Below are 115343 nucleotides of genomic sequence, written 5' to 3'. Positions count from 1 at the left end.
TCGGCAGCAGCAAAGTCAGCACCGAGACCGCCGCAGGTTTTGACAACCTGCATTTTGGCGCGCTCACCGAATGGGAGGAAAACAAAGGTTGGCATAATATCCGTACCGCACCGACCCAACATTCAGACGGCCTCAAACCGCGTCTTCCAAATCCTGAAGCCAAAGTCTCCGTCCGCACGCTGATTCCCGGTTATGCCGCACAAGAACTTTCAGACGGCCTGCCCCACCTTTCCACTCAAGCCCTGATTCTGCAAAGCTACGGCCACGGCAATGCGCCGAGCGACGATGCGTTTGTCCGAGCCGTCCAAGCCTTTACGCAACAAGGCAAGTTACTGCTCAACATCAGCCAAGTGCCGCAAGGTTGCGCCGCCGCCGTCTATGCCCAAGGCGATGCTTTACGTCAGGCAGGTATTATCAACGGCGGCAAATGCAATCTCGAAACCGCCACTGCGCTGATGACCCTTGCCGTATCCCATGACTGGAATGCAGATAAGGTGCAACAGGAATTGCAACAATTAAATCTGCTGTAAACCGCCATTAAACATGACTTTCACCGACACCCACTGCCATCTTGCCGATCCTAAACTTGCCGATACGCTGCCTGCAGTGCTTGCCGATGCACAAGCCGTCGGCGTGGCTCGTTTTATCGTACCGGCTACATCCCCCAAGGATTGGCATTCCGTTGCGCAGTTGGAAAGGCCGTCTGAAAACATCCATATCGCTTTGGGCATCCACCCATGGTTTTCAGACGGCCTTAACGAAGCAGCATTCCAAGAGTTAGAGTCCGAATTAATCCGGCATCCGCAAGCATGGGTTGGCGAAATCGGTTTGGATTTTTATGGCAAAGAGCAAACCCAAGCACAACGCGACACGCAGACCGACGTCTTTATCCGCCAACTCATCCTCGCCCAAAACCTCAACCGCCGCGTCATCATCCATAATCTGAAAGCCACCGCCGCGATTGCAGCAGCCGTTAAAACCGCCGGTTTCACGCAAGGCGGTATCGTTCATGCCTTCTCCGGCAGCGTAGAAGAAGCACGGATTTTGGTGAAACTCGGCTTTAAAATCGGCATAGGATCGTTGCTGCTCAACCCTAATGCCAAAAAAGTCCGCGTTGCCTTACAAGCTTTAAACGACACGGATTTCGTTCTCGAAACCGACAGCCCTTTTATGCTCGGCCATGAAACCAATACACCAGCCAACATCCGCCGTATCGCCGAAATTGCAGCCGAACTACGCGGCATACCGCTGGCACAACTGGCTGAAATCACCGAGCAAAACGTGGATTCCCTGCTCCATATTTCCCCTTAATATGCCGACCTCAAGGCATCAAAAAGCCTTGCCCTGCCATTTCGTTTCCAAACCGACACACTCTGCCTCCCCTACCCCATATTCACGAATAAAAAGCGATACAAGGCCGTCTGAAAAAATGTTTTTGGCACAAAATATCGTTCATTGCACCATTTCAGCTTTTTAAAACCGTATTTTCCCGTTGATTGATAAAAAGTATTACGCATATTATTGGGCAAACTTTTTATTTACGTTAAAATATGCTTTTTTTTGATAATAAGGCCGTCTGAAACAGGCGGAAAATACTTATGGCAGAACAACATACACACTCCTCTACCTGGCAGAGCAAAATTAATGCCCTCGGCCCAGGCATCATGATGGCTTCGGCAGCGGTCGGCGGCTCGCACCTGATTGCCTCCACGCAGGCAGGTGCGCTTTATGGCTGGCAGCTTGCACTAATCATTATTCTGACCAACCTGTTCAAATACCCGTTTTTCCGCTTCAGCGCACATTACACACTGGACACGGGCAAAAGCCTGATTGAAGGCTATGCCGAAAAAAGCCGCGTTTATTTGTGGGTATTTTTGATTTTGTGTATTGCATCGGCAACGATTAATGCCGGCGCGGTCGCTATCGTTACCGCCGCCATCGTCAAAATGGCAATCCCATCACTGACTCTCGATACCGGCATAGTTTCCGCCCTGATCATGGCTTCCTGCCTGCTGATTTTGGCAAGCGGCCGCTATAAAGCGTTGGACAACGTTTCCAAAATCATCATCGTCAGCCTGACCATTGCCACTGTCGCCGCGGCAGCCGTGGCCATGTCTCGCGGTATGCAGATGAAACCCGACTTTATCGAGCCCACCCCATGGACGCTGGCCGGCTTGGGTTTCTTAATCGCACTGATGGGCTGGATGCCTGCGCCGATTGAAATTTCCGCCATTAACTCTTTGTGGGTAACCGAAAAACAACGCATCAACCCTTCCAGCTACCGTGACGGTATTTTCGACTTCAACGTCGGCTACATCACCAGCGCAGTGTTGGCCGTCGTCTTCTTGGCCTTGGGTGCCTATGTTCAATACGGCAACGGCGAAGCCGTACAAATGGCCGGTGGCAAATATGTCGGCCAGCTGATTAATATGTACGCCGTGACCATCGGCGACTGGTCGCGTCCGCTGGTGGCATTTATCGCCTTCGCCTGCATGTACGGCACCACCATTACCGTAGTGGACGGCTACGCCCGCGCGATTGCCGAACCGGTACGCCTGCTGCGCGGCAAAGACAAAACCGGCAATATCGAATTGTTTGCCTGGAACGTCTGGGTTGCAGGTTCGGGCTTAGCTGTGATTTTCTGGTTCAACAGCGCGATGGCCGAGCTGCTCAAATTCGCCATGATCACCGCTTTCGTTGCTGCCCCTGTGTTCGCTTGGCTGAACTACCGCCTCGTCAAAGGCGACAAACGCCACAAACTGACCATGGGCATGAACTTCCTCGCCATTATCGGTTTGATTTATTTGACCGGCTTTACCGTTTTGTTCCTGCTGAACCAAACAGGCATCTTGGCTGCGCCTAAATAAGCCCACACTAAAAAAGGCCGTCTGAAACTCAAAAACAGGTTTCAGACGGCCTTTCCAATCAATCATATCTTTTTGAATTTTCATTCAAACCCATTATAATGACTCCTTATTTCGCCGTTGCAGACCACTCGACGGCATCCGTATTTTGGAAAATTTATGAAGCCGTCTATCTTAGAAAAGCTACAACAACTCAGCGACCGACTGGAAGAAGTCACCCACTTGCTCGGTCAGCCTGAAGCCACGTCCGACATGGACAATTACCGCAAACTCACACGCGAACACGCCGAACTGACCCCCGTCGTCGAAGTCTTTCAAAACTATCAGCTGGCGCAAAGCGACTTGGCAGATGCCGAAGAAATGCTGTCCGACCCTGAAATGAAAGACTTTGCCGCCGAAGAAATCGAAGCGGCAAAAGCCAAAATTGACGAACTCGATACCGAGCTGCAAAAACTGCTGCTGCCCAAAGATGCAGATGACGACAAAAACATCTTCATCGAAGTGCGCGCCGGTACCGGCGGCGACGAAGCCGCACTGTTTGCAGGCGATTTGCTGCGTATGTACAGCCGCTACGCCGAGCGCAACCGCTGGCAGGTTGAAATCGTTTCTGCCAACGAAAGCGAATTGGGCGGCTATAAAGAAGTCATCGCCCGGATTATCGGCTTAGGCGCATACAGCCGTCTGAAATTTGAATCGGGCGGCCACCGCGTGCAACGCGTCCCTGCCACCGAAAGCCAAGGCCGTATCCATACTTCCGCCTGTACCGTTGCCGTCATGCCTGAAGCGGACGAACTCGAAGACATCGAGTTGAACCCTGCCGATCTGCGCATCGATACCTTCCGCGCATCCGGCGCAGGCGGTCAGCACATCAACAAAACCGACTCCGCCGTCCGCATTACCCACTTGCCGACAGGCATGGTGGTCGAATGCCAAGACGGCCGCAGCCAACATGCCAACAAAGCGCAGGCGATGAAAATCCTCGCCGCCCGCTTAAACGATGCGCAAAAACGCGAAGCCCAAGCCAAAGAAGCCGCCGAACGCAAATCCCTGATCGGCAGCGGCGACCGCAGCGAGCGTATCCGCACCTACAACTACCCACAAGGCCGCGTGACCGACCATCGCATCAACCTTACCCTGCACAAACTGGATTTTGTGATGGACGGCGATTTGGAAGAAATCACCAATGCCCTGATTGCCGAGCATCAAGCCGAGCTTTTGGCGGCAATGGGGGATTGATGAATTTGGTCCATTGCGTTTATACTTTTCAGACGGCCTGATGACATATGTCAATATGACCGTGAATACATTAAAGAAACTTCAATCCTGAAGTATTAAAATGCAGCACCAGCTGCGCCACAGCAACACCCTTCTACAATTAACGAAAGAGAGGACACAAAATGGCAAAAATCCTGATCGCACCGGTATCTACCGGCCTGAGCGCCGATGCAGCGGCAAAAGCATTTGCAGCGGCATTGAATGCGCAAGTTTTCCAAGCCGTTGACTCCACTACAGAAGCCCTGTTGGCTCAAGGCAAGAGCGACGACTGGTTTGACGCACTTGTCGGTAAAGTTACAGCATTGAATGCAGATAACCTCGTTATCGAAGGCATCACTCCTGATGCGGACAAATTGTTCTTGGCAGGCAAAAACGTCGAATTGGCGCTGTCTTTGGATGCAGGCGTTGTATTGGCGCTGAAATCCGACAACACCGACGCAGCCGCCGTCACCCAACAATTAAACCTCGCCAAACAGCTCTACACCAACTCCCCAGGCTTATTGGAAGGCTTTATCATTGACGGTGCAGCCGCTGCTTTAGGCGCACAAGTTGCCGAGCAAACCGGTCTGACTTTCTTCGGCTCCAGCGACAAACTGCAAGACGTATCCGCTTTGGCCAAACGCGAAGCCAAACGCCTGTCTCCAGCCCAATTCCGTTACAACCTGATCGATTTCGCACGCAAAGCCGATATGCGCATCGTTCTGCCTGAAGGTGCAGAACCGCGCACCGTCGCCGCTGCCGCCATCTGTCACGAAAAAGGCATTGCTCGTTGCGTACTGTTGGCGACCCGTGAAGAAGTTGAGGCCGTAGCAAAAGAACGCGGCATCTCCCTGCCTGATTCTTTGGAAATCATCGATCCTGCCTCTTTGGTTGAGCAATACGTCGAGCCGATGTGCGAATTGCGCAAATCCAAAGGCCTGACTCCTGAAGATGCACGCAAACAGCTGCAAGATACCGTCGTACTGGGTACCATGATGATGGCTCAAAACGACGTGGACGGTTTGGTTTCCGGCGCAGTCCACACTACTGCCAACACCATCCGCCCTGCACTGCAACTGATTAAAACCGCTCCAGGTGCAAGCCTCGTATCCAGCGTATTCTTCATGTTGCTGCCCAACCAAGTTTTGGCGTTCGGCGACTGCGCGGTTAACCCGAACCCAACGCCTGAACAACTGGCCGACATCGCCATCCAATCTGCCGACAGCGCCAAAGCCTTCGGTATCGATCCAAAAGTGGCCATGATTTCCTACTCTACCATCAACTCAGGCAGCGGCCCTGATGTCGATGCAGTGATCGAAGCAACCAAACTGGCTAATGAAAAACGCCCTGATTTGGCCATCGAAGGTCCGTTGCAATACGATGCGGCTACCGTTCCATCTATCGGCCAATCCAAAGCTCCGGGCAGTGCTGTTGCCGGTCAAGCAACCGTTTTGGTTTTCCCAGACCTCAACACCGGCAACTGTACTTACAAAGCCGTACAACGCAGCGCCAACGTCCTGAGCGTAGGTCCGTTATTGCAAGGTTTGCGCAAACCGGTTAACGACTTGTCCCGCGGCGCATTGATTGAAGACATCGTCTTCACCATCGCCCTGACTGCCGTTCAAGCCAAACAAATGCAAGGCTGATTGACAAGCTGATGCTTTGAAATCAAAGGCCGTCTGAAACCAATGTTTCAGACGGCCTTTCGTATCTTTGCACCAACTATATTATAATTCGCCATTATTTTCTGAAAGACTGCCCTGATGACTGCCTACCAGCAACAACTAGCCGATAAAAAGCAATATCTTCAGCAACTTTTCCAAGGACTGGATTTCCCTGAAATCGAAGTCTTTGAATCTCCGGAACAGCATTACAGAATGCGTGCCGAGTTCCGCATCTGGCATGAGGGCGGCGAAATGTTTTACGCCATGTTTGAGCGCGGGCAAAAGGCAAGCGGGGCAAGCCTGATTCGTTGCGACCAATTTCCTGCCGCATCCGAATCCATCAATGCCTTGATGCCGAAACTGATTGAAGCCGCATCCAATCATCCCGAGCTGAAAAACCGCTGGTACGCCGTCGAATTTTTGTCCACTTTAAGCGGCGAAATGCTGGTAACCATGATTTACCACAAGAAGCTGAACGAAGCATGGCAACAAGCCACGCAAGAGCTGGCGCACAATTTGGGCATCCACATCATCGGCCGCAGCCGCGGACAAAAAATCGTATTGAGCCAAGATTTTGTGACCGAAGCATTGGAAGTCAACGGCAAAACCTTCTGCTATCGTCAAATCGAGGGCAGCTTTACCCAACCCAATGCCCAAGTGTGCCAAAAAATGCTGACGTGGGCGTGTAATGCAGCACAAAACTTAGGCAAAGACCTGCTTGAGCTGTACTGCGGCAACGGCAATTTTACCCTGCCGCTTTCACAACATTTCAATCAGGTGCTGGCAACCGAAGTTTCCAAAACTTCCGTCAACGCCGCCCAATGGAATATTGAAGCCAACCAAATTACCAATCTTAAAATCGCCCGCCTGTCTGCGGAAGAGTTTACCGAGGCCTACACGCAAAACCGTGAATTCCGCCGCCTGCAAGAACAAGGCATCGACTTGAAAAACTATGACTTTTCAACTATTTTTGTCGATCCTCCACGCGCCGGTGTTGATGATGAGACGCTCAAATTGGTGGCCCGATTCGACAACGTCCTCTATATTTCCTGCAACCCTGAGACCCTGCGCGCCAATCTCGACACGCTCTGTCAAACCCATACCATTGAACGCGCCGCCCTGTTCGACCAATTCCCATTTACCCACCATATCGAAAGCGGCGTTTGGTTGAAGAAGAAAAAATAAAACCATACAAAAAGGCCGTCTGAATGTTCAGACGGCCTTTAATTAACGGCATATTAAGCGATTTTCAAATCAATCCGCTTCCAAAACTACTTTCATGGCTTGGTTTTCAGCAGCGTGTTTGAATACATCGTAAGCTTTTTCCAATTCGCTGAATTTGAAATGGTGGGTCATCATTTTGGTGTAATCTACTGAGCTGCTGGAAATGGCTTTCATCAGCATTTCGGTGGTATTGGCGTTAACCAGGCCGGTAGTAATGGCAAGGTTTTTAATCCACAGTTTTTCCAGTTTGAAATCAACGGATTGACCATGTACACCGACCACTGCGATATGACCGCCGGGTTTCACGATGTCTTGACACATATTCCAAGTCGCAGGGATACCGACCGCTTCAATGGCGCAATCTACGCCGTCTTCGCCGACGATAGCGGTAACTTGCTTGCTCACATCACCGGAAGCAGGGTTGATGGTATGGGTCGCGCCCAATTCTTTCGCCAGTTTCAAGCGGTTTTCATCCATATCGCAAACGATGATGGCGGCAGGGCTATACAGTTGCGCAGTCAGCAACGCAGACATACCGACAGGGCCGGCACCGGCGATGAATACGGTATCGCCAGGTTTCACATCGCCATATTGCACGCCGATTTCGTGGGCGGTAGGCAAGGCATCGCTCAACAGCAGGGCAACTTCTTCGTTGACGTTGTCAGGCAGCGGAACCAAGCTGTTGTCGGCATAAGGCGTACGGACGTATTCGGCTTGCGTACCGTCGATCATATAGCCCAAGATCCAACCGCCGTTGCGGCAGTGTGAATAAAGTTGGATTTTACAGTTGTCGCAAGTACAGCATTTGCTGACACATGAAATAATGACTTTATCACCAACTTTGATGTTTTTTACAGCGTCGCCGACTTCTTCTACAATACCGATGCCCTCATGACCGAGAATACGACCGTCGGCAACTTCAGGGTTTTTACCCTTCCAAATACCCAAGTCAGTACCGCAAATCGTGGTTTTAACGATTTTGACGACTGCATCGGTCGGATCGATAATTTGAGGACGAGGTTTTTCTTCGAAACGGATGTCGTTTGCGCCATGATAAACCATTGCTTTCATGTGAATCTCCTTGATCGGTTAATAAACTTTAACAATACAGCGTAAATCCACGTTAACTATATTTATATACCCCTCCACCAGATAAGTCAATCCTGACTATTATTTCGTATGTTATAGTGTAACACTATGTTTTAAAAATGAATAATTAAAAAGTAAATATTAATGAACACACCCACATCCTTCGCGCGACGACTCATCGATTGGCAACGGCTGCATGGCCGTCACAACTTGCCTTGGCAGGTCAAAGACCCTTATTCCGTCTGGCTTTCAGAAATCATGCTCCAACAAACACAGGTTGCTACCGTATTGGACTACTATCCGCGTTTCTTAGCCAAATTCCCAACCGTGCAATCGCTTGCCGCTGCGCCGCAAGACGAGGTTTTATCCTTGTGGGCAGGCTTGGGCTATTACAGCCGCGCACGCAACCTGCACAAAGCCGCGCAACAAGTCATCGGACAATTCGGCGGTATCTTTCCATCCGAACGCAAGGACTTGGAGTCGCTCTGCGGCGTAGGCAGAAGTACCGCTGCCGCCATTTCTGCCTTTGCTTTCAACCGACGAGAAACCATCTTGGACGGCAACGTCAAACGCGTTCTCTGCCGTGTCTTTGCCCAAGACGGCAATCCGCAAGATAAAAAATTTGAAAATTCGCTTTGGACACTTGCCGAAAGCCTGCTGCCGTCTGAAAACGCCGATATGCCTGCCTATACACAAGGGCTGATGGATTTAGGCGCAACCGTCTGCAAACGGACAAAACCTTTGTGTCATCAATGCCCTATGGCAGACATCTGCGAAGCAAAAAAACAAAACCGCATTGACGAGCTTCCCCGCAAAAAAACTGCTCCCGAAGTGCAAACCCTACCGCTTTACTGGCTGATTATCCATAACACTGACGGCGCATTATTGCTTGAAAAACGCCCTGCCAAAGGCATTTGGGGCGGTCTGTATTGCGTACCCTGTTTTGAAAAATTAGACGATTTGTATGCTTACGCCGAACGCTTCGGCATTATTTCAGACGGCCTTGAAGAACAAACCACGTTTACCCACCGCCTAACCCACCGTTTATTGATGATTACCCCTTTTCAGACGCAACAAAGGCCGTCTGAACATCTTTCAGACGGCCTTTGGGTATCATTGGAACATTTGGCGGATTATGGTTTGCCCAAACCTTTAATCAAATATTTGACTAAAGGCTAAACCGCCCTATTCCACAATCTCTTTAAATACAACTTCTTTTCCGCCGCGAATCAGTACGGCAAACCCGTCGCCAATCTGCCAACGCGAGCTTGGATTGGCGTACTCGACGCCCTGACTCCGCAAGCGGACTTGCACCAGTTTCTCAACCGTATTGCCTTCACGCAGCTCAACCATCATCGGGCTGTGGCTGTTGATATAAATTGCAGTAATCGTCCGACCTTGTGCGGATTGATAACGGACAGAATACGTCTGCGCCTGTGCAATGACCGGTAACGGCGCGTCAGGGCGCACGGCCTTATACGAGCCGCACGCGGCGCACAAACTCACGCACAAAGCGCAGATGATTTTGTTCGACATAGACATAGATTAGTAATGATGATGCGGAATCTCGCCATCAAGACGGTAATAAGTGCCGCAATACGGGCATTCAATCTCACTATTGGACTGAATCGGCAAGAACACGCGCGGATGGCCGTTCCATGTTTCATGATTAGGGCCGGAGCAATGCAGCGGCAAATCCTGCGGTTTGATGACTACAACGTTTTTTTCAGACTGTGTACTCATGGTTTGGTTCCTCACTATGTTTTCTTATCTTCCGATATTGTAAAGCAAAACGGCTGCTAGGTTCAGACTGAAAACATTATATAATCACTTTTTTCAGACGGCCTTTGATGATGATGACTACCCTGCTCCGCCTTCAAGATTTCGATACTTCCGATTCCGCCTCATTTCTTTATACACTCAGCGCAGCCTATTTGGACCACACCGAACAGGCAGGCGACGAGGAAATGTCCGGCCTCAACGACGAACAGCATACATTGACCGCCCTTTGCTACCTCGACAGCCAAGTTCAAGAAGGCGGCTTCGTACAGCTTATCGCTTCAGGATACGGAGAATACATCTTTGGCAACCCGGTTGCCGACAGCCTGCGCCGCTGGCGCATCAAACCGATACCGAAAATCTTAGACAAAGCCAAAGCCTTGTACGAAAAACACGGCGAAGCCATTGAAAAAATGGCAGACGAGCAAAAGGATTTCGACGAAATCCGCAAAGCTTTTCCCGATTTTGAAGAGCTTGACGGCGATTATTATGACGTTGCCGACGAAGACTTGGAAACTGCGGCAGCCTACGTTCAGGCAAATTGGGATAAATTTGCCAAACTGTCAGGCTGAAACCATAAAACTTTGCCGGTTTGAATCATCTGTTCAAACCGGCAAAATCATCAATACATCGAATTAACGCTTGTTTTTCTGATAAATCGGCATTACTTCAGGCAACATTTTACGGATTGCATTGATACGCGCCTGATTGGTCGGGTGGGTCGACAAAATAGACAATGAGCTGCCGCCCTGTACTTTGTTCATTTTTTCCCACACGCTTACCGCAGCCTCAGGGTTGTAGCCTGCTTCAGCCATCAAACGCACACCGCCGGCATCCGCTTCGCTTTCCTGATGGCGTGAGAACGGTTTGGTTGCCAACAAATCTGCACCCAAGCCGACCAAATCACCATCCACACCGGTTGAGCTGGCCAAAATCGAACCGCCCAAGCCGGTCAATACTTGTCCGCCCAAGGCTTTTTTACTGTGTTCCAACAGAGCATGGGTCATTTCATGGCCGACAACGGCGGCAATTTCATCATCAGTCAGCTTCAATTTCTCTACTATACCGGTGTACACGGCCATTTTACCGCCTGGCATTGCCCATGCGTTCATTTCATCACTGCGGATAACGTTCATCTGCCAGTTGAAAGGCACGCCGGTTTTGTTGGCGCGCTCAGCATGAGGACGCAGACGTGCAAACACGCGTTGAACGCGTTGAGCAGTTGGAGATGAAACATCCAAAGCTTTTTGACCACGCGCGTTTTGAATGACTTGTGAGTAACTTTTGGCAGCATCTTCATTCAAAGTCGCAGTATCGTAGCCAACCATATCCGCTACAGAAGTACAGCCGGTCAACGCCAAAATCACACCCATGCCGGCCCAATATTTTTTATTCCATTTTTTCAACATGTTTTCTCTCTGTGTTTTAAAATTAATGTAACGACATTGTACCCAAATTTAATACCCTTTACACAAAAGGCCGTCTGAACGGTTTCAGACGGCCTTTAAGCGTAATATTTAAGAACGGCGCTGCAGCATCCAAGACTCAATCTTACGCGCATCGTTCACGCGGGTTGTGGAAGACGGAGAGTTGAGCAATACAATGGTAATCGGCTGATTCTGTACATTGGCCTTAACCACCATAGAACGTCCTGCTTCACGAATATAGCCGGTTTTCTGCAATTCGATATTCCAGCTGCCCTCACGCACCAAGGCATTGGAGTTTTTGTAGTTTTGACGACCATTTGCCGTCCAAACCGAGCCGTAATTTGAAGTCGAATTTTTGCGAATCAGCGGATACTTACTGGCTGCCGCAACCATGCGGTTCAAATCGCGTGCAGTGGAAACGTTTTGGAAATTCAAACCGGTAGGCTCATAGAAACGACTGCTGGTCATACCCAGGCTTTGCGCTTTGGCATTCATAGCCGCAACAAATGCGCTCATACCGCCCGGATACGTACGGCCCAATGCATGAGTAGCACGGTTTTCACTGCTCATCAGGCTCAGGTGCAACAGTTCGCCGCGTGTCAGCGTTGTGCCGATGCTCAAACGGCTGCCCGTACCTTTCAAACGGTCGATTTCAGCCTCGGTAATCGTAATCGGCTCGTTCATATCCAGATGTGCATCCAACACCACCATCGCGCTCATCAATTTGGAAATAGAGGCAATCGGCATGACACGATCAGGGTTTTTCTGATACAGCACTTCACCGGTTTTATTATTGAAAATCAGAGCAGATTGCGAAGACAGCAGAGGACCTGCCAAAGCGGCTTGAGCTTCGACTTGGTCGGCATGACTCAATGCAAAAGCTTCCAGCGGGTCATTTTGCACTGGGAAATTTTGCTCCAAAAATTGTCCCAATACATCCATATCATTGGCAACGGCAGGCGCAGAAGCAAAGGCCAATGCCACACCTGTCCATACCATTCCTAAAGTTTTATAGATTTTCATATCTGCCAATTCAAAAAAATACATTTAATTCAACATTCTGTTAAATTTTTCAACAATTGTAAAGCGAGTTGAGAAAACTTTGCGTTTGTTTGCGAGATATTCAAATCCAACGTCCGTATCTGTTTCTTAGACGATACGGCGCAATGCCTGCTCTGATTTGAAAAAACACAAGATAGTCATTATACTTAGGCTCCTTTGTCAGAGGCATTCCCTCAATCCGGCAATACGCCCGAAATATCTGTTCCCCCTTTACAACACAGCCTCCATACAACCATACGAAGAAATTATTATGTCTGAAGAAAAACGCACCTGTTCATTCTGCGGGAAGTCCGAAAACGACGTTAAAAACCTGATCGAAGGCGAACACGCCTTCATCTGCAACGAATGTGTAGAAACTTGCGGCATAATGCTGCAAGACAACGAGTTCGGCGAAATTGAAAACGAGCTTGTCAAAGCGAAAGAAGAAAACGCCGAGAAAAAACTGCCTACCCCGGCCGAAATCGTTGCCAACCTCAACGACCACGTTATCGGTCAGGAACACGCAAAAAAAGCGTTGGCAGTATCGGTTTACAACCACTACAAACGCCTGCGCCACCCGAAAGCGGAGGGCAAAGTCGAGTTGTCCAAATCCAATATCCTGCTCATCGGCCCTACCGGCTCAGGTAAAACCCTGTTGGCGCAATCTTTGGCGCGCAAACTGGATGTACCTTTTGTCATGGCGGATGCCACAACTTTGACCGAAGCCGGTTATGTCGGTGAAGACGTCGAACAAATCATCACCAAACTTTTGGGCAAATGTGATTTTGACGTTGAAAAAGCCCAGCGCGGCATCGTTTATATCGATGAAATCGATAAAATTTCACGCAAAAGCGACAATCCGTCCATCACACGCGACGTATCCGGCGAAGGCGTGCAACAAGCCTTACTGAAACTGATTGAAGGCACGGTAGCCAGCGTTCCCCCTCAAGGCGGACGCAAACATCCAAACCAAGAATTCATCAACGTTGATACCACCAACATCCTCTTTATCTGCGGCGGCGCATTTGCCGGCTTGGAAAAAGTCATCCGACAACGTACTGAAAGAGGCGGTATCGGCTTTGGTGCAGCGGTACACAGCAAAGATGAAAACGCCGATATTTCAGCCCTGTTTGAAACAGTCGAGCCTGAAGACTTGATTAAATTCGGTCTGATTCCCGAGCTTATCGGCCGTCTACCCGTGATTGCCACATTGGCAGAATTGGACGAAGATGCTTTGGTCAACATTTTGACCGAACCGAAAAACGCCTTGGTCAAACAATATCAAACCTTGTTTGCAATGGAAGATGTCGGCCTTGAGTTTGAAGAAGATGCTTTGCGCAGCATCGCCAAACTGGCGATGGAACGTAAAACCGGTGCGCGCGGTCTGCGTTCTATCGTCGAACGTTGCCTCTTGGACACCATGTACGCCCTGCCAGATTTGAAAGGCGTAGCAAAAGTCGTCATCAATAAAGAGGTCGTGGAAAAAGGCGATCAGCCAAAACTTTTCCGTGAAGACGGCAGCGAATATAAGCAATAAGGATCATTCTCTAAAAAAGACGTGTAACCGTTACACGTCTTTTTTATTTTTTAATAAAACCAAAAGCATATCTTTGAATAATGGCCTTATACATGAAAAAACAAAGGCCGTCTGAAACATATTCAGACGGCCTTTGTTTTCAAGTTGCTCTAAGTCTGCCTTCATCCGGAGTATTGATGATGGTGACTTCCTTGAATTTTATGAAACTTATTTTTTTGCTTTTTTAACAGCTTTTTTAGCAGGAACAGCAGTTTCAGAATCAGCTACAGGCTCGCAGCAGGATCGGAAGCAACTGATTCAGCTGTACGTTGATAGCCTTTGCCTTTCATGCAAGCATCAAATACAGCGCGGTCAGCATTTTCACCAGATGCTTGTTGGCATTGAGTCATTGCTTCTTCAACAGTGATGCGTGGCACTGCCGCTTCTTCAGGTTTGGAAGAAGAACAAGCTGCCAACATCAGGCTACCGGTTGCAAGAGCGATTAATAAAGTTTTCATAATTGTATATTCCTAAATTTTGATTTTATGGTTTACCGTTAAACGGGAGATACAGGCTACAAAACAAGCTCTGCACCTCAATATTGAGTACATGAGTGCAATTTAGTTTCATTTCAACCTGTAAGTTTTTGATAAATTAATTCTATTGAAGTTAAGACAAATGCTTAATCCCCAATAAACTCAAAATCTTGCAGACTAGTCATTTTTTCTGTTTTTTCACTGTAAAAATATCAAAACGTGGCTGTTGCTAATCGCAACCATCATTTGGGGAGTCCCTCTTTTTATGGCATAATGGACTACTTACCGGATAGTTCCGTACCCCTTTTTTCAAACCGCAGAATCAACATCATACTGCGGTTTATCCATTTCAGAATCAGATTTTTCAGACGGCCTCATTATTCAAAAGGCCGTCTGAACAGAAAGCCACCATCATGAATCCTTTCTCTTCACTCGGTTTAGGCAGCGAATTAGTCTCTGCCCTGACCGATCAGGGTTATGAAAACCCGACGCCTATCCAAGCCGCAGCGATTCCTAAAGCATTGGCAGGACACGACCTTTTGGCCGCAGCACAAACCGGCACAGGTAAAACCGCCGCCTTTATGCTGCCCAGTCTCGAACGCCTGAAACGCTACGCCACATCCAGCACCTCCCCTGCCATGCACCCTGTCCGCATGTTGGTATTGACCCCGACCCGCGAATTGGCCGATCAAATTGACCAAAACGTGCAGGCATACATTAAAAATCTTCCTTTGCGCCATACCGTCCTCTTCGGCGGCGTCAATATGGACAAACAAACTGCCGACTTGCGCGCCGGTTGCGAAATCGTCGTCGCTACGGTTGGCCGACTGCTCGACCACGTTAAACAAAAAAACATCAATTTAAACAAAGTTGAAATCGTCGTACTCGACGAAGCCGACCGTATGCTTGATATGGGTTTCATCGACGATATCCGTAAAATCATGCAGATGTTGCCCAAACAGCGACAAACCCTGCTTTTCTCCGCCACTTTCTCACCGCCTATCCGCAAGCTTGCGCAAGATTTTATGCACACGCCCGAAATGGTTGAAGTGGCTGCGCAAAACACCACCAACGCCAATGTCGAGCAACACATCATTGCCGTTGATGCACTCAAAAAGCGCAACCTGCTCGAACGTCTGATTGTTGATTTGCATATGAATCAAGTCATTGTATTCTGCAAAACCAAACAAAGCGTCGATCAAGTTACCCGCGACCTCGTCCGCCGCAACATTGCCGCCCAATCCATCCACGGCGACAAATCCCAACAAAGCCGACTGGAAACCCTCAATGCCTTTAAAGAAGGCACATTACGCGTTTTGGTTGCCACCGATGTTGCTGCGCGCGGCCTGGATATTGCTGAGTTGCCTTTCGTCATCAACTACGAGTTGCCAACCCAACCTGAAGACTACGTCCACCGCATCGGACGTACCGGCCGGGCCGGTGCTGACGGCGTTGCCATTTCCTTGATGGATAAAACCGAACAGAAAATGTTTGAATCCATTAAAGAGCTGATCGGCAGCGATTTGAATGTGGAACGCATCGAAGGCTTTGAGCCGCATTGGTGGGGCAACGACAATCAAGATGAAGCCAAAGCGCAACCGGTTCAATACAACGACAGCCGCTCTCGCCGCGATGATAGAAACAAACGCAACGAATACGCGAGCAAGTCAGACAAAAGCTCGAAAAAAGCAGAAGAGAAAAACGATCCGGGTATTGTCTGCGGCAAAATTGCCGGCAGAACACGCCGCAGCCGTCACGAGCGTCAGCCTTGCGCCCTGCTTCAACCTGGTTTTGGCGTAAAGTAAACAACGCTGATTAATCGGTTTTCTGATTATTTATCCTAAGTAAAGGCCGTCTGAAAATCATCTTTCAGACGGCCTTTTATTAAACTAAAAATAAAAAGGACGTGATGAACACGTCCTTTTTTCCGTTTCAGACGGCCTTTATTATTTAAGGCCGTCTGAAAATCGGTTTATCTTGCTATATTAAACATTCACGGTTTCGGCTACTTCGTTGTAGCTGTCGATTTCGTTGAAGTTCATGTAGCGGTAGATTTGGTCGCCCTGCTCGTTGATGATACCGATATTGGCTTGGTATTCTTCAACAGTCGGGATTTTACCCAGTTTGGAGCAGATCGCCGCCAACTCAGCTGAGCCGAGGTAAACAAAGGTGTTTTTACCCAAGCGGTTCGGGAAGTTACGGGTAGAAGTGGACATTACAGTCGCGCCTTCGTGTACTTGTGCTTGGTTACCCATACACAATGAGCAACCCGGCATTTCCATACGCGCGCCTGCACGGCCGAGTACGCCGTAGTGACCTTCGTCAGACAACTCTTTCGCATCCATTTTGGTTGGAGGAGCCATCCATAGACGTACCGGGATGTCGGTTTTACCTTCCAAAAGTTTGGAAGCGGCGCGGAAGTGGCCGATGTTGGTCATACAAGAACCGATGAACACTTCGTCGATTTTGGTGCCGGAGCGTTCAGACATGAAGCACACGTCGTCTGGGTCGTTCGGGCAGGCAATAATCGGCTCTTTGATGTCGTCCATGTTGATTTCAATCACGGCAGCGTATTCGGCATCTTTATCCGCTTCGAGCAATTCAGGATTTGCCAACCATGCTTCCATGGCTTTGATACGGCGTTCCAAAGTGCGCGAATCTTGATAGCCGTTGGCAATCATGTTTTTCATCAACACAATGTTGGATTTCATGTACTCGATAATCGGCTCTTTGTTGAGCTTCACAGTACAGCCTGCAGCGGAGCGTTCAGCAGACGCGTCAGTCAATTCAAAGGCTTGTTCTACTTTCAAATCAGGCAGGCCTTCGATTTCGAGGATGCGGCCGGAGAAGATGTTTTTCTTACCGGCTTTGGCAACAGTAAGCAGGCCTTGTTTAATCGCGTACAGCGGAATGGCGTTCACCAAATCGCGCAGGGTAACGCCCGGTTGCAGTTTGCCGCTGAAGCGTACCAATACAGACTCAGGCATATCGAGCGGCATTACACCAGTAGCTGCTGCGAAAGCAACCAAGCCGGAGCCGGCAGGGAAAGAAATACCGATAGGGAAACGGGTGTGGCTGTCGCCGCCGGTACCGACTGTATCAGGCAACAACAGACGGTTGAGCCATGAGTGAATCACGCCGTCGCCCGGACGCAGGGATACGCCGCCACGGGTAGAAATGAAGGCGGGCAATTCTTTATGGGTTCTCACATCGACAGGTTTTGGATAAGCGGCGGTGTGACAGAAAGACTGCATCACCATATCTGCTGAGAAGCCCAAGCAAGCCAGGTCTTTCAATTCGTCGCGAGTCATAGGGCCGGTAGTATCTTGCGAGCCGACAGTAGTCATGCGTGGTTCGCAGTAAGTACCCGGACGCACGCCTTTACCTTCCGGCAAACCGCAGGCACGACCAACCATTTTTTGCGCCAAGGTGAAACCGGCTTTGCTTTCAGCTGGTGCTTGAGGCAGACGGAACTCGGTAGAAGCAGGCAATTTCAGTGCTTCGCGCGCTTTGGCAGTCAGACCGCGACCGATAATTAGGTTGATACGACCACCGGCTTGTACTTCATCCAGCAATACTTGTGATTTCAGGCTGAATTCGGCAACGGTTTCGCCATTTTTCACGATCTTGCCTTCATAAGGCAGGATATCGACGACATCGCCCATTTTCAGCGCGGAAACATCGACTTCAATCGGCAGTGCGCCGGAGTCTTCTTGAGTATTGAAGAAGATAGGAGCAATTTTGCCACCCAGGCATACGCCGCCGAAACGTTTGTTCGGTACGAACGGAATATCTTCGCCTGTATGCCAAATCACAGAGTTGGTAGCAGATTTACGTGAAGAACCGGTACCGACCACGTCGCCAACGTAAGCAACCGGATGGCCTTTGGCTTTGAGTTCTTCCAATAATTTAATCGGACCGACTTCGCCCGGTTTGTCAGGATTGATGCCGTCGCGCGGGTTTTTCAACATCGCCAGCGCGTGCAGAGGGATATCAGGACGGCTCCATGCGTCAGGTGCAGGAGAGAGGTCGTCTGTATTGGTTTCACCGTCGACTTTGAATACGGTAACAGTGATTTTTTCTGGAACTTTGGCACGAGAAGTGAACCATTCGGCATCTGCCCAAGATTGCAATACTTCTTGCGCGTATTTATTGCCTTTTTCGGCTTTTTCTTGAACATCGTGGAAAGAGTCAAACATCAACAGAGTATGTTTCAGACCATTTGCAGCGATAGGTGCAAGTTTGTCATTGTCCAAGAGTTCGATGAGTGCATGAATGTTGTAACCGCCAAGCATGGTACCCAACAGCTCGGTAGCATACTCAGGGGAAATCAGCGGACTGGATGCGCTGCCTTCGGCAACAGCTGCCAAAAATGAGGCTTTAACTTTGGCGGCATCGTCCACACCGGGTGGTACGCGGTAAGCCAACAGCTCAACCAAGAATTCACCTTCACCGGCAGGTGGATTTTTCAGCAGCTCAACCAAATCAGCAGTCTGCTGAGCAGTCAGAGGAAGGGCGGGAATACCAAGGGCGGCGCGCTCGGCGGCGGCTTTACGATAGGCTTCTAACATCTCTTTGTTCCTTTTTTCTGTTTTTTCTTCTGGGCAGTTGCAAATGATTTGCAATTAAGGATTGTGAACAATCCTTTTAAGCATCATAGACCAGTTTTCAAAAAATGGGAACAGTTATGTTACTGAATGTAATAAATTTAAACTATTTTATTTAATGTATTAATAGTCCAATTTATCTCAAGCCGCTCTCTTCTACGCGTTTTAGCCAAACAAACGGGAAACTTCGGCTGATTTTTTACGGTACGGCAAGATGATTTCAACACGGAACAGGCCGTCTGATTGGATGCTTCTGATTTTCGCGTCGGTGTCATACATCAAAGTCAGGCGCTCTTTCAGATTGCGCAAGGCCATAGAATTGCCTTTATGCGGCTTGGTATTTTCGTTAGGTTCCGTTCCGCACGGATTTTCGATACTGATGAAAATAGATGATTTTTCCAATTTTGTTAATACCGTAATTATTCCTGGACGGTGGATAGATTCGACGCCATGGAATACGGCATTTTCCAAAAGCGGTTGCAGCAGCAGATGCGGCGTTTCCGCATCGTCGGGCGCATGGTGTTGCCACATGACCTGTACGCGCATATGTCCCATGCGGATTTGCTCGATGGCAATATATTCCTGCGCCCATTCAATCTCCTGCCCCAAGGTGCTGTTTTGACTACCATCGCGCAGTTGTGCGCGGAACAGGTTGGCCAGATTTTCCAGCAAAGTTTCCGCATCATACGGACGCAGACGGATTAAGCTGATGGCGGCATTCAGGCTGTTAAACAAGAAATGTGGACGGATACGCGCCGTTAACGCGCTCAGTCTGGCTTCGGAAATGGAAGGCGCGAGGCTGTTGCGGCGGGCCGCTTCGATGTACATGAAACTGAAACAAAAAAAGGTCAGCAAGAAGAAATGTTGGATCAACGGCCAAAGCTCTGTCTTCAAAATCACTAAATCGACAAACAAGAAAATCAGCAGGTTGGAGACGTAGGAAACCACGACGCTGTACTGCGAGCGAAGCAGGGACGGCGCAAATGCCTGTAAGAAATAGACCTTGAGTAAAATTAAAAGGATGACGGGGCAAGCCCATGAAAAATGTTGGAAAATCTGTTCCGGATAAGGCACACCCGATACCGTCATCAACGGAAAGATAAACAAACTGATTAACAAAACAATGAGCAGGCGCACCAAAGTTGCGGAATTGCGCAAATCCGGCACTGCGAAATTCTGGTTTATTTGACGTATAATAGACATGATTTCAACCGTTTTCTTTCATAATGTATAGACGGGTCTGCTATATTGAAGACGTAGACCCTGTTTTTTATTTATATTTTAAGGATGCTGATATGAGCAAGGACAAAACCTGGTCAGGCCGTTTTAACGAACCTGTTTCCGAGCTGGTCAAAAAATATACCGGCTCGATTGATTTTGACAAACGACTGGCAGAATGGGACATCCAAGGCTCGCTGGCACACGCGCAAATGCTGACACAGTCGGGCGTTTTGAGCGAAGACGACCTCTCCGCCATCCGTCAGGGCATGGCCGAGATTATAGCAGAAATCAAAGAAGGAACGATTTCCTGGTCGCTGGATTTGGAAGATGTCCACATGAACATCGAACGCCGCCTCACCGACAAAATCGGCGATGCCGGCAAACGCCTGCACACCGGCCGCAGCCGCAACGACCAAGTCGCTACCGACATCCGCCTGTGGCTGCGCGATCAAATTACCGTTATTCAAAGCCTGATTCAAAACCTTCAGACGGCCTTGATTGATTTGGCGGAACAAAATGCCGAAACCGTCATGCCCGGCTTTACCCACCTGCAAGTTGCCCAGCCGGTCAGCTTCGGGCATCACATGCTCGCCTACGTTGAAATGCTCGGCCGCGATTTCGAGCGCATGGCCGACTGCCGCAAACGCGTCAATCGTATGCCGCTCGGCGCAGCAGCACTGGCCGGTACCACCTACCCGATTCAACGCGAAATTACTGCCGAGCTGTTGGGCTTTGAACAAATCTGCCAAAACTCGCTCGATGCCGTATCTGACCGCGATTTTGCCATTGAGTTCACGGCTGCCGCGTCTCTGATTATGGTTCACCTGAGCCGCCTTTCCGAAGAATTGATTTTGTGGATGAGCCCGCGTTTCGGCTTTATCGACATTGCCGACCGTTTCTGCACCGGCTCGTCCATCATGCCGCAAAAGAAAAATCCCGACGTACCCGAACTCGTGCGCGGTAAATCCGGTCGCGTGATTGGCCACCTGATCGGCCTGGTTACCCTGATGAAATCGCAACCTTTGGCATATAACAAAGACAATCAGGAAGACAAAGAGCCTTTGTTTGACACTGCCGACACGCTTATCGACACCCTGCGCATTTACGCCGACATGATGCGCGGCGTGACCGTCAAACCCGACAATATGCGCGCCGCCGTAATGCAGGGTTTTGCAACGGCTACCGACTTGGCGGATTACTTGGTGAAAAAAGGCATGCCTTTCCGCGACAGCCACGAAGTTGTTGCCCAAGCCGTGCGCCATGCCGATGAAGCTGGCGTTGATTTGAGCGAATTGCCGCTTGAAGTCTTGCAAGGTTTCAGCGGTTTGATTACCGACGACGTGTACAGCGTGCTGACACCCGAAGGCAGCTTAAACGCGCGTAACCACTTGGGCGGCACTGCGCCTGAACAAGTCCGTTTCCAAGTGAAACGCTGGCGTGAATTATTGGCTTAAACCCATCTAAACACATAATAAAAGGCCGTCTGAAAATTTTCAGACGGCCTTTTGATTACCTGTGTTACACTCAACCGCACAATAAAAACAGATAAACCTAAACTTACCTTCAAACGAGAAAACACGCCTCCTGACTTTGCCGCCATCTTCATACTAAAGGAGCAAGGATGAAAAACATTGTCTTAAAATTGATCATGATCTGCTTATGCTGCGGATGCTATGCCGTATTCGTTGCCTGGGAAAATGGCGGATTCAGCCAGCTCCATGATTTTCAAGCAATAGAGAGCAACGGCATGAGCGTATACCTTCATCAAACCTCCCCCGCAGCCATGCAGGCCGAAAAAAACGAGCTGTCGATTTTGCAAAACAACCAAAACAGCTTAGCCTCTTGCGTCGGCATTGAATCTTTATGCGAACACGCCAAGCCAGGAATCTGGGTTGAACATGCCAAATTCTTGCAACACAAAGACACGGGCAAATTATTGGTACTTTCGTTGGACTATTTGGAAAACAATGACACCGCAAAAACCCTACACAACCGCTATACTGCATCGCTCCTCCCCCAAGCAGACAGAAAGGAGGCGTGGCATTACGCCTGGCGTACATTTTTGAGCTCAATAATGTTTCTAATGGTCGTCAATCTGACGCCAATGATTTTTACCCTATTCGAGGAAAAAACAAGCACAGCATAAAAACATGCCGTCTGAAAACATTTTCAGACGGCATGTTTCATTATTAAAGCTTAACGCGGATGAACCATATCGGCAGGAACAACCAATTCGTCAAACTCTTCGCCTGTCAACAAGCCCAATTCGATGGCGGTTTCGCGCAGCGATTTGTCGTTTTTGTAGGCGGTTTTGGCAACTTTGGCGGCGTTTTCGTAGCCGATTTTACGGTTTAACGCAGTAACCAGCATCAGGGAATGGTGCAGGAAATAGTCAATTTTTTCCGGCACGGGTTCGATGCCGACGGCGCAGTTTTCATTAAAGCTGTTGCACGCATCGCCCAGCAGGCGGATGGATTGCAATAGGTTGTAGGCGATAACGGGCATATAGACATTCAGCTCGAAATTACCTGACGCGCCCGCCATGCCGATGGTAACGTCGTTGCCGAACACTTGGCAGCACACCATGGTCATCGCTTCGCATTGGGTCGGGTTGACTTTGCCCGGCATGATGGACGAACCCGGCTCGTTTTCGGGGATTTTGATTTCGCCCAAACCGCAGCGCGGGCCGCTTGCCAGCCAACGGATGTCGTTGGCGATTTTGTTCAGGCTTGCCGCCAGCGTTTTCAATGCGCCCGAAGCGGCAACGGCGGCATCGCGTCCGCCCAAGGCTTCAAATTTGTTCGGCGCGCTGACAAATGGCAGGCCGGACAGTTCGGCGAGTTTGGCGGCGGCTTTTTCGGCGTATTCGGGATGGCTGTTTAAGCCCGTGCCGACCGCCGTGCCGCCCAAAGCGAGTTCATACAAGTCTTTAAGCGCATCATTCAGACGGCCTAAACCGTGATCGAGCTGGGAAACGTAGCCGGAAAATTCTTGTCCCAAAGTCAGCGGCGTCGCGTCCTGCAAATGGGTGCGGCCGATTTTGACGATAGGGGCGAATTCTTTGGCTTTTTTGTCCAATGTATCGCGCAGGGCTTTTACCGCCGGAATAAGGTGGCGGTTGATTTCAATCGCGGCGGCAACGTGGATGGCGGTCGGGAACGCGTCGTTGGTCGATTGCGCGTGGTTCACATGGTCATTGGGATGGACGGGCTGGTACGCTGCCAAACCCGTACCAGCGATTTCGTTGGCGCGGTTCGCCAGCACTTCGTTCATGTTCATATTGGACTGCGTACCGGAACCGGTCTGCCACACTACCAATGGGAACTGCCCGTCGAGCTTGCCGTTCAACACGTCGTCCGCCGCCTGAGTAATCAAATCCGCCTGTTCAGGCTTAATCCTGCCGAGGGAAACATTGGTGGCGGCTGCGGCTTTTTTCACCAGCGCCAAAGCATAAATCAACGGCTGCGGCAGGGTTTCGCCGCCGATTTTGAAATTGTTGCGGCTGCGCTGGGTCTGCGCGCCCCAATAGGCTTCGGACGGGACTTCGACATTGCCCATGGTGTCGTGTTCGGTACGGGTACTCATGCGTTTCTCCTACATTTAAATAGAAATAATAATGATTCGTAAAATTATTATAACCAGCAATAGGCCGTCTGAAAAGAGAGATATTTTTTCAGACGGCCTATCTGCCTTATAAACGGAAAACACAAACGCAAAATAAAACCCAAATACAAACCTCGCCAACACTCCCCTCTTCTAAAAGTTTTCAGTCCGTATCGGCTTGTGTTCAAGGCTAAAGCTTTCCTTACCGACAATAAAGTTTTGTCGGCTTCAGACACTTTATCGTTTCTTTACTTTGCTTCTCTCTAAGAGCATAATAAATAAAAATGATTATCAGGAGATAGAGATGAAACGAAAACATTTGGTTTACCTGTTAATGAGCAGTTTTGCCGCTGCAAACGGTTTTGCCGAAACCTTGGCAGACCCTGATGAAATCCAGCCTGTCAAAACCTTCTCCCCTCCCAAACCGATTGCACCGACCGCCGCACAAGGCTATTTCCCCGAAAACCAATTCGACCGCACCGACCGCAGCGATCATTACTTTGTTACCGAAAACATAGACCAAGCCTTCCGTCCGCTGAAAGCGAACAGCGGCTTTTACGGCAAAAGCTTTTACAACTCCGTTACCGCGCAAGCGCGTGGGGCAAAGGTGTACGGCGTGGCCAACCTCAATCACACCAAGGCCAACGACTATAAAGACGGCGACGGCAATCAGACCGATTGGAAATACAGCCGTTTCAATCAAGCTTTGGTACTCGGTTTCGTGCCGTCTGAAAATCAGGAATACCGCCTCACCTACCTACACGACGACATCGACAACGACCGCCAACCGCAGTTCGTCAACGACGCATTGGACACCGAACGCCACATCGCCAAACTCAACGCGCGTTGGGGCAATGCTGATTTGAGCAATACGGTCAGTGCTGAAGCAGGCGTCATCAAACTCAAACGCCATGCCGACAATTACTCCCTGCGCCCAAACAACACGCCGCAGCAAGTGTTCGTAGAGCTTGACCGAAAAGTGTACGACTTCTCGCTCAAACATGATGCAGACTTCGGCAAATTCCACAACACTGCCGCCGTCAGCTACCGCAACGACAGCCAAAACGGCGAGCGCAACGCCCACACCGCCATGCGCGATTTCCTCAACGGCTACCGTTTCGCCGATGTACACCTCGACCGCTGGCGCATTGCCGATACCCTATCTTACAAGTTTGACGACCAACACAAACTAGGCTTGGGCTTAAGCTACGAAATCAACGAAGCGGATGTACGCAAAAATACGGCGCAACCCGCCCATCCGATGAACCGCAACCTTGCCTTCGCCTCATCACAACAAATCTGGAAAACCCATTACGGCTACGACTTCAACGGCAAAGTTCGCCGTCATGCCTTCTCAGGCGAACTCAAATACGATTTCACGCCGTCTGAAACGCAAAAATACAGCGTCTCCCTTGCTCACTTAGAACGAATCGGCGACAACACCGAACGCTTCAACTCGCTTGCCGCCATCGTGCAAAACCGCATGAACGGCGCGCTGATGAACCAAAACCCAGCCGCCGCCATCGCAGGCAACCCCCTGCTGAAAACCGAAAAACACAACCGCATCAAGCTCACCGCCGACAGCCGCAACGACTACTACAACGGCTACATGAACTCGTTGGCAGGTGCAGGCTGGAACATGGGCGGCACACTTGTGGCAGACAAAGTCAAAGACCTGATTATTTTTGACCGCGCTCACGGACAAAGCGGCACGGCTTCCAAAGGCGGTGGCATTATCACACGCAACGTGGACGCGCGATTGTTTACCGCGCAGGCCTACGCGCGTTACAACTTCAATCCGCATTGGGCGGCAGGCATTAAAGCCACCTACAACTACGGACACAATGAAACCGACGGCAGGCCGCTCTATCAAATCCGTCCGTTTGAAGCCGCCGTCCAAGCCGACTACAAAAACTACTTTGCCCACGGCAGCTACAACATCGGCGCCGCAACACGCTTTGTCGCCAAACAAACGCGCGGCGATTTTGACGCGGCAAGCGGTCTGGGCATAGACAAACGCGAAGCCGCCAAAGTCTTTACCGTTGCCGACGTGTACGCAGGCGTAAACATCAAAGACAAATACGGCTTACGCTTGGGCGTGAACAACGTGTTCAACAAAAAATACGCCGAACACATCAGCGGCGACCACGTCCTCGCCCTGTCGCCCAGCGTAGTGTATGCACCGGGCAGGACATATTGGTTGAGTTTGCATGCGGCGTTTTAAAATCAGGCCGTCTGAAAGAATGCCTACACTGGCTTATTAAGAATTAGGAGATAAAAAATGGATATGAAAAGACGTGATTTCTTAAAAATGACCGCTGCGCTGGCAGCCGCAGGCGTTTCGCCTTCATTGTTGGCAGCAGGTAAAGAACAATTTACCGTGTACGGCGCGCCGGCAATGCCCAGCGTTACCATTGCCGTAGCAGCGTTGCAAGGCAAACTGGCGAAACAGGCAGATGTATCGCTGAAAATCTGGCGATCGCCCGACCAGCTGCGCGCAGGTGTAGCAAGCGGACAATTTAAAGTCATGATGAGCCCGAGCAATGTCGGCGTAAACCTACGTAACCAAGGGCAGAAAGTCGGCATGGTCAATATTTTGACCAACGGCATCACGCAGCTGATGTGCAAAGGCAGCGCGATTGCCTCGCCGCAGGATTTGGTCGGCAAAAAAATCCTCGTGCCGTTTAAAAACGATATGCCCGACATCGTGCTGCAAGCCTTACTGAAAAAACTGAAAATCGACGCACACAAAGTCGGCATCACTTACACCGCCACGCCGCCCGAAGCAGTCGGACTGTTTTTAAGCAAGGACTACCACGCCGCCATCCTGCCCGAACCGATGGCAACCGCCAGCCTACTTAAAGGCAAAACCATGGGCGTAAACGTCGTGCGTGGATTTGACTTGGTGAAAGCATGGGGACAGGCGTTTGACACCAAACCGCTGATTCCGATGGCAGGCATCATCGCCAACGAGGAATATTTCCACGCACATAAAGCGCAGTTCGACATCTTCCATCAGGATTTGAAAAACGCGCTCAACTGGATACTCGCCAACCGCCAAAGCGCGGCGAAAATCGGCAAAAACTACCTCCCCGCCCCCGAACCCGCCCTAGTCATAGGCTTGGACGGCGCGCGGCTGACGGTAACCAAAGGCAGCGAAGTGAAGAACGAGATTTTGAAGTTTTACGAAATCCTGATGCAGTTCAACCCGAAACTCTTGGGCGGCAAGCTGCCGGATAACGGGTTCTTCTTGGCTTAAAAACCTCAGGGTGGGCATCCCCGCCCACCAAAGTTTGGTGCTTCAAAACTAACAACATCAAACGGATATAATTAAGATGTTTGGTCATAACCCAATTTGCTATTATGAATATAAAAGAAATATATTTTGAAGAAGCGTACTTTAAATTATGTTTGATACTGAATCTATAGGATATGTCTATATTTTGACTTCTAAAAATTGTGATAGTGTAAAAATTGGAGGTAGTAATTATCCACCGATTAAGCGTATTAAAGAAATCAACCAAACTGAACCTTATAAAAAATTAGGAAAATGGGAACTGGCAGATTTTAGACAAGTAAATAATTGGCGGAAAGTAGAACATTATTTACATTATCGATTTAGAAGCTGTCTAAATACAAATCAGGCTAACCAAAAGGAGCTTTTTTATTTAAGCGTTAAAGAAGCATCTGATGCTTTGAATGATTTGGATGAAAACCTGATTATTCACAAACCCAAAGTAGATAGGATGTTTCAAGATGAATATTTATGTTCTTATCTAAAGAATTTATTCATATTGTCTGGATTGGTACACTGGTTGGAATACCAAGGGGTATGGACATTTTCACTTTTCCCGTCAACAAATGGCGGCAGATATTTTACGTTGAATATCGGGTCTCATGAGGTAGCTTTTAGTACCTTAAATAGAAAGAATACACAAAGCACCCATATGATATTGTTAGATAAATTAATTTTAGATTTTCCAGAAACAATTTCTTGGATTGAACAACATGGATATATTGAAAAGAGTTATTACAAAACAGTTTTACCGAGAGCGATTTCCATTTTTTTAAATGGTACCTTTGATATCGCGCTAGATTTTTTAAAAAAAGATGGGGTCAGACGTGCATTAATTGCTTATTGGTATGACTCTTTATTTAATTTGAAAGACAGCAACAAATGCAGTGTTTATGCACGTTTCCATAACTATAACGCCATTGCAAAACTCAATACAATTTGCAGTACACCGTAGTTACTGTTGACTACCTGAAAATAACACTAATAATCTGAAAATTGGATTAAAGCATCCACATACCCAACCTGCTGATTTCAAAATACAAACCAACACCCAAACCATGATTAAAACCGACAAAATCCGCAAACCGCAGCCTGCGGTGTTTTACATTATCGACTACCTTTGGAGCGGCTTTGCCGGTCTGAGCGTGGCGATGGTGGTGGTGGCGTTGTGGGCGTGGGGCAGTGCCGTGTTCGGCGAATTTATGCTGCCTGCGCCAGTGGAGGTGTTTCAAAAGTCATTGGATTTATTGAAACATTTTCAGGAAAACGAAATCGGGATTTCGCTGTGGCGGTCGGTGGTGGGCATTTCGGTTGCGCTGGTGGCGGGATTGGCGGCGGGACTGGTGGCGGGCAGTTTTAAGACGGCGATGGCGTTGCTCAAGCCTGTGATTACGATTTTGTTGGCAATGCCGCCGATTATTTGGGTGGTAATGGCTCTGTTTTGGTTTGGTTTCGGCAATCCGAGTGTGTTGTTTACCATCATTGTGTTGGTTGCGCCGCTGACGTTTGCGAGTGCGGCGGTCGGGATGGCGAGCGTGAACAAGCAGCATGAGGAATTGTTTGACGCTTATAAATTAGGCCGTCTGAAAAAAATCCGCTATCTGTATATCCCGCACCTGACGGGCTATGTGATTTCCAGCATCGGCGTGGCGGTGGCGATGGGGGTGAAGGTGGTGATTATGGCGGAACTCTTGGGCGCGAGCGAAGGCGTGGGCGCGCGGATTGCGGACGCGAGGGCGATGCTGGAGACTTCGACGGTGATGGCTTATGTGGTGTTGGTTATCGTGTTTGTATCGCTGTTTGAATACCTAATTACCAAGCCTTTGGAAATTTTGTTTATGCCGTGGAGAAGATGATGCTCTGTCTTGAAAACGTGCGTTTTGAAATTCTCCGCGACCCCATCGTGCGCGATTTCAGTTTGAACTTGCAACATGGTGAAGTGAAAGCCTTGTTCGGGCCGAGCGGCTGCGGCAAGACGACGGTTTTGCGGCTGATTGCGGGCTTGGAAACGCCAAAATCGGGCACGATACGCAATACTTTCCGCAAAACGGGTTTTCTGTTTCAGGAAAACCGCCTGCCGGGAAACTTGACCGCGATGCAGAATATCGCTATTTTTATGGACAAACCCGATGAAGGCGAAATCATCGCGCTGGCGGCGAAAGTCGGGCTGACTGCGGGCGATTTGAACAAATATCCGACCGAATTGTCCGGCGGCATGGCGAAACGGGTAGCATTTTTGCGCCTGCTGCTGTGTGGTTGCGACCTTGCTTTGCTGGACGAGCCGTTTGTCGGTTTGGACCGCGATTTACGCGATATTTTGGTTGCCATGCTGGTGGAAAAAATCGAGCGGCAGGGCATGGCGTGTATGCTGGTAACGCACGACCGATTCGAAGCCGCGCGCCTGAGCCATGAAATCATGCTGCTTTCCGCTAAGGGCATGAACGTGCAAAACGTGATAACCCTGCCCACGCCGCTATCCGAACGCGATTCGGCTTTTGAAGAAGCCGTGGTGGCAAGGGAGTTTCAGGGGATTCATTATTATGAGTGATGAGGGAATCTGAGTGTCTGATGAACTTTGCGGTTCGTTGCCCTCTCCCTAACCCTCTCCCACGGGGAGAGGGTTAGGGAGAGGGTAAGCAAGCCGCAGGCTTGCCTCTTTAGCGAAAGATACGAATCTGTTATCCGAACGCGATTCGGTTTTTGAAAAAGCCGTGGTGCCAAGGAGGCAGGGGATTCATTATGAGGTGCTTTATGTTTTCGACTGTGATTACTGCTGCTGTTTTATATATTGCTACAGCAGTAGATTTGTTGGTAATACTATTAATATTTTTTGCTAGAGCAAATACTAGAAAAGAATATCGAGATATTTATATCGGACAATATTTAGGTTCTGTAATTTTAATATTAGTTAGTTTATTTCTAGCTTTTGTTTTGAATTATGTTCCGGAAAAATGGGTGTTGGGTTTATTAGGTTTAATACCGATTTACTTAGGTATTAAAGTTGCTATTTACGACGATTGTGAGGGCGAAAAAAGAGCTAAAAAAGAATTGGATGAAAAAGGGTTGTCAAAATTAGTCGGTATTGTTGCTTTGGTTACAGTTGCTAGTTGTGGTGCAGATAATATTGGACTTTTTGTTCCTTACTTTGTGACTTTAGATCTTGTCGACTTATTAGTTACTCTTCTTGTATTTTTAATATTGATTTTTGTTTTAGTATATACAGCACAAAGATTGGCTAATATTTCAGGTGTTGGTGAAATTATAGAGAAGTTTAGTCGTTGGATAATGGCTGTTATTTATATTGGTTTAGGGTTATTTATTATTATTGAAAATAATACAATTCGAACAATAATATCAATAATATGAATGATACGGGTATTTGAGTATCTGACAAACCTTGCGGTTCGTTGCCCTCTCCCTAACCCTCTCCCACGGGTAGAGGGAATCAAGTTGCTGAAAATCAAAGAGTGCAGGATTGGGAATTAGATGGCAGGTAAACCTGAAAATGTTCAGGCTCGACAGCCCAATTCCCTCTCCCCGTGGGAGAGGGCTAGGGAGAGGGCAAGCAAGCCGAAGGTTTGCTTCTTCAATACAAGATACAACCCTGTCCTCCCAATAAATCTATATCCGAAAGCATCTTCATGCAGAATCAAGCCAAACCATGAATAAGTTTTTCACCCACCCCATGCGGCCGTTTTTCGTCGGTGCGGCGGTGCTTGCCATACTCGGCGCGTTGGTGTTTTTCATCAGCCCCGGTGCTGTCATTTTGCACCGCCAAATCTTCTTAGAACTCATGCTGCCTGCGGCATACGGCGGCTTCCTGACTGCAGCCATGCTCGAATGGACGGGTTATAAAGGTCGTCTGAAACCTGTCGCTACTTTGATGGCGGCATTACTGCTCGCCGCATCTGCCATACTGCCCTTTTCGCCGCAAACTGCCTCGTTTTTCGTCGCTGCCTATTGGCTGGTGTTGCTGCTGTTCTGCGCCTGGCTGATTTGGCTTGACCGCAACACGGACAACTTTGCCCTACTAGTGCTGCTTGCCGCGTTTACCATTTTTCAGACGGCCTATGCTGTCAGCGGCGATTTGAACTTACTGCGCGCGCAAGTACATCTGAACATAGCGGCGGTCATGTTTGTATCCGTCCGCGTCAGCATTCTTTTGGGCGCGGAAGCCCTTAAAGAATGCCGTCTGAAAGACCCCGTATTCATCCCCAACGTCGTCTATAAAAACATCGCCATTACTTTCCTGCTCTTGCACGCCGCCGCCGAACTTTGGCTGCCTGCTCAAACCGCCGGTTTTACCGCGCTCACCGTCGGCTTTATCTTGCTCGCCAAACTGCGTGAACTTCACCATCACGAACTCCTACGCAAACACTACGTCCGCACTTATTACCTGCTCCAACTCTTTGCCGCTGCAGGCTATCTGTGGGCAGGCGTGGCAAAACTGCAAAACCTGCCCTCCTCCGCCCCATTACACCTGATTACCCTCGGCGGCATAATGGGCGGCGTGATGATGGTGTGGCTGACCGCCGGACTGTGGCACAGCGGCTTTACCAAACTCGACTACCCCAAGCTCTGCCGCTTTGCCGTCCCCCTACTCTTTATGGCCGCCATCTCGCGCGCTTTCTTGATGAACGTGAACCCGATATTTTTCATCACCGTTCCTGCGATTCTGACCGCCACTGTATTCGTACTATATCTTTTCACATTTGTACCGATATTTCGGGAAAATGCGTTTACGGATGATCCGGAATAAAACAAAAGGCCGTCTGAAAATTTCAGACGGCCTTAGCTTTAAATAAATGCTTTATTTGTTGGCATTCAAATAAAGATTAATCAGGCGTGTAGTGGAGCTGTCGTGTTTTTGCACTTCGGTCTCGCCGGTCAATTCTGCAAGAATAGTTTTGGCCAGTTGTTTACCGAGTTCTACGCCCCATTGGTCAAAGCTGTTGATGCCCCAAATAATGCCTTGGACGAAGGTTTTGTGTTCATACATGGCAATCAGGCTGCCCATATTGCGCGGGTTGATTTTGTCCATGAGGATAAGGTTGGTCGGACGGTTGCCGGAGAAGGTTTTGTGCGGAACCAGCTCTTCGATACGCGCTTCATCCATGCCTTGGGCTTGAAGCTCGGCGCGTACTTCGTCAGGCGTTTTGCCACGCATAAAGGCTTCGGCTTGGGCAAAAACGTTTGCCAACAGAATTTCGTGGTGACCTTGCAAATTGCTGCGTTTTTCAAGAGAGGCAATGAGATCAATCGGCGTGATGTGCGTACCTTGGTGCAGCAGCTGGAAGAATGCGTGCTGGCCGTTGATACCGGTTTCGCCCCAAATAATCGGCGAAGTTTCGTAACCGACCGGTTTACCGTCGAGGGTAACTTGTTTGCCGTTGCTCTCCATATCGAGCTGCTGGATAAATTTAGGCAGGCGGTGGAGATGTTGGTCGTAAGGCGCGATAACGTGGCTGCCGCCGCCGTAATAGTTGATATACCAAATGCCGATAAGGGCAAGAATAACCGGCAGGTTGCGCTCCAGCGGCGTGTTGATGAAGTGTTGGTCCATCAGATGCGCGCCATTGAGCATTTCGATGAAGTTTTCTTCGCCGAGATACAGCATAATCGGCAGGCCGATGGCCGACCACAGGCTGTAACGTCCGCCGACCCAGTCCCAAAATTCAAACATATTGGCGGTATTGATACCGAATTCGGCAACGGCTTTTTGGTTGGTCGATACGGCAACGAAGTGTTTGGCCACGGCGCTTTCATCGCCTGCATGATCCAAGAACCATTTACGCGCGGTCAGGGCGTTGGTCAGGGTTTCTTGGGTGGTAAAGGTTTTGGAGGCAATGATGAAGAGGGTGGTCTCGGGGTGGACTTTGGACAATACGTCGCGCAGTTGGGAGCCGTCCACATTGGAGACGAAGTGCATGTTCAAACGTGGATGGCCGAAAGGCTTGAGCGCGGTACACATCATCAGAGGGCCGAGGTCAGAGCCGCCGATACCGATGTTGACGACGTCGGTGATGACTTGGTTGGTATAGCCCAACCAGCTGCCGCTGCGGACTTCATGCGCGAACTCGCCCATGCGTTGCAGGACATGGTTGACCTTAGGCATCACATCTTCGCCATCCACGACGATGGGGGCATTGGTGCGGTTGCGTAGGGCAACGTGGAGTACGGCGCGGTTTTCTGTCGTATTGATTTTTTCGCCGTGGAACATTTGCTGCATCCGTTCCGGCACGCCTGCTTCACGAGCCAACTCGAACAACAGTGCCATGGTTTCGTCGTTGATACGGTTTTTAGAATAATCCAAAGTCAGGCCGCCAACCTGCAGCCAGTAGCGCTCGGCACGTTCGGGATCTTGCTCGAACATTTCGCGCATGTGTTGTTCTTTGGTTTCGTCAAAATGTATCCATAATTTTGACCAAGCTGGTAAATCGTGAAGGTGTTTCATCGGATGCTCTCCTGGATAGTGGACAGTTTTGTTGAGAAAACGGCCGTGAGGTCGTCTGAAACGGGAACGGGGTGGTTTCCGTTTTTTGAGGTTTCAGACGGCCTTGATGTGGGTTGGGGCCGTCTGAAGATATCAGTGAAGAATCAATCTTTATCGTATTCGATGTGTTTGTTATGTATGCTTTTTTTACTTTTTTGCAGTTGAATGCTGGCAGTGTCGCCCAAACGCAAGGCCAAGCCGATGGCAAGAATGTCGATAACGGCCAGCTGCAGAAGACGGGACACCATAGGCGTATAAAGCTCGGCATTTTCCTGAGTGGCAATGCTCAATACGCAGTCGGCCATTTGTGCCAACGGCGAATCATTGCGGGTCAGTGCGATAACGGCTGCGCCGTTTTCTTTGGCGATACTGGCCGCGTCCAATAATTCGATAGATGAGCCGGTATTGGAAATCGCCACCAACACATCCTGTTCGGTCAATACGGAAGCCGCCATCAGCTGGGTATGCGTATCGACATAGGCAACGGTGGACATACCGAAGCGGAAGAATTTGTGTTGCGCATCTTGGGCAACGATGCCGGAGTTGCCGACACCATAAAACTCAACGCGTCGCGCGTGCATCAAAATGGCAATCGCGTTTTCCAGCTCGGATTCTTTCAGGAAGCGGCGCTCGCCCAAGAGGGAGGCTGCGGCATTGCCCAATACTTTTTCGACCACGCTGCCCATGTTGTCATCGGCGTTCAATTCTTCATGAACGTAAGGCATACCTTCATGACCGATACTGGCAGACAAAGCGAGTTTGAACTCAGGCAAGCCTTTGTAACCCAAGCTGCGGCAGAAACGGATTACAGTCGGCTGACTGACGGATGCACGCTCGGCGATTTCGGCCACAGCGGCATGAACGAACCATTTCGGCTCGGCCAACGCAGATTCGGCAACTTTGCGTTCTGCGCCGGAGAGATTGGACAATGATTCGCTGATTTTGCTTAACATATACTCTACCCTTTGATTTTTTGACGTTCAGGACAAGGGTTTTTTCCACCCCCTGCCCTGCACCGCCGTTTGTGTGTTTAAACGTTATTTAAATGATTGTCTAATGCGACCGCCGCGCCGACGATGCCCGGAAACTCGCTCAATACGACATACACGGGAATAGCGGCAAGATAAGCCTCAAAGCGGCCTTTATTTTCAAAGCGGCTGCGGAACGGGGACGTTTTAAAGTAATCCAACACGCGCGGGATAATGCCGCCGCACAAATACACGCCGCCGCGCGCACCCAATGACAAAGCCAAATTGGAAGCAACCGTACCCAGCATGGCGCAGAAAATATCCAAAGTCTGACGGCAAATCGGCGATGTTCCGCTCAATGCCTTATCGGTGATTTCCGAAGGTTTCAGACGGCATTGTTTGATGTTGTCGCGTTTGGCCAATGCTTCGTAAATCAGGCTCAAACCTGCGCCGCTCAAGAAACGCTCGGCAGAAACATGGCCGTATTTGTTTTTAGCGTATTGCCAAATCAACACTTCCATATCGTCAAACGGCGGGAAGCTGGTATGGCCGCCCTCGCCTGCCAATGCCACCCAGCCGGCAGCGCTGTGCACCAAACCGCTGACACCCAAACCGGTACCCGGGCCGATAACGGCTTTAGGTGCAAATTCGATGGGCTTTTGACCGCCGATTTGTACCAAGTCATTCTTTTCAGTTTTGGTCACTGCCAAAGCTTGGGCGGTAAAATCGTTCAACAGAATCAACGTTTCAAAACCCAAAGCCTGACGGGTGGTCTCGATGGAAAACGCCCAGTGGTGGTTGGTCATCTGCACCCAGTCGCCCAAAATCGGATTGGCAATCGCAAAGGCGGCGTGCAAAACTTTCGGGCTGCCTGCGCGTTCCAAATAAGTTTTGACGGCATCAACGACGGTATCGTAATCTTTACAAGGTAAAACTTCAGCCTTCTCAATCACTTGCGGTGCAGTTTCAAGCGCAAAACGGGCATTCGTACCGCCGATATCGGCGACCAGGCGGGGATAAGCTTCAGTGTGCATAGTAGACATGGCAGTTAATTCCTTGGTGATTGAGAATCAGGCTGGTCGGATATTCGGTATCAGCCCTTGTGGCAGCTTTATCAAATACTGCTTTTTTCTCTGCGCCTTGAATGGCCAAAAATACATTCGGCGTCTTGGCAATCGCACCCAAAGTCATGCTCACACGCTCATGCGGCGCGGTAACCGGCGTAGTATGAATCAATGTCGGGTCATTGGCTTCATTGATTGCGGCCTGTAATTGAGGCGCTTGAGGAAACAACGACGCCGTATGCCCGTCTGAACCCATGCCCAACACCAGCACGTCAGGTTGCTTGTAATGTTTCAATGCATAAGCAACGACAACTTCAGGTTGTAATTCAGTTTCAGACTTTCCGTCTTCAACAACAGGAATCCATGTGGCAACGGTCGCGTTATTTTTGAGCAGATATTCGCGTACCAAGCCTGTATTGCTGTCGGCATACGTGGTCGGAACAATACGCTCGTCCACCAAAGTAATGCCGACGTTTTGCCAATTTAAATCTTTTTGCGACAAAGCCTCGAAAAACGCAATCGGCGAACGACCGCCGGAAACGGCCAAAACCGCATGGCCTTTCTCATTCAACGTGGCTTGCAATGCGGCGGCAACAGCATCGGCGAGAGCTTGCGCGGCAGTTGCAGCGTTTTCTTGTTCGTGCCAAACAAACATGTTTCGTCCTTTCATGGTTTCAGACGGCCTTTTGTTGGAAAACAAGGCCGTCTGAAAGAAATATTATTGCTCTTCGTGCCACTTGTTGCCGTCACGGGCCAACAGCGCGCGCGCAGCTTCAGGACCCCAAGAATGGGCTTCGTAAGCATGTGGAGGTGTTGTATTGTTCGCCCAGTTTTCCAAAATCGGCATCACATATTCCCAAGCTGCTTCGAGTTCGTCACGACGGTTGAACAAAGCGAGTTTGCCGTTAATCACATCCAGCAGCAGGCGCTCATAAGCCTCGGCACGGCGACCCTCTACGGCTGTGCCCAAGTCCACACCAATCGGTGTCACTTCGACTTTGTTGCCAGCACCCGGGGTTTTCACTTGTGTGTAAAGACGGACGGATTCGGTCGGTTGTAGTTCAATAACCAAACGATTCGGCGCAGGTTGGCTGTTGTCAAAAATATGGTTTTGCAGCGGACGGAAGTTCAACACGATTTCCGCCACTTTGTCTGCCATGCGTTTGCCGGTACGCAGGTAGAAAGGTATGCCTTTCCAACGCTCGTTTTCGATTTCGGCTTTGATGGCGACATAGGTTTCAGTGAAACTGTCTTTCGGCACATCGACTTCTTCCAAATAGCCATTCATACCGTTTGCTGCAACATATTGGCCGCGAATAACATTTTCGTTGACGGATTCGATGGTCAGCGGTTTCAGAGATTTGATGACTTTCACTTTCTCGTCGCGTACGGCATCAGCATCCAAGCTTGCCGGTGCTTCCATTGCAGTCATACAAAGCATTTGCATCAAGTGGTTTTGCACCATATCGCGCAACGCGCCGGTAATGTCGTAAAACTCACCGCGTTCTTCCACGCCCAGCTGCTCGGCGATGGTCAGCTGTACGCTCTCAATATATTTGTTGTTCCACAAAGGCTCGAACATCACATTGGCAAAACGCAAGGCCAGCAGGTTTTGCAGGCTTTCTTTACCCAAATAATGGTCGATACGGTAGATTTGTTCTTCTTTGAAATAACGGGCTACATCTGTATTGATTTGTTGGGAAGAAACCAAGTCCGTACCCAACGGTTTTTCCAAAACCACGCGCACGTTATCGGCATTCAAACCGATTTCGGCAAGGTTTTCACAGGCTTGCGCAAAGAATTTCGGTGCAGTTGAGAGGTAGATCACGACATTCTCAGTATTCTTGCGCGCTTTTACCAAGTCGCCCAAAGCAATGAAGTCGTCTTTCTTTGTCACATCGACTTTTAAATACTCGAGACGTTGGATGAACGATTCCCACGCTTCATCTGAGAAGTTTTGTTTGACATGGATTTTAGAATTCGTTTCTACTTTAGCCAAAAAGCCTGCGGTATCCAATTCGCTGCGGCTTACGCCCAAAATACGACCTTCGGGATGAAGCAAACCGGCTACATGCGCCTGATACAGGCAAGGCAAAAGTTTACGCATTGCCAAATCTCCGGTCGCGCCAAACAACACCAAATCAAAATTTGTCTGTGTACTCATCGTTTCATCTCTCGTTGAGGAAGCTTGCTTCAAAACTTTTGGACTGTCGTCATCTATAAAAATCGATTAGAATCAAAAGCCTTTAAGCAATAAGCAGTAAAAAACCAATCGCCTGCACCAAAATTTCAAACAAGCGGGCTAATGAGTAGTAATACTACACATGGCTACAGATTTTGTCCATTCTCATTTTTACAAATTGTTTGATTTAACATAAAAGTTTGATGACTTTTGCAGCCTGCCATTTTACGAATTGACCATACCTCGATTTAAATCAAATTTCTTCCACTTAGTGAATTATTTTGTAACAAAATTACAGAATTTGTACTATAATACGCAGACGCTTCGAAGAGAAATCTTCAACATTTTCAGACGGTACTTATTATTTATTCCCACAGCTCCAGGCCGTCTGAAAAAACACCCAATACAAAAATCAGAAACGCGCAAACAAAATCCCTATCATATCGTTTAGCCAGGAGACCGCACATGAACCCCACTCCTATTCACCCGAAACTCGCCGAAATTACCGAGCGCATCATCGAGCGCAGCCGCCCGACGCGTGAAAAGTATCTGGCGAAAATCCGCAGCGCCAAACAGATGGGACGCTTAGAGCGCAACCAACTCGGCTGCAGCAATTTGGCGCACGGCTATGCCTCCATGCCTAAGAGTATCAAAATCGAAATGCTTCAGGAAACCGTCCCCAACTTAGGCATCATCACTGCCTACAATGACATGGTTTCCGCACACCAGCCGTTTAAAGACTTCCCTGACCAAATCAAAGACGAAGCACAAAAAAACGGTGCTACCGCCCAAGTCGCCGGCGGCACACCCGCCATGTGCGACGGTATTACCCAAGGCTACGCCGGTATGGAATTGTCGCTGTTTTCCCGCGACGTGATTGCCATGAGTACCGCCATCGGTCTGTCTCATCAAATGTTTGACGGCAGCCTGTTTATGGGCGTGTGCGACAAAATCGTTCCCGGCCTGATGATCGGTGCGTTGTCTTTCGGCCATATTCCAGGCATCTTCGTTCCGGCAGGCCCGATGTCCAGCGGTATCGGCAATAAAGAAAAAGCCCGTACCCGCCAGCTTTTCGCCGAAGGCAAAGTCGGCCGCGATGCCTTGCTTGAAAGCGAAATGGGTTCTTACCACAGCCCGGGTACTTGTACCTTCTACGGCACCGCCAACTCCAACCAAATGATGATGGAAATGATGGGCGTGCACCTGCCCGCCGCCGCCTTTGTCCACCCATATACCGACCTGCGCGAAGCCCTGACCCGCTACGCAGCCGGACATCTCGCACGCGGCATCAAAAACGGCACCATCAAACCTTTGGGCGAAATGTTGACCGAAAAATCCTTCATCAACGCCCTGATCGGCCTGATGGCGACCGGCGGCTCAACCAACCACACCATGCACCTCGTTGCCATGGCACGTGCCGCAGGCGTGATTTTGAACTGGGACGACTTCGACGAAATTTCCTCCATCATCCCATTACTGATCCGTGTGTATCCAAACGGCAAAGCCGACGTAAACCACTTTACCGCGGCAGGCGGTCTGCCTTTCGTCATCCGAGAATTGCTGGACGCAGGCTTGTTGCACGACGATGTCGATACCGTCGTCGGACACGGTATGCGCCACTACACCAAAGAGCCTTTCCTCATCGACGGCAAACTCGAATGGCGAGAAGCCCCCGAAACCAGCGGCAACGACGACATCCTGCGCAAAGCCGACAACCCGTTCTCCCCAGACGGCGGTCTGCGCCTGATGAAAGGCAACATCGGACGCGGCGTGATTAAAGTGTCCGCCGTGCGCGAAGGCTGCCGCATCATCGAAGCGCCCGCCATCGTGTTCAACGACCAACGCGAAGTGTTGGCTGCGTTTGAGCGCGGCGAGTTGGAACGCGATTTCGTCTGCGTCGTCCGCTACCAAGGCCCGCGCGCCAACGGGATGCCCGAGTTGCACAAACTGACCCCGCCTTTGGGCATCCTGCAAGACCGCGGCTTCAAAGTGGCGCTGCTGACCGACGGCCGTATGTCCGGCGCGTCCGGCAAAGTGCCCGCGTCCATCCACATGACGCCCGAAGCCCTGATGGGCGGCAACATCGCCAAAATCCGTACCGGCGACCTGATCCGCTTCGACTCCGTTACCGGCGAACTCAACGTTCTGATTAACGAAGCCGAATGGAACGCCCGCGAAGTCGAGCGCATCGACTTGAGCGCGAACCAACAAGGTTGCGGCCGCGAACTCTTCGCCAACTTCCGCAGCATGACCAGCAGTGCAGAAACCGGCGCCATGAGCTTCGGCGGCGAATTTGCCTAAACCCTTTTCAGACGGCCTTTTAAAACAAACAGGCCGTCTGAAACCATGTTAACGATCCTATTACGATACAGTCCCCAACGGAGACCTAAAATGTCTAAACTGACCCCTCGTGAAATTCTGACTGCCGGCGCAGTTGTGCCGGTAATGGCGATTGACGACTTGAGCACTGCCGTCGATTTGTCCCATGCCCTCGTCGAAGGCGGCATTCCCACCCTCGAAATCACCCTGCGTACCCCTGTCGGCCTCGATGCCATCCGCCTGATTGCCAAAGAAGTGCCCAACGCCATCGTCGGCGCGGGTACGGTAACCAATCCAGAACAGCTCAAAGCCGTCGAAGACGCAGGCGCGGTTTTCGCCATCAGCCCGGGTTTGCACGAATCCCTCGCCAAAGCCAGCCACAACAGCGGCATCCCCCTGATTCCAGGCGTTGCCACTCCGGGCGAAGTCCAACTGGCTTTGGAACACGGTATCGATACCCTCAAACTCTTCCCTGCCGAAGTCGTTGGCGGCAAAGCTATGCTAAAAGCCCTGTACGGCCCTTACGCCGATGTTCGCTTCTGTCCGACCGGCGGCATCAGCTTGGCATCCGCACCCGAATACTTGGCACTGCCTAATGTCTTGTGCGTCGGCGGCTCATGGCTGACTCCGAAAGAAGCCATCAAAAACAAAGACTGGGATACCATCGCCCGTCTGGCTCGCGAAGCTGCCGCTTTAAAACCCAAAGCCTAATCGGGTTATTAAGTTAAAAAAGAAAAGGCCGTCTGAATATGATTTCAGACGGCCTTTTTATATCAATTAAACCAACACTTTCCGTGCCGCTTCCACACCCCAATACAAAGCCTCTTCAAATACCGAATAGCTGCTTAAGTCACTGTGTGCAAATAATAATCCAGCATTTCGATTTCTGATTTTTAATAAAGTCTCATCGCTTAAATAGCCGGGTTTCGGCACACTCATGCTATGCCCCCGAACGGTAATGTCAACATGGGAAACGTGCCGCCAAAAGCCTTCGCCGTAAGCAGTAAGCAGATCTTGGGCGGTAAGCTGGAGCAGCTCTTCGTCGCTTGCTTCAAGCAGCTGGCGGCGGACGGCTTGTGGCGTATCGTGGTTGAGCGCGGCGTAGGCGGTAAAAATCGTGCGCTCAGGACGGGCAACCCGAATAAGCTGGTTGGTCGCAACAACATAGCCCAGCCCTTGGCTGCCATAAACCACATTGTCCCACGCAAGTTCGCTGTTGTTTTTTTCTTTCGGGAAACTGTGCAGTTCAAAATTAGAAACCAGCCATGGCGCGTACTCGGGAATGTCCAGGACAAATTGTTCGGGAGAGTCAATAATGCGGGCGGCAACCATCAGCGGCATGGCGGAGATAACGTGTTGTGCGGTGACAGCAACAGTTTCACCTTTTGCATTATCACGCAGCCACACTTCAATCCTGCCGTCAGAAAGCGGTTTGATTTTGACGGCGGAAGCATTAACCGAAGCAGGCTTCTCCAAACGGATACTGCTTTCAGACGGCCATTGCCAGCCTTCCTGCAAACCGGCATGACGGCGCAGGTTTTCAGAAAGATGTGCCAAACCCTCGGGCCAAGTGAGGACGGTTTCTGCATTGTTGCGGGCGGCAAAATAATGCAGTCCGGCAAAGGCAGACACTTGCCCGATGCCTTGTCCGTAATCGTCGCGACAACAATAATCGAGATACCACAAAAGATCGGTCGAGTGGTAGCCTTCTTGCTCAAGCCATTGTTTGAACGTCAGATGATCGAGTTTGCGCCATGTCTTATCTGCCGATGACAGCGCAATCGGAATAGCAAAAATTTTCCTACCGTCATTGCCGTAAGCCTGTTTCAGACGGCCTATCAAATCAAAAAACCGTTTGGAATCCGCATCTTCTTTCGGCAATAAATGTTCCACCCATTTATTCTGATATAAAAGGCGCGATTCGGGCGCATAGACCAAATCGGTTTCCCTAAAGCTGCCGTCCGACTGCAAGATACCGAAATCCGCCAGCATCTCGCGCACATACACGCTTTCTTTCGACGGCAAAGCCAAATAATGCGCACCACTCGGCGCTTTCAGGCCGTCTGAAGACGTATAGGCGGCATTGTTGCCATTGCGTTCAAACCCTTCTGCCAACAATACATCGCGATGCCCATGTTTCACTAAATACCACAACGCCCCCAACCCAGCCGCACCGCCGCCGAGTATCAACGTATTGCATTCATAACGACGAGCCGGCGCTTGCAACAATTCCCCGTCGCGTAACAAATGCCCCAACGGCAAGCCGACACGGTTAATAGAAACCGGCGGTTTGCGGTTGAGATATTTGTAAGTCTGCCAAGAAAAAGCAGAAGCAGCGCCAAGCGCGGCGGTATAGCTGAGAAATTGACGGCGGGTTAGCATAATAAATTATTGCTTTTCAGTATTTTTTTAGGAAAGCAAGTCATACTCCCTTTTCTCTGTAAGATACCCATTATTTCCAAATGTCTTCATGTTATAGAACCGATAACACTTAACCAGCAATACATTAACATCTCCTAAAATATCAAATGGCGTATGCTTGGCGTTGAACTTTTGCCCCTCTTGCCAATATTGATAAAACTAAAATAAAGTCAAATCACTGCCTCTATTTACAACCGTCCAATCCACCCGTTCCGCCGCCAACTCACTGCACAAGATTTCCTTCACTTTTTCCAATTTCATACCGCCGCAAATAAATGCGTCTATAGCAGCAAAACGGTGTTCCGGCCAAGTATGGATACTGATATGGGACTCGGCAAGCAGCAAAACGCCGGTTACGCCGCCTGCGCCGCTGAAGGTGTGGAAATGTTCGGTCAATATAGTCGCTTCTGCTGCCTGTGCGGCTGCTACCAAAGCGGTTTTCAGACGGCCTTCATCTTTTAAGATGGCTTCATCGCAGCCATATAAGTCCAATAGGCCATGGTTACCGGGGGCATGGGTCATTTATGGCCTCCGGAATAGCCGCTTGAATAGCCTCCGTAGCTTCCTCCTGAATGAACTCGGCTACTGTCATCATCCAAATCGGACAAATCTGCATAATTCATCATCGTAACAAAAACAATCAAAGCCATTGCACAAATAACATATCCCACTCGGGAAATACTCTGTTCGCCATTTTCATCTCTCTTCCGTCCGACTATAAAAAGAGCATAGACACCCCAACCGATAAGAAATATATCGAATAGTGCATCGAAGCCATTCATAAACAATGACGGAATATTGACGATAACCAAAATAGCAATCATCAGAAGTCGTAATTTTTCATCGATATCATCTGCACTCATTTTCACGGTGTAAGATGATATTTTATTGGTCAATTCAAATGCGTCCGCAATTTCCCGATAAGTAATTGGGGCACTTCTAGTCCATGCCATTTCGTGACTGTTTAGTTCGGAGCCAAGCTTACGGCTTTGTCCGTCTCGGTAATCGCTGTAATAATTCAAATCACCGCTTCGGACACGCCAATAAAACGCTCCGCTGGCAATCCTGACCCGTCCGCCATAGTCATAAAGTTTGCCATAGCCTTGCGGTTGGCGGTTGCGGTCGAGGCGCGGCCAATCGTTCAAGGTTTCGGAAATATTCCAACCTTCATCAGCTTCAACCAGCCATAAGAAACCCTGAGTTGGGTTGTAAAGCAAATACTCTGTCCACTGCCCTTCTGGTGCCAATGTATGTTTGGCACCTTTGAACAAGTTATCAAATGTTTCCTGCGCATCTGTTTCTAAATATCGGATTGCGCCGATAACATGAAACTCTTTATTTTTCAGACGGCCTGTCGAGCCGACAGGCAAAGTAAACATCGTATTTTGGGACAAACGCAGATTGTTGGCGGTAATAAGCTCCGCTTTATCTTTGCCGACTGCCAATTCGCTGCCGCAACTTTGACAGTTCAGATGGGAAGTCAGCCCGTTTACCCAATGAATGGATGAGCCGCAGTTAGGACAGTTTTCAGAGGTAATACTGCCTTTCAGACGGCCTGCGCTTTCTTTAATTTCATCTTCGTGGCGCGTGTTTTCCAGCTTCAAATCATCTAGGTTTACCATCCGACCGAAGAAGGCTTCGGGTGTTTTGTTGCTGTAATCGAGCGTGATGAAAAGGTTTTCGCAACGCCAGTCGGAAACCCGATTTTCTGTATCCTCTTTCAAAACAAACGGCAATTCGCCCTGCGCGGCGGCGCGTTTCAAGCTGATTTTGCGGACATCGGAGGCAATATAGTGCTTATCTTGAAAAGTCAGCTCACTAAATCCGGCTTGCGTGTCTTCAAATTTCGGCGGATTATCGATTTCGATCGGCATGGTCATCACATACAAATCGCCCGCCTCAGAAAGCCAACCTGCTCTGCCGTCGTCAAATAACGCATACCATTCATTCCACGCACCATCGTCGTATTGCACCTGAAGCCGTCCGACCAAGGTAAAGCGTTGAGCGACAAATGTGCCGCTGGTTCCGATTTGCAGCGGACTAAAATCTTCCAGCAATGCGGAATCGCGGCCGGAGTCGACAACGCCGTTATCTTGCCGCACCAGCATGCTGTTGCAATAGCCGCACACCAGCGTCACGGCAGAAGCAGAATGCGCTTCGACAGGTGCGCCGCAGCTTGGGCAGTCGGTTTTGAAGAAAGGAGTTTGAGACATGGGTTTGCTTTTTCAGAATGGGTTGGAATGTTTCAGACGGCCTTAACGTTTATATCAACTGGTTTTATCAATGATTTCAGATTAGAAACAAACCAAATCGCCGAACAGACTCAATCAAATGATTCAAAAGGCCGTCTGAAACCTTTTCACAGAAGCAGCTCAACGCTTCTTTGAATGATATTTTTCAGACGGCCTTCAATTGATTAACCAATCAACTGCTTCAACACTTCAGCCTTGGCCTTATCAAAATCTTCTTGCGAAATCAAACCGCCATCCAGCAAAGACTTGAGTTTCACCAATTTCGCCTGCGGATCTTCGGCAACCGGCTGAACATTTTGCTGATCCTGTTGCGTATTTGGCTGCATCATGCCCGCCATGGCACCCGCCATCGCCTGACCAATACCGGCACCTACGCCCAAACCTGCACCGACTCCAGCAAGTCCACCTTCATTTTGTGCCGCAAGCGGGATAGATTCGGCGGTTTGATATTGGGTGTAACGTCCCAAATCGCCGATGACGCCCATCGAAATTTTCTTATCCAACGCAGCCTGAATAGACGCAGGCAAGGTAATGCTTTCAACAGTGAAGTTTTCCAGCGCCAAACCCAGCTTGGCAAATTCCGCGCTAAGCAATTCGCCGATTTTTTGCGACAGCAAAACTTGGTTCGCCGCCATATCCAAGAATGGGATACCGGAGCTGCCAAACGCAGCCGCCAATTGGGTAACTGCAATATTACGTAGCTGGTTTTCCAAGTCTACGCCGCTGTATTGCGCCGCCACGCCGCTGACTTCTTTGAAAAATTTTGCCGGATCGCTGATGCGGTAAGAATACATACCGAACGAACGCAGTTGCACAGCGCCAAACTCGGCATCGCGCACGGTAACAGGTTGGGACGTCCCCCATTTACGTGCGATCTGTTGTTTGGTATTGAAAAAGTAAACATCCGATTTAAAAGGGGATTCAAAAAGCTTGTCCCAGTTTTTCAAGTTGGTCAGCACTGGCAGCGTTTGCGTATTGAGCGTGTAACGCCCCGGACCGAACACGTCGGCGGTTACGCCTTCATCGACAAACATCGCCATCTGCGCCTCACGCACAGTCAGGCTCGCACCGTTTTGAATCTCCTCATCGGCAATCGGAAAACGCCACATCAGCAGGCTGTCGTCGGGATTCGGCCATTGAATGACGTCGATAAACTGTTTCTTGATAAAGTTGAACATCGCAGTTCCTTATTTGAAGAAGAAGGGATAACTTAATGGGCAGTCAGGTCAATTTGCCTGGTCGGTTATATCGCTTATTTTATATAAATAGAATGTCATACGATATTAACATTCAAAATGTCTTTATGCCTGGGATAGAGTGGGTTGCTCTATCTATTTTTAGTGTTAAACCCACTAGCCGACCCAGAAACATTAACATATCATTAAAATTCATGCAGACTCTGTTTTACACTATTTTTCTGCTTTTACCTGCGCTATATCATAAAAAAGACAAATACAGGTAGAAAATCATTAAACACCATACCAAGCGTTCACTACACCTGTTAATATTTACCAAATCCTAGAAATTCATCATGCTGTATTGTCAAATTATCACATTGGCTTTCATAAAGTAAAAGGAATTTATATGAAAAATTCTGCTCATTTCTGTTTTGCAGTGTTAGCACTCTCTGCTGCCGTAAGTACACAGGCTGCCCGCCCTGTTGAATTTACCGTTGGTAGCGAATATTACAACGAGACCTATCGCGAATACGAAAAAGATGGTAGTCGCTTAATGCAGCAAAAAGGCAACTTATGGTCTATTAATGCCGGCGTAAAATACCGTTTCAACGATCGCCATGCGGCAAAATTAGAAGGCCGTTATTCGCGCGGTAAAACAGATTACACGGGAAGCGTACAATATATAACTGAGGATTATATCGACGATTCAGCAAGTTATGGCTCAGCCACACTCAAAAATGCACCACGCCGCGCATACGATATCCGTGCCTTATACGAATATACACTCCCGATTAACGATCGCTTTAGCATTACTGCCGGAGCCGGCTTGGGACACCGTGTTCTGAGAGACTTAAGCAGCCGCATTGATCCTAATGATTATGACCGCAAAAACCGAACCACATATGCGCAAATCAATACCGGAGTAAATATCGCCCTTCCTACAAACTTTGAGATATCTCCTCGCATTGCCTACAATCGTGCCGTGAAAGGCCGCCAATACTCTTACGAACCCGACCAGGTAGAAACCCGAATGAAACAAGGCGGCGGACAAGGTATTGAGGTTGAAGTACCTGTATCTAAAAAATTCGCTAACGGTTCCAAAATCAGCCTCACTCCATTCTATCGCGGCTGGAAAGTTAAAGAATCGAACCTTACCGTTACGGAAGGGTATGACTCATATGAATTGGGATCTATAGAACCTAAAAACCACACCCACGAAGCGGGCGTAAGATTGCAATACTCTTTCTAATTTGATGAACTTAAGTAGTTAAAATGTTTCAGACGGCCTTGTATATAACAGGCCGTCTGAATTTTTTGATGCTTTCAGAATTTCACTATAACGCCAATACCATCAGACATAAGACCTTATCAGTCAAAAAAATATACCGATAATTTTTCCAGGCAGGAGTCAGGATCAGCACATCTTTTGCTATCCAACCGACCATCAAAATCAAGTCAAGCAAGCCGCATTCAAAATGCCGATCGAGATGGACACTGCACCAAACAGCACGCCGACGGCGACATTGTTGCCGATAAGTTCTGGGGTAGCGTCTTTAATCATCATTGTTGCAGCGAAATAGACAAAAATCTGAATCACTGCTGCGGCAAGTCCCCACAGGATAAAATCGATGAAGCTGACGCTGTGTGCAATGCTTGAGGCAAGCGTCAGACAGAAACCGACCAACGCGCCGCCAAACGATAAGGCGCAGGCAAGGTTGCCGTTTTTAATCAGGCGCAATTCTTCAACGGGTGTAATCCTCAGATATACGGCAGCAAAAACAACGGTCATGGCGATACCTGCCAACATGTATTGCAGGTAGAGCAGATATTGGGACAGAGAAATACTCACGATAAGATTCCTTGGTTTGCAATAAAGTGATTATGCCATATTTTTGAAGATAAACCCTTCGGAAAATATGGCATTTTTAGAAGCGCTTCAGGCCGTCTGAAACGGTCTGTTTTTTAATTCATGTTTTATTGTGATAATTGTTGACGATTTTTGTATGTTTATGTAACTATTGCGCACTGCCATTTAATTAGAGTAAAGAGGAGAATTATGAGCATACTCGCCGCCATCCGCCCTAAAGAGCCTTTGCGTCATCTGCGCTGGTTTGACATGCTGATTGTTACCGCCATCCTGTTCGGTCAATTTGCCTACCGTTCTACCCAACTTTATATCGCCAGCCTGATGCCGCAAGTAGAAACGGCCGCTGCGACTGAGGAAGTGCGTGATACTGCGGTAACCGGCGTGGCTTATTCTGAAAACATGAGCCTGCAGTTGACGCTACTTGCTATTGCTCTGATTTACCTCGTTATCCGCCGTTTCGACTTCAAACAGTTGCCGATTCGCTTTAATTTAGGCGTATTGTTTTGGACGCCTGTGATTTTTATCCTGATGGGTCTGACCGCCGATGCGGTGACTTCATTAAGCGGCGGCTACAATTACTTCACCACTGAAATTTTCCAATACATCAAACCATTATCCATCTTCGACAAATTCGCCGCCCTTGCGCCGATGGCCATCCTCTACGGCCTTTTAAACGGCTTTTACGAAGAATTCTGTTTCCTCGGCCTTTTAACCTGCGTAGAAGACAAATACAAATGGCAGGCATTGGCCTATTCGACCTTGGTGCGCATCTCCTTCCATACTTACCAAGGCATGCTTTGGGCGACCGTTATCGGCGTTGTTTTCGGCTTGATGTACTACTTCTTCTACAAATACAAAGTCAAAAACCTGCTGCCGTTTTTCCTGATTCACGCCTTGGCAGATATGTTCGGCTCCGGCTTCATCTATTTGATTTGCGCTTAATGGCAACGGTTGGATGAATAAATAAGGCCGTCTGAAACATCATTTTTCAGACGGCCTTTTATCATCTATCGGTTTACTTAATCAAAGTAATTGCCACATCTGCATCTTCGGTTGCAACTGCCTCAATCACTGCATCGCCGCCAAACCGCAACACCGAGCCTGCGCCGACCGTATGTTTTTCAGTCTGATTCAGCGTCACGTCAAAGCTTCCTTTTCCAACGGCAAAAATCAGCGTTTTAAAACCTGGATGATCGTGCGGCTTGATCTGCTCCCCTTTCTTCATGTCTTTCTTAACAACCATGTAATTTTCGCCGCTGAAAATCTTACCGTTTTCGGAAGAAACCTCTCCCAAGGGCGCGGCAGAAACGGCAACGGAAAACAAAGCAGACAGCAATACGGCAGAAATATTGGATACTTTCATGACAAGCCTTTCTTAAAACAGGGCTTCCATTCTATAAAAACCCACTTTATTATTCAATAACAATTCTCATTTTCTAATAAAAAGGCCGTCTGAAACCCAACGATATTATTCAGACGGCCTGATTGACCTGTATAATATTTTCTTATTAATAAAATCGCTTTACATACCCATCAAATGGAAACCGTCAGAAAAGATCCGCTCGGCTCGGCATGGATGGTTATTGCCGCGCTCGGCTTTACCGTCATGAACCTCTCCGTCAAAGCCGCCTCTACACATTTCGGTTTTTCCAGCGGCGAGCTGGTCTTCTGGCGTATGCTGGTCTCCACCCTGTTCTTAGGCATCATGGCCAAAGCACAAGGCAACACATTTTCCACGCCGCATTGGAAAACCCATCTCAACCGCAGCATCATCGGCACGCTTGCCATGATGTGCACGTTTTATTCCGTCATGCACCTGCCGCTGGCAACAGGCGTCACGCTCAACTACACGTCCTCCATCTGGCTTGCCATCTTTTCATTTTTCATTTTAAAAGAACGAATTACGCTTTATACACAAGCTATTCTGGTTATGGGCTTTATCGGCGTTATCCTGCTGCTCAACCCATCTTTTCAAGGCGGGCAGGAATTTGCCGCGCTGGTCAGCCTGGCAGGCGGCGCCATGTCGGGCTGGGCGTATTTGCAGGTACGCGAACTCTCGCTTTTGGGCGAGCCGGGCTGGCGCGTGGTGTTTTATTTGTCGCTTACCGGCCTGATTATGGGCGCAGTCTGGAGCACCATCACAGGCTGGCATCCGCTGACCGTGTCTTCCCTGCCCTATCTGGCCGGCATCGGCATCTCCGCCATGATTGCACAATTGGCCATGACCCGCGCCTATAAGGTTGGCAAGAAATTTACCGTTGCCTCGCTTTCCTACCTGACCGTCGTTTTCTCCGCCCTGTCCGGCGTACTGCTTTTCGGCGATAAAATCACTTGGCAGGAAGCTGTCGGCATGGTTATCATTGTTGCAGGCGGCGTGTTCAGCAGTTTTACTCCGGCCTCAATCAAAAAATTTCTGATGAAGCAATAATTTAACAAGGAGAACACCATGATTTCCATCCGCGAACAATCTTACGGCTTAAACGTAGCGCTGTACAACGAGTTCACTTTAGACGATTTCCGCCAATTGGAAGAAGCCTTGTTGGCCGCAAAACAAAAAATCCATCTGCCCGACATCCTGTTGGATTTGTCCATGCTGAAAGACTTCACCATCGATATGGCGGTCGAACAAATCAAATTCCTCAACCAACATGAAACCGACTTCGGCCGCGTTGCCGTCATTACCGACGACATCTGGATCAAACTCGGCGCGCGCCTTTCCAGCCTCCTGACCAACCAACATCCCAAATATTTCAGCGATGCCACCGAAGCACAGGCTTGGCTGTTGGCAAGCAATTTGAAATAAAGATAAGGCCGTCTGAACGCATTGCCTGAGCAAATTCAAAACCGCTTAGGTTCAAACAACGGTATCACAATATTTTTCAAAGCATAAAAAAGGCCGTCTGAAACCTTGCAATCCGCAAAGTTTCAGACGGCCTTTCATCGTTTTTATTCAAAAACTTACATCACATCCAATACATCAATGCCCAACAACTCCAAGCCTTGTTTCAGCGTGTCGCCGGTCAGCTTCGCCAGTTGCAGGCGGCTGTTGCGGGTTGCGCCTTCTGATTTCAGAATCGGGCAGGCTTCGTAGAAGCGGCTGAACAAGGTAGCGATTTGATAGAGGTAGGCGGCGAGGTAGTGCGGATACGCGGTATCTGCCACGCTTTGCAGCACGTCTTCGAATTTCAGCAGCTCGGCAGCCAGTTGTTTTTCCAAAGGTTCGGTCAAAACGGTTGGCGCGGTTGCATCCCATTCGCCTGCTTTACGGAATACGCTTTGCACGCGTGTGTAGGCGTATTGCAGGTAAGGAGCGGTGTTGCCTTCAAACGAGAGCATGGCGTCCCAGTCGAACACATAATCGCTGGTGCGGTTTTTGCTCAAATCGGCGTATTTGACCGCGCCGATGCCGACGGCTCTAGCTATTTTTGCAATATCTTTTCTTGCTGTTTCAGAGTGATACTCTGAGCTTCTTCTTGATCGAATTGTTCCATCATCACTAATTATTAGAGATTCTGCACTTTTTTCAGCTTGCAATAAATCTTCTTTTATTTTTGCTAATTCGCTATCTTCTGATTGAGAAACATATTGAATATCAGAAATTCCATTTTCATCAAATTCAACCTCAAACTCATTAATCTCTTTTTCTTCCTCTTCCTTGTCTCTTATATCTTGCAATACGTCATTAGCAAGATCAGCCCAATCGTCCATCTCATTTCTAGGATTTTTCTCTTTCACCAAAGCGGTGGCGCGTTCGACGGCTTCGGTCAGCAGGTCAACCAGTTTCACGGTGTCGCCGCTGCGCGTTTTGAACGGCTTGCCGTCTTTGCCCATCATCGTGCCGAAGCCGATAAACTCGGCTTTTGCATTTTCCGGCAGATAGCCTGCTTTGCGTGAAGTGGTAAAGAGTTGCTCAAAGTGCAAGGCTTGGCGGTGGTCGACGACGTACAACAGGCGGTCGGCATGAAGTGTGCCGACACGGTAGCGCAAACACGCCAAGTCGGTGGAAGCATAAAGGAAGCCGCCGCCTTGTTTTTGCACGATAAATGCGGCAGGTTCGCCCTCTTTGTTTTTGAACTCGTCCAAGAACACGACTTTCGCGCCGTCGTCTTCGACTGCCAAACCTTTTTCGACCAAATCATCGACCACAGGCTGCAAATCGTCGTTGTATTTTGATTCGCCTGCCACGTCCTCAGGGCGCAGTTTCAAGCCCAGTGTATCGTAAACGGCTTGGGCGTGCGAAAGCGAAATATCGACAAACTGTTTCCACAATGCCAATACGGTTTCATCGCCGCCTTGCAGCTTCACAACGTATTCGCGCGCGGTATCGGCAAAGGCTGGATCTTCGTCAAAGCGCACTTTGGCGGCGCGGTAAAACTGCTCCAAATCCGCCAGCTCAAACGCGGCATTGTCTTTTTGCTGCTCAACCAAATAAGCGACCAACATGCCGAACTGCGTACCCCAGTCGCCGACGTGGTTTTGACGGATAACGGTGTTGCCCATAAATTCCAACACGCGCGAAATGCTGTCGCCGATGATGCTGGAACGCAGATGGCCGACGTGCATTTCTTTGGCAAGATTAGGAGAGGAATAGTCGATAACGACGGTTTGAGGTTTGTCGGTTTTCGCTACGCCGAAACGCGCGTCGCTCAAGGCCGTCTGAATGTTTTGGGCGAGGAACTCAGGACGCAGGCGCAGGTTGATAAAGCCCGGGCCGGCTACTTCCGCACTTTCAATCACAGCGTTGTCCGCCAATGCCTCGGCCACTTTTTGCGCCAACTCGCGCGGATTTTGTTTGGCTTTTTTCGCCGCACCCATCACGCCGTTGATTTGGAAATCGCCAAAATCGGGATTTTTTGCCGCCTGCAATACGACGGGGCTGTCGGACAAACCGGCAGCGGCAAAGGCTGCTTGGGCTTCACGTTCGACGGTTTGGTATAAATTCATGTTGTCGGTCTCTATCAATTCAAATCAGGCGGTATTTTAAAAGAATTTCTGGCTTTAAAACAGGGCAAGCTGCAATACTTTTCCAGCGGCTTGTTATATGATTGCATTCTGATTCAACGATTTTGCTGTAAAGGCCGTCTGAAAGGAAAAGCCATGAACCCCAAAAATACGCTTTGTCTGATTGTCGATATTCAAGAACGCCTGCTGCCCGCCCTTTCCGGCGCGGATGAAATGTTGGAACGCTGCCGCCTGCTGATTCAAGGTTTGACGGCTTTGGACGTACCCTTTGCCGTAACCGAACAATACCCGAAAGGTTTGGGCAACACCGTATCCGCTGTATCGCTGCTGTTGCCCAAAGGCACGCCTGTTGTCGAGAAAACCCGATTTTCGGCGTTTTTACCCGGAATTCAGGAAATCTTACGCAAAAACGACATCAAAAACGTTATTTTGGTGGGTGCGGAAGCGCATATCTGTATGCTTCAGACGGCCTTGGATTTGAAGGCGCAAGGTTACGCCGTATCCCTGCCTTTTGAATGCACCGCCTCGCGTACAACGGCCAACCGCGACAATGGTTTGGCGCAAATGAGCCGTCAAGGCATTATCGTTTCCAATGTCGAAAGTATTTTGTTCCAAGTACTCGGCGATGCCAAACATCCGGCCTTTAAGACAATCTCCAAACTGATTCAATAACAGGCCGTCTGAAATGCAATACACCATCCGCCCTGCCCTGCGCCAAGACTTGCCCGCCATCGTCGATATCTACAACAGCACTGTGGCCACGCGCCAATCCACGGCCGATTTGTCGCCGACCACGGTTGCCGAACGCGAAATGTGGTTTGCCGCACACACGGACAAACGCCCGATCTACGCCCTTTACGACACCGACGGCACCGTATTAGCCTGGGGCAGTTTCAGCGACTACCATCCGCGCTACGCCTACCACATCAGCGCGGAAGTCAGTATTTATGTCCGCCACGATATGCGCGGCGCAGGCGTGGGCAAAATCCTGTTGCGGCATATGCTCGAACGCGCGCCGTCCTTAGGCATCCACAACGTCATCGCGCTTGTGTTCGGCCACAACTATCCGAGCCTGAACCTGTTTCACCGTTTCGGTTTTAAAGAATGGGGGCGGTTGCCGCAAGTCTGCGATTTGGAAACCATGTTGGCAGACGTCGTGATTTTGGGCAAAAGGATTGTCGATTGATGACGACAAAGGCCGTCTGAAAACTGAATTCAGACAGCCTTTTTTACGGCAAAACCTTTATTCCGGTTTCTTCGCCAGCATGGTAACGAATTTAAACTGAATCGGATTGCCGAATTCGTCTTTCGCGTGCATCGAACCCAGCTCTTCCTTGTATTCCACCAATTCCCAATCCTTATAGTATTCGCGCAGCTCGCCTTCGCCGAATTTGAACGGGAACGGCATCGGGCAAGGGAAATCTTCCGTATCCATCGCAGACACGATCAAGTTGTAGCCGCCAGGGTTGGTGTGTTCCTTCATATTGGCAATCACGTCAGGAACGTAACGCGGCATCAGGAACATAAACACCACGGTCGCCACCATATAATCGAAGTTTTCCTGAATATTGGCGGCGTTGAGGTCGTATTCGAACGCGCGGACATTCAGTTCTTCGATACGCGCCAGCTCTTCCACGTTTTGAACCGCGTTCGGATTATTATCGACAGCGGTAACGTCAAAACCTTTCAAACCCAGATACAGCGCATTGCGGCCCTGACCGCAGCCCATATCCAAAACCTTACCGACGGGCACGATGCCTTCGGCGACGCGGACGGCCGAATGTGTCGCGCTCATGCCGTATTTCTTATTGAAATAGTCCGCCGCCTCGCAGTAAAACGACAGTTGAATTTCCGTATCTTGCGTTTGCGGCGCGATAAAGTGCCATGCTTGCGGATGGATAATCCAATCATCGCTTTCAGGCGTCAGCTCGTGCGTAGCCGTAATATTGCCCGCCTCGTCCACTTCGTTGAAGTTCAGACGGCCTTGGAGGACATTGAGGCAGCCCCAAGTACCGGCGGCGGTATTGTGTTTGGACAACAAGGCTTCGGGGATCTCGTCCGCCGTCCATACCGGCATCTGTTTGTAACAAAACAATTCTTGCTGTTCGCTCATCATGTTTCCTTTCTATTTTGACGGTTTCAACACGGCTTCTGCCAAGGCTTTTTGAATGGCAATCACGCTCTTGTCGCTTTTAAATTGCAAGGTTTCAGTCGGCGCTTCGCCGGAAGAAACCCAAATCTTCAGCTCGGCATCCAAATCGAAATGGCCCGAGGTTTCCACCGAAAAGCGCGATACGGAACGATACGGAATCGAACGGTAAGACACTTTCTTGCCGGTCAAACCCTGTTTGTCCACCAACACCAGCCGATATTCGGTAAACACAATCAAATCGCGCACCAGGCTGAATGCCATTTTTACCTGTTCGCCATCAATCAGGATATTCGCCAAATCGCGTTCCACCGCATCGGCGTCTTTTTGCGAAGCATTGCCCAAAAGGCCGCTGAACAATCCCATATCTGCCTGCTTTCTATACGAGTGATAAGTGCAGGGTATTTTACACGCGCAAACCGTATTTGCCGATATTTCAGACGGCATTTGCCGATATTTCAGACGGCCTTATGTTATGATACCGCCTTATTCGACAAAGACATGCCCATGGATAAACCCGTTTACCTCTACACAGACGGCGCATGCAAAGGCAACCCCGGCGCAGGCGGCTGGGGGGTATTTATGCGCTACGGCACACACGAAAAAGAACTGTTCGGCGGCGAAGCCGAAACCACCAACAACCGCATGGAGCTGACCGCCGTCATCGAAGGCCTGAAATCCTTAAAACGCCGCTGCCAAGTCGTCATCTGCACCGACTCGCAATACGTCAAAAACGGCATGGAAAGCTGGATACACGGTTGGAAAAAAAACGGCTGGAAAACCGCCGCCAAAAAACCGGTCAAAAACGATGATTTATGGAAAGAACTGGATAGTCTGGTTCAACAACACGATGTCCGCTGGATATGGGTAAAAGGCCACGCCGGACACCCTGAAAACGAAAAAGCCGACGAACTTGCCAATCAGGGGGCGGCAAAATTTGCATAACACTTCGTCCATGACTGTACTCAAACATCTCAAACCATTCTTTTGGATTGCTATCATTGCATTGATTTGTGTGACGCCAAAAGCACTTAATGTTCGCCTATTCGCCGTTTCATGATGTCAATGATTTTTTTAGCTTTGGCTTGTGTGATCACGTTAAGAGTGCCGAAAAATGTGCCGACTGAATCACGCCCGCCTATTTATTGTGGTGGTTTATACCTGAACCGTGGCTTTTCGCATTCATATCTCTGAGTGCCATTTACCTCGTTCTAAAAATCCTGATTGAAATCATCCGATTCCTATTCAGACTGAGAAAGAAAAAACCATGACCTGCCCCATCTGCACTGCCGACAACGAAGACATTTTGCTGCAAACGCTAAACCTGCGCGTTATCGCCGTCCACAACGAAGCCGGCGCACCCGCATTCTGCCGCGTTATTTGGAATAACCATGTTTCCGAGATGACCGACCTTTCCTCTGCCGAACGCAACGAAATCATGGAAATGGTGTATCAGGTTGAAGCCGCAATGCGCCAAGTCTTCCACCCGGCCAAAATCAATTTGGCCAGCCTCGGCAATGTTGTGCCCCACCTGCATTGGCACGTCATCGCCCGCTTTGAAAACGATGCCAACTTCCCCGCGCCGATTTGGGCTGCGCCCGTCCGCGAACACGGCATGACCTTGCCCGAAAATTGGCCGCAACAAATCAAAAACTTAATCGCTTAAACTTTCAGACGGCCTGTAAGGTCCGACACGCCAAGTTCAGGCCGTCTGAACATATAACGAAAGGAAAACCTCAATGAACTCCACCACGCGCCGCCATTTCCTGCGTACCTGCTCTGCCGCGGCAGGCGCAGGGTTGTTGCAAGCCTGCGGCACAGGCACAACCACCACGCCGCAAACCAAAACCACTTCTACCACCGCGAAAGCCAAAACCGTGCAACCTAAGCAACCCCATCCGCCACGTTCCGGCGACAACCTTCTGCGCGTTGTTGCGCCGTCAGGCTTCGCCGAAGATCCCAACCGCGTAACCACCGGCCTGACCCGCCTCTACAATGCAGGCTTTACCGTGACCAACCAACAGGCAGGCAGCCGCCGTTACCAACGCTTTGCCGGCAGCGATGCCCAACGCGCCGCCGACTTTCAAGAAGTTGCCAGCGGCCGTATCGAAACGCCTAAAGTCTTGATGGGCCTGCGCGGCGGCTACGGCGCGGCACGCATCCTGCCGCAAATTGACTTTGCCTCACTCGGCGCCAGAATGCGCGAACGCGGCACATTATTCTTCGGTTTCAGCGACGTGTGCGCCGTCCAACTCGCCCTGTTAGCCAAAGGCAATATGATGAGCTTTGCAGGCCCGATGGTGTACAGCGAATTCGGCAAAGCAGACCCCAGCGTATTTACCATGGATTCGTTCATCCGCGGCACGACCAACAACGTCAACATTGTTGATGTTCCGACCATCCAACGCGCCGATGTCAACGTCGAAGGCACATTGTGGGGCGGCAACCTCAGCGTTCTCGCCTCCCTTGCCGGTACGCCTTACATGCCCGATATTCAAGGCGGCATCCTCTTTATCGAAGACGTCAGCGAGCAACCCTACCGCATCGAGCGCATGCTCAATACGCTTTATCTGTCAGGTGTTTTGCAAAAACAACGCGCCATCATCTTCGGCGATTTCCGCATGGGCACCATCCGCGACGTGTACGACTCCAGCTACGATTTCTCCGCCGTCGTCAACCACATTTCGCGCACCGCCAAGATCCCTGTGTTGACCGGCTTCCCATTCGGCCACATCACCAACAAAACCACTTTCCCTTTGGGCGCGCATGCCAAAGTCCGCAGTACCGGCAACGGCGGTTATTCCGTAACCTTCAGCGGCTACCCTACGCTGAACCCGTCCGCACTGACACTCGACAGCCTGCTGCCGCCTCCTGTTCCGACTTACGACAGCACCATCTACCGCGACAGCATTACTGAAGAAGTCACCGAATAAGGCTTGTTCAAATCAAAAGGCCGTCTGAAACCCAGTTTCAGACGGCCTTTTTATCTTAAGTCTTAACCATAACGTCGTTGGAAATCTTTCATAAAGTCGGCCAACGCGTTCACACCTTCAAGCGGCATCGCATTGTAAATGCTGGCACGCATACCACCGACGGTTTTATAACCCTTGAGCAGGCACAAGCCCTGCAACTCGGCTTCCAACACAAAGCGGCGGTCCAAGTCTTCGCTTGCGGTTTTGAAGACCACATTCATCTTGGAGCGCGCATCAGGATGAATATCGTTGATGTAAAAACCGCCGCTGCCATCTATCGTCTCATACAAGGTTTGCGCCTTTATTCGATTGACCGCTTCAATTTTTTTCACACCGCCCTGCGTTTGCAGCCAGCGGAACACCAAGCCCGACATATAAATCGCATAAGTGGAAGGCGTGTTGTACATACCGTCGCGGTTGATATGCGAACGGTAGTTGAACACATCGGGAATATCGTTTGGACAACGCTCCAGCAAATCCTCGCGGATAATGACCACGGTCGCACCGGCAGGGCCGATATTTTTTTGTGCGCCTGCATAAATCAAGCCGTAATCGGATACATTAAACTCACGCGACAAAATCTCGCTCGACATATCGCACACCAGCGGCGGCAGGCCGTCTGAAAGTTTGGGGACGTTTTGATACTGCAAGCCGTTTACGGTTTCATTAATCGCAAAATGAACAAACGCAGAATTCGGGTTGACATCCCAATCCTCAACCGCAGGCAGGTTTTTATAGGCATATTGTTCGCCGCCATGCGCGGCCAAACGGATTTCGGCATTACTCAAACGGCTCATCTGCTCATAGGCAATACGGCTCCAGTTGCCCGTTACCACCGCGTCAGCAGTCGCAAAACCGTACGCCAAATTCATGGCCGCCATATTGAATTGCGTGGTCGCACCGCCCTGTAAAAACAGGATTTTATAGTTGGACGGAATATTCAAAAGCTGGCGCAAGTCTTGTTCGGCATGATGCAGAATACTCAAAAACATATCCGAACGGTGGCTCATCGCCATCACGGGGAATCCCGTACCGTTGTAGTCGAGCATTTCCTGTTGCGCGGTACGCAATACCGCTTCCGGCAATACGGCAGGACCTGCGGAAAAATTGTAAATCGGGTGTGCGGACATGGCGACCTTCTTTCTTATTCGGTGGGTATGAAGAAATTGTAGAACCGCCTTGCACATTGTGCAAGCACGAAAAATCTGGAAATACAAGGCCGTCTGAAAATAAAGCAATACCAATTATTTGTTTTTCAAAACAATTTCAGAAACACTACATCAAAACTTGTCAACAATTCCCTTTTCAGACGGCCTCAACCCTACCCTTTACATTTAAGCAATCACTTCAAAAAATCCACGCCAAATCAACACTTTTCTTTTATCTTGAAAACAGTTATAATAGGCCAATTTTTCAAATCACACGAAAAATGGCCGCGCGGCCATTTTTTTGTTTATGTACTTCTGGAGAAGCATGGATATTCAAAGCATTCTTGATAAAACCCTGCCCGGCTTGGGCTACGAGCTGGTCGATTTCGAACTGACCGCACAAGGCGATTTACGCGTTTTCATCGATAAAGAAGGCGGCATCACCGTCGAAGACTGCGCCACTGTCAGCAACCATCTGAGCCGCGTGTTTATGGTTGAAGACATCGACTACAAACGTTTGGAAATCTCCAGCCCTGGCCTTGACCGTCCGCTGAAAAAAGCCGCCGACTTCGTGCGCTTTGCCGGCCAGAACGCCAAAATCAAAACACGCCTGCCGATTGATGGTCAGAAAAACTTCATCGGCCGCATCGAATCTTGCGAAAACGACATCGTTACCGTCTCTTTCGACGGCAAAACTGCCCAAATCGAATTGAGCAACATCGACAAAGCCCGTTTGCGCCCCGAATTTAAATTTTAAAAACCGATTACTTGGAGATTCTAGAAAATGAGTCGCGAAATGTTACAGCTGGCCGAAGCGCTGGCAAGTGAAAAAAACGTTGAAACGGAAGTCGTATTCAAAGCCCTTGAATTCGCCCTCTCTACTGCTGCCAAGAAAAAAGCCGACCGCGAGCACATGGACGTGCGCGTCGAAATCGACCGCGATACCGGCGAATACCAAACCTTCCGCCGCTGGCTGATTGTTGCCGATGAAGACTACACCTACCCCGACGTAGAAAAAACCATCGAGGAAATCCAAGAAGAAATTCCCGGCACCACCATCCAAATCGGCGAATACTACGAAGAGCAGCTACCAAACGAAGGTTTCGGCCGCCAAGCCGCGCAAACTGCCAAACAAATCATCCTGCAACGCATCCGTGATGCGGAGCGCGAGCAAAACCTGAACGAGTTCCTCGCTTCTAAAGAAGACATCGTTTCTGGTACGGTAAAACGCGTCGAGCGCCACGGCATCATCGTTGAAGTCGTCGCAGGCAAACTTGACGCACTGATTCCGCGCGAAGAAATGATTCCACGTGAAAACTTCCGCAGCGGCGACCGCATCCGCGCCCTCTTCCTGCGTGTGGACGAAATCGGCAATACCGGCCGCAAACAAGTCATTTTGAGCCGTACCAGCGGCGACTTCTTAGCCAAACTCTACGCCAACGAAGTGCCTGAAATTGCAGACGGCCTGTTGGAAATCCGCGAAGTAGCACGCGATCCAGGCCAACGCGCCAAAGTTGCCGTTAAAGCCAACGACCAACGCATCGACCCGCAAGGTACTTGTATCGGCGTACGCGGTTCCCGTGTTAACGCCGTGAGCAACGAATTGTCCGGCGAACGCATCGACATCGTATTGTGGTCTCCTGAGCCAGCCCAATTCGTGATGAATGCGCTGTCTCCTGCCGAAGTGAGCCGCATCGTGATTGATGAAGACAAACACGCTGTTGACGTGATCGTTGATGAAAACCAACTGGCGCTGGCCATCGGCCGCGGCGGTCAAAACGTCCGTCTGGCTTCCATCCTGACCGGCTGGCAGCTGAACATCATGACCGTTGAAGAAGCCGACGAGCGCAATGCCGCCGAAGACGCGGTTATCCGCAACCTCTTCACCACCCACTTGAACATCGACGACGAAACCGCCGATATCTTGGTGGAAGAAGGCTTTGCCACTTTGGAAGAAGTTGCTTACGTTCCAGCGGCAGAATTGCTCTCGATTGACGGTTTTGACGAAGAAATCGTTGAAACCCTGCGTAATCGCGCACGCGATGCGATCCTGACCATTACCATCGCCGCAGAAGAAAAACTGGGTGAAGTGTCTGAAGACATGCGCAATTTGGACGGCGTAGATTCCGATATGTTGCGCAAACTGGCCGAGGCCGGCGTTACCCAACGCGATGATCTGGCCGAATTGTCTGTTGACGAATTGGTCGAAATTACCGGTGTTGACGAAGAAGAAGCCAAAAAAGTGATTTTGGCTGCACGCGAACACTGGTTTACTGAAGAAAACAACTAAGGGGGTACTGAATGAGTAATACAACCGTAGCGCAATTTGCCGCCGAACTAAACCGCCCCGTCGATGATTTGCTTAAACAATTGAAAGAAGCCGGGGTCAATAAAAACAGCGGTAATGACAGCATAACCACTGACGACAAACAACTGTTGACTGCTTACCTGCAAAAGAAAAACGGCAGCAACAGCGGCACCATCAGCATCCGCCGCAAAAAAACCGAAGTCAGCACCGTTGACGGCGTAAAAGTGGAAACACGCCGCCGCAGCCGTGCCGTTACCATTCCTTCTTCCGAAGAATTGGCAGCGGAAGCCAAAGCCAAAGTAGCAGCGGAAAACCAAAAAGCCGAAGCAGAAAAAGCAGCCGCCAAAGCTGAAGCAGAAGCTGCCGCAAAAGCCGAAGCAGAAGCTGCCGCAAAAGCCGAAGCCCGTGCCAAAGCAGAGGCCGAAGCAGCCAGACTGAAAGCAGCCAAAGCCGCACCAAAAACGGAAGGCAAACCTGCCGAAGCCAAAAAAGAAGAAGCCAAACCGGCTGAAGCCGTAGAAGCTAAGGCCGAAGCAAAAGTTGAGGCTAAAGCAGACAACAAGCCGTCTGAAAAATCCGTTGAAGCTGAAAAACCAGCCGAAGCCAAGAAACCTGCCAAAGCCAAACAAGACAAAGGCGGCAAAGGCAAAGAAGCGAAAAAGGCAGCTAAACCTGCCGCTCCTGCCGTACCGCAACCTGTCGTCAGCGTGGAAGAACAGGCTCAACGCGATGAAGAAGCCCGTCGTGCCGCCGCCCTGCGTGCGCATCAAGAAGCCTTGTTGAAAGAAAAACAAGAGCGTCAAGCACGCCGTGAAGCCATAAAACAACAGGCCGACAAAGACTCAAAACCTACTAAAGAAGCCAAATCAGGCGAACGCAATAAACCTGCCGAGAAAGCCAAAGCAGCATCCGGCGAAGGTAAATCCGAACACAACGCGCGCGGTAAAAAAGAAGACCGTCGTGAGCGTGATGAAGACACTCAAGGCCGCAATGCCAAAGGCAAAGGCGGCAAAGGTGGTCGCGACCGCAACAATGCGCGCACTGGCGACGACGAACGCGTACGCGGCGGCAAAAAAGGCAAAAAACTCAAACTTGAGCCAAACCAACACGCCTTCCAAGCGCCGACCGAACCTGTCGTACACGAAGTTTTGGTGCCTGAAACCATTACCGTTGCCGACTTGGCACACAAAATGGCCGTTAAAGGCGTCGAAGTGGTTAAAGCCCTGATGAAAATGGGCATGATGGTAACCATCAACCAATCTATCGACCAAGACACTGCCCTGATTGTGGTGGAAGAACTCGGCCACATCGGTAAACCTGCCGCAGCCGACGACCCTGAAGCATTCCTGGATGAAGGCGTTGAAGCAGTAGAAGCCGAAGCATTGCCACGTCCGCCGGTTGTTACCGTGATGGGTCACGTTGACCACGGTAAAACTTCCCTGCTGGACTACATCCGCCGCGCCAAAGTGGTACAAGGCGAAGCGGGTGGCATTACCCAACACATCGGCGCATACCACGTTGAAACCCCTCGCGGCGTGATTACCTTCTTGGATACTCCGGGTCACGAAGCGTTTACCGCCATGCGTGCGCGCGGTGCGAAAGCAACCGATATCGTGATTCTTGTTGTAGCAGCCGACGACGGCGTGATGCCGCAAACCATCGAAGCCATTGCCCACGCTAAAGCCGCCGGCGTACCAATTGTGGTTGCCGTCAACAAAATCGATAAAGAAGCTGCCAACCCTGAGCGTATCCGCCAAGAGCTGACTGCGCACGAAGTCGTGCCTGACGAATGGGGCGGCGATGTACAGTTTATCGACGTTTCCGCTAAAAAAGGCCTGAACATCGATGCATTGCTCGAGGCCGTCTTGCTCGAAGCCGAAGTTTTGGAACTGACTGCCCCTGTCGATGCGCCTGCAAAAGGCATCATCGTTGAGGCACGTTTGGACAAAGGCCGCGGCGCGGTTGCCACATTGCTGGTTCAAAGCGGTACACTGAAAAAAGGCGATATGCTGCTGGCCGGTACTGCATTCGGTAAAATCCGTGCGATGGTTGACGAAAACGGCAAAGCCATCAATGAAGCCGGCCCATCTATCCCTGTCGAAATCCTCGGCTTGTCCGACGTTCCGAATGCAGGCGAAGATGCAATGGTATTGGCCGACGAGAAAAAAGCGCGCGAAATCGCCCTCTTCCGTCAAGGCAAATACCGCGACGTACGCTTGGCCAAACAACAGGCCGCGAAACTGGAAAACATGTTCAACAACATGGGCGAAAACCAAGCCCAATCCTTGTCCGTCATCATCAAAGCAGACGTACAAGGTTCTTACGAAGCTTTGGCCGGCAGCCTGAAAAAACTGTCCACAGACGAAGTGAAAGTGAACGTGTTGCACAGCGGCGTTGGCGGCATTACCGAATCTGATGTCAACTTGGCCATCGCTTCCGGCGCATTCATCATCGGCTTTAACGTCCGTGCAGATGCTTCCGCCCGTAAACTGGCTGAGAATGAAAACGTGGAAATCCGTTACTACAACATCATTTACGATGCCATCGACGACGTGAAAGCCGCCATGAGCGGTATGCTCTCTCCGGAAGAGAAAGAGCAAGTCACCGGTACGGTCGAAATCCGTCAGGTTATCTCCGTTTCCAAAGTCGGCAACATTGCAGGCTGTATGGTTACCGACGGTGTGGTCAAACGCGATTCCCATGTCCGCCTCATCCGCAACAACGTGGTTATCCATACCGGCGAGCTGTCTTCTTTGAAACGCTACAAAGACGACGTCAAAGAAGTCCGCATGGGCTTCGAATGTGGTCTGATGCTCAAAGGCTACAACGAGATTATGGAAGGCGACCAACTCGAATGTTTCGACATCGTCGAAGTTGCCCGTACTCTGTAATCAGACAGGCCGTCTGAAAAATCAGAAGCAGGTTTTGCAATGCGAAACCTGCTTCTTTTTTCAGACGGCCTTTTTACAACCATTCATAGTTTGAAACTATGAAAATTGATGTGTGGTATATAAGAAACAAAACAGACATACAAGGCAAAGCCATTTAGCAAAGGAATAGACGGCAGACAGAGCCTGATAAAGCTCTCTATATATTGTCATATCTTAACGTTTCTGTTGTTTTTATCAAATTTCAGCACTAGTATATACAGCCTAAACACAATACAAATTAAGCAATACCGGCCATATGCCGGATACGTTTACTTCCTTGTTACTCTCATCAATATCTAAAGAAAATATCATGACAATCGAAAAAGCAATGCGCACCCCCAATGCGCAATTTGAATTACGACATTTAGAGCAATTACAACCTTCCTTCCTTGAACAAGTAACGACAGGCACGTCGGAAGATGACGTTTATTATGTAACCCTCAGTGACGATACAATCATTGAAAACCCAAATGGCGGCGATGATACGGTTTGCAGCAACGTCAGCTATACCCTTCCAAACCACGTTAAAAACCTTGTTTTGACCGGTACAGCCAACATTTTCGGTGCTGGCAACAACAGCAACAACATCCTCATCGGCAATGAAGGCCGCAACCGCCTCAACAGCGGGCGCGGTGACGACATCGTTTACGGCGGTGGCGGCAACGATGTTATCAATGGGGGCGAAGGCAACGACCTTCTTTTCGGCGAAACAGGCAATGACATCCTCAACGGCGAAGCAGGCAACGATGTGCTTGAAGGTGGCGAAGGCGACGATACCTACCTCTTCTCTGACAAAAGCGAGCAAGACACCATCATCGACAATCAAGGCCACAACAGCATCCGCTTTCATACTGATCTGAGCCTTAACGATTTAACCGTTGAAGTCCAAAACAACGAAACCGATGGTAAAGACTGGGTGATTGCCGTAAAAAACAGCAATGCCGTTTTAACCATCAAAAACCAATACACTCAAAACGGTACAACACCGGCAGTCTCCCACTTCATCATTGGCACACAAAAACTGGATGTAAACAACTTTGCCAAATATTTCGATATTTCCCTGACTGAGCATACCGAAAGCGGTCAGACCATCGATGGCAGCGACGGCAATGACTACCTGATCGGCACATCCGGCGATGATATTATCGACGGCAAAGCCGATGCCGACATTATGGAAGGTGGTGACGGCAATGACACTTACTACGTTGATGATGTAAAAGACGTGGTGATTGAACAGGCTGGCGGCGGCGAAGACACCGTATTCAGCAGCATTTCCCATACTGCCGCTACCCACGTCGAAAATGTTACCTTGACCGGCTCGGCCAATATTTTTGCCGCCGGCAACAACAGCAATAACATCCTGACCGGTAACGAAGGCCGCAACCGCCTCAACAGCGGACGCGGTGATGATACTGTTTACGGCATGGGTGGCAACGACAACCTCAACGGCGGCGAGGGCAATGATTATCTGGATGGCGGCAACGGCAACGATGTCATCAACGGTGATACAGGCGACGACATTTTGGTGGGCGGCAACGGTAAAGACATTCTGAAAGGCGGAGCCGGAAACGATACCTATATCTACGGCGACAACGATACCATTATCGACAACCAAGGCATCAATACCCTCAAGTTTTCAGACGGCCTGAACAATGCCAAGCTCAACCTGAAGACCATTCATAACGATGATGGCAGCCAAAGCTGGGAAATTACTTCCGAACAAGGTTCTGCCCTGATTCAAAACCAAATCGGTGCGGATGGCAGCATTTCCATCGACCGCTTCCAGTTTAACGACCAAACCTACACTGCCGCACAGTTCCAACAAGCCTTCCAACCAGTGAAAGCCGAAACCATTAAATTTGTCGGCACAAACGTCGACGATACCTTGCATGGCAATGCAGGCAACAATGAAATCGACGGCGGCAATGACGGCCATGACACCCTCTATGGCCACGACGGCGATGACATCTTGCGCGAACACAGTGCAACCTATTACGGCAACGAACCTGCTTCCGACGATAAACTCTACGGCGGCAACGGTAACGACAAACTCTATGCCCATGTAGGCGCAGACTTACTCGACGGCGGCGCAGGCAATGATTATCTGGAAGGCGGCGAACACAACGATACCTATGTTTTCGGAAAAGGTTACGGTCACGACACCATTTTCGACTACAACTTCGGTTTTGATAGCGAAGCAAGCCTACACAGACTCAACGCTAATGTCGTTAAATTTACCGGCGGCATTACCCTTGACGACCTCGAAATTACCGTTGAAAAAGGTTACGACAAAACCGGGATTGCCGACATACCCGACAGCACTCAATTTGTATCCAATCCCCTGTTGGATGGCGACACATGGCATATCCGCATTAAAGGCACAGACGATGTTTTAACCATCAAAAACCAAAGCGGTATTTATGGTGCAATTTCCGAGTTTCAGTTTGACGGCAATACCTCATACAGCACGGGCGAGCTGATCAACCACTTCAAACTGTCTATCCCGCACATGATCGGCAACACAAACATCGTCCAATACACCGGCCAACCCGTTGATGAACTCAACCGTGATGTGTACAACAACTTCAACCACACCATCCATGCCGATAGCGACAACAGCGATTTAGATTTGTCGCGTTACGCTTCTGTTGTCGAATACAGGGGCAACCGCAGCGATGAAACCATTACTTTGGGCAGAGGCATCAACATCGTCGATACAGCCGACGGCAACGATACCATTACCGACCTGGGTGCCGACAACACCGTTATCATGTTTGGCAGAAACAGCGGCAACGACACCTTCAATCCGTATGGTGGCAGCGATACCCAAGTCCTTTTCAAAGAAGGGATTACGCTGAAAGATTTACAGTTGAAAACCGGCGATGATTGGGTCTTAACCATCAAAGATACAGGCGACACCCTGACCATCCATGACATTGCCAACAATAATGTCGACAGCTTTGTATTCGGAAACGGTAAGAGCTACACCGCCGACGAAATCAGCAAAGCACTGATGACTGAAAATACACAAAACAACGGTATCCTGTAAAACTCAAAGGCCGTCTGAAACCTTAATTCAGACGGCCTTAGTCCTTTGCTGATTTATTTATCGTTCTGCTATATAATTATTCTCATTCGAATTCACAAGAAAGAATAAAAATGGATGCCTTAAATCTCCTAACCACACGTCGCTCTTCCAAAAAACTGACTGCTCCGGCGCCCAATGCCGAGCAACTGGAACAAATGCTGCAAGCGGCAACACAAGTTCCTGATCACGGCAATATGCGCCCTTTCCGCTTTACTGTGATTCAAAGCGAGGCCGGCTTGCAACGTTTCCGCGAGCTGTTGAGCAAGACCGTTACCGAACTCAACTTCGGCGACGATGCCATGAAAAAGGCCGAACGCGTCGGCAACATGGCGCCTATGATTATCGCCGTTACATTCGTACCAAACCGTGAAGTAGCAAAACCCAAACCTGAATGGGAACAAATGTTGACTGCCGGCTGCGCCGCCTATGCTTTACAACTGGCTGCTTCTGCTCAAGGCTTCGACAATGTTTGGATTACGGGCATGTGGGTCAACAGCCCATTGTTGCGCGAAGCATTTGAGTGTGCCGACAAAGACAAAATCATTGGCCTGATGATGATTGGTTCGCCGACCGAAGAAGGAAGCGGCCCGAAAAATACCAACTTAGAATGTTTTACAACTTATTGGTAAAGCCTGAAAATACTAAGGCCGTCTGAAAAACCTGATTTAATGGTTTTCAGACGGCCTTTTTATGTCTCTTGTCAAAATATCAAGCAGGATTCATAAACGCTTCAACTTCTTCCAAAGAAATATCCGCCGTCGCGCCATGACGTGAAGCCACCAATGCACCCAGCGCACAAGCAAAAGCAATGGCTTCTTGAGGAGGCGCATTATTGAGCAGCTTGTAAGTCAAACCGCCAAGGAAGCTGTCGCCGGAGCCAACAGTATCCACCACTTTGACGCGGAAACCGCAATGGCGGTATAACTCGCCGTCCTTATACAAAACTGCGCCATGGCTACCCAAAGTCACACAAAGAATTTTGACGCCGGTCAGCTCAACGAGGTAGCTGATATTTTGCTCGATACTGTGATAAGGAGAGCCGTAAGCCGCAGCCAATTCATACAACTCATCATCGTTGAGTTTGACCATATCGGACTGTTTCATAGTCTCCAACAAGCGGTCAATATCGTAATGAGGCTTACGCAGATTAACGTCAAAAATTTTGAATTTGGCTTCTTTCAGCAAAACAGCCAAACTTTTACGCGAAACTTCATCGCGGGTTGCCAAGCTGCCAAAAACGAAAGCATCGGATTCTGCCACACGTTTAATTGCCGCATCATCAACCGCAATCCTGTCCCACGCGCAAGGGTAAACAATCTCATAAGACGCGCTGCCAGACTTGTCCAAGTGTACTTTCACCAAACTGGTCGCACATTCGTGACAAACCTGCAAATAATCAGTATTGACGTTTTTACTTTGAATTTGACGTAGTAATTCCTCACCATCGGCATCATCGCCGCGACGGCTGATGATGGCAGCATCGATACCCAAAGACTGCAAACGGACAGCAACATTCAAGGGGGCGCCACCCAATACTTTTCCGTTTGGAAAATCGTCCCACAGCACTTCGCCGAAACTGGTTACTTTCATTCTTAACCTTCCTTATTTGAGGTTGATTGGCAGGGTCTGCACTCCCGACAGATTTTTTGCAAATCATGTACTTGTAGTAAAACTCCAGCATCGGGGGCAAAAGTATTATGTTTTAAAATATTGGGACTGACAAGCAATTAAGGGGATATCAGACAATAAACTTGATTCATCACAAAATTATATTGTTCCTATTTTTTCTTTTTCTTTCACATTTGTCCCCTCCTATTTCATTAAAACAAAACATTCTGAAATTTAAATACAAAAGGCCGTCTGAAAACTGATTCAATCAATTTTCAGACGGCCTTTATTGAAGTATTACAGCGATTAAACTACCACTTCTTCTTTTTTCTTCACTTCTTTGGCAATGTTCTCACGACTCAAGCCAAACATCAGCAAGAGCGGACTGGCAACCAATACGGAAGAGTAAATACCGAACACAATACCGATGGTCAGCGCCATAGAGAAACCGTGCAAGGCTGCACCGCCGAACACCAGCATAGAAACAACCATTGCCTCGGTCGAACCGTGGGTAATGATGGTACGGCTCATGGTTGCAGTAATCGCGTTGTCGATAACTTCTGGCACAGTGTGGCCGCGCATATGCGGCTTACGGAAGTTTTCACGAATACGGTCAAACACAACCACAGATTCGTTCACGGAATAACCCAAAACTGCCAAAATACCTGCCAAGACAGTCAGAGAGAATTCCCATTGGAAGAAGGCAAAACAGCCGAGAATAATCACGATATCGTGCATATTCGCAATAATCGCGGACACTGCAAAACGCCACTCAAAACGCATGGACAAGTAAATAATGATACCTGCCACTACGAAGCCTAATGCCATCAACCCATTGGTAACCAATTCTTCACCAACCTGAGGGCCGATGAATTCAACTTGGCGCAAGGTAACGTCAGGATTGTCTTTTTTCAGCAAATCCATTACTTGGTTGGACAGCTGGGCAGACGTTACGCCTTCTTTGTTCGGCAGGCGAATCATGATGTGCTTGTTCGTACCCAATGCCTGAACCTGTACATCACCCATTTTCAGCGTATCGAGGCGTTCGCGCGTTTTATTCACATCCACGCCCTGCTGATATTGGACTTCCATTACCGTACCGCCGGTAAATTCGACGGAGAAATTCAGGCCTTTGGTTACCAAAAAGAACACGGCGGCGATAAACGTAACCAACGAAATAAAGGTCGTCAGTTTGCCGTAGCTCATAAACGGAATATCGCGTTTGATTTTAAATAATTCCATGTTTTACTCCTTGCCTTCTGCCATTTCAGCTTTCGGCTTCCATACCGCACCAATGGAAATATTCCGCAATTTGCGACGGCGGCCGTACCACAGGTTGACCAAAGCACGGAACACGACCACAGACGAGTACATCGAGGTCAGAATACCGATACAGTGTACAACGGCAAAACCGCGCACAGGACCGGAACCGAATACCAACAAAGCAATACCGGCAATCAGAGAGGTCAAGTTAGAGTCGACAATGGTTGCCCAAGCATGTTGGAAACCCAGATTGATTGCCTGCTGAGGTGGCATACCTCCGCGCAATTCTTCACGGATACGCTCATTAATCAATACGTTGGAGTCAATCGCCATACCCAGTGTCAATGCCAACGCGGCAATACCCGGCAGGGTCAGCGTTGCCTGCATGGCAGACAAAATACCCACCAAAAACAAGATATTGGTACTCAAAGCGATGGTAGAGAAGAAACCCATCAAGCGGTAGTAGACCACCATAAACGCTGCAACGGCGGCAAAACCCCACAAGGTGGAATTGAAACCTTTTTCAATGTTTTCCTTACCCAAAGACGGGCCGATGGTACGTTCTTCGACAATTTGCATAGGCGCAGCCAGCGAGCCGGCACGCAGCAACAATGAAGTATCGTTGGCTTCGGCAGTTGTCATGCTACCGGAAATTTCCACACGGCCACCGGTAATGGCAGCGCGGATAACAGGCGCGGTTACGACTTCAGATTTACCTTGGTCAATCAACACCATAGCCATACGTTTACCCACATTGGCCGAAGTCAATTCGCCAAAAATGCTGCCACCTGCGCTGTCCAAGCTCAGGCTCACGGCAGGCGCACCCATTTGGTCAAAGCTAGGTTGCGCGTCGTTGATGTTGTCGCCGGTCAATTCAACTTGTTTGTTGACCAAAATAGTTTCCGGACGATCGCCACCGCTTGACAGCAACTCGTAACCAGTCGGTACATTACCGTTCAAGGCTTCCTGTAATTTAATCGGATCGTCTTCCACCATGCGTACTTCCAAAGTCGCGGTACGACCGATAATGTCTTTGGCTTTGGCAGTATCTTGTACACCCGGCAGCTGTACAACGATGCGGTCAAGACCGGATTGCTGGATAACCGGTTCTGCCACACCCAATTCATTCACACGATTGTGCAAAGTGTTGATGTTTTGTTTTACCGCATCAGAACGTACTTTATTGATCGCCTCTTCAGACAGAGTCAGCACGATATTGTTGCCGTCTGCAAGCAAAGTGGCTTCAGGGAACATCTTTTGCAACTGAGGCAAAGCCTTTTGTACATCGGCAGCATCTTGCAGAGGCACAGTCAGACCATTTTCAGCCTGATGCACCGTACCGGTACGGATTTTTTCGCGACGCAATTCGCGGCGGATGTCGCCGGCGTAACGTTCAAACGTTTTCTGCATCGCGGCTTTCATGTCCACCTGCATGGTGAAATGCACACCGCCACGCAAGTCCAGACCCAAGAACATCGGATTGGCTTTAATTTTTGCCATCCACTCAGGACTGTCCGCCAAAAGGTTGAGCGCGGTAATATAGCCTTCGCCCAAAGTGTTTTCAATGACATCACGCGCTTTTAATTGCGTTTCAGTATCTTTAAAACGCACTTTCAGCGAATTATCGACAATGAACATACCATCAGTCTGAATACCTGCGCTTTGCAACGCAGAAGACACTTTAGACTGAGTTTGCTCATTGATAACAATGGCTTGTCGGTTGGTCGATACCTGTACGGCAGGCGTTTCACCGAAAAGGTTGGGCAGCGAGTAAACAGCCGCAACCACAATCGTGAACGCAATCAGCAGGTATTTCCATAAAGGATAACGGTTCATGGTAAACCTTTGCTTTATTTATAAAGGCAAACAGCCGCGCTCGGAAAATGAGGCGGCTTTTTGCAAAAAAACGGATTATTCGGCTTTCGCGGCAATCGCGTTGCGCTCAACTTCCACTTCGATTTTCGCACCTTGACCGATGTCGACAGTGTAGAATTGCTCGCCGACTTTGGTCACACGGCCTTTGAAACCTGCCGCCAAAACGACTTTATCGCCGACTTTCAAAGCGGCCAACATCGCTTGGTGCGCTTTGAATTTCTTTTGTTGAGGACGCATAATCAGGAAGTAGAACACCACCATGATCAGCACTAAAGGGGCAAATTGAGCCACTGCTTGATTCATAATATATCCGTTCTTTCAAGTTTTAGATTAAGTAAAAAACTGCACACTGCAATCAAACACATTGGTTGGACTGCAAAATTGAGCTATTCTAAAGGCCGTCTGAAAAATTTCCAAGCATTTCCGTATTTATTAACCATATTTAGCAGTCCGTGCGACTCGTTCGATACACACTTTCCATGCTTAAAAAAATCATTTGGCGCGTGCGTACCCTGCTGCGTCGACTACTCGGCAAAAATGCCCGCACCGTATGGATTTCCCATCCGATATTTCTGCAGCACCAGCCGGGCACCAACCACCCCGACAAGCCCGAACGCATCAGCGCCATTCAAGCCGCCTTAAAAAAGGAAGGCATTTGGCGCCATCTGCAAACCGCTGAAGCACCCGAAATCAAAGATGCGCAACTGGCATTGGTCCACTCGCGCAACTATCTGCACGAATTGGAGGCCGCCCAGCCGCTCCCCGGCAAAATCCACCGCATCGATGACGATACGGTCATCTGCCACGACTCCCTTCAAGCCGCCCGTTTTGCGGCCGGCGCCGTCGTCAAGGCAGTCGATATGGTGATGAACAAAAAGGCCTGGCATGCTTTTTGCGCCATCCGCCCGCCAGGCCACCATGCCCACAGCAACAGCGCCGGCGGATTCTGCCTCGTTAACAACACCGCCGCCGGCGTGATGTACGCCATTGCCCAATACCGCTTGCAACGCATCGCCGTCATCGATTTCGACGTCCACTTCGGCGACGGTACGGCGGAGATTCTCCAAGACGATCCGCGCGTGATGTTTTTCAACCTGTTTGAAACCGACATCTTTCCCTTCCCTCAGGCGGAACAATACGCCGGCAATAAGAATATGCTGCATACGCCCCTCAAACCGGGCACAGGCAGCCGTATCTTCCGCACGACCATCCGCGAACAATGGCTGCCCAAGCTCACGGCCTTCCGCCCCGAGTTGGTGTTGCTTTCGGCAGGTTTTGACGGGCATAAACAAGACGAAACAGGCCGTCTGAACCTGCATGAAGCCGACTTTGCCTGGCTGACGCACAAAATCGTCCAAGCAACGGCAAGCTGTCAAGGACGTGTCGTTTCCGTACTGGAGGGCGGATATACCTTGGAATCCATGTCTAAATCCGCCGCCGCCCACATCCGCGTATTGGCGGGCTTAAGCAAGGCCGACTACGTCATCGCCTACCAAAAGCATCTGAAGCGCGGCAAAAGTAACAATCCTACACCATAACGCATTCAAACTATTGCCCCAGGCCGTCTGAAAACAGATTATCCATTTCAGACGGCCTTTTTTTTCATTTACAAACTTTAATTTGAGCAAAGACAAACCATTTCCATATTATCAGTAGTAAAATAACAAACATAAAACATATCAATAAAAACATTTCACACGCCACACTGCTTCCCTTTCCCCAATTGACCGTCTTTTTCAGACGGCCTCCACTTTAAAAAAGGAGCGTTACAATGAAAGCAGCACGTTTTTACAACAAAGGCGACATCCGCATCGAAGACATTCCCGAGCCAACCGTAGCTCCGGGTACTGTCGGCATTAATGTTGCGTGGTGCGGTATCTGCGGTACCGACCTGCATGAATTCATGGAAGGCCCAATTTTCATTCCGCCTTGCGGCCATCCGCACCCAATCTCCGGCGAGTCAGCCCCTGTAACCATGGGGCACGAGTTCTCCGGCGTGGTTTATGCCGTAGGCGAAGGCGTGGACGACATCAAAGTCGGCCAACACGTTGTCGTTGAACCCTACATCATCCGCGACGACGTACCGACCGGCGAAGGCAGCAACTACCACCTCTCCAAAGATATGAACTTCATCGGCTTAGGCGGCTGCGGTGGCGGCTTGTCTGAGAAAATCGCCGTTAAACGCCGTTGGGTACACCCTATTTCCGACAAAATCCCATTAGACCAAGCTGCTTTGATTGAGCCTCTGTCTGTCGGCCACCATGCTTATGTACGCAGCGGCGCGAAAGAAGGCGACGTCGCATTGGTTGGCGGCGCAGGCCCAATCGGTTTGCTGTTGGCTGCCGTATTGAAAGCCAAAGGCATCAAAGTCATCATCACCGAATTGAGCAAAGCGCGTAAAGACAAAGCACGCGAATCCGGCGTTGCCGACTACATCCTCGACCCGTCCGAAGTCGATGTTGTCGAAGAAGTGAAAAAACTGACCAACGGCGAAGGCGTGGACGTCGCATTCGAATGCACCAGCGTCAACAAAGTGCTGGACACCATGGTCGAAGCATGCCGTCCGACTGCGAAAGTCGTCATCGTATCCATTTGGAGCCACCCCGCTACCATCAACGTCCACAGCGTTGTGATGAAAGAGCTGGACGTGCGCGGCACCATCGCCTACTGCAACGACCATGCAGAAACCATCAAATTGGTTGAAGAAGGCAAAATCAACCTTGAACCTTTCATCACCCAACGCATCAAACTGGACGAATTGATTTCCGAAGGCTTCGAGCGCTTGATCCACAACAACGAATCCGCAGTAAAAATCATTGTTAATCCTAATCTTTAATCCTAAGGCTTAAAGAATAAAACAGGCCGTCTGAAATTTTTCAGACGGCCTGTTTACTTGATAATTTCCCGAATGGCCCAATTCTCTGCCAACCATTCACTTATCAAGAGCAAAATCTCATGAATCCAAAATACGCCCCACTCTTTCAAACATACACCCTCAATAACGGCGTAACCATCAAAAACCGCCTTGTCGTCGCCCCCATGACCCATTTCGGCTCACAAGCCGACGGTTTGATCAGCGACCAAGAGCGTACCTTCCTCAACAACCGCGCAGGCGATATGGGCCTGTTTATCACTGCCGCCACTTTGGTTCAAAAAGACGGCAAAGCCTTTCACGGCCAACCTGAAGCCACAGGCGAACACTGCCTCGACAGCCTGAAAGAAACCGCACAAATCCTGCAACAGCAAGGCGCAAAAGCGATTTTGCAAATCCATCACGGCGGTTCCAAAGCCATGGATGACCTTTTGGACGGTCTCGACAAAATCAGCGCTTCCGCCAGCGAAGCCGAACACGCGCGCGAAGCGACCGAAAAAGAAGTCGAAGCACTCATCGCCTCTTATGCGCAAGCCGCCGATTTGGCGCTTCGTGCCGGTTTTGACGGCGTGGAAATCCACGGTGCGAACGGCTATCTGATCCAACAGTTTTACTCTGCCCAAAGCAACCGCCGCAACGACCAATGGGGCGGCAGCTTGGAAAACAGAATGCGCTTCCCGCTGGCCGTTATCGATGCCGTGGTTGCCGTCCGTGAAAAACACCAACGCAACGACTTCATTATCGGCTACCGCTTCTCTCCCGAAGAGCCGGGCGATGACGGCTTAACCATGACTGAAACTGGCGCACTGATTGACGCATTGGTGCAAAAACCGCTGCAATATCTGCACGTTTCCCTGTGGGAATTTGATAAAAAAATCCGTCGCGGCGGCGATACCGCCCAAACCCGTATGCAGTTCATCCACGAACGCATCAACGGCAAACTGCCGCTTATCGGCGTAGGCAACCTGTTTACCGCCGACCAAATTTTGGCCGCCTATGAAATCGGCTGGGCAGAATTTATCGCATTGGGCAAAACCGTGATGATTAATCCGCACATCGCCACGCAAATCCATGAAGGCCGCGAAGATGAAATCGAAACGCAACTCGACCCCACGCGCGCCGACCATTACGGTCTCCCCGACACCTTGTGGGGATTTGCCTCCAGCGGTACGCAATCATGGCTGCCGCCGGTAAAAGGCGCGGAATGGAAACCGATGGATATTTAATCATCGATTCATAACCAAAGGCCGTCTGAAACTTTTCAGACGGCCTTTGTTTTGGTGCAAACATTGAATTATCAAGCATTTTTTTGTACAATTCCGCATCTTTCAATCTATTGCAGGGCGTGTTGCACACGCCCTTATTTTAGCCTGTTTTCCAACACCCATATCCTTCAGGCCGTCTGAAAAAGCGGCCTGAAACTTTTTGCAAAGAAAACCATGTCCCAAGAAATCCTCGATCAAGTGCGCCGCCGCCGCACGTTTGCCATCATCTCCCACCCTGACGCGGGTAAAACCACGCTGACCGAAAAACTGCTGCTGTTTTCAGGTGCGATTCAAAGCGCGGGTACGGTAAAAGGCAAGAAAACCGGCAAATTCGCCACCTCCGACTGGATGGACATCGAGAAGCAGCGCGGCATTTCCGTGGCCTCGTCCGTAATGCAGTTCGACTACAAAGACCACACCGTCAACCTCTTGGACACGCCGGGACACCAAGACTTCTCCGAAGATACCTACCGCGTATTGACTGCCGTCGACAGCGCCTTGATGGTCATCGACGCGGCAAAAGGTGTGGAAGCGCAAACCATCAAACTCTTGAACGTCTGCCGCCTGCGCAACACGCCGATTGTCACGTTCATGAACAAATACGACCGCGAAGTGCGCGATTCTCTGGAATTGCTGGACGAAGTGGAAAACATCCTGCAAATCCGCTGCGCGCCCGTCACCTGGCCGATCGGCATGGGTAAAAACTTCAAAGGCGTGTACCACATCCTGAACGACGAAATCTATCTCTTCGACGCGGGCGGCGAGCGTCTGCCGCACGAGTTCGACATCATCAAAGGCATCGACAATCCTGAATTGGAACAACGCTTTCCATTGGAAATCCAGCAGCTACGCGACGAAATCGAATTGGTGCAGGCGGCTTCCAATGAATTTAATCTCGACGAATTCCTCGCCGGCGAACTCACGCCCGTGTTCTTCGGCTCGGCGATTAACAACTTCGGTATTCAGGAAATCCTCAATTCATTGATTGACTGGGCGCCTGCGCCGAAACCGCGCGACGCAACCGTGCGCATGGTCGAGCCGGACGAGCCGAAGTTTTCCGGATTTATCTTCAAAATCCAAGCCAATATGGACCCGAAACACCGCGACCGTATCGCCTTCTTGCGCGTCTGCTCCGGTAAATTCGAGCGCGGCATGAAGATGAAACACCTGCGTATCAACCGCGAAATCGCCGCCTCCAGCGTAGTGACCTTCATGTCGCACGACCGCGAGCTGGTGGAAGAAGCCTACGCCGGCGACATCATCGGCATCCCGAACCACGGCAACATCCAAATCGGCGACAGCTTTTCCGAAGGCGAGCAACTGGCGTTTACCGGCATCCCATTCTTCGCGCCAGAACTGTTCCGCAGCGTACGTATCAAAAACCCGCTGAAAATCAAGCAACTGCAAAAAGGTTTGCAACAGCTTGGCGAAGAAGGCGCGGTACAGGTCTTCAAACCGATGAGCGGCGCAGATTTGATTTTGGGTGCGGTCGGCGTGTTGCAGTTTGAAGTCGTTACCTCGCGACTGGCCAACGAATACGGCGTAGAAGCCGTGTTCGACAGCGCATCCATCTGGTCGGCGCGCTGGGTATCGTGCGAAGACAAGAAAAAGCTGGCGGAATTTGAAAAAGCCAATGCAGGCAATCTTTCGATAGACGCTGGCGGCAACCTCGCCTACCTCGCGCCTAACCGCGTAAACTTAAATCTGACACAAGAACGCTGGCCGGACATCGTGTTCCACGAAACGCGCGAGCATTCGGTTAAACTGTAAAACGCAAAGGCCGTCTGAAACTTTCAGACGGCCTTTTTTTCATTCGATATCAACCCAATAAATCCCAAGCAAACTTTCCAATGGTCAGGCACAGCAGCAACATAAATCCGTAACGCAGCTCAAATATTGTCTTATTTTAGCTTTTAGCACCTCACCAAACATTTTCGGAATAAATGTTGACTTTAACCTTAAGTCAAAGTTTATATTTTGTGCTCCTTCAGTTATCACATAGGCGAAAAACATGAAAAAACTTATGACTTTTATCACACTTAGCGCTGTTGCAATTTCAAATTATGCCCAAGCTAATGAACAACCGCATCAAGCACACATGAATATGCCAATGTCGACAGATTCTGCAATGCAACAAGAATTAATGCAAGGTATGAATCAAATGAATCAAGACATGATGGCAGCTGCGCAATATAAAGATCCTGATGTTGCTTTTGCAGCAGGTATGTTGCCACACCATATTGGCGCAGTAAAAATGGCGGAAGTTGAATTAAAATACGGAAAGGATCCTGAAATGCGTAAGCTTGCTGAGGATATTATTAACGCACAACAAGCGGAAATTGAACAAATGCAAAAATGGCTTAAAGCACACAACAAAAAAAGCTCCGTAAAATGATCTGACCCCAAAAGTTAGACTGATTTAGTTCAAGGACTGAGTTCTGTAATTCACAGAGCTCAGTCCTTTTAGTTTCCCCTGAATGCGCTCATGGTTGTAATAATGAATGTACTCATGAATCGTTTTTTCCAGTTGTTAGAACGTCTCAAATCATTTACCGTAATAACATTCCATTTTTAATCGTCCAATTGATGACCTTTGCCGAAGCGTTGGCCGCTAAAAAATCATAGCCGTAAAAGCGGACGAACACAAAAGCCAGCAGGCTGCCCGTCCCCGGCCCGAACACGCCGTCGTAAAACCCGATTAATGCGCCGAAAAATAAACCCCATAAAGTTTCGCGGCGCGTCAGCTTTTCAGTGCGCACCGTCTGCCCCAAGTCTTTTTTCAAAAAAGTGTACAGGCACATGGCAATCATGATGACCAGCATTGCCGGTTTCATGTATTGCACGGGGAAATACACCACCGTTTTCGCGCCCAAATATGAAGCGGCAAATGCCAACACCGCGGCAGGCAACAGCATTTTCCACGGCACGGGAATTCGGCGCAGGTATTGCCCCGTCGCAGTCAGCGTGCCGCAGCAGGAAGCAAATTTATTGACACCCATCACCGAGGCCACAGGCGTAGCGTTTGGCAATAGGTTGAACAATCCGGGAATCTGCAACAGCCCTCCGCCCCCAACCGCCGCATCCATCAGCCCTGCAGCAAAGCCGACCAACACCAGATAATAAAAAAACGAATCTGCAAGCATAATGTCCATCTCTAAAAAGCAAAGCGATTTTGCGCGTATTTGCCTATTCCGACAACCTACAAGGCCGTCTGAAAACAAGAAACAATATCCTGTTTTCAGACGGCCTTTCTTTTTAAATTCAACCGCTCAAATTGCGGCTTAAAAATTTTTCCATTAAAATGCCGCCCCTTATCTTTCCTACACACAACACATTTTATGGAACATTCCTCCCCGACCAAACGCACAGCCCACGACCGAATGGGCATCTTCGCGCATTTCATTTTTGCCAGCCGCTGGCTGCAACTGCCGATTTATATAGGCTTGATTATCGCCCAAGTCATTTATGCCTGTAAGTTCCTCAAATCCTTGTGGCACTTGGTATCCAATTTCAGCATCATGGATGAAAACACCATCATGATCGCCGTATTGAACCTGATTGATGTCGTGATGATTGCCAACCTGCTGACCATGGTGATTGTCGGCGGCTACGAAACCTTCGTTTCCCGCCTGCACGTTGAAGAACATCCCGACCAACCCGAATGGCTCAGCCATGTCAATGCTTCGGTTTTGAAGGTTAAGCTGTCGATGTCCATCATCAGCATTTCCTCCATCCATCTGCTGCAAACCTTCCTCAACACCGCCAATCTGTCGGAAAAACAAATCATGTGGCAATGTATTACCCACATCTGCTTCCTGATTTCCGCCCTCGCCATGGCTTTAACGGACAAAATCGTGTACAGCACGACACATAAAGCACATTGATAAAAGGCAATTAAAAGGCCGTCTGAAATGTTTCAGACGGCCTTTTGTTATCTGGCAATGTTTACCGGCTTATTGCTTACGCTTGTCCCACCAGGCAAACAAGTTGCCCAAAATCGTTCCCGATACAGAGTGCCAAACGCAGGCAACGGCGGCGGCAACGGCGGACTCGGCATTACCGGGGAAGAATTTAGCACTCAAACCAGTGGCAAGTCCGGCGTTTTGTACGCCGACTTCGATGGCAAGGGTGCGTTTTTTGGCGGTATTCATGCCGGTCAGCGCGCCACTGTAATAGCCGAGGATGTAGCCACCGATGTTGTGGGCAGCAATGGCGAGTACCATAACCAAGGCGGATTCAGCAAAGCGGTGTCCGTGAACAGCAGCAACGCCGCCGACGATGCAGGCAAACGCGACAACGGCAACGGCCGGCATAATCGCGCGTACGTCTTCAAACCAATGTTTTTTATGCAGCAATATATTGGCGACAGAACCGATAACGACAGGCAACAGGGTAACGAGCAACATAAATTTGAACATACCCCAGCCGTCCATTTCGACGGTTTGTCCAACCAAATAAGTCATCCACAGCGGCGTCATCACAGGTGCAAGGACGGTGGAAACAGTCGTCATACCAACCGAAAAGGCAACATCGCCTTTAGCCAAAAAACTCATGATATTGGACGAAACGCCGCCCGGGCAGGTGCCGACCAAAACCAAACCCAGCGTCAATCCGGGCGAGAGGTCAAAGGCTCTGGCAATACCGATAGCGAGCAGGGGCATAATCGTGTATTGGGCGATTGCGCCGATAAAAATATCGAGCGGACGTTGTGCCAGAATTTGATAATCTTCTTTACCCAAAGTCATGCCCATGCCGAGCATGATGATGCCGAGTACGACGACTTGCGTATCGCCTTTTACCCACGAAAAAGTGGCAGGTTCGATAAAGGCGATAATGGAGGCAAGGACGATAATCAAGGCGGTGAAGCGGGTCATTTGCCGACTGATAGCGGTCAGAAAGTTCATGTTTTTACTCCTTTGTATGTTTTTATCATGACAATAATTGCCATAATTTAACACATGTTAACTCTTATGCGCAATTACAGTAACGAAACAGGAAATCCATCATCCAATAATGTTTAAAAACAAACCACACTGACTCCACCCAATATCAACACAAAGGCCGTCTGAAACTTTTCAGACGGCCTTGTTTTATCCGTTCGTTATCGATTTATTCGATATTTTGAACCTGTTCGCGCATTTGTTCGATTAAGACTTTCAGTTCAACCGAAGCTTGCGTGCATTCGGCAGCGATGGCCTTACTGCCCAAAGTGTTGGCTTCACGGTTCAACTCTTGCATCAAGAAATCCAAACGTTTGCCTGCGCTGCCCTTGCCTTCGGTAACGATGCGACGCACTTCGGCGATATGGGTGCGCAAACGGCTGAATTCCTCATCCACATCGGATTTTTGGATGAATAAAGCAAATTCCTGTTGCAAACGGTCGTTGTCGATATTGCCGACGGCTTCTGCCAAACGGGCTTTGACTTTGTCCATATGCGCCTGCAGCAGGCTTGGGAACAGTTCGTTCAAAGCATCCACAATCTCTTCCATGCCGTCCAGACGTTGCAGCAGGTGTTCGCCCAGTTTTTTGCCCTCGCGTTTGCGGGCGGCTGTGAACTCTTTCAACGCGCCGGTCAATAAATCTTTGACACCTTTCGCCAAGGCCTCGGAGTCTTCGCTCTGACCTGCCAAAACGCCGGGGAAACGCAAAACGTCGGCCACGCTTAGCTTGCCGAAATTGTGTTCCTTGCGCCATTCTTTGTTCAAATGCGCCAGCTGGGCGACCAAATCCTGATTGACTTCCAAAGTCTGACCGCCCGAAGCCGCATCTTGCAGCTGAACGCGGCACTCCAGTTTACCGCGCGCCACAGCCGCGGCAATCTGTTCGCGCAATGCGCCTTCCAAATAGCGCAACTCTTCAGGCATACGGAATTGAACATCCAAATAACGGTGGTTGACCGCGCGGATTTCCAAATTAATCCGCTTGCCGCCGCATTCGCCTGCGGCATTGGCAAAGCCGGTCATACTGTGAATTTGAATATTTCGTCTTGTAGCCATGGTTTTACTCCGTTTCCAAATACGAGTGAAAGTATGGACACTATAACACACCCGACCGACGATTTTCAGACGGCCTTTGCTGCCAAATTCCTCTATAATTCAAGGCAGCCCATTTTTTATTCCCCCCAAAGGACCATCATGAGCGACTACACCCGCACCGGCCGCGCTGCCGACAGCCTGCGCAACATTAAAATCACCCCCAATTTCCTGCCACACGCCGACGGCTCCTGCCTTATCGAGTGCGGCAACACCAAAGTGATTTGCACTGCCTCCATCGACGAAAATGTCCCGCCCTTCTTGCGCGGTAAAGAACAAGGCTGGGTAACGGCCGAATACGGCATGTTGCCGGCTTCTACCGCCTCCCGTATGCGCCGCGAGGCCGCCGCAGGCAAACAGTCCGGCCGCACACAAGAAATCCAACGTCTGATCGGCCGCTCGCTGCGCGCCGTTGTCGATATGGAAAAACTCGGCGAACGCCAAATCCTGATTGACTGCGACGTCATCCAAGCCGACGGCGGCACGCGTACCGCCTCCATTACCGGTGCCTACGTTGCCCTGCAAATCGCCGTGGACAAGCTGCTTTCAGACGGCCTTATCAGCGAAAACCCAATCCGTGAAGCCGTTGCCGCCGTTTCCGCCGGCGTGGTAGGCGGTGTACCGCTTTTGGACTTGGACTATCCCGAAGATTCAGGCTGCGACAGTGACGTTAATATCATCATGACTGCATCCGGCAAAATCATCGAAATCCAAGGTACGGCCGAAGGCGCGCCGTTTAGCATCGAAGAATTGGGCAAGCTGATTGCCCTCGCGCACAAAGGCATTGCCGAATTGGTTCAACACCAGCAGGCCGCCCTTTTGGCCCGATAATCAGCAAGGCCGTCTGAAAACTTTCAGACGGCCTTTTTTAACCAAACCCCTTTATGCGTATTTACTCAAAAAAGCGCGTCCCATCCTTGAATTCCATGTAAAAAATAGTAATAATAACCCTTTTTCCAGCAAACCAAGCTGCCCGACAACCCCCCACAAGAAAGCACGAAACATGGCGTTAATCGTACATAAATACGGCGGCACATCAGTAGGCTCGCCCGAACGCATCAAAAACGTAGCCAAACGTGTCGCCAAAGCCCGCGCCGAAGGACACGACATCGTAGTCGTCGTATCCGCCATGAGCGGCGAAACCAACCGACTGGTCGCACTGGCGCACGAAATGCAAGAGCATCCCGATCCGCGCGAACTCGACGTCGTTCTCGCTACCGGCGAACAAGTGACCATCGGCCTGCTGGCCATGGCCCTGAAAGACATCGGCGTTGACGCCAAGAGCTACACCGGCTGGCAAGTCGCCCTCCAAACCGACACTTCCCACACCAAAGCCCGCATCGAAAACATCGACGACGAGAAAATGCGTGCCGATTTGGCCGCCGGAAAAGTCGTTATCGTAGCCGGTTTCCAAGGCATCAGCAGCGAAGGCAATATCTCAACTCTTGGCCGTGGTGGTTCTGACACCTCCGCCGTTGCCATCGCCGCAGCCCTCAAAGCCGACGAATGCCAAATTTACACTGACGTGGACGGCGTTTACACCACCGACCCGCGCGTCGTACCCGAAGCGCGCCGCATGGACACGATCACATTCGAAGAAATGATCGAATTGGCCAGCCTCGGCTCAAAAGTTTTACAAATCCGCTCCGTAGAATTCGCCGGAAAATACAAAGTGCGCCTGCGCGTACTCAGCAGCCTGCAAGATGGCGGCAACGGCACCCTGATTACCTTTGAAGAGGACGACAACATGGAAAGAGCAGCCGTAACCGGTATCGCATTCGACAAAAACCAAGCACGCATCAACGTACGCGGCGTACCTGACAAACCCGGCGTTGCCTACCAAATCCTCGGCGCAGTTGCCGATGCCAACATCGAAGTCGACATGATCATCCAAAATGTCGGCAGTGAAGGCACAACCGACTTCTCCTTCACCGTTCCACGCGGCGACTACAAACAAACCATCGAACTCCTGCAACAACGCCAAGACAGCATCGGCGCCGCTTACATCGACGGCGACGACACCGTATGCAAAGTCTCCGCAGTCGGCTTGGGCATGCGTTCACACGTCGGCGTAGCTGCCAAAATCTTCCGCACCCTCGCAGAAGAAGGCATCAACATCCAAATGATTTCAACTTCCGAAATCAAAGTATCCGTCCTGATTGACGAAAAATACATGGAACTGGCCACCCGCGTTCTGCATAAAGCATTCGACTTAGGCAACTAATTCCAGCCAGTCAAAAAGGCCGTCTGAAACTTTATTGTTTCAGACGGCCTTTTTTATTTCCATTACATAAATCAACAACATCTTAATAAAAAAATCTACTTTAGCTCAAAACAGTGTAGCCTGGCTTATTATTACCCTTATTAATTTCATTATATGTTCAATATTTTACAACTATCCACCTTCGCCGTTTAATTCCAAAAACATACCACTTAACCTAATTTGAGAAAAATAAACAAATCTGTAATAAAATAGAACAAAAGTACAAACATTTATCTACGCTCATCAATAAAAACAAATTTCCCCCAATTTTCTCCTAACTTAAGAAGGAATCCTAATATGAACGTATTAAACAAATTCGGTATGCTGATCTTGTCCGCTTCCCTGCTGGCAGCCTGCGGTGACTCCGGCAATAAAGGCAGCAGCGACAAACCGGCAGAACAAGTTGCCCAAAGCGAATCTAGCCCGGCCAACAAATACGAAAAAGCCCTGAGCGAATTCCCGGAAGCAGATCCTAAACTGGCCGAACCTATCGTCATTTCCGATAAAAAATCTCCAGAAGGTCTTGCCGAATTACAAAAATTCATTCATTTCACCACCGGTGAAGAAGCACAAAACATCGGCAAAATGGGACAAGAATTGCAACAACTGGCCAGCCAAGGTAAAGAAGCCGAGACTTTAGAGCAGATGAAAAAATTGACTGATGCACTGGAGCAATTCCATCAGAGCGCAGCTGCCCTCGATATCAAAGATCCTGAAATCAAAGCAGTTTTAGACCGAACTATACAAGTCAGCAGTGCTGCCAACAACCTGATGATTTATGCAGGTAAGCATGCTTCTGAGCTGACTATCAACGGCAAAGATAAAGATTCACTCAAATTTGCCAATGATTTCCAAGAAAAATCTCAAAAATTGCAAGAAACCCTGCGTGCAGCCAATCAAGAAGTACAAAAAGCTGCCGAAGCTTTAGGCAAAAAATACTCCCAATAAGCCTATTGTTTCCAATAAATAGCAGAAAGGGACATCATCAAAATGTCCCTTTATTTATATTCAGACAGCCTTGAATATCTTCAATACTCAATCCTTCCCTTCTCTCGAAAAATGCTCAATCTCAAATCCGCTCTGACGATAAGCTCGGAAACGGTCTCGGGCTTCGGCCAAATCTTCTAAGCTGTTGCCGACAATTTCAAGGATACGGTTTGGAATGACCGGGGCTTGGCTCCAAAAATCGGTAGACAGGTTCAAAACCGTGCAATCCTGCGGAATATTCGGCAATGCGTTTCCAAATGCAAGCAATACCGGCGTTTCAGACGGCATGGGGTCGGTAGGCAGCCAGACTTCATGCGGAATAAAGCTTTCGGGAATCTGCTGCCACAAATCAACATCTAGTTGCTGTACTGCCGCGGCAGAATCCGACCACACCAAAATCTGCCCGCCATCGCGTATGGCGCGCGAAATCAAGCGACAGGCAAAGGCGGCCGGCTGGGCGACGTGTGTATAAAAAGTAGCTTTAGGCATGGCGTATTCTTTCGTTTAGGCAATGAATTTGCCGTTTTCAGACGGCCTTTTTGGTTTTCAACAATCTCAAGGCATTGCCCAACACCAGCAGCGAGCTGAAACTCATGCCGAGCGCGGCGATCCACGGGGTAACGTAACCAAACACGGCCAGCGGAACGGCAACCAGATTGTATGCGCTCGCCCAAGTCAGGTTTTGGCGGATGATTTGATGGGTGCGGCGTGCCTGTTCCATCATCACGGGCAAAACGTTCAAATCATCATTGAGCAAAACCACATCGGCCCCGTCTCGCGCCACATCGGCACTCGTTGCCACGGCTGCCGATACGTCTGCTTGGGCAAGGACAGGGGCATCGTTGATCCCGTCGCCGATCATCATGACTTTACGTCCTTGTTTTTGCAGATTTTCTACATAAGCCAGCTTGTCTTCAGGCGTGGCTTCGGCACGATAGGCATCCAATCCCAGCTCTTGCACGACTTGGGCTACGGCAGCTTGACGGTCGCCGCTTAAAAGGTGCAGACGGATGCCGTGTTGTTTCAGGTTTTGCAACATTTCAGCGGCGCTGTCTTTGATTTGGTCTTCCAGCAAAAAGGCCGTCTGAAAACCGCTTTGATTGCCCAAGAAAATAATGCTGCCTGTGTGGTCGATATGGGCAAATGCTTCAGGCAGATTACCGGCAATTTCCGAAACAAACGCTGCTTTGCCCAAAGCCCAAACTTGGATTTCGCCATCAAATTCGATTTGCGCGCTGACGCCGTGTCCGATACGGTTGATCCGTTGCTGCACTTTCACATCAAGCGCGGATATGGGGCCGTCTGAAAGCGTATGGTTCAAAATGGCACGGGCGATGGGGTGTTCGGATTGCTGTTCCAATGCTTGGGCAACGGCAAGGGCTTGAGCTTCGTTCAGACGGCCTGCGGACAACATACGGCTGACGGAAAGCTGCCCTTTGGTCAGCGTACCGGTTTTGTCGAACACAACATCGTCAATTTGGGCAAGCGTTTCCAGGCTTTGTTTGCCGCTGATGAGAATGCCGTCTTTGGCAAGCGCACCGGTCGAAGCGGCCAGCGCGGTCGGTGTGGCAAGCGACAAGGCACACGGACAGGTAATGACCAGCAGGGCAACGGTAATCCACAAGGCGGTGTGTGCGTCTGCATACCAAGCCCAGCCGATAAAAACAGGAATCGCAAGCAAAAGTTCGCCAAACACAAAGCTGGACGCGTATTTTTCGGCCAACTCGGCGGCACGCGGTTTTTGCGCCAGCGCACGGTCGAGCAGTTTGACGATATGGGACAGGCGCGTGTTGCCGCCGGTATGGTCGGTTCGGATGATTAAAGGGCTGCTGGTGTTGAGCGTGCCGGCGGTTACTTTTTCAGACGGCCTTTTCACGATGGGCAGGCTTTCGCCGGTCAACATGGCTTCGTTAACTTCACTCTCGCCGGACAAAACCGTACCGTCCACCGGAATGACTTCGCCGGGCTTCACAACAATCGTATCGCCGATATTGAGGCAGACGACCGCGGCTTCCTCGATGGCTTCGCTTTCAGGATAAGACGGCAAACGGTGGCAGAATGCCGGAACCAGTTTGACCAACCGCTCCGCCGCATCGCCTGCTTTGCGTCGGGCAATCTGTTCCATAAAACGCCCGCCCAACAGGAAAAACAGCAGCATGGCGATGGATTCAAAATACATGCCCTGCCCTGCGTTGGTAGCCAGGCTGTAAATACCGGCGATAAAGGTCATCACAATGGCAATGGCTATCGGCGTATCCATGCCGACACGGCGGTTTTTCCAGTCACGCCATGCGCCGCGGTAAAACGGCAACGCGCTGTAAAACACAACGGGCAATACCATCAAAAAGCCGCCCCAATGCAGGATTTCCAAATAAAGCGGCTCGATGTCGCCGCCGTAAAAATAAGTCGGCAGGGCAAACATCATCGTCTGCATCATACCCAGACCGGCCACAGCCAATCTGACGATAAACTGTTTGCGCTCTTTCTGAGCCTGCACTTCGATTTTTTGCGCGTCATAAGGCGCGGCGGTATAACCGGTTTGGCGGATTTTCAGCAAAATGTCCGACAATTCAATGTGGGCGCTGTCCCACACCACGCGGCAGCGGTGGGTACTGTAATTCAAATCCACGCGCACCACGCCCTTCATACGCAACAACTGCTGTTCAATCAGCCACACACACGCGGCGCAGGTAATGCCGCCCAGCATCAACACCGCCTCGCGCTCATCCCCTGCGCCAACCTCGACAAAATCAGCCTGCACTTCGGGCAAATCGTACAGCTTTAATTGCGACAACACTTCCGGTGGTGGCAATTCAGATTTTTCCGCGTCTGCAGTACGCTGTTTGTAATAATTGCCCAAACCTGCATCAATAATACTCTGCGCCACCGCTTGGCAACCGGCGCAGCAAGTTTCGTGTTCTTCGTCTTCAAAACGAACCGTCAGATGCAGATGTTCCGGGACTTCAAGTCCGCAATGGAAACAGTTTTTTTGGGGATGTGTGGAAGATGTCATAATGTGTTCGATTTATTTTTCAGACGGCCTGAAACAATCGTTTCAGGGTGTTACATTTTAGCAAAAAGCGTTTTTCCGCCTCATTTCATTTACTTTTGAATTAATAGACTGTCGAGTTTTATAAAAAATATGGAAAACAAAGCATTGACCGTTTATCATATGATGAACGGTAACATATAAATACCGTTTATCTTTAAAAACTTCCAATTATTTTAATGTAAAAATGGAACTTTTTTAAAAATTCAAATATATTTTTTATTGACCTCAATCCATTTAAGCAGCATACTTTAGGCATTCCGCGAAGACGGAAATAAAAAACACACATTTACTTATAAAACTAACTTATTGGGAAACCTCACCATGATTGATCGCCTTATGCCTATCTTCGCCGTTATCGGCATTTTATCCAGCACCGTATACCTGAGCCTCGCCGCTTGGATGCTTTACGAAAGCGTGTTCAAAAAGAAAAGCCCTCTGTCGGCATAATCCTCGGATTTAAAATTTTACGGTAAGGCCGTCTGAATATTCAGACGGCCTTGTTTCATTCCATACTATCAATCACTTGGCTGTACGGCCAATTCAATCATCGCTTCGCGCAAACCATCCAAGCCCAAACTTTCGGCGACGGAAACATTCACGCCGACGGCATGTCCGGAATTGTCGCGCAAAATGCCTGCTTCACGCACACCCGACGGCAGCAAATCAACTTTGTTGTACACCACCAATTGCGGAATTTCATGCGCGCCGATTTCTTCCAAGACTTCGTTGACATCGTCCATCTGCCGTTCAAAATCGGGATTGGACGCATCAACGACGTGCAGTAGCACATCCGCCATCGCCGTCTCTTCCAAGGTGGCGGAAAACGCCGACACCAGCTTGTGCGGCAAATCGCGAACGAAACCAACGGTATCGGTCAAAATCACGCTCGCCTCATGCGACAGGAAAAGCCGACGCGCGGTGGTATCCAAAGTGGCGAACAACTGGTCTTTCGCCAATACGTCCGCTTTGGTCAACCGGTTGAACAGGCTGGATTTTCCGGCGTTGGTATAGCCGACAATGGCAAAGGTTTTCAGACGGCCGCTCATGCGCGATTTGCGGCGTGTGGCGCGTTGTTTGCGGACATCGGCAAGCTGCTTTTTCAATGCCGTAATTTTCTGTCCGATTAAGCGGCGGTCAGTTTCCAGCTTGGTTTCACCCGGCCCTTTCAAGCCAATGCCGCCCTTCTGACTTTGCAAATGTCCATAACCGCGTATCAGCCGTCCGCTCAAATGGTTCAACTGAGCCAGCTCCACCTGCAACTTACCTTCCTGCGATTGGGCGCGTTTGGCAAAAATCGCCAAAATCAAACCCACTCTATCGAGGACGCGGCATTGAAGCTCTTTTTCCAGATTACGCTCTTGTGTCGGCGTGAGTTCGTGGTTGAACACGACCAGCCCGACATCATGCTGCTTCACCACTGCCGCCAACTCTTCCGCCTTGCCCGTACCGACAAACAAAGCCGGATGCGGTTTATCGCGACGTGAAGTTTCGATAGAAACCAAATCACCGCCGGCCGCGTTTACCAATTCTGCCGCTTCGGTCAAGGCCGTCTGAAAGCCGCGCTCGCGCGTTTCGTTTGCGCCGGAATAGTCCGCCGTCAGCATCACGCCAACCAAGAGGACGCGTTCGGGCTTTTCCAAAGATTTATCGACGGAAAACAGATTGCGCTTACTCAAAAAATTTCCTTTCAGACGGCCTGACGGCTGGGTCAAAGTCCTGATTAACGGTTTTTCAAAATATCGGCAAAATATTCGGTCACTTCTGCCAAACGTCCGCCCTGCGCGGCATAAGGCTGCATTACGGCCACCAGCTGCTCCAACACTTCGCGCGTTTCGGTTTGCGCGTGTTCGCGGTAGAGCCACATATTTTGCATGGTCACCGTGGTCAATGCCTCGCGTACATTCAACAAGAGCAAGTGTCGGCAAGACTCATAGCCTTGGCGCAAATCGCCGGCCGCATAGGCGGTAACCGACAATTCATAGTCGATGTCCAACTGATAAACATTGCTTTGGACAAAAAGAATATCGTCGTTCGGGAAAGGAATGCGTTTCGCCATCAGGCCAATCGCATGGGAAATGCGGTATTTTCCTTCCTGACGCAGCATGGTTTGCGCGAGGTAGAGACACTCGGCACGGTGCGGGTTGTAATCGTAGCCTGCCAACCAAGTCGCCAAGGCTTCATCGCGTTTGCCCATTAATTTGTAGCACTCTCCCAGCTGTTGGTAAGAAACCGTTACTTCCTCGATCCAACCGCCCAACTCGATGCGTTTTTTAAACCATTCGCTCGCACGCTCGGGCATATCAGAATCCCAATAAGAGCGTGCCGCATAAAAGGCGTAACGCGGTTTCAGGTCTTCATCTTCAGGGCTGTAAAACGCTTTTTCCAAAGAAACCGCGTCAAGCAGATATTTATTCGCCATATTGCTGCGTGCGCCGAAACGGCCGCTGAGAACCGTATAGTCACCATGAAGCGTGGCTTCGCTGGTATCTTGTTTGTCGGTTTCGATAAACTCGTGCAACACGCCGCGCCAGTAGAATGTACCGTCATTGCGCAACAACAGCGGACGATAATAAACCACGCTGCCCATGGCATTTCTCATGCGGAGGCGGTAACGGTCGGCGGTCAGCTCGGGCAATTCCAATTTACCTTCAAAGCGGTCGTCCGCATCAAAAATCAACACATAATCGGTTTTGCCTTTTGCGTGTTTCAACGCCTGATTGCGGTTGTATGCAAAATTTTGCCAACCATCATGATGAATCTCGCCTGCGATGCCCTTTGCATCGAAAAAGCGGCGGATCACGCCGGCGGTATCATCGGTCGAGCCGGTGTCGCTGATGACATAGTAGTCAAGTTTGATGTGGTCGGTGATGTTGGCCAGTGTTTCTTCGATGATTGCCGCTTCGTTTTTGACAATCATATTCAAGCAGATGGTTTGGGACATTTTCAATAGCCGCATTGGTTTGGAAAGGTATTATTTTACTTTAGCATTTTGTTTTTTGCACACAAAATACTCAGGCCGTCTGAAGATTGCCTTTCAGACGGCCTGAAGTTTATTTTGCCTTATCTTTTTTCCTGACGGCGTATCAGATACACCGCCAACAGCGCAAACAAAACCGTCGGCAAGGCACCGGCCAAAAACGGCGGAACGCCGTACAACTGGCTGGTAAAGCCGAAGAGCCGTCCGGCAAAGTGGAACAGCAAACCGAGGCAGATACCGCCGAAAAGTTTCAAGCCCAGATTGCCGTGGCGCGTGGTTTGCGGCGTAAAGGCGAAGGCAACAAGCGCCATCACCCATGCGGCTACGGGATACACCAGCTTGCGCCACCATGCGATGGCATAGACTTGGGTATTTTGGTTGTTTTTTTCCAGATGGTCGATATAAGTAGTCAATTCGCCGACAGACATTTGGTCGGGCTTGACGAGCAATACATCCATCAGGTTGCGTTTGACGGAAATCGGCCAGTTTTCTTCGGCGGCAGTGGATACCTCGACTTTATCTTCGCCCAATATGCTGCGGCGGATATTTTTCAGCTGCCAGCTGCCGTCGGAATTCAAAACCGCTGATTCGGCTTCTGCCGCTTGAGTCAGTTCGTTTTTATCGTTGCGCTGCCAAATTTTGATGCCCAAAAGCGTATGGTCGGGCAACATTTCGCGCACGTTGATGATGCTGTTTTTTTCTTTCAGCCAAAGGCCGGTATTGCCGGTACTGATTTTGCCGTTGATGGCGGCGGCTTTGATGTTTTCGGCTTTTTGGCTCAGCGTGGGGGCGACCCATTCGCCAAGTGCGACGGTGGCAATGGCGAAAATCAAACCGAACTGCGACAGAATCAACAGCAGCTTTTTGGTGCTCATGCCGCTGGCTTTGATAACGGTCAGCTCGCTGCCGGAAGCCAGTTGACTGAGGGAAATCAGGCCGCCGATCAAAACGGCGAGCGGCATCAGTTCATATGCGCGCGCAGGCATCTGCATTAAAACATACTGCCCCAATTTTGCGCCGTTATAGCTGCCTTTTCCAAGATCGCCGACTTCGTTAATGATTTCAAAAAAGCTGTATAAAGCGAGGAAGGCAAGGAGGGCGTAAACCGCCATAACCGCCATTTGACGGATGATGTAACGTGAAATCAGGTTCATTTTCCGCCTTTCAATGTCAGACTTTTGGCAACCGCCTGCCAGAAGGGTTGGCTAGGCATACTGCGTACGCGCAGCAGGACGACGGCAATCACAAACATGATGATGTGCATAGGCAGCAGTCCGAGCCAAAAATGGATTTTGCCGTCTTCCACAGCATTGCGCAGGAAGGTCAGCCCGTTTTGGTAAACCAAAAACAAACCGATGGCAATCAGGATATTGTAAGTGTGGCCGCTGCGCGGATTGAAATAGGAAAGCGGCACGGCAAGCAGGCACAGCAACAAAACGCTGACGGTCAAGGAAATACGCCACATCAATTCCGCTTGGTGTTGGGGATTGCTGCTGCCAATCAGTTGGGCGGTCGGAATGGTTCGGCGGTGTGAAACAGGGTCGATGAGTTTGGGCGTGGTGCTGATAATCAGGCTGAGATGTTGGAAAGAAACGCGGTTGTAATCGGCTTTGCCGGGCGTACCGCTGTAACGGTAGCCGTCGCGCAATTCAAGCGTGCGTTTGTTGTCGGTCAGCGAAAAATTGCCCTCTTTGGCAAAAACGATATTGTCGTTGCCGTTTTTATCCTGCTCGCGCAGGAACAGGTTTTTCATGATGCCGGATTCGGTATCGAAGGTCTCGACAAAATAAACCCTGCCGTTGCGCTTGCCCAAGCTATTGAACTCACCGGCTTCCACCAAAGACAATTCCTGTTTCTGCTTCAAAATTTCGGCATATTCGCGGCTGCGCAACTCTGCCCACGGCATCACCCAAAGCTGCATGACGGCAATCAAAATGGCAAACGGCACGGCAAACTGCATGACCGGGCGTATCCATTGTTTCAATGCCAATCCGCAGGAAAGCCAGACCGACATCTCGCTGTCGCGCCAGTAGCGGGTCAATACGGTCAACGTACTGATAAATGCGGTCAACACCAGCAAAAGCGGGGTCATGCCGATTACCCAGAAGCCGACCAAGGCCAGCACGGCATCGATAGCGACACGCCCGTCGGCTGCACGGCCAAGCAGGTTGATGGCCTGCGTGGACACCAATACCGCCAAGAGAACGACAAAGATGCCGACGGCGGTAAAGGAAAGTTCTTTAATAAAGTTTCTTTGGTAAATCATAAGATTGAGCGTGGTATACGGTTTATGGGAAACCTATATTTATTAATAAGGCTTCAGACGGCATGACACAAATGGAGTACAATGATTTTCATCTGTTCGGACGGCTGGTCAACAGGCCGTCTGAACCACCGACAACCGTTCCAATCAGGAGAATAAACGTGAAATTTAGCACAAAAGCCGAAACTTTGCAGGCTCAACAGACAGGTGCGCAATTATTTGTCTGCGCCGAAGCATCGCAACTGAGCAACCCGACTGCCCTCGCCCTCTTCGCTTCCCTTGAAGAAGGTCAAAATTTCGCCGACACCAAAATCCCGACGGACAACGGTTTGCAAGCCATTGCCGTCGCCCGCCTCGCTAAAACCGACCGCGCCGCGTTGAACAAAGCCGCAGCCGAAGCCGCCAAATGGGCGCAAAATCAAGAAACGGTCAATGTGGACGTTCATGCCTTTGAAGAAGCGCAAGCCGCAGCCGTTGCCGAAGCGTTTGCGATTGCGTTCGGCAATGCCGCCTACCGTTTCGACCGCTACAAAAAAGAAGCCAAACCGGCCAAATTTGCAGAAGCCGTGTTCCACAGCGCACACGAAGCCGCCGTCAAAGAAGCCCTGCGCGTTGCCGAAGCGCAGGTTTACGGACAAAGCCTCTGCCGCGACTTGGGCAATGCCGCGCCCAACGAATGCACGCCTGAATTCCTCGCGCGTACTGCCAAAGCCGAAGCCGAAAAATTGGGCGCACACGCCAAAATCATTGAAAAAGACTACATCAAAGAAAACATGGGTTCGTTCTGGTCTGTCGCCAAAGGCAGCGTCGAGGATCCATATTTGGTCGAACTGAGCTATTTCGGTGCAGCCGACAAAGAAGCCGCACCTGTAGTATTGGTCGGCAAAGGCATTACCTTCGACACTGGCGGCATTTCCCTCAAACCCGGCCTGAACATGGACGAAATGAAGTTTGACATGTGCGGCGCGGCAACCGTTATCAGCACCTTCTGCGCCGCCGTCAAACTGCAACTGCCGATCAACCTCATCGCCGTCGTCGCCACTTGTGAAAACATGCCTTCCGGCGCGGCCAACAAACCGGGCGACGTCGTAAAAAGCATGAAAGGCTTGACCATCGAAGTGTTGAACACCGATGCCGAAGGTCGTCTGATTTTGTGCGACGCGCTCACTTACGCCGAACAATTCAAACCCAAAGCCGTTATCGACGTCGCCACCCTGACCGGCGCATGCATCATCGCCCTGGGTCATGACGTCAGCGGCGTGATGGGCAACAATCAAGATTTGGTCGACAGTCTGCTGGCCGCTTCCCGCAACGTGGACGACAAAGCATGGCAACTGCCGCTCTTTGAAACCTACAAAGACCAACTCAAATCCAACTTTGCCGACATTCCAAACATCGGCACGCCGGGTGCAGGCACGATTACCGCCGCCACCTTCTTGTCTTACTTCACCGAAGACTATCCATGGGCACACCTCGACATCGCAGGTACAGCATGGAAATCCGGCGGTGAAAAAGGCGCAACCGGCCGCCCTGTTCCTTTATTGTTGAACTATCTGCGCAATGTGAAATAAATCTTGGGGGAAGCCTGCGGGGTTAATCGTTTCAACCCCGCAGGCCGTCTGAAAACGGAATCCGCATTATCTGACTCAACCTGACAAACGGAGAACCACCATGAAACCACTATTTGCCGCATTATCTGCCGCCCTTCTGCTCGGCACATCCATAAGTGCTCAAGCTGCCGAACAAACCGCCCCCACCGACCGCAGCATCCAAGTGTATAAAAAAGCCGACTTAGCCGAATGGAACCGCGAAAATGCAGCCGGAGGTCAAGGCCCGCTACTCGGCAGCTTTGCCTTCACGCGCCATCAAACCGCAGAACAAGACGCATTCAAAGAAATCGGCTGGCTCACATTACCGCCGGGCGCTTCCATCGGTCAGCACAAACATACCGGCAATGAAGACGTCTACATCATCGTATCCGGCAAAGGCCTGTTTACCGACAGCGAAGGCAACCAAACCGAAGTCGGCGCCGGCGACATTACCATCGCCCGCCCCGGCCAATCCCACGCACTCAAAAATATCGGCAAAAAACCGTTGGTATTCTTGGATTTGATTGCAGAAACCGCAGGTGCTAAAGCCGCCGAAACCAAGTAATGCTTTCAATGAAAGCAAATAATCTGCCGTGATTTTCTGTCTTAATAAAACCAGGCAGCAGAAAGATTGTTCCATTTTCATTTAAACCTGCATACACGACAAAGGCCGTCTGAAAACCACGCTTCGTTTTCAGACGGCCTTTTTTCTCAAAAATCTTATCATATAAATGACGCAATGTTATATAATAACAGCCTTTCGAAATATGATGAGAAACTAAAATGACACAAACCACACTCAAGCCCATTGTTTTATCTATTCTTTTAATCAGCACCCCCATCCTCTCCCAAGCGCATGAAACCGAGCAGTCGGTTGACTTGGACGAGGTTACCGTCGTCGGCAAAAGCCGTCCGCGCGCAACGTCGGGGCTGCTGCACGCTTCGACCGCCTCCGACAAAATCATCTCCGGCGATACCTTGCGCCAAAAAGCCGTCAACTTGGGTGATGCTTTGGACGGCGTACCGGGCATTCATGCTTCGCAATACGGCGGCGGCGCATCCGCTCCTGTCATTCGCGGGCAGACGGGCAGACGGATTAAAGTGTTGAACCATCACGGCGAAACGGGCGACATGGCGGACTTCTCGCCAGACCATGCCCTGATGGTGGACAGCGCCTTGTCGCAACAGGTCGAAATCCTGCGCGGCCCGGTTACGCTCTTGTACAGCTCGGGCAATGTAGCCGGTTTGGTCGATGTTGCCGATGGCAAAATCCCCGAAAAAATGCCTGAAAACGGCGTATCGGGCGAAGCTGGATTGCGTTTGAGCAGCGGCAATTTGGAAAAACTAACATCCGCAGGCATCAATATCGGACTGGGCAACAACTTCGTGCTGCATACCGAAGGCTTGTACCGCAAATCGGGCGATTATGCCGTACCGCGCTATCAAAAAGAAGAAGGCCGTCTGAAACGACTGACCGACAGCCATGCCGATTCAAAAACAGGCAGCATCGGCCTGTCTTGGGTTGGGGATAAAGGTTTTCTCGGCGTAGCGTACAGCGACCGTCGCGACCGCTACGGCCTGCCTGCCCACAGCCATCTCTATGACGACTGCCACGCCGACATCATCTGGCAGAAAAGTTTGATTAACAAACGCTATTTGCAGCTTTATCCGCACCTATTGACCGAAGAAGACGTCGATTACGACAATCCGGGCTTGAGCTGCGGCTTTCACGACGACGATGATGCACACGCCCATGCCCACAACGGCAAACCGTGGATAGACCTGCGCAACAAACGCTACGAACTCCGCGCCGAATGGAAGCTGCCTCTCCCCGGTTTTGAAGCCCTGCGCGTACATCTGAACCGCAACGACTACCACCACGACGAAAAAGCAGGCGATGCAGTAGAAAACTTCTTCAACAACAAAACACACAACGCCCGTATCGAGTTGCGCCACCAACCTATAGGCCGTCTGAAAGGCAGCTGGGGCGTGCAATATTTGGGACAAAAATCCAGCGCGCTTTCCGCCATTCCCGAAACCGTCCAACAACCGATGTTGATTGACAACAATGTGCGCCATTACAGCTTTTTCGGTGTAGAACAGGCAAACTGGGACAACTTCACGCTCGAAGGCGGCGTACGCGTGGAAAAACAAAAAGCCTCCATCCAGTACGACAAAGCATTGATTGATCGGGAAAACTACTATAACCAGCCCCTGCCCGACCTCGGTGCGCACCGCCAAACCGCCCGTTCGTTCGCACTTTCGGGCAACTGGTATTTCACGCCCCAACACAAACTCAGCCTGACCGCTTCCCATCAGGAACGCCTGCCGTCAACGCAAGAGCTGTACGCACACGGCAAGCACGTCGCTACCAATACCTTTGAAGTCGGCAACAAACACCTCAACAAAGAGCGTTCCAACAATATCGAACTCGCACTGGGCTACGAAGGCGACCGCTGGCAATACAATCTGGCACTCTACCGCAACCGCTTCGGCAACTACATTTACGCCCAAACCTTAAACGACGGACGCGGTCCCAAATCCATCGAAGACGACAGCGAAATGAAGCTCGTGCGCTACAACCAATCCGGCGCCGACTTCTACGGCGCGGAAGGCGAAATCTACTTCAAACCGACACCGCGCTACCGCATCGGCGTTTCCGGCGACTATGTACGAGGCCGTCTGAAAAACCTGCCTTCCCTACCCGGCAGGGAAGATGCCTACGGCAACCGTCCTTTCATCGCACAGGATAACCAAAACGCCCCTCGCGTTCCGGCTGCGCGCCTCGGCGTCCATCTGAAAGCCGCACTGACCGACCGCATCGATGCCAATTTGGACTACTACCGTGTGTTCGCCCAAAACAAACTCGCCCGCTACGAAACGCGCACGCCCGGACACCATATGCTCAACCTTGGTGCAAACTACCGCCGCAATACGCGCTATGGTGAGTGGAATTGGTATGTCAAAGCCGACAACCTGCTCAACCAATCCGTTTACGCCCACAGCAGCTTCCTCTCTGATACGCCGCAAATGGGCCGCAGCTTTACCGGCGGCGTGAACGTGAAGTTTTAAAATCGGACAGGCAAACAAAAAAGGTTTTCAGACGGCCGTCTGAAAACCTTTTTCTTGTTTTAACCAATCATTTAAAACTGACTATTAATCTTTCAATACATCTTGCACAGCCGCTTGAATTTTAGCCGCCGCCGCTTCGATTTGCTGCTGTTCGGTGGATTGGTTTGCTACTGTTTCAGCCGGAGCAGCTTGAGAAGCCGGAGTTGCTTGTGGAGCTGCGGCTTTAGGCTCAGATTCAGTTTGCGGCGCAGTCAGCGGCAAACGCGCCAATACAGTGCTGACGCCGGTGACTTTATCGCCAATCGCCACTTGCGCCTGCGCATCGACAGGCAGATACATATCCACGCGCGAACCAAAGCGGATAAAGCCATAGCGTTCGCCGCGAGATAGTTTCGCACCTGCTTGGGTGTAGCACAAAATACGGCGCGCCACCAAACCGGCCACTTGAACAAAAGTAATTTCACGACCAGAAGCCGTAGTCGCCAAAACCGCATTACGTTCGTTTTCCGTGCTGGCTTTGTCCAAATCCGCATTCACGAATTTGCCTTTGTTATAGACCACTTTCGTTACCGTACAATCGGCAGGCGATTTTTGCGAATGCACGTTGAACACGTTCATAAAAATACTGATTTTCAAAGCGTCGACATCACGATACGGATCGCGTGCGCGCTCAACCACCACGATACGGCCGTCAACAGGACTCAACACCGCTTCAGGATTTTGCGGAATCTCACGCGCAGGGTCGCGGAAAAACTGCAGGGCAAATACAGTAAACACCCAAAACGGCAAAGACCACCAGCCGCAGCACATCGATACCAGCAGGCTCAAAGCCAAACCGCCGCCGATAATCGGCCAGCCCTCACGGGCGATAATCGGGTGGGGATACAAACGGTTCATCACTTATCCTTCATTTAATAATTTCAAAATTGTCGCCATTATATCTGAAACTCCAAACATTGAGGCCGTCTGAAATATTCAGACGGCCGGTGTCTTTTGTAAAAAATACTCAACATAGATAAAGTTTCAGTTTCGGCAACACAATGACGCAGCATCCTCAACCAGCGGCTCACACGAGCCAACAACTCGCCGCAAATATCATTTTGACCAAACCTCCGCCCTCGATTATCTCGATAAACCCAGTATGACCGCCAATACCAGCCAAATCCAATGCCGACGGCGCGATGTAGAAAACAAAGCACGTTGAGACAGCAAACGCGTTTGACTCAACTGATACGCCACATCGGCCAACATTACCAAGCGATTAGTCTGCCGAGCATTACCTTCTTCCGCTTTACGCAGTTTCAAATTTTCCGCTTCAATCCGCAGCCGCACCAGCTTGGCTTCCAAAAGCAGCAGCTCGCGCGCTTCCTCATATTCCTGTTGCTTCATCGTCCGCATCCTTGTCTATCTCACCGCGCAAATACGCAATGTCCGATCGAATATCCTGCAAGGTCTCAGCCACACGGCTGCCCTGCTCCCGATAGTCCGTCGATACTTTGCGGAACAATACAGCAATAATCAGCAGGCTTACAAAGAAAATGCCGAAAAATACCCACAAAGCAGCCACATCCGACAGCACGCGGTTCAAACCGAACAGCAAACCAACCAAGCCCACCATCAACAGCGCGCCGGACAACACCAGCCAGATCGCCAACCGGAACACATTCTCCGCCTGACGCGTCAAATCCAAGCTCAATACCTGCAAACGCAGCAGCAGCAAATCCGCGCCCTGATTCAACAAAGCCTTGCCATGTTCAAAACGCTGGCGAATTCCCATCTCGATTATCCTTTTTTCCAGGAAAAATAAGGCTAAGGCCGTCTGCACAGCGCAATGAAATCCATGATTTCATGTACACGCCTGTTCAGACGGCCTTAACATATTCACATTAACGGCGGTTCAACAACACACCGACAACCAAACCGGCCAATGCGGCAAAACCCATCGCATAATATGGTTTTTCATGCACCACTTCATCAGCTTGTTTGGCACCGCGTTTCAAGCACGCCCCAGCATCTGATTCTAAATCGGAAAAAAGCTCTTTACCATCTTTAAATCGTTCGCTAATCTCTTCTTCGAAGCTGCTAAAACGCTCTTTGGCTTCTGCCAATTTTGCTTCCAATTTAGCGCGAATTTTACTACCTTCTTCCGAACCGGCTTCAACACCATTGCGGTACAGTTCGTCCACATCATCCATTACTTCTCGGATATCTTCCAACAAAGCATCACGACGTTTTTCAAAATTATGTTTTTTCATACTACTCTCCTATAGATTGATATGATTACAGATTGTTTATCTGTTACTAGTATTATAACCATTTATTTCCAAATAAACGTTAATTTAAATTAAATTAAGTTCCTATAACGAAAACAACCCAATGAAATTAAAAAAGGCCGTCTGAAAACTTCAGACGGCCTTTTCAATTCAGCTTAAAGACTTAAGTCTTATGCCAAACCTTTTGCTTTCAACACTTCCAGCATGGTAGTGCCCAACTCGGCAGGGCTGCGGGTGTAAGCGATACCGGCTTTTTCGAAAGCGGCGAATTTTTCTTCGGCAGTACCTTTACCGCCAGAAATAATCGCACCGGCGTGGCCCATACGTTTGCCTTTAGGAGCAGTAACACCAGCGATGTAACCTACAACAGGTTTGGTTACGTTGGATTGGATGTATTCGGCTGCTTCTTCTTCCGCAGTACCGCCGATTTCACCGATCATGATGATGGCGTCGGTATCTGGGTCTTCTTGGAAGAGTTTCAGTGCGTCGATTTGGTTCATACCAGGAATCGGGTCGCCGCCGATACCGATACAGGTTGATTGACCCAAACCCAGTTTGGTGGTTTGTGCCACAGCTTCGTAAGTCAATGTACCGGAACGGGAAATAATACCGATGCGGCCCGGAGTGTGGATGTGGCCCGGCATAATACCGATTTTGCACTCACCCGGAGTAATCACGCCAGGGCAGTTAGGGCCGACCAAGCGGGTACCGTTGCCGTTGGTTTCCAAGTAACGTTTGGCTTTGAGCATGTCCAAAGTAGGCACGCCTTCGGTAATCACAACGACCAAGCCTACGCCTGAATCAACTGCTTCAACGATAGAATCCAAAACAAACGGAGCTGGAACGTAAATTACAGATGCGTCAGCGCCGGTTTCTTTAACGGCTTCTTTCATGGTGTTGAATACAGGCAGGTCCAGATGGGTTTGACCGCCTTTGCCTGGGGTAACGCCGCCGACAACTTTAGTGCCGTAAGCCAGAGCTTGTTCGGAGTGGAAAGTACCGTTTTTACCGGTGAAACCTTGAACCAATACTTTGGTGTCTTTATTAATCAATACGCTCATTCTTTTCTCCTTAGGCGTTTACGGCTGCAACAATTTTTTCGGCTGCGTCATTCAGGCCGTCTGCAGAAGTCAGTTTCAGACCTGATTCGTTCAGGATTTTCGCGCCGAGTTCGGCGTTGTTACCTTCCAAACGAACAACGACAGGAACGTTGACGTTGATTTCTTTAACGGCTGCCACGATGGCTTCCGCAATCATGTCGCAACGTACGATACCGCCGAAGATGTTGATCAATACGCCTTTAACGGATTTGTCTTCCAAAATCAGTTTGAACGCTTCAACCACGCGATCTTTGGTTGCGCCGCCGCCAACGTCCAAGAAGTTGGCAGGTTGGCCGCCTTTGAGTTTGATGATATCCATAGTGGCCATCGCCAAACCGGCACCGTTAACCATACAGCCGATGTTGCCTTCCAGGGCAACATAGTTCAGGTCGAATTCAGAAGCTTTCAGCTCACGTTCGTTTTCTTGAGATTTGTCGCGCAATTCAGCGATTTTTGGCAGGCGGTAGAGCGCGTTGCTGTCGATACCGATTTTGCCGTCCACGCAAGCCAGCGCGCCGTTTTCGCGAACTGCCAATGGGTTTACTTCAAACAGGGCGAAGTCGTTTTCGATAAACGCTTTGTACGCGCCGGTCATCAGTTTGACGAACTCGTTGATTTGTTTGTCTTTCAAGCCCAGTTGGAAGGCAACTTCGCGAGCTTGGCAAGGTTGCAGGCCGACCAGCGGATCAACGGTTACTTTGAAGATTTTTTCTGGAGTTTCGGCAGCAACTTTTTCAATTTCCACGCCGCCTTCGGTAGAAGCCATGAATGTAACGCGGCGGGTAGAACGGTCAACCACTGCGCCCAAGTACAGCTCGGTTTGAACCGGATACATGTCTTCGCAAACCAAAACGCTGTTGACAGGTTGGCCGTTGGCATCGGTTTGGTAAGTTACCAAGTTGGTGCCAATCAGGCTTTCAGCCACTTCTTTAGCTTCTTCGCGGCTTTTAACGACTTTTACGCCACCCGCTTTACCGCGGCCGCCGGCGTGTACTTGTGCTTTGACAACTGCGAATTTGCCGCCCAATTTGTCGTAAGCTGCAGCGGCTTCTTCGCCGTTGTGTGCCAAAATACCGCCTTGTACGGGCAAACCGTAGCTAGCCAGCAGTTCTTTAGCCTGATACTCGTGTAAATTCATGGATTTCTCCTTAAGGTGAGTGGGTTTTAGGAATCGCCCTGCGGCCAATCCCATATTTTCAGACGGCCCTACTATTTACTGAAGGGCAACCACATCCGCGCCAGCAGATACATGGTTGCACCGCCTCCTCCGAGAATAAAAAAGACGATGCCTTTTTTACGCGAATTCGGGCAGAGCAGATAAACGGCAAGGCTGAAACTGATAAACAACAATGCCACGCGCCAAACCAATTCTTTATCTTTGAAACGGTTGAGCGTATAAGTTTCGGTCATCATCACATACATCTGCCACAATGCGGCCATACACATGCTGATAATGCCCATCGGTATAAAGAAAATACCGACTATTTCTTTGTTCATAATGAATGTAAATGCTATTTGTTTGTCTGATGGAATTATAAATCAGAAAACGGAGCTCTCGGAACATTCAATTTGTCGAAGGTCTTAAGGCCGTCTGAAAAATTTCAGACGGCCTTAATGTCTATCAACCGTGCAAAGCGCGTTTGTCGGCCGCCAATGCAGCTTCGTGAACCACTTCGGACAAGGTTGGGTGGGCATGGATAATGCGGGCGATGTCTTCGCTGCTGGCGAAGAATTCGAGCGCAGTCACGCCTTCGGTAACCAATTCGCTGACAACCGGGCCAATCATGTGTACGCCCAAGATACGGTCGGTTTTGGCATCTGCCAACACTTTAACCGTACCTTTGGCTTTGCCCATTGCCAATGCGCGACCGTTTGCACCGAAACCTGAAGTACCTTTTTTGTACTCCACGCCTTCGGCTTTGAGCTGCTCTTCGGTTTTACCCACCCAAGCGATTTCAGGGTCAGTGTAAATCACGAATGGTACGTTGTTGAAGTCAATATGCGGTTTTTGACCGGCAATGCGCTCGGCAACGGCAACGCCTTCGTCGCTGGCTTTGTGTGCCAACATCGGGCCGCGAACCACGTCGCCGATTGCCCATACGTTAGGCAGGTTGGTACGGCATTCGCCATCTACTTTGATAAAGCCACGCTCATCTTTTTCCAAGCCTACGGCTTCGGCGTTCAGGCCTTTGGTGTTTGGAATACGGCCGATGGCAACAATCAGTTTGTCGAATACTTCGGTTTTGGCTTCGCCGGCAGCTGTTTCGTAAGCAACGGAAACGCCTTTGCCTTCAGATTTGATGTCACCGATTTTCACGCCCAATTCGATGCTCAAACCTTGCTCTTTGGTGAAGTATTTGAAGGCTTCTTTGGCGATTTGTTGGTCTGCGGCAGCCAGGAAGGTCGGCGCGGCTTCAAGAATGGTAACTTCTGCACCCACGCGGTTCCATACGGAACCCATTTCCAAACCAATCACGCCGGAACCGATCACGCCGAGTTTGGCAGGCACTTCGGTCAGGTTCAATGCGCCTTCGTTATCCAATACGTTCACGTTGTCGATAGCGACTTGTGGCAGCGGACGCGGTACGGAACCGGTCGCTACGATGACGTGTTTGGCTTCGATAACGGTTTTCTCGCCTTTGTTATCGACTTCGATTTGGTAAGCATCGCCATTTTTACCGGCAAAAGAAGCAGTACCAAACAGGCTGGTTACTTTGTTTTTTTGGAACAGGAATTTCACGCCGCCGGTCAGTTTGGTCACGATGGCATCTTTACGCTCAATCATTTTGGCCGCGTCGAATTTTACGTCGCCGACAGTGATACCGTGTTCGGCAAACTCGTGTTGCGCAGCGTGGAAATGTTCGCTGGATTGCAACAGGGCTTTAGAAGGGATACAACCTACGTTTAAGCAAGTACCGCCCAATGCAGGGGCATTGCCTGCTTTATTAACGCCTGCATCGACGCAAGCGGTTTTGAAACCCAGTTGCGCGGCACGGATGGCGGCAACGTATCCGCCCGGGCCTGCACCAATCACTACTACATCATATTGAGACATCGTGTCATCCTTTGCTTTTAGCAGTATCTCAAAATAAAAACGATACTTTTTGTTTCTTTTTTATTTTGAATGACTGCGTTTTGATGGTTTTAAGAAAAGGCCGTCTGAAAGTCCATATCTGTCGATTCATTCGAATCAAATGTTTCAGACGGCCTCAATCGTTCGTTGAGCCTATTGTAGCACGATACTACATTACGCTACATCTAAATAAAAATTCAGACGGCCTTTTCATTAACAAATAAAAGGCCGTCTGAAACGATTACAGATCCAACAACAGGCGAGCTGGGTCTTCCAACGCGTCTTTAATGGCTACCAAGGTCAATACAGCTTCGCGGCCATCAATGATACGGTGGTCGTAAGACAGAGCCAGATACATCATTGGACGGACAACAACTTGACCGTTTTCAACCACAGCGCGCTCTTTAGTGGCGTGCATACCCAAAATCGCAGATTGAGGCGGGTTGATGATCGGGGTAGACATCATAGAACCGAAAGTACCGCCGTTGGTGATACTGAATGTACCGCCGGTCAGATCTTCGATAGCGATTTTGCCGTCTTTGGCTTTTTTCGCGTAATCAACAATTGCTTGTTCAATGTCGGCAATGCTCATTTGGTCGGCATCGCGCAGGATTGGCACAACCAAACCGCGTGGGCTGCCAATTGCGATACCGATGTCGAAGTAGCCGTGGTACACGATGTCTTTGCCGTCAACAGAAGCATTCACAACCGGGTATTTTTTCAGGGCGGCAACAGCGGCTTTAACGAAGAAGGACATAAAGCCCAGTTTTACGCCGTGTTCTTTCTCGAATTTATCTTTGTACTTCGCACGCAAGTCCATGATTGGTTTCATGTTGACTTCGTTGAATGTAGTCAAAATGGCGTTTTCTTGTTGAGAAGCCAGGAGGCGTTCTGCAACACGGGCACGCAGGCGGCTCATTGGTACGCGTTCTTCAGGACGTGCGCCGGCAGGCAGTGCAACAGCAGGAGCAGCGGCTGCGGCAGGTTTGGCAGCGGCATTTTGTACGTCTTCTTTCAATACGCGACCGTCACGGCCGGAACCTTGCAATGCGTTCACGTCAACACCGGTCTCGGTAGCCAGTTTGGCGGCAGCAGGCATAGCGGCGTTGTTTTGTGCAGCAGCAGGAGCGGCGGCTGGGGCAGCTTCGGCAGGCGCGGCGGCTGGGGCTTCAGCAGCGGCAGTAGCAGCTGTGTCGATGCGTGCCAAAACTTGGTCGGCAACAACGGTTTCACCGTCTTGCGCTACGATTTCAACCAATACGCCGGCTTGTGGAGAAGGTACTTCCAAAACCACTTTGTCAGTTTCGATATCGATCAGGATTTCGTCACGGGCAACTGCTTCGCCAACTTTTTTCTTCCATTCCAAGAGCGTGCCTTCAGATACGCTTTCAGACAGCATAGGTACTTTTACATCAATAATCATTTTGTGTCTCCAATGGCCCTTTCAGACGGCCTGTTGTGTGTTTTTAATTCTGCATATGGGTATTCCGCCTGAGCAGACTCAGACGGAATGCTACTTGGTTTACAATGACAAAGCGTCTTCAACCAATTGTTTCAATTGAGCAATGTGTTTGCTTGAGTAGCCCACTGCAGGTGATGCGCTGCTTGGACGACCGGCATAAGACAGTTTTTGCTCTTCGCTGATAACGTCTTCGATGCGGTGGCGGATTTGGTAGAACGCTCCTTGGTTTTTCGGCTCTTCTTGTGCCCAAACCACAGATTTTGCGTTCGGATATTTCGCCAGCTCAGCTTTAACCTCCTCGTATGGGAATGGATACAGCTGCTCAACGCGGACGATAGCAACATCATCTTCCAGTTTACGCTCGGCACGGCCAGCTTCCAAGTCATAGTAAACCTGACCGGCACACAATACCACGCGTTTCACGCTATCGTTGCTTGCGCGTTCGGCGGTATCGCCGATAACCGGACGGAAAGTCGAACCTTCGGTGAAGTTTTCCAGCGGGCTCATTGCACCTTTGAAGCGCAACAGGCGTTTGGACATGAAAATCACCAGCGGTTTACGGTATGAACCCAAGACTTGGCGTTGCAAGAGGTGGAACATTTGCGACGCTTCAGACGGCATGATGACTTGCATATTGTTCTCGGAACACAGTTGCAACCAACGTTCCACGCGTGCAGAAGAGTGCTCAGGGCCTTGACCGTCGTAGCCGTGCGGCAGGATGGTGGTCAGGCCGCACAAACGACCCCATTTGGTTTCACCTGAAGACAGGAATTGGTCAATAGTCACTTGCGCGCCGTTGGCGAAGTCACCGAATTGAGCTTCCCAAATGGTCAGCTTGTCAGGTGCGGAGCAGGCAAAGCCGTACTCGAACGCCATCACGGCTTCTTCGTTCAAGATAGAGTCGATAACCAGGAACTCGCCCATGCCTTCGCCCATATGGCGCAGAGGAACATAAGTACCGTCGTCCCATTTTTCGCGTTTTTGATCGTGCAACACTGCATGACGGTGTGAGAATGTACCGCGGCCGGAGTCCTCACCGGAGATACGCACGCCATGACCTTTGGTCAGCAGGCTTGCGTATGCGAGGGTTTCGGCCATACCCCAGTCGATGGCTTGTTTGCCGGATGCCATGGCTTTACGCGCTTCGATCACACGTTTTGCAGTCGGATGCAGGGCAAAGCCTTCCGGTACGGCGGTAAATTTCTCGGTAAGGCGCTCGATGTCGGCGGCAGGCAAACCAGTTTCGATTTTTTCGCGCCAATCTTTGCCTTGGTATTTGCTCCAGTCGATTTGTGTGCGTTGGAAGTTGCTCAAAGTTGTTTGTTCAACATGTTCGCCTTTGTCCAAAGCATCACGGTAGGCTTGGATGTAACCGTCAGCCTCAGCTTGAGTTACCACGCCTTCGGCAATCAGTTGCTCGGTGTACAAAGCACGCGCACCTGGGTGTTGCGATACTTTTTTGTACATCATCGGTTGGGTCAAGGTCGGATCATCGCCCTCGTTGTGGCCCCATTTACGGTAGCAGACAACGTCGACCACGATGTCTTTATGGAATTTTTTGCGGTAATCCAAAGCGGCTTGAATGGCAAAGCAAACGCGTTCAGGGTCATCGCCGTTCACGTGGATAACCGGAGCGGAAACCATTTTCGCGATATCGGTACAGTATACGGTAGAACGGGTATCGCGGGTATCGGAAGTGGTAAAGCCGATTTGGTTGTTGATCACGATGTGAACAGTACCGCCGGTGGTATAGCCGCGTGTTTTAGACAGGTTGAATGTTGCTTGGTTAACACCCAAACCGATAAATGCGGAGTCACCGTGAATCAATACTGGCAAAACTTTATCGCGGCCGTTTTCTCCCAAACGTTTTTGTTTGGCGCGCGCAGAACCTTCCACTACTGGGTTAACAATTTCCAAGTGTGACGGGTTAAATGCCAAAGAAACGTGCATTGGGCCGTGCGGAGTGGCGATGTCGGAGCTGAAGCCCATGTGGTATTTCACGTCGCCGCTAGGCAATTTGATTTCGGCTCGGCCTTCGAATTCGGCAAACAGATCAGCCGGTTTTTTGCCCAAAATGTTAACCAAAACATTCAGACGGCCACGGTGTGCCATACCGATGATGACTTCTTCCACGCCGTCTTTACCGGCATTTTGAATCAGGTAGTTCAAACCAGCAATCGCGCTTTCGCCGCCTTCTACACCAAAGCGTTTTTGACCGACATATTTGGTATGCAGGTAGCGTTCCAGAGTTTCAGCAGCAGTCATTTCTTTCAAGATACGGCGTTTTTGTTCAACGTTGTAGCTTGGTGTAGACAGTACGCTTTCAAAATAATTGCGAACCCAGCGACGCTCTTCGGTATTTGGAATGTAGATGTACTCTACCGCGATATGACCGCAGTAGGTTTGTTTGAGGTTACTGATGATTTGGGACAGAGGCAGTTTGCTCTGACCGGAAAAATCGCCCTCACCCATATTGAACTGAAGCGCCATATCGGCATCTGACAGACCGTGGAATTTAGGATCAAGAGCTTCGATATTTTGAGGAGGAATACGTTTGAGCGGATCAAGTTGGGCTGCACCCACGCCTTGGATACGATAGGCAGAAATCAGTCGCAAAACACTGACTTGCTTTTTCATCATTGCCTCATCCACACCGCCTGCGACGGCTGCGGCAATTTTCTTTTTAGCCAAAGTGGCAAATGATTCACGAATCGGTGTATGGGCAACATCGACAGCGACTGCGCCCGGCTGTTTACTCAAATCGGTAAAGTACTGTTTCCATTTTTCATCGACAGATTCCGGATTATCCAGAAACTTTTCATACAACTCCTCGATGTATGGCGCATTAGAACCAAACAGATAAGAGAAATTGAGTTTTTCGTCCATCATGGCGTGAGCTCTTTTCTTTAAAATATAAACAAAGGGTAGAATCCCGTGTTCTCCGAACGGAATTCAGGCCGTCTGAAATGACACTTTATTCTACCCTATTTCAAATCAAATTACCTGCTATCAACTTAATTAATTACGACCAACCTCATTGAAAACGGCAATTCGATTTTTTCAAACGACTTTTCAACAATATATTAATGTATTGTTTATTAGCGTTTATCTACCGGAACGTAATCGCGACGCTCTGCACCGGTATACAGTTGACGTGGGCGACCGATTTTCAGTGCCGGATCGCTAATCATTTCATGCCAATGAGAAATCCAACCTACACTGCGCGACAATGCGAAGATAACGGTAAACATTTCAGTTGGAATGCCCAATGCGGACAAGACGATGCCGGAGTAGAAATCGACGTTTGGATACAGCTTGCGTTCAACAAAGAATGGATCTTTCAGTGCAATTTGTTCCAATTCCATCGCCAGCTTGAATTTAGGACTGTCCTCCAAGCCTAATTCTTTCAAGACTTCATAACAGGTTTCGCGCATGATGCTGGCTCGTGGGTCCATATTGCGGTATACGCGGTGACCGAAGCCCATCAGACGGTATTTACGTTGTTTCACACCTTCCATGTATGCGGCAACATTAGATACATCGCCGATTTCGTCCAGCATCTTCAACACAGCTTCGTTTGCACCGCCGTGTGAAGCACCCCACAGACAGGCAATACCGGCAGCGATACAGGCAAATGGATTTGCACCAGAAGAGCCGGCCAAACGTACGGTCGAAGTAGAAGCGTTTTGCTCGTGGTCGGCATGCAAAATAAAGATACGGTCGAGCGCGCGAGCCAATACTGGATTAGGTTTGTATTCTTCACACGGTGTGGCAAACATCATGTGCAAGAAGTTTTCAGCATAAGAAAGGTTATTTTTTGGATAATTGAACGGCAAACCGTTGGAATAACGGTAACACATTGCCGCAATGGTCGGAATTTTGGAGATTAAGCGGTAAATCGCGATTTTGCGGTGTTCAGGATTGGTAATATCCAAGCTGTCTTGATAGAACGCAGACAGCGCGCCAACCACACCCACCATCATTGCCATCGGATGCGCATCACGGCGAAAACCGCGGAAGAACCAAGTCAACTGTTCATGCACCATAGTATGGTGGCTGACTGTAGCATCAAATTCTTTTTTCTGTTCAGGGGTAGGCAGTTCGCCGTAAATCAACAGGTAGCAAACTTCCAAGTAATCAGATTTTTCGGCCAGCTGCTCGATAGGATAACCACGGTAATACAACAGACCTTCATCGCCATCAATATAAGTGATTTTAGATTCGCAACTTGCAGTGGACACGAATCCGGGATCGAAGGAAAACAGACCTGTATTTTTAGTCAAAGTACGAATATCAACCACATCATGGCCGATACTTGCTTCCAATACTGGCAGTTCCAAGGTCTCTTGATTTGGGGTGGTGAGCTTGACTGATTTAGACATTCTTAAACTCCTTTGTAAGTTGGGGCTTTCGTTGCCGCCCAAGCGGCACGGTCCTTTTTTTCAGACGGCCTCAGTATGGAAAGAGCTTGTTCGGATTGGCATCGCAAACAAGCTCTATAACACGTCATGCCTGTCTGATTTTTTCAAGCATGGGAATCAGGTGTTTCTTGTCCGTCGCCGAATGTCCGTTAATCAAGGCAAGCAACTCTTGGTCTTGAAATTCGAGGATTTCGGAAAATTCGGACAACTCCTGATCACTCAGGTGCTCGAATTCTTTTTCCATGAACCTGCCGAAGATTAAATCTAATTCCAACAATCCCCGGCGGGTTTGAAAACGGATTTTCCGTTTGGCAATATCGTCAAAAACCATCATTTCTTAAACGGCTCGTTTCAACATAATCTCTTTAATCTTACCGATGGCTCGGGTCGGATTCAAGTGTTTAGGACATACGTCTACGCAGTTCATAATGGTGTGGCAACGGAACAAACGGTATGGGTCGTTCAGGTTATCCAAACGCTCATTAGTGATGGTATCACGGCTATCCGCAATGAAACGGTAAGCATTCAGCAAGCCAGACGGACCAACGAATTTATCAGGATTCCACCAGAATGATGGGCAGGCAGTCGAACAGCAGGCGCACAAAATACACTCGTACAAACCGTCCAACTCTTTACGCTCTTCCTGAGTTTGCAGACGCTCTTTGTCCGCATCGATAGGATTATCGTTGACAACGTAAGGTTTGATGGAGTGATATTGTTTGAAGAACTGGGTCATATCCACAATCAGGTCGCGGATAACAGGCAGACCTGGCAGAGGACGGATTTTAACCGGCTGTTTCAGGCTGCGCAGATCGGTCAGACATGCCAAGCCGTTTTTACCGTTGATGTTCATACCGTCAGAACCGCAAATACCTTCGCGGCAAGAACGGCGGAAAGACAATGTATCGTCTTGTGCTTTCAGACGCACCAAAGCGTCCAAAAGTTTAACGTCCGTTGGTTCCAATTCCAACTCGTAACGTTGCATATAAGGTTTGGCATCAACGTCCGGGTTATAACGGTAAATTTCAAAACTCATTTTTTCCATGAGAAGTGTTCCTTTTCTCATAAACTGCCCAATGATTTTGTATTATGAATTCAAGCAGTTCAATGTGGGTATGGTTAGGTTTCAGACGGCCTTTAAGATAAAGGCCGTCTGAAAACTCATCAATAAACGCGTTTGGCCGGTTTGATGTATTCCACGCTCAAAGGCTTGGTATGTACCGGTTTGTAAGACAAAGTATTGGTATCTGAATGATACAGGGTATGTTTCATCCAGTTTTCGTCATCGCGCTCAGGATGGTCGTCTGAAGCGTGTGCGCCACGCGATTCTTTACGCGCTTCGGCGGACACCAAAGTCGCTTTCGCTACTTCAATCAGATTATCCAATTCCAAAGCTTCGATACGCGCGGTATTCCACACTTTGCTCTTATCTTTGATTTCAGTACGTTTCACGCGCTCGGCAATCTCCATGATTTCTCGAACGCCTTTGCTCAGAATCTCATCGGTACGGAACACACCGGCGTGCAGTTGTACGGAGCGTTGCAGTTCGCGACGCAATGCATCAACGTTTTCGCCGCCAGTTTGATTATCCAAACGCTCGATACGTTGGCGGGTCAATTCACCGGCATTAGCAGGCAGAGGTTTCCAGTCGCTTTGCTCTTTGATGAATTTAATCATGCTGTCGCCGGCAGCTTTACCGAATACCACCAAGTCTAACAGGGAGTTAGTACCCAAGCGGTTCGCACCGTGTACGGAAGCACAAGCGCATTCACCTGCCGCATACAGACCTTTTACAGGTACTTCGTAATCTTCACCTTGCGGAACAACAACTTCGCCATGGTAGTTAGTCGGAATACCGCCCATCATATAGTGGGTAGTCGGCACAACAGGAATCGGGTCTTTAATCGGGTCAATACCGGCAAACTGAATGGAAATCTCGCGGATGCCCGGCAGTTTTTCCATAATTTTTTCTGCACCGATATGGTCGATTTTCAGCAATACATGGTCTTTGTTTTTACCACAGCCGCGACCTTCGTAAATTTCCATCGCCATCGCACGGGAAACCACGTCACGGGAAGCCAAGTCTTTTACGGTTGGTGCGTAACGTTCCATAAAGCGTTCGCCGTCGGCATTCAACAGAATACCGCCCTCACCACGCACACCCTCAGTAATCAATACACCGGCACCGGCTACACCAGTCGGGTGGAATTGCCAGAATTCCATGTCTTCCAACGGAATACCTGCACGGGCACAAATACCCAAACCATCACCGGTATTCATATAAGCATTGGTAGAAGAAGCATAAATACGACCGCCACCACCGGTAGCAAACATCACAGCTTTAGCGTGGAAAATATAAACTTCGCCGGTTTCCATTTCCATGGCGGTTACACCGACTACGTCACCGTTTTCATCACGAATCAAATCTTGCGCCGTCCATTCCACAAAGAATTGTGTATTGGCACGGACGTTTTGTTGGTACAAAGTATGCAACATCGCATGACCGGTACGGTCGGCAACCGCACATGCACGTTCTACCGCGCGTTTACCGTGTTCTGCAGTATGGCCGCCGAAAGGACGTTGGTAGATTTTACCGCTTTCCACACGGTCAAAAGGCATACCCATGTGTTCCAACTCAATTACGGCTTCAGGCGCGGCGCGACACATAAACTCAATCGCATCTTGGTCGCCCAACCAGTCAGAACCTTTCACGGTATCGTACATATGCCAATCCCAACGGTCTTCCTGCACATTACCCAATGAAGCAGAAATACCACCTTGAGCCGCTACAGTATGAGAACGGGTTGGGAAGACTTTAGACAAAACAGCACAATTCAGGCCGGATTTAGACAATTGGAGGGCTGCGCGTAAACCTGCACCACCACCGCCAACAATCACGGCATCAAACTTGCGAACAGGAAAACCCATATTTACCCCCAAATTACTTTAACTGAATACACCAAGCAGCCTACCAACCAAACGATGGTGGCAACTTGTAAAAACAAACGCACGCCGAAAGGCTTAATGTAGTCCATCCACAAATCACGGATACCTACCCATGCATGCAGGAATACGGCCAAGAAGCTCACTTGGGTAAACACCTTCACCCAAGTTTGATCAAAAAATGCCTGCCATGCCGAATATTCTTTAGGCAACGTAAACAAAACAACCAAAAGAACCACGGTGTACACCAACATGATGACCGCAGTTGCACGTTGCATTGCCCAATCGCGCAAACCGTAATGCGCACCTGTCAATTTACGTTCTACCATAACAAAGCTCCCAAAACGACGGTCAGAATCAAAGCAGAAGCAAATACAACTTTAGCAGTAGTACGGGCAGTATTTAATTCCAGGCCTTTATGCACATCCAAAAACAGAAAGCGGATACCGGCGAAAAAGTGGTGCAGATATGCCCACAACAGACCGATAAGGATCAGCTTCACAAACGGATTGGAGATAGCAGAACGATATGCTTCAAACGACGCTTCGCGATCCAGCGTTCCAGAGAAGAAATACAAGAGAACAGGCAGCATCACAAACAAGCCGACGCCGCTGATACGGTGAAGAATAGATACAATCCCCGGTATGGGCAATCGGATATTCGGAATTTCCAAAAATACCGGGCGTGATTTGGCGGACATGGTCAGTTCCTCTAGATTTATTATCAGCTCAAAACCTATAGCTCAGCACTACAATAAGCTACATAAACCATAATTTACCTGTTTTATCTCATTTTGAACAGTGCAATTTATGAATGCTCTAATGATTTTTACCAAAAGACTAATAAAATCAAACAATCATTCTTAGATTTTTTTTTGCGTGGCTAGCCTTTTTTGTTACTTTCCTGCAATTAAGCCATCTCCCCATCAAAGCACTTACGATAACATCATTATTGTTTGAGAATTGTATCTATTGTGAGATAAATTCTCACTCTTGATACCTAATCTTTACAAAGGCATAAGCCATTCTTAACTTATTATCATTGCATTATCACCACTACTCTTACATAGTTATACATTCAAAGACATTTCATCTATCCCTAGATGGATTAAAATACAGTGAAATACCAACAATGTTTCCATACCTTATAAGGAAGCTGCATCATGACACACTCCCCTCATCAAAACACACCCGATCCGAAAGACTACATCCCTTCCTTCCGCCGTCGAAACTTAGACACATCCAGCTTTATGAAAAAACTCGGACGCTTTGCCGGCCGTCTGGGCAAACCTGTCGTCCGTCAACTTTATGCACTTTATTACCTTTGGGAATCCGAACACACGCCCAAACGGGCCAAAATGATTATTGTCGGCGCACTGGTTTATTTCCTCAGCCCTATCGACAGCATTCCCGACCTTCTGATTCCATTTGGTTTCAGCGATGACATTGCCGTCATTGCGCTGGTTTATTCTCAGATGAAAAACTATCTGACCGAAGATATTCAAGAAAAAGCCCGTCAAGCGGCTGACAAG

Annotated in this window: 101 protein-coding genes and 2 pseudogenes (1 of these 103 running past the window's edge); 49 read left to right on the top strand and 54 right to left on the bottom strand. The window is 49.7% G+C overall.

The genetic code is table 11. The features are described from left to right. The 6 genes from ACTHR7_RS04285 to trmA form a co-directional block, all read left to right on the top strand. On the top strand, positions 1-530 hold the 3' portion of the coding sequence (locus ACTHR7_RS04285; RefSeq protein ID WP_440370379.1) for an asparaginase. It extends 454 nt beyond the left edge of the window; only the last 530 of its 984 coding nucleotides appear in the window; its start codon lies beyond the left edge, outside the window; the stop codon is at positions 528-530. 13 nt (positions 531-543) lie between these two features. Continuing rightward, positions 544-1311 (top strand): TatD family hydrolase, encoded by a 768-nt coding sequence (locus ACTHR7_RS04280; protein WP_440370378.1) that lies wholly within the window; start codon positions 544-546, stop codon positions 1309-1311. Positions 1312-1598: 287 nt separating this feature from the next. Further along, the gene (locus ACTHR7_RS04275; protein WP_440370377.1) at positions 1599-2867 is read left to right on the top strand and encodes an Nramp family divalent metal transporter; all 1269 of its coding nucleotides are present in this window, start codon (positions 1599-1601) and stop codon (positions 2865-2867) included. A gap of 156 nt (positions 2868-3023) precedes the next feature. After that, positions 3024-4100, top strand: a complete 1077-nt coding sequence (gene prfA, locus ACTHR7_RS04270) for a peptide chain release factor 1 (protein ID WP_440370376.1) — start codon at positions 3024-3026, stop codon at positions 4098-4100. A 161-nt stretch (positions 4101-4261) separates the two neighbouring features. Beyond that, positions 4262-5764, top strand: coding sequence for a phosphate acetyltransferase (pta, locus tag ACTHR7_RS04265; RefSeq protein WP_070584248.1), 1503 nt, complete (start codon positions 4262-4264; stop codon positions 5762-5764). Positions 5765-5881: 117 nt separating this feature from the next. Then, entirely contained in the window at positions 5882-6967 is a 1086-nt protein-coding gene (gene trmA, locus ACTHR7_RS04260) for a tRNA (uridine(54)-C5)-methyltransferase TrmA (RefSeq protein ID WP_003745788.1), read from the top strand. 69 nt (positions 6968-7036) lie between these two features. Here trmA and ACTHR7_RS04255 read toward each other — a convergent pair whose 3' ends face one another. Next, a complete protein-coding gene (locus ACTHR7_RS04255) occupies positions 7037-8077 on the bottom strand; it encodes a zinc-dependent alcohol dehydrogenase family protein (protein WP_003745786.1) in 1041 nt (346 codons plus the stop codon). Positions 8078-8239: 162 nt separating this feature from the next. Between ACTHR7_RS04255 and mutY the strand changes: the two genes are divergently transcribed. Beyond that, on the top strand, positions 8240-9274 hold the full coding sequence (gene mutY, locus ACTHR7_RS04250; RefSeq protein WP_003745785.1) for an A/G-specific adenine glycosylase: 1035 nt from the start codon (positions 8240-8242) through the stop codon (positions 9272-9274). A gap of 6 nt (positions 9275-9280) precedes the next feature. On the opposite strand, the gene ACTHR7_RS04245 is transcribed toward mutY, so the two are convergent. Together ACTHR7_RS04245 and ACTHR7_RS04240 are read right to left on the bottom strand one after the other, a co-directional pair. Beyond that, a complete protein-coding gene (locus tag ACTHR7_RS04245) occupies positions 9281-9637 on the bottom strand; it encodes a hypothetical protein (protein ID WP_003745784.1) in 357 nt (118 codons plus the stop codon). 3 nt (positions 9638-9640) lie between these two features. After that, positions 9641-9838: a zinc-finger domain-containing protein gene (locus tag ACTHR7_RS04240; RefSeq protein ID WP_003745781.1), complete on the bottom strand. Its 198-nt coding sequence runs from the start codon at positions 9836-9838 to the stop codon at positions 9641-9643. A gap of 113 nt (positions 9839-9951) precedes the next feature. Here ACTHR7_RS04240 and ACTHR7_RS04235 point away from each other — a divergent pair, with 113 nt between their 5' ends. Further along, on the top strand, positions 9952-10446 hold the full coding sequence (locus ACTHR7_RS04235) for a DMP19 family protein (RefSeq protein WP_036493773.1): 495 nt from the start codon (positions 9952-9954) through the stop codon (positions 10444-10446). A gap of 63 nt (positions 10447-10509) precedes the next feature. On the opposite strand, the gene ACTHR7_RS04230 is transcribed toward ACTHR7_RS04235, so the two are convergent. Both ACTHR7_RS04230 and ACTHR7_RS04225 read right to left on the bottom strand, forming a co-directional pair. Beyond that, positions 10510-11283 carry a M48 family metallopeptidase gene (locus tag ACTHR7_RS04230; RefSeq protein WP_003745777.1) on the bottom strand — a complete coding sequence of 258 codons (774 nt, stop codon included), beginning with the start codon at positions 11281-11283 and terminating at the stop codon, positions 10510-10512. Positions 11284-11391: 108 nt separating this feature from the next. Continuing rightward, positions 11392-12300 (bottom strand): serine hydrolase, encoded by a 909-nt coding sequence (locus ACTHR7_RS04225; RefSeq protein WP_371459479.1) that lies wholly within the window; start codon positions 12298-12300, stop codon positions 11392-11394. Between the two features lie 313 nt (positions 12301-12613). Here ACTHR7_RS04225 and clpX point away from each other — a divergent pair, with 313 nt between their 5' ends. Further along, positions 12614-13879, top strand: coding sequence for an ATP-dependent Clp protease ATP-binding subunit ClpX (gene clpX / locus ACTHR7_RS04220; RefSeq protein ID WP_440370375.1), 1266 nt, complete (start codon positions 12614-12616; stop codon positions 13877-13879). Positions 13880-14142: 263 nt separating this feature from the next. Here the strand turns inward: clpX and ACTHR7_RS04215 are convergent, their stop codons facing one another. After that, positions 14143-14376: a hypothetical protein gene (locus ACTHR7_RS04215; RefSeq protein ID WP_070713154.1), complete on the bottom strand. Its 234-nt coding sequence runs from the start codon at positions 14374-14376 to the stop codon at positions 14143-14145. Between the two features lie 428 nt (positions 14377-14804). On the opposite strand from ACTHR7_RS04215, the gene ACTHR7_RS04210 reads away from it, so the two are divergent. Further along, positions 14805-16199, top strand: coding sequence for a DEAD/DEAH box helicase (locus tag ACTHR7_RS04210; RefSeq protein ID WP_107867750.1), 1395 nt, complete (start codon positions 14805-14807; stop codon positions 16197-16199). Positions 16200-16379: 180 nt separating this feature from the next. On the opposite strand, the gene acnB is transcribed toward ACTHR7_RS04210, so the two are convergent. Further along, a complete protein-coding gene (gene acnB, locus ACTHR7_RS04205; protein ID WP_440370374.1) occupies positions 16380-18965 on the bottom strand; it encodes a bifunctional aconitate hydratase 2/2-methylisocitrate dehydratase in 2586 nt (861 codons plus the stop codon). A 201-nt stretch (positions 18966-19166) separates the two neighbouring features. Next, a complete protein-coding gene (locus tag ACTHR7_RS04200; protein ID WP_070645545.1) occupies positions 19167-20204 on the bottom strand; it encodes a sensor histidine kinase in 1038 nt (345 codons plus the stop codon). A 92-nt stretch (positions 20205-20296) separates the two neighbouring features. Between ACTHR7_RS04200 and argH the strand changes: the two genes are divergently transcribed. Together argH and ACTHR7_RS04190 are read left to right on the top strand one after the other, a co-directional pair. Beyond that, on the top strand, positions 20297-21676 hold the full coding sequence (gene argH, locus ACTHR7_RS04195; protein WP_070645543.1) for an argininosuccinate lyase: 1380 nt from the start codon (positions 20297-20299) through the stop codon (positions 21674-21676). 167 nt (positions 21677-21843) lie between these two features. Further along, complete coding sequence (locus ACTHR7_RS04190) at positions 21844-22368, top strand: hypothetical protein (protein ID WP_293208230.1); 525 nt, start codon at positions 21844-21846, stop codon at positions 22366-22368. 50 nt (positions 22369-22418) lie between these two features. Here ACTHR7_RS04190 and fumC read toward each other — a convergent pair whose 3' ends face one another. Next, positions 22419-23807, bottom strand: a complete 1389-nt coding sequence (fumC, locus tag ACTHR7_RS04185; protein WP_004519360.1) for a class II fumarate hydratase — start codon at positions 23805-23807, stop codon at positions 22419-22421. Positions 23808-24129: 322 nt separating this feature from the next. On the opposite strand from fumC, the gene ACTHR7_RS04180 reads away from it, so the two are divergent. The 7 genes from ACTHR7_RS04180 (at position 24130) to ACTHR7_RS04150 (ending at position 31879) form a co-directional block, all read left to right on the top strand. After that, positions 24130-26049 carry a TonB-dependent receptor gene (locus tag ACTHR7_RS04180; RefSeq protein WP_440370373.1) on the top strand — a complete coding sequence of 640 codons (1920 nt, stop codon included), beginning with the start codon at positions 24130-24132 and terminating at the stop codon, positions 26047-26049. Between the two features lie 57 nt (positions 26050-26106). After that, positions 26107-27084 carry an ABC transporter substrate-binding protein gene (locus ACTHR7_RS04175; RefSeq protein ID WP_440370372.1) on the top strand — a complete coding sequence of 326 codons (978 nt, stop codon included), beginning with the start codon at positions 26107-26109 and terminating at the stop codon, positions 27082-27084. 148 nt (positions 27085-27232) lie between these two features. Further along, the gene (locus ACTHR7_RS04170; RefSeq protein ID WP_440370371.1) at positions 27233-28075 is read left to right on the top strand and encodes a GIY-YIG nuclease family protein; all 843 of its coding nucleotides are present in this window, start codon (positions 27233-27235) and stop codon (positions 28073-28075) included. A 103-nt stretch (positions 28076-28178) separates the two neighbouring features. After that, positions 28179-28976, top strand: a complete 798-nt coding sequence (locus ACTHR7_RS04165; RefSeq protein ID WP_049230919.1) for an ABC transporter permease — start codon at positions 28179-28181, stop codon at positions 28974-28976. Beyond that, complete coding sequence (locus tag ACTHR7_RS04160) at positions 28976-29668, top strand: ATP-binding cassette domain-containing protein (RefSeq protein WP_440370403.1); 693 nt, start codon at positions 28976-28978, stop codon at positions 29666-29668. The genes ACTHR7_RS04165 and ACTHR7_RS04160 overlap by 1 nt, the downstream gene beginning before the upstream one ends. A gap of 203 nt (positions 29669-29871) precedes the next feature. Then, the gene (locus tag ACTHR7_RS04155; protein ID WP_167435446.1) at positions 29872-30486 is read left to right on the top strand and encodes a CadD family cadmium resistance transporter; all 615 of its coding nucleotides are present in this window, start codon (positions 29872-29874) and stop codon (positions 30484-30486) included. A 295-nt stretch (positions 30487-30781) separates the two neighbouring features. After that, positions 30782-31879 (top strand): NnrS family protein, encoded by a 1098-nt coding sequence (locus tag ACTHR7_RS04150; protein ID WP_440370370.1) that lies wholly within the window; start codon positions 30782-30784, stop codon positions 31877-31879. 51 nt (positions 31880-31930) lie between these two features. On the opposite strand, the gene pgi is transcribed toward ACTHR7_RS04150, so the two are convergent. The 5 genes from pgi to zwf form a co-directional block, all read right to left on the bottom strand. Next, entirely contained in the window at positions 31931-33574 is a 1644-nt protein-coding gene (gene pgi, locus ACTHR7_RS04145; protein WP_107867757.1) for a glucose-6-phosphate isomerase, read from the bottom strand. A gap of 143 nt (positions 33575-33717) precedes the next feature. Continuing rightward, entirely contained in the window at positions 33718-34566 is an 849-nt protein-coding gene (hexR, locus tag ACTHR7_RS04140) for a DNA-binding transcriptional regulator HexR (protein ID WP_107867758.1), read from the bottom strand. A 77-nt stretch (positions 34567-34643) separates the two neighbouring features. Continuing rightward, on the bottom strand, positions 34644-35624 hold the full coding sequence (locus tag ACTHR7_RS04135; RefSeq protein WP_070461367.1) for a glucokinase: 981 nt from the start codon (positions 35622-35624) through the stop codon (positions 34644-34646). Further along, on the bottom strand, positions 35605-36300 hold the full coding sequence (gene pgl, locus ACTHR7_RS04130) for a 6-phosphogluconolactonase (protein WP_070645526.1): 696 nt from the start codon (positions 36298-36300) through the stop codon (positions 35605-35607). The genes ACTHR7_RS04135 and pgl overlap by 20 nt, the downstream gene beginning before the upstream one ends. Positions 36301-36363: 63 nt before the next feature. Continuing rightward, positions 36364-37809 carry a glucose-6-phosphate dehydrogenase gene (zwf, locus tag ACTHR7_RS04125; RefSeq protein WP_440370369.1) on the bottom strand — a complete coding sequence of 482 codons (1446 nt, stop codon included), beginning with the start codon at positions 37807-37809 and terminating at the stop codon, positions 36364-36366. A 483-nt stretch (positions 37810-38292) separates the two neighbouring features. On the opposite strand from zwf, the gene edd reads away from it, so the two are divergent. Both edd and ACTHR7_RS04115 read left to right on the top strand, forming a co-directional pair. Further along, positions 38293-40128, top strand: coding sequence for a phosphogluconate dehydratase (gene edd, locus ACTHR7_RS04120; protein ID WP_440370368.1), 1836 nt, complete (start codon positions 38293-38295; stop codon positions 40126-40128). Between the two features lie 90 nt (positions 40129-40218). Beyond that, positions 40219-40857, top strand: a complete 639-nt coding sequence (locus tag ACTHR7_RS04115) for a bifunctional 4-hydroxy-2-oxoglutarate aldolase/2-dehydro-3-deoxy-phosphogluconate aldolase (RefSeq protein ID WP_440370367.1) — start codon at positions 40219-40221, stop codon at positions 40855-40857. A 66-nt stretch (positions 40858-40923) separates the two neighbouring features. Here the strand turns inward: ACTHR7_RS04115 and ACTHR7_RS04110 are convergent, their stop codons facing one another. The 4 genes from ACTHR7_RS04110 to ACTHR7_RS04095 all read right to left on the bottom strand — a co-directional run bounded on the left by ACTHR7_RS04110 (position 40924) and on the right by ACTHR7_RS04095 (position 45997). Continuing rightward, the gene (locus ACTHR7_RS04110; RefSeq protein WP_440370366.1) at positions 40924-42528 is read right to left on the bottom strand and encodes an FAD-dependent oxidoreductase; all 1605 of its coding nucleotides are present in this window, start codon (positions 42526-42528) and stop codon (positions 40924-40926) included. Between the two features lie 198 nt (positions 42529-42726). Continuing rightward, positions 42727-43089: an adenosylmethionine decarboxylase gene (gene speD / locus ACTHR7_RS04105; protein WP_293208066.1), complete on the bottom strand. Its 363-nt coding sequence runs from the start codon at positions 43087-43089 to the stop codon at positions 42727-42729. Beyond that, complete coding sequence (locus ACTHR7_RS04100; protein ID WP_293208069.1) at positions 43086-44780, bottom strand: DUF4178 domain-containing protein; 1695 nt, start codon at positions 44778-44780, stop codon at positions 43086-43088. The genes speD and ACTHR7_RS04100 overlap by 4 nt, the downstream gene beginning before the upstream one ends. A 203-nt stretch (positions 44781-44983) precedes the next feature. Continuing rightward, positions 44984-45997 (bottom strand): SPFH domain-containing protein, encoded by a 1014-nt coding sequence (locus ACTHR7_RS04095; protein ID WP_440370365.1) that lies wholly within the window; start codon positions 45995-45997, stop codon positions 44984-44986. Between the two features lie 406 nt (positions 45998-46403). Between ACTHR7_RS04095 and ACTHR7_RS04090 the strand changes: the two genes are divergently transcribed. Next, positions 46404-47246, top strand: coding sequence for an outer membrane beta-barrel protein (locus tag ACTHR7_RS04090; protein ID WP_440370364.1), 843 nt, complete (start codon positions 46404-46406; stop codon positions 47244-47246). Between the two features lie 201 nt (positions 47247-47447). Here the strand turns inward: ACTHR7_RS04090 and ACTHR7_RS04085 are convergent, their stop codons facing one another. Then, complete coding sequence (locus ACTHR7_RS04085; protein WP_440370363.1) at positions 47448-47846, bottom strand: DUF350 domain-containing protein; 399 nt, start codon at positions 47844-47846, stop codon at positions 47448-47450. Positions 47847-48053: 207 nt separating this feature from the next. Between ACTHR7_RS04085 and ACTHR7_RS04080 the strand changes: the two genes are divergently transcribed. Continuing rightward, on the top strand, positions 48054-48806 hold the full coding sequence (locus tag ACTHR7_RS04080) for a CPBP family glutamic-type intramembrane protease (protein WP_440370362.1): 753 nt from the start codon (positions 48054-48056) through the stop codon (positions 48804-48806). Positions 48807-48879: 73 nt separating this feature from the next. Here ACTHR7_RS04080 and ACTHR7_RS04075 read toward each other — a convergent pair whose 3' ends face one another. Continuing rightward, on the bottom strand, positions 48880-49227 hold the full coding sequence (locus tag ACTHR7_RS04075; RefSeq protein ID WP_003686176.1) for a hypothetical protein: 348 nt from the start codon (positions 49225-49227) through the stop codon (positions 48880-48882). 174 nt (positions 49228-49401) lie between these two features. Here ACTHR7_RS04075 and ACTHR7_RS04070 point away from each other — a divergent pair, with 174 nt between their 5' ends. Then, positions 49402-50292, top strand: coding sequence for a DMT family transporter (locus ACTHR7_RS04070; RefSeq protein ID WP_315038498.1), 891 nt, complete (start codon positions 49402-49404; stop codon positions 50290-50292). 18 nt (positions 50293-50310) lie between these two features. After that, positions 50311-50667, top strand: coding sequence for an STAS/SEC14 domain-containing protein (locus ACTHR7_RS04065; protein ID WP_003745709.1), 357 nt, complete (start codon positions 50311-50313; stop codon positions 50665-50667). A gap of 155 nt (positions 50668-50822) precedes the next feature. Here ACTHR7_RS04065 and argS read toward each other — a convergent pair whose 3' ends face one another. Continuing rightward, the gene (argS, locus tag ACTHR7_RS04060) at positions 50823-52808 is read right to left on the bottom strand and encodes an arginine--tRNA ligase (protein ID WP_440370361.1); all 1986 of its coding nucleotides are present in this window, start codon (positions 52806-52808) and stop codon (positions 50823-50825) included. A gap of 153 nt (positions 52809-52961) precedes the next feature. Here argS and ACTHR7_RS04055 point away from each other — a divergent pair, with 153 nt between their 5' ends. Both ACTHR7_RS04055 and ACTHR7_RS04050 read left to right on the top strand, forming a co-directional pair. Then, positions 52962-53498: an isochorismatase family protein gene (locus tag ACTHR7_RS04055; RefSeq protein WP_440370360.1), complete on the top strand. Its 537-nt coding sequence runs from the start codon at positions 52962-52964 to the stop codon at positions 53496-53498. Positions 53499-53511: 13 nt separating this feature from the next. Further along, on the top strand, positions 53512-54012 hold the full coding sequence (locus ACTHR7_RS04050; RefSeq protein ID WP_440370359.1) for an N-acetyltransferase family protein: 501 nt from the start codon (positions 53512-53514) through the stop codon (positions 54010-54012). A 57-nt stretch (positions 54013-54069) separates the two neighbouring features. Here the strand turns inward: ACTHR7_RS04050 and tehB are convergent, their stop codons facing one another. Beyond that, complete coding sequence (tehB, locus tag ACTHR7_RS04045) at positions 54070-54939, bottom strand: SAM-dependent methyltransferase TehB (RefSeq protein ID WP_440370358.1); 870 nt, start codon at positions 54937-54939, stop codon at positions 54070-54072. Between the two features lie 12 nt (positions 54940-54951). Next, positions 54952-55341: a PH domain-containing protein gene (locus ACTHR7_RS04040; RefSeq protein ID WP_003678731.1), complete on the bottom strand. Its 390-nt coding sequence runs from the start codon at positions 55339-55341 to the stop codon at positions 54952-54954. Between the two features lie 141 nt (positions 55342-55482). Here ACTHR7_RS04040 and rnhA point away from each other — a divergent pair, with 141 nt between their 5' ends. The 3 genes from rnhA (at position 55483) to ACTHR7_RS04025 (ending at position 57908) form a co-directional block, all read left to right on the top strand. Then, positions 55483-55920 (top strand): ribonuclease HI, encoded by a 438-nt coding sequence (gene rnhA, locus ACTHR7_RS04035; protein WP_440370357.1) that lies wholly within the window; start codon positions 55483-55485, stop codon positions 55918-55920. Positions 55921-56242: 322 nt separating this feature from the next. Next, complete coding sequence (locus ACTHR7_RS04030; protein ID WP_070645494.1) at positions 56243-56641, top strand: HIT family protein; 399 nt, start codon at positions 56243-56245, stop codon at positions 56639-56641. A gap of 73 nt (positions 56642-56714) precedes the next feature. Next, positions 56715-57908 carry an LD-carboxypeptidase gene (locus tag ACTHR7_RS04025; protein ID WP_070713308.1) on the top strand — a complete coding sequence of 398 codons (1194 nt, stop codon included), beginning with the start codon at positions 56715-56717 and terminating at the stop codon, positions 57906-57908. Between the two features lie 62 nt (positions 57909-57970). Here the strand turns inward: ACTHR7_RS04025 and serC are convergent, their stop codons facing one another. Next, on the bottom strand, positions 57971-59077 hold the full coding sequence (gene serC, locus ACTHR7_RS04020; RefSeq protein ID WP_070713312.1) for a phosphoserine transaminase: 1107 nt from the start codon (positions 59075-59077) through the stop codon (positions 57971-57973). Positions 59078-59420: 343 nt separating this feature from the next. On the opposite strand from serC, the gene rimP reads away from it, so the two are divergent. From rimP to ACTHR7_RS03995, 5 genes are all read left to right on the top strand, one after another. Further along, positions 59421-59852: a ribosome maturation factor RimP gene (gene rimP, locus ACTHR7_RS04015; RefSeq protein ID WP_003685973.1), complete on the top strand. Its 432-nt coding sequence runs from the start codon at positions 59421-59423 to the stop codon at positions 59850-59852. 27 nt (positions 59853-59879) lie between these two features. Continuing rightward, entirely contained in the window at positions 59880-61385 is a 1506-nt protein-coding gene (gene nusA, locus ACTHR7_RS04010) for a transcription termination factor NusA (RefSeq protein WP_003678742.1), read from the top strand. 11 nt (positions 61386-61396) lie between these two features. Continuing rightward, positions 61397-64294 carry a translation initiation factor IF-2 gene (gene infB, locus ACTHR7_RS04005; protein ID WP_440370356.1) on the top strand — a complete coding sequence of 966 codons (2898 nt, stop codon included), beginning with the start codon at positions 61397-61399 and terminating at the stop codon, positions 64292-64294. A 349-nt stretch (positions 64295-64643) separates the two neighbouring features. After that, the gene (locus ACTHR7_RS04000; protein ID WP_293203824.1) at positions 64644-67382 is read left to right on the top strand and encodes a calcium-binding protein; all 2739 of its coding nucleotides are present in this window, start codon (positions 64644-64646) and stop codon (positions 67380-67382) included. Between the two features lie 110 nt (positions 67383-67492). Continuing rightward, positions 67493-68050 (top strand): nitroreductase family protein, encoded by a 558-nt coding sequence (locus ACTHR7_RS03995; RefSeq protein WP_107868077.1) that lies wholly within the window; start codon positions 67493-67495, stop codon positions 68048-68050. A 79-nt stretch (positions 68051-68129) separates the two neighbouring features. Here ACTHR7_RS03995 and ACTHR7_RS03990 read toward each other — a convergent pair whose 3' ends face one another. The 4 genes from ACTHR7_RS03990 to yajC form a co-directional block, all read right to left on the bottom strand. Further along, positions 68130-69011: a carbohydrate kinase family protein gene (locus ACTHR7_RS03990; protein ID WP_107868076.1), complete on the bottom strand. Its 882-nt coding sequence runs from the start codon at positions 69009-69011 to the stop codon at positions 68130-68132. Positions 69012-69335: 324 nt separating this feature from the next. Next, positions 69336-70271, bottom strand: coding sequence for a protein translocase subunit SecF (secF, locus tag ACTHR7_RS03985; protein ID WP_003686183.1), 936 nt, complete (start codon positions 70269-70271; stop codon positions 69336-69338). Between the two features lie 3 nt (positions 70272-70274). Further along, a complete protein-coding gene (secD, locus tag ACTHR7_RS03980) occupies positions 70275-72128 on the bottom strand; it encodes a protein translocase subunit SecD (protein WP_440370355.1) in 1854 nt (617 codons plus the stop codon). A gap of 75 nt (positions 72129-72203) precedes the next feature. Beyond that, on the bottom strand, positions 72204-72470 hold the full coding sequence (gene yajC, locus ACTHR7_RS03975) for a preprotein translocase subunit YajC (protein WP_003675720.1): 267 nt from the start codon (positions 72468-72470) through the stop codon (positions 72204-72206). A 176-nt stretch (positions 72471-72646) separates the two neighbouring features. Here yajC and ACTHR7_RS03970 point away from each other — a divergent pair, with 176 nt between their 5' ends. The 5 genes from ACTHR7_RS03970 to copM all read left to right on the top strand — a co-directional run bounded on the left by ACTHR7_RS03970 (position 72647) and on the right by copM (position 78699). Then, positions 72647-73705, top strand: a complete 1059-nt coding sequence (locus tag ACTHR7_RS03970; protein ID WP_107858256.1) for a histone deacetylase family protein — start codon at positions 72647-72649, stop codon at positions 73703-73705. A 233-nt stretch (positions 73706-73938) separates the two neighbouring features. Further along, positions 73939-75003: a 2,3-butanediol dehydrogenase gene (locus ACTHR7_RS03965; RefSeq protein WP_107868072.1), complete on the top strand. Its 1065-nt coding sequence runs from the start codon at positions 73939-73941 to the stop codon at positions 75001-75003. Between the two features lie 119 nt (positions 75004-75122). Continuing rightward, on the top strand, positions 75123-76265 hold the full coding sequence (locus ACTHR7_RS03960; RefSeq protein WP_107868071.1) for an NADH-dependent flavin oxidoreductase: 1143 nt from the start codon (positions 75123-75125) through the stop codon (positions 76263-76265). Between the two features lie 213 nt (positions 76266-76478). Next, positions 76479-78074, top strand: coding sequence for a peptide chain release factor 3 (locus ACTHR7_RS03955; RefSeq protein ID WP_107868070.1), 1596 nt, complete (start codon positions 76479-76481; stop codon positions 78072-78074). Between the two features lie 241 nt (positions 78075-78315). Further along, a complete protein-coding gene (copM, locus tag ACTHR7_RS03950; protein WP_036491551.1) occupies positions 78316-78699 on the top strand; it encodes a CopM family metallochaperone in 384 nt (127 codons plus the stop codon). 24 nt (positions 78700-78723) lie between these two features. Here the strand turns inward: copM and ACTHR7_RS03945 are convergent. Both ACTHR7_RS03945 and ACTHR7_RS03940 read right to left on the bottom strand, forming a co-directional pair. Further along, positions 78724-78894: pseudogene (locus tag ACTHR7_RS03945) on the bottom strand (IS3 family transposase); the annotation flags it as partial. Beyond that, a pseudogene (locus ACTHR7_RS03940) lies at positions 78881-79447 on the bottom strand (sulfite exporter TauE/SafE family protein); the annotation flags it as partial. The pseudogenes ACTHR7_RS03940 and ACTHR7_RS03945, both read right to left, overlap by 14 nt. A 195-nt stretch (positions 79448-79642) precedes the next feature. Here ACTHR7_RS03940 and ACTHR7_RS03935 point away from each other — a divergent pair. Then, the gene (locus tag ACTHR7_RS03935; protein WP_107868069.1) at positions 79643-80188 is read left to right on the top strand and encodes a TIGR00645 family protein; all 546 of its coding nucleotides are present in this window, start codon (positions 79643-79645) and stop codon (positions 80186-80188) included. Between the two features lie 69 nt (positions 80189-80257). On the opposite strand, the gene ACTHR7_RS03930 is transcribed toward ACTHR7_RS03935, so the two are convergent. Then, entirely contained in the window at positions 80258-81208 is a 951-nt protein-coding gene (locus ACTHR7_RS03930; RefSeq protein ID WP_070461340.1) for a bile acid:sodium symporter family protein, read from the bottom strand. A 205-nt stretch (positions 81209-81413) separates the two neighbouring features. After that, positions 81414-82301, bottom strand: coding sequence for a YicC/YloC family endoribonuclease (locus tag ACTHR7_RS03925; protein WP_234395502.1), 888 nt, complete (start codon positions 82299-82301; stop codon positions 81414-81416). A gap of 138 nt (positions 82302-82439) precedes the next feature. Between ACTHR7_RS03925 and rph the strand changes: the two genes are divergently transcribed. The 3 genes from rph (at position 82440) to ACTHR7_RS03910 (ending at position 85548) form a co-directional block, all read left to right on the top strand. Next, positions 82440-83168 carry a ribonuclease PH gene (gene rph, locus ACTHR7_RS03920; protein WP_003686003.1) on the top strand — a complete coding sequence of 243 codons (729 nt, stop codon included), beginning with the start codon at positions 82440-82442 and terminating at the stop codon, positions 83166-83168. A 172-nt stretch (positions 83169-83340) separates the two neighbouring features. Then, positions 83341-84561 (top strand): aspartate kinase, encoded by a 1221-nt coding sequence (locus tag ACTHR7_RS03915; protein ID WP_063075945.1) that lies wholly within the window; start codon positions 83341-83343, stop codon positions 84559-84561. 336 nt (positions 84562-84897) lie between these two features. Further along, positions 84898-85548: a hypothetical protein gene (locus tag ACTHR7_RS03910; RefSeq protein WP_070583625.1), complete on the top strand. Its 651-nt coding sequence runs from the start codon at positions 84898-84900 to the stop codon at positions 85546-85548. Positions 85549-85635: 87 nt separating this feature from the next. Here ACTHR7_RS03910 and ACTHR7_RS03905 read toward each other — a convergent pair whose 3' ends face one another. Together ACTHR7_RS03905 and ACTHR7_RS03900 are read right to left on the bottom strand one after the other, a co-directional pair. Beyond that, positions 85636-86076 (bottom strand): DNA polymerase III subunit chi, encoded by a 441-nt coding sequence (locus tag ACTHR7_RS03905; RefSeq protein ID WP_440370354.1) that lies wholly within the window; start codon positions 86074-86076, stop codon positions 85636-85638. Between the two features lie 37 nt (positions 86077-86113). Next, entirely contained in the window at positions 86114-88600 is a 2487-nt protein-coding gene (locus ACTHR7_RS03900) for a heavy metal translocating P-type ATPase (protein ID WP_440370353.1), read from the bottom strand. Between the two features lie 360 nt (positions 88601-88960). Between ACTHR7_RS03900 and ACTHR7_RS03895 the strand changes: the two genes are divergently transcribed. Beyond that, positions 88961-89086: a hypothetical protein gene (locus ACTHR7_RS03895; protein WP_003678791.1), complete on the top strand. Its 126-nt coding sequence runs from the start codon at positions 88961-88963 to the stop codon at positions 89084-89086. 68 nt (positions 89087-89154) lie between these two features. Here ACTHR7_RS03895 and hflX read toward each other — a convergent pair whose 3' ends face one another. The 4 genes from hflX to lptF all read right to left on the bottom strand — a co-directional run bounded on the left by hflX (position 89155) and on the right by lptF (position 93882). After that, positions 89155-90315: a GTPase HflX gene (hflX, locus tag ACTHR7_RS03890; protein WP_107868065.1), complete on the bottom strand. Its 1161-nt coding sequence runs from the start codon at positions 90313-90315 to the stop codon at positions 89155-89157. A 44-nt stretch (positions 90316-90359) separates the two neighbouring features. Next, entirely contained in the window at positions 90360-91580 is a 1221-nt protein-coding gene (locus tag ACTHR7_RS03885) for a glycosyltransferase (RefSeq protein ID WP_293203830.1), read from the bottom strand. 119 nt (positions 91581-91699) lie between these two features. Further along, positions 91700-92770, bottom strand: a complete 1071-nt coding sequence (gene lptG, locus ACTHR7_RS03880) for an LPS export ABC transporter permease LptG (protein ID WP_285070614.1) — start codon at positions 92768-92770, stop codon at positions 91700-91702. Then, positions 92767-93882: an LPS export ABC transporter permease LptF gene (gene lptF / locus ACTHR7_RS03875; protein WP_004519285.1), complete on the bottom strand. Its 1116-nt coding sequence runs from the start codon at positions 93880-93882 to the stop codon at positions 92767-92769. The genes lptG and lptF overlap by 4 nt, the downstream gene beginning before the upstream one ends. 158 nt (positions 93883-94040) lie before the next feature. On the opposite strand from lptF, the gene ACTHR7_RS03870 reads away from it, so the two are divergent. From ACTHR7_RS03870 to znuD, 3 genes are all read left to right on the top strand, one after another. Next, positions 94041-95450 carry a leucyl aminopeptidase gene (locus ACTHR7_RS03870; protein ID WP_440370352.1) on the top strand — a complete coding sequence of 470 codons (1410 nt, stop codon included), beginning with the start codon at positions 94041-94043 and terminating at the stop codon, positions 95448-95450. A 100-nt stretch (positions 95451-95550) separates the two neighbouring features. After that, positions 95551-96033, top strand: a complete 483-nt coding sequence (locus ACTHR7_RS03865; protein WP_440370351.1) for a cupin domain-containing protein — start codon at positions 95551-95553, stop codon at positions 96031-96033. A gap of 218 nt (positions 96034-96251) precedes the next feature. Then, positions 96252-98540, top strand: a complete 2289-nt coding sequence (gene znuD, locus ACTHR7_RS03860) for a TonB-dependent zinc receptor ZnuD (protein WP_070713369.1) — start codon at positions 96252-96254, stop codon at positions 98538-98540. A gap of 84 nt (positions 98541-98624) precedes the next feature. On the opposite strand, the gene ACTHR7_RS03855 is transcribed toward znuD, so the two are convergent. The 16 genes from ACTHR7_RS03855 to sdhC all read right to left on the bottom strand — a co-directional run bounded on the left by ACTHR7_RS03855 (position 98625) and on the right by sdhC (position 114512). Further along, positions 98625-99437: a phosphatidylserine decarboxylase gene (locus ACTHR7_RS03855; RefSeq protein WP_063068021.1), complete on the bottom strand. Its 813-nt coding sequence runs from the start codon at positions 99435-99437 to the stop codon at positions 98625-98627. Positions 99438-99662: 225 nt separating this feature from the next. Continuing rightward, positions 99663-99929, bottom strand: a complete 267-nt coding sequence (locus ACTHR7_RS03850) for a hypothetical protein (RefSeq protein ID WP_036491527.1) — start codon at positions 99927-99929, stop codon at positions 99663-99665. Continuing rightward, positions 99910-100317 (bottom strand): phage holin family protein, encoded by a 408-nt coding sequence (locus ACTHR7_RS03845; RefSeq protein WP_063068022.1) that lies wholly within the window; start codon positions 100315-100317, stop codon positions 99910-99912. The genes ACTHR7_RS03850 and ACTHR7_RS03845 overlap by 20 nt, the downstream gene beginning before the upstream one ends. Before the next feature lie 109 nt (positions 100318-100426). Next, on the bottom strand, positions 100427-100795 hold the full coding sequence (locus ACTHR7_RS03840; RefSeq protein WP_063068023.1) for a DUF883 family protein: 369 nt from the start codon (positions 100793-100795) through the stop codon (positions 100427-100429). A gap of 188 nt (positions 100796-100983) precedes the next feature. Further along, positions 100984-101874: a succinate--CoA ligase subunit alpha gene (sucD, locus tag ACTHR7_RS03835; RefSeq protein WP_002244992.1), complete on the bottom strand. Its 891-nt coding sequence runs from the start codon at positions 101872-101874 to the stop codon at positions 100984-100986. 10 nt (positions 101875-101884) lie between these two features. Beyond that, positions 101885-103051 (bottom strand): ADP-forming succinate--CoA ligase subunit beta, encoded by a 1167-nt coding sequence (gene sucC / locus ACTHR7_RS03830; protein ID WP_003675098.1) that lies wholly within the window; start codon positions 103049-103051, stop codon positions 101885-101887. Between the two features lie 71 nt (positions 103052-103122). Continuing rightward, entirely contained in the window at positions 103123-103410 is a 288-nt protein-coding gene (locus ACTHR7_RS03825; protein WP_004519272.1) for a hypothetical protein, read from the bottom strand. Between the two features lie 124 nt (positions 103411-103534). Continuing rightward, complete coding sequence (gene lpdA / locus ACTHR7_RS03820; RefSeq protein WP_002225317.1) at positions 103535-104968, bottom strand: dihydrolipoyl dehydrogenase; 1434 nt, start codon at positions 104966-104968, stop codon at positions 103535-103537. A gap of 259 nt (positions 104969-105227) precedes the next feature. After that, the gene (gene odhB, locus ACTHR7_RS03815) at positions 105228-106409 is read right to left on the bottom strand and encodes a 2-oxoglutarate dehydrogenase complex dihydrolipoyllysine-residue succinyltransferase (protein WP_440370350.1); all 1182 of its coding nucleotides are present in this window, start codon (positions 106407-106409) and stop codon (positions 105228-105230) included. A gap of 99 nt (positions 106410-106508) precedes the next feature. Then, on the bottom strand, positions 106509-109337 hold the full coding sequence (locus ACTHR7_RS03810) for a 2-oxoglutarate dehydrogenase E1 component (RefSeq protein ID WP_440370349.1): 2829 nt from the start codon (positions 109335-109337) through the stop codon (positions 106509-106511). A 209-nt stretch (positions 109338-109546) separates the two neighbouring features. Then, the gene (gene gltA / locus ACTHR7_RS03805; protein ID WP_440370348.1) at positions 109547-110830 is read right to left on the bottom strand and encodes a citrate synthase; all 1284 of its coding nucleotides are present in this window, start codon (positions 110828-110830) and stop codon (positions 109547-109549) included. Positions 110831-110954: 124 nt separating this feature from the next. Then, positions 110955-111203, bottom strand: coding sequence for an FAD assembly factor SdhE (locus tag ACTHR7_RS03800; RefSeq protein WP_003678830.1), 249 nt, complete (start codon positions 111201-111203; stop codon positions 110955-110957). A gap of 3 nt (positions 111204-111206) precedes the next feature. Further along, a complete protein-coding gene (locus tag ACTHR7_RS03795; RefSeq protein ID WP_003678833.1) occupies positions 111207-111914 on the bottom strand; it encodes a succinate dehydrogenase iron-sulfur subunit in 708 nt (235 codons plus the stop codon). A gap of 119 nt (positions 111915-112033) precedes the next feature. Next, positions 112034-113797, bottom strand: a complete 1764-nt coding sequence (gene sdhA / locus ACTHR7_RS03790; protein WP_070461322.1) for a succinate dehydrogenase flavoprotein subunit — start codon at positions 113795-113797, stop codon at positions 112034-112036. Between the two features lie 2 nt (positions 113798-113799). Beyond that, the gene (sdhD, locus tag ACTHR7_RS03785; protein WP_004519264.1) at positions 113800-114141 is read right to left on the bottom strand and encodes a succinate dehydrogenase, hydrophobic membrane anchor protein; all 342 of its coding nucleotides are present in this window, start codon (positions 114139-114141) and stop codon (positions 113800-113802) included. Beyond that, entirely contained in the window at positions 114135-114512 is a 378-nt protein-coding gene (gene sdhC / locus ACTHR7_RS03780) for a succinate dehydrogenase, cytochrome b556 subunit (RefSeq protein ID WP_004519263.1), read from the bottom strand. Before sdhC ends, sdhD begins: the two co-directional genes overlap by 7 nt. A 462-nt stretch (positions 114513-114974) precedes the next feature. Here sdhC and ACTHR7_RS03775 point away from each other — a divergent pair. Continuing rightward, positions 114975-115343: YkvA family protein (locus tag ACTHR7_RS03775; RefSeq protein WP_440370347.1), on the top strand; the 369-nt coding region annotated here is incomplete at its 3' end.

The sequence above is a fragment of the Neisseria sp. P0007.S010 genome, assembly GCF_051962875.1.
Lineage (GTDB): Bacteria > Pseudomonadota > Gammaproteobacteria > Burkholderiales > Neisseriaceae > Neisseria > Neisseria subflava_A.
The sequence above is the reverse complement of the archived record's forward strand: the minus strand, read 5'-3'. Positions and strand labels throughout refer to the sequence as shown.

Excerpts from the sequence above, each read along its gene's own strand:
- ACTHR7_RS04075 (WP_003686176.1), bottom strand. The coding sequence starts at position 49,227 with ATGAAAGTATCCAATATTTCTGCCGTATTGCTGTCTGCTTTGTTTTCC.
- ACTHR7_RS04235 (WP_036493773.1), top strand. The coding sequence starts at position 9,952 with ATGACTACCCTGCTCCGCCTTCAAGATTTCGATACTTCCGATTCCGCC.
- argS (WP_440370361.1), bottom strand. The coding sequence starts at position 52,808 with ATGAATTTATACCAAACCGTCGAACGTGAAGCCCAAGCAGCCTTTGCC.
- copM (WP_036491551.1), top strand. The coding sequence starts at position 78,316 with ATGAAAAAACTTATGACTTTTATCACACTTAGCGCTGTTGCAATTTCA.
- pgl (WP_070645526.1), bottom strand. The coding sequence starts at position 36,300 with ATGTTTGTTTGGCACGAACAAGAAAACGCTGCAACTGCCGCGCAAGCT.
- ACTHR7_RS03865 (WP_440370351.1), top strand. The coding sequence starts at position 95,551 with ATGAAACCACTATTTGCCGCATTATCTGCCGCCCTTCTGCTCGGCACA.
- ACTHR7_RS03955 (WP_107868070.1), top strand. The coding sequence starts at position 76,479 with ATGTCCCAAGAAATCCTCGATCAAGTGCGCCGCCGCCGCACGTTTGCC.
- ACTHR7_RS04175 (WP_440370372.1), top strand. The coding sequence starts at position 26,107 with ATGGATATGAAAAGACGTGATTTCTTAAAAATGACCGCTGCGCTGGCA.
- ACTHR7_RS03915 (WP_063075945.1), top strand. The coding sequence starts at position 83,341 with ATGGCGTTAATCGTACATAAATACGGCGGCACATCAGTAGGCTCGCCC.
- mutY (WP_003745785.1), top strand. The coding sequence starts at position 8,240 with ATGAACACACCCACATCCTTCGCGCGACGACTCATCGATTGGCAACGG.
- ACTHR7_RS04150 (WP_440370370.1), top strand. The coding sequence starts at position 30,782 with ATGAATAAGTTTTTCACCCACCCCATGCGGCCGTTTTTCGTCGGTGCG.
- yajC (WP_003675720.1), bottom strand. The coding sequence starts at position 72,470 with ATGAATCAAGCAGTGGCTCAATTTGCCCCTTTAGTGCTGATCATGGTG.
- ACTHR7_RS03845 (WP_063068022.1), bottom strand. The coding sequence starts at position 100,317 with ATGGGAATTCGCCAGCGTTTTGAACATGGCAAGGCTTTGTTGAATCAG.
- ACTHR7_RS03965 (WP_107868072.1), top strand. The coding sequence starts at position 73,939 with ATGAAAGCAGCACGTTTTTACAACAAAGGCGACATCCGCATCGAAGAC.
- ACTHR7_RS03910 (WP_070583625.1), top strand. The coding sequence starts at position 84,898 with ATGAACGTATTAAACAAATTCGGTATGCTGATCTTGTCCGCTTCCCTG.
- tehB (WP_440370358.1), bottom strand. The coding sequence starts at position 54,939 with ATGAGCGAACAGCAAGAATTGTTTTGTTACAAACAGATGCCGGTATGG.
- nusA (WP_003678742.1), top strand. The coding sequence starts at position 59,880 with ATGAGTCGCGAAATGTTACAGCTGGCCGAAGCGCTGGCAAGTGAAAAA.
- ACTHR7_RS04200 (WP_070645545.1), bottom strand. The coding sequence starts at position 20,204 with ATGTCTATTATACGTCAAATAAACCAGAATTTCGCAGTGCCGGATTTG.
- odhB (WP_440370350.1), bottom strand. The coding sequence starts at position 106,409 with ATGATTATTGATGTAAAAGTACCTATGCTGTCTGAAAGCGTATCTGAA.
- ACTHR7_RS03850 (WP_036491527.1), bottom strand. The coding sequence starts at position 99,929 with ATGAAGCAACAGGAATATGAGGAAGCGCGCGAGCTGCTGCTTTTGGAA.
- acnB (WP_440370374.1), bottom strand. The coding sequence starts at position 18,965 with ATGTTAGAAGCCTATCGTAAAGCCGCCGCCGAGCGCGCCGCCCTTGGT.
- rnhA (WP_440370357.1), top strand. The coding sequence starts at position 55,483 with ATGGATAAACCCGTTTACCTCTACACAGACGGCGCATGCAAAGGCAAC.
- ACTHR7_RS03995 (WP_107868077.1), top strand. The coding sequence starts at position 67,493 with ATGGATGCCTTAAATCTCCTAACCACACGTCGCTCTTCCAAAAAACTG.
- ACTHR7_RS03840 (WP_063068023.1), bottom strand. The coding sequence starts at position 100,795 with ATGAAAAAACATAATTTTGAAAAACGTCGTGATGCTTTGTTGGAAGAT.
- ACTHR7_RS04215 (WP_070713154.1), bottom strand. The coding sequence starts at position 14,376 with ATGAAAACTTTATTAATCGCTCTTGCAACCGGTAGCCTGATGTTGGCA.
- ACTHR7_RS03905 (WP_440370354.1), bottom strand. The coding sequence starts at position 86,076 with ATGCCTAAAGCTACTTTTTATACACACGTCGCCCAGCCGGCCGCCTTT.
- speD (WP_293208066.1), bottom strand. The coding sequence starts at position 43,089 with ATGACCCATGCCCCCGGTAACCATGGCCTATTGGACTTATATGGCTGC.
- ACTHR7_RS04155 (WP_167435446.1), top strand. The coding sequence starts at position 29,872 with ATGTTTTCGACTGTGATTACTGCTGCTGTTTTATATATTGCTACAGCA.
- ACTHR7_RS03855 (WP_063068021.1), bottom strand. The coding sequence starts at position 99,437 with ATGAACCGTTTGTATCCCCACCCGATTATCGCCCGTGAGGGCTGGCCG.
- clpX (WP_440370375.1), top strand. The coding sequence starts at position 12,614 with ATGTCTGAAGAAAAACGCACCTGTTCATTCTGCGGGAAGTCCGAAAAC.
- hexR (WP_107867758.1), bottom strand. The coding sequence starts at position 34,566 with ATGTTAAGCAAAATCAGCGAATCATTGTCCAATCTCTCCGGCGCAGAA.
- ACTHR7_RS04225 (WP_371459479.1), bottom strand. The coding sequence starts at position 12,300 with ATGGTATGGACAGGTGTGGCATTGGCCTTTGCTTCTGCGCCTGCCGTT.
- secD (WP_440370355.1), bottom strand. The coding sequence starts at position 72,128 with ATGAACCGTTATCCTTTATGGAAATACCTGCTGATTGCGTTCACGATT.
- ACTHR7_RS04190 (WP_293208230.1), top strand. The coding sequence starts at position 21,844 with ATGAAAAACATTGTCTTAAAATTGATCATGATCTGCTTATGCTGCGGA.
- ACTHR7_RS03795 (WP_003678833.1), bottom strand. The coding sequence starts at position 111,914 with ATGGAAAAAATGAGTTTTGAAATTTACCGTTATAACCCGGACGTTGAT.
- ACTHR7_RS04240 (WP_003745781.1), bottom strand. The coding sequence starts at position 9,838 with ATGAGTACACAGTCTGAAAAAAACGTTGTAGTCATCAAACCGCAGGAT.
- ACTHR7_RS04170 (WP_440370371.1), top strand. The coding sequence starts at position 27,233 with ATGTTTGATACTGAATCTATAGGATATGTCTATATTTTGACTTCTAAA.
- ACTHR7_RS03935 (WP_107868069.1), top strand. The coding sequence starts at position 79,643 with ATGGAACATTCCTCCCCGACCAAACGCACAGCCCACGACCGAATGGGC.
- ACTHR7_RS04090 (WP_440370364.1), top strand. The coding sequence starts at position 46,404 with ATGAAAAATTCTGCTCATTTCTGTTTTGCAGTGTTAGCACTCTCTGCT.
- lpdA (WP_002225317.1), bottom strand. The coding sequence starts at position 104,968 with ATGTCTCAATATGATGTAGTAGTGATTGGTGCAGGCCCGGGCGGATAC.
- ACTHR7_RS04095 (WP_440370365.1), bottom strand. The coding sequence starts at position 45,997 with ATGTTCAACTTTATCAAGAAACAGTTTATCGACGTCATTCAATGGCCG.
- ACTHR7_RS04280 (WP_440370378.1), top strand. The coding sequence starts at position 544 with ATGACTTTCACCGACACCCACTGCCATCTTGCCGATCCTAAACTTGCC.
- pta (WP_070584248.1), top strand. The coding sequence starts at position 4,262 with ATGGCAAAAATCCTGATCGCACCGGTATCTACCGGCCTGAGCGCCGAT.
- ACTHR7_RS04030 (WP_070645494.1), top strand. The coding sequence starts at position 56,243 with ATGACCTGCCCCATCTGCACTGCCGACAACGAAGACATTTTGCTGCAA.
- ACTHR7_RS04275 (WP_440370377.1), top strand. The coding sequence starts at position 1,599 with ATGGCAGAACAACATACACACTCCTCTACCTGGCAGAGCAAAATTAAT.
- ACTHR7_RS03810 (WP_440370349.1), bottom strand. The coding sequence starts at position 109,337 with ATGATGGACGAAAAACTCAATTTCTCTTATCTGTTTGGTTCTAATGCG.
- ACTHR7_RS04025 (WP_070713308.1), top strand. The coding sequence starts at position 56,715 with ATGAACTCCACCACGCGCCGCCATTTCCTGCGTACCTGCTCTGCCGCG.
- edd (WP_440370368.1), top strand. The coding sequence starts at position 38,293 with ATGAACCCCACTCCTATTCACCCGAAACTCGCCGAAATTACCGAGCGC.
- gltA (WP_440370348.1), bottom strand. The coding sequence starts at position 110,830 with ATGTCTAAATCAGTCAAGCTCACCACCCCAAATCAAGAGACCTTGGAA.
- ACTHR7_RS03825 (WP_004519272.1), bottom strand. The coding sequence starts at position 103,410 with ATGAACAAAGAAATAGTCGGTATTTTCTTTATACCGATGGGCATTATC.
- fumC (WP_004519360.1), bottom strand. The coding sequence starts at position 23,807 with ATGAGTACCCGTACCGAACACGACACCATGGGCAATGTCGAAGTCCCG.
- ACTHR7_RS03970 (WP_107858256.1), top strand. The coding sequence starts at position 72,647 with ATGCTTAAAAAAATCATTTGGCGCGTGCGTACCCTGCTGCGTCGACTA.
- ACTHR7_RS04230 (WP_003745777.1), bottom strand. The coding sequence starts at position 11,283 with ATGTTGAAAAAATGGAATAAAAAATATTGGGCCGGCATGGGTGTGATT.
- pgi (WP_107867757.1), bottom strand. The coding sequence starts at position 33,574 with ATGAAACACCTTCACGATTTACCAGCTTGGTCAAAATTATGGATACAT.
- secF (WP_003686183.1), bottom strand. The coding sequence starts at position 70,271 with ATGGAATTATTTAAAATCAAACGCGATATTCCGTTTATGAGCTACGGC.
- serC (WP_070713312.1), bottom strand. The coding sequence starts at position 59,077 with ATGTCCGCACACCCGATTTACAATTTTTCCGCAGGTCCTGCCGTATTG.
- trmA (WP_003745788.1), top strand. The coding sequence starts at position 5,882 with ATGACTGCCTACCAGCAACAACTAGCCGATAAAAAGCAATATCTTCAG.
- zwf (WP_440370369.1), bottom strand. The coding sequence starts at position 37,809 with ATGAGTACACAGACAAATTTTGATTTGGTGTTGTTTGGCGCGACCGGA.
- znuD (WP_070713369.1), top strand. The coding sequence starts at position 96,252 with ATGACACAAACCACACTCAAGCCCATTGTTTTATCTATTCTTTTAATC.
- infB (WP_440370356.1), top strand. The coding sequence starts at position 61,397 with ATGAGTAATACAACCGTAGCGCAATTTGCCGCCGAACTAAACCGCCCC.
- ACTHR7_RS04055 (WP_440370360.1), top strand. The coding sequence starts at position 52,962 with ATGAACCCCAAAAATACGCTTTGTCTGATTGTCGATATTCAAGAACGC.
- lptG (WP_285070614.1), bottom strand. The coding sequence starts at position 92,770 with ATGAACCTGATTTCACGTTACATCATCCGTCAAATGGCGGTTATGGCG.
- ACTHR7_RS04000 (WP_293203824.1), top strand. The coding sequence starts at position 64,644 with ATGACAATCGAAAAAGCAATGCGCACCCCCAATGCGCAATTTGAATTA.
- ACTHR7_RS04050 (WP_440370359.1), top strand. The coding sequence starts at position 53,512 with ATGCAATACACCATCCGCCCTGCCCTGCGCCAAGACTTGCCCGCCATC.
- sucC (WP_003675098.1), bottom strand. The coding sequence starts at position 103,051 with ATGAATTTACACGAGTATCAGGCTAAAGAACTGCTGGCTAGCTACGGT.
- sdhC (WP_004519263.1), bottom strand. The coding sequence starts at position 114,512 with ATGTCCGCCAAATCACGCCCGGTATTTTTGGAAATTCCGAATATCCGA.
- sdhA (WP_070461322.1), bottom strand. The coding sequence starts at position 113,797 with ATGGGTTTTCCTGTTCGCAAGTTTGATGCCGTGATTGTTGGCGGTGGT.
- ACTHR7_RS03800 (WP_003678830.1), bottom strand. The coding sequence starts at position 111,203 with ATGATGGTTTTTGACGATATTGCCAAACGGAAAATCCGTTTTCAAACC.
- ACTHR7_RS04110 (WP_440370366.1), bottom strand. The coding sequence starts at position 42,528 with ATGCTAACCCGCCGTCAATTTCTCAGCTATACCGCCGCGCTTGGCGCT.
- ACTHR7_RS03990 (WP_107868076.1), bottom strand. The coding sequence starts at position 69,011 with ATGAAAGTAACCAGTTTCGGCGAAGTGCTGTGGGACGATTTTCCAAAC.
- ACTHR7_RS03925 (WP_234395502.1), bottom strand. The coding sequence starts at position 82,301 with ATGGCTACAAGACGAAATATTCAAATTCACAGTATGACCGGCTTTGCC.
- sucD (WP_002244992.1), bottom strand. The coding sequence starts at position 101,874 with ATGAGCGTATTGATTAATAAAGACACCAAAGTATTGGTTCAAGGTTTC.
- ACTHR7_RS03960 (WP_107868071.1), top strand. The coding sequence starts at position 75,123 with ATGAATCCAAAATACGCCCCACTCTTTCAAACATACACCCTCAATAAC.
- ACTHR7_RS04255 (WP_003745786.1), bottom strand. The coding sequence starts at position 8,077 with ATGAAAGCAATGGTTTATCATGGCGCAAACGACATCCGTTTCGAAGAA.
- lptF (WP_004519285.1), bottom strand. The coding sequence starts at position 93,882 with ATGATTTACCAAAGAAACTTTATTAAAGAACTTTCCTTTACCGCCGTC.
- ACTHR7_RS03900 (WP_440370353.1), bottom strand. The coding sequence starts at position 88,600 with ATGACATCTTCCACACATCCCCAAAAAAACTGTTTCCATTGCGGACTT.
- ACTHR7_RS04100 (WP_293208069.1), bottom strand. The coding sequence starts at position 44,780 with ATGTCTCAAACTCCTTTCTTCAAAACCGACTGCCCAAGCTGCGGCGCA.
- ACTHR7_RS04160 (WP_440370403.1), top strand. The coding sequence starts at position 28,976 with ATGCTCTGTCTTGAAAACGTGCGTTTTGAAATTCTCCGCGACCCCATC.
- ACTHR7_RS03895 (WP_003678791.1), top strand. The coding sequence starts at position 88,961 with ATGATTGATCGCCTTATGCCTATCTTCGCCGTTATCGGCATTTTATCC.
- ACTHR7_RS04245 (WP_003745784.1), bottom strand. The coding sequence starts at position 9,637 with ATGTCTATGTCGAACAAAATCATCTGCGCTTTGTGCGTGAGTTTGTGC.
- ACTHR7_RS04115 (WP_440370367.1), top strand. The coding sequence starts at position 40,219 with ATGTCTAAACTGACCCCTCGTGAAATTCTGACTGCCGGCGCAGTTGTG.
- ACTHR7_RS04180 (WP_440370373.1), top strand. The coding sequence starts at position 24,130 with ATGAAACGAAAACATTTGGTTTACCTGTTAATGAGCAGTTTTGCCGCT.
- ACTHR7_RS03885 (WP_293203830.1), bottom strand. The coding sequence starts at position 91,580 with ATGTCCCAAACCATCTGCTTGAATATGATTGTCAAAAACGAAGCGGCA.
- ACTHR7_RS04070 (WP_315038498.1), top strand. The coding sequence starts at position 49,402 with ATGGAAACCGTCAGAAAAGATCCGCTCGGCTCGGCATGGATGGTTATT.
- ACTHR7_RS04080 (WP_440370362.1), top strand. The coding sequence starts at position 48,054 with ATGAGCATACTCGCCGCCATCCGCCCTAAAGAGCCTTTGCGTCATCTG.
- ACTHR7_RS04040 (WP_003678731.1), bottom strand. The coding sequence starts at position 55,341 with ATGGGATTGTTCAGCGGCCTTTTGGGCAATGCTTCGCAAAAAGACGCC.
- argH (WP_070645543.1), top strand. The coding sequence starts at position 20,297 with ATGAGCAAGGACAAAACCTGGTCAGGCCGTTTTAACGAACCTGTTTCC.
- sdhD (WP_004519264.1), bottom strand. The coding sequence starts at position 114,141 with ATGGTAGAACGTAAATTGACAGGTGCGCATTACGGTTTGCGCGATTGG.
- ACTHR7_RS04165 (WP_049230919.1), top strand. The coding sequence starts at position 28,179 with ATGATTAAAACCGACAAAATCCGCAAACCGCAGCCTGCGGTGTTTTAC.
- rph (WP_003686003.1), top strand. The coding sequence starts at position 82,440 with ATGAGCGACTACACCCGCACCGGCCGCGCTGCCGACAGCCTGCGCAAC.
- prfA (WP_440370376.1), top strand. The coding sequence starts at position 3,024 with ATGAAGCCGTCTATCTTAGAAAAGCTACAACAACTCAGCGACCGACTG.
- rimP (WP_003685973.1), top strand. The coding sequence starts at position 59,421 with ATGGATATTCAAAGCATTCTTGATAAAACCCTGCCCGGCTTGGGCTAC.
- ACTHR7_RS03930 (WP_070461340.1), bottom strand. The coding sequence starts at position 81,208 with ATGAACTTTCTGACCGCTATCAGTCGGCAAATGACCCGCTTCACCGCC.
- ACTHR7_RS04065 (WP_003745709.1), top strand. The coding sequence starts at position 50,311 with ATGATTTCCATCCGCGAACAATCTTACGGCTTAAACGTAGCGCTGTAC.
- ACTHR7_RS04135 (WP_070461367.1), bottom strand. The coding sequence starts at position 35,624 with ATGTCTACTATGCACACTGAAGCTTATCCCCGCCTGGTCGCCGATATC.